The sequence below is a fragment of the Sphingobium indicum BiD32 genome, from assembly GCF_000382885.1.
Classification (GTDB): domain Bacteria; phylum Pseudomonadota; class Alphaproteobacteria; order Sphingomonadales; family Sphingomonadaceae; genus Sphingobium; species Sphingobium japonicum_C.
The window spans coordinates 1-82,007 of sequence record NZ_CAVK010000124.1 but is presented as its reverse complement, the minus strand read 5'-3'; the positions used below and the strand labels follow the sequence as shown (position 1 = coordinate 82,007).

44 protein-coding genes and 1 pseudogene are annotated in these 82,007 nt (G+C 62.2%); 20 read left to right on the top strand and 25 right to left on the bottom strand.

Annotation, left to right across the window (positions count from 1 at the left end; translation table 11 throughout):
• Positions 1 to 320: 320 nt before the first annotated feature.
• From EBBID32_RS24915 to mobQ, 4 genes and pseudogenes are all read right to left on the bottom strand, one after another.
• Positions 321 to 470: a DUF6118 family protein gene (locus EBBID32_RS24915; protein WP_231382187.1), complete on the bottom strand. Its 150-nt coding sequence runs from the start codon at positions 468 to 470 to the stop codon at positions 321 to 323.
• Positions 437 to 1,075 (bottom strand): DUF6118 family protein, encoded by a 639-nt coding sequence (locus tag EBBID32_RS12580; RefSeq protein WP_006957889.1) that lies wholly within the window; start codon positions 1,073 to 1,075, stop codon positions 437 to 439. The genes EBBID32_RS24915 and EBBID32_RS12580 overlap by 34 nt, the downstream gene beginning before the upstream one ends.
• Positions 1,076 to 1,093: 18 nt before the next feature.
• Entirely contained in the window at positions 1,094 to 3,433 is a 2,340-nt protein-coding gene (gene traA, locus EBBID32_RS12575; protein ID WP_440590964.1) for a Ti-type conjugative transfer relaxase TraA, read from the bottom strand.
• Between the two features lie 65 nt (positions 3,434 to 3,498).
• Positions 3,499 to 4,086 (bottom strand): annotated as a pseudogene (gene mobQ / locus EBBID32_RS25355) (MobQ family relaxase); the annotation flags it as partial.
• Between the two features lie 173 nt (positions 4,087 to 4,259).
• On the opposite strand from mobQ, the gene EBBID32_RS12570 reads away from it, so the two are divergent.
• Both EBBID32_RS12570 and EBBID32_RS12565 read left to right on the top strand, forming a co-directional pair.
• Positions 4,260 to 4,565 carry a conjugal transfer protein TraD gene (locus tag EBBID32_RS12570; protein ID WP_006957881.1) on the top strand — a complete coding sequence of 102 codons (306 nt, stop codon included), beginning with the start codon at positions 4,260 to 4,262 and terminating at the stop codon, positions 4,563 to 4,565.
• Positions 4,566 to 4,587: 22 nt separating this feature from the next.
• Positions 4,588 to 4,818 carry a conjugal transfer protein TraD gene (locus EBBID32_RS12565; RefSeq protein WP_006957879.1) on the top strand — a complete coding sequence of 77 codons (231 nt, stop codon included), beginning with the start codon at positions 4,588 to 4,590 and terminating at the stop codon, positions 4,816 to 4,818.
• Here the strand turns inward: EBBID32_RS12565 and EBBID32_RS12560 are convergent.
• Positions 4,815 to 6,329, bottom strand: coding sequence for a HEPN domain-containing protein (locus tag EBBID32_RS12560; protein ID WP_006957878.1), 1,515 nt, complete (start codon positions 6,327 to 6,329; stop codon positions 4,815 to 4,817). The two genes, EBBID32_RS12565 and EBBID32_RS12560, sit on opposite strands and share 4 nt — an antisense overlap.
• Positions 6,326 to 6,778, bottom strand: a complete 453-nt coding sequence (locus EBBID32_RS12555) for a hypothetical protein (protein WP_006957876.1) — start codon at positions 6,776 to 6,778, stop codon at positions 6,326 to 6,328. Before EBBID32_RS12555 ends, EBBID32_RS12560 begins: the two co-directional genes overlap by 4 nt.
• Positions 6,779 to 7,095: 317 nt before the next feature.
• Between EBBID32_RS12555 and EBBID32_RS12550 the strand changes: the two genes are divergently transcribed.
• Positions 7,096 to 7,353: a hypothetical protein gene (locus EBBID32_RS12550; protein WP_037490492.1), complete on the top strand. Its 258-nt coding sequence runs from the start codon at positions 7,096 to 7,098 to the stop codon at positions 7,351 to 7,353.
• Between the two features lie 316 nt (positions 7,354 to 7,669).
• Here EBBID32_RS12550 and EBBID32_RS24910 read toward each other — a convergent pair whose 3' ends face one another.
• Together EBBID32_RS24910 and EBBID32_RS12540 are read right to left on the bottom strand one after the other, a co-directional pair.
• Positions 7,670 to 7,852, bottom strand: a complete 183-nt coding sequence (locus EBBID32_RS24910; RefSeq protein ID WP_006957870.1) for a type II toxin-antitoxin system RelE/ParE family toxin — start codon at positions 7,850 to 7,852, stop codon at positions 7,670 to 7,672.
• The gene (locus EBBID32_RS12540) at positions 7,849 to 8,154 is read right to left on the bottom strand and encodes a type II toxin-antitoxin system RelB/DinJ family antitoxin (RefSeq protein WP_006957868.1); all 306 of its coding nucleotides are present in this window, start codon (positions 8,152 to 8,154) and stop codon (positions 7,849 to 7,851) included. The genes EBBID32_RS24910 and EBBID32_RS12540 overlap by 4 nt, the downstream gene beginning before the upstream one ends.
• Positions 8,155 to 8,704: 550 nt before the next feature.
• On the opposite strand from EBBID32_RS12540, the gene EBBID32_RS12535 reads away from it, so the two are divergent.
• Both EBBID32_RS12535 and EBBID32_RS12530 read left to right on the top strand, forming a co-directional pair.
• Entirely contained in the window at positions 8,705 to 8,920 is a 216-nt protein-coding gene (locus EBBID32_RS12535) for a helix-turn-helix transcriptional regulator (RefSeq protein WP_006957866.1), read from the top strand.
• Positions 8,917 to 9,111 carry a helix-turn-helix domain-containing protein gene (locus EBBID32_RS12530; protein WP_006957864.1) on the top strand — a complete coding sequence of 65 codons (195 nt, stop codon included), beginning with the start codon at positions 8,917 to 8,919 and terminating at the stop codon, positions 9,109 to 9,111. Before EBBID32_RS12535 ends, EBBID32_RS12530 begins: the two co-directional genes overlap by 4 nt.
• A 13-nt stretch (positions 9,112 to 9,124) precedes the next feature.
• Here EBBID32_RS12530 and EBBID32_RS12525 read toward each other — a convergent pair whose 3' ends face one another.
• Positions 9,125 to 10,324, bottom strand: a complete 1,200-nt coding sequence (locus tag EBBID32_RS12525) for a tyrosine-type recombinase/integrase (RefSeq protein WP_006957862.1) — start codon at positions 10,322 to 10,324, stop codon at positions 9,125 to 9,127.
• 500 nt (positions 10,325 to 10,824) lie between these two features.
• On the opposite strand from EBBID32_RS12525, the gene EBBID32_RS12520 reads away from it, so the two are divergent.
• Positions 10,825 to 11,796, top strand: a complete 972-nt coding sequence (locus tag EBBID32_RS12520) for an efflux RND transporter periplasmic adaptor subunit (RefSeq protein ID WP_006957860.1) — start codon at positions 10,825 to 10,827, stop codon at positions 11,794 to 11,796.
• Positions 11,797 to 11,835: 39 nt separating this feature from the next.
• Positions 11,836 to 13,185 (top strand): TolC family outer membrane protein, encoded by a 1,350-nt coding sequence (locus EBBID32_RS12515; RefSeq protein ID WP_006957857.1) that lies wholly within the window; start codon positions 11,836 to 11,838, stop codon positions 13,183 to 13,185.
• 43 nt (positions 13,186 to 13,228) lie between these two features.
• Here the strand turns inward: EBBID32_RS12515 and EBBID32_RS12510 are convergent, their stop codons facing one another.
• The 7 genes from EBBID32_RS12510 to EBBID32_RS12480 all read right to left on the bottom strand — a co-directional run bounded on the left by EBBID32_RS12510 (position 13,229) and on the right by EBBID32_RS12480 (position 58,254).
• A complete protein-coding gene (locus EBBID32_RS12510; RefSeq protein ID WP_006957855.1) occupies positions 13,229 to 15,280 on the bottom strand; it encodes a preprotein translocase subunit SecA in 2,052 nt (683 codons plus the stop codon).
• The gene (locus EBBID32_RS12505; protein ID WP_006957853.1) at positions 15,273 to 17,426 is read right to left on the bottom strand and encodes a hypothetical protein; all 2,154 of its coding nucleotides are present in this window, start codon (positions 17,424 to 17,426) and stop codon (positions 15,273 to 15,275) included. Before EBBID32_RS12505 ends, EBBID32_RS12510 begins: the two co-directional genes overlap by 8 nt.
• A gap of 7 nt (positions 17,427 to 17,433) precedes the next feature.
• Positions 17,434 to 19,263 (bottom strand): HlyD family efflux transporter periplasmic adaptor subunit, encoded by a 1,830-nt coding sequence (locus tag EBBID32_RS12500; RefSeq protein WP_037490488.1) that lies wholly within the window; start codon positions 19,261 to 19,263, stop codon positions 17,434 to 17,436.
• A 144-nt stretch (positions 19,264 to 19,407) separates the two neighbouring features.
• On the bottom strand, positions 19,408 to 19,710 hold the full coding sequence (locus EBBID32_RS12495; protein WP_006957849.1) for a DUF3467 domain-containing protein: 303 nt from the start codon (positions 19,708 to 19,710) through the stop codon (positions 19,408 to 19,410).
• Positions 19,707 to 56,546 carry a putative Ig domain-containing protein gene (locus EBBID32_RS12490; protein ID WP_037490486.1) on the bottom strand — a complete coding sequence of 12,280 codons (36,840 nt, stop codon included), beginning with the start codon at positions 56,544 to 56,546 and terminating at the stop codon, positions 19,707 to 19,709. The genes EBBID32_RS12495 and EBBID32_RS12490 overlap by 4 nt, the downstream gene beginning before the upstream one ends.
• A 494-nt stretch (positions 56,547 to 57,040) precedes the next feature.
• The gene (locus tag EBBID32_RS12485; protein WP_006957847.1) at positions 57,041 to 57,820 is read right to left on the bottom strand and encodes an SDR family NAD(P)-dependent oxidoreductase; all 780 of its coding nucleotides are present in this window, start codon (positions 57,818 to 57,820) and stop codon (positions 57,041 to 57,043) included.
• A 14-nt stretch (positions 57,821 to 57,834) separates the two neighbouring features.
• Positions 57,835 to 58,254, bottom strand: coding sequence for a nuclear transport factor 2 family protein (locus EBBID32_RS12480; protein WP_006957846.1), 420 nt, complete (start codon positions 58,252 to 58,254; stop codon positions 57,835 to 57,837).
• 152 nt (positions 58,255 to 58,406) lie between these two features.
• On the opposite strand from EBBID32_RS12480, the gene EBBID32_RS12475 reads away from it, so the two are divergent.
• Positions 58,407 to 59,210: an SDR family NAD(P)-dependent oxidoreductase gene (locus EBBID32_RS12475; protein WP_006957845.1), complete on the top strand. Its 804-nt coding sequence runs from the start codon at positions 58,407 to 58,409 to the stop codon at positions 59,208 to 59,210.
• Positions 59,207 to 59,989 carry an SDR family oxidoreductase gene (locus EBBID32_RS12470; protein ID WP_006957844.1) on the top strand — a complete coding sequence of 261 codons (783 nt, stop codon included), beginning with the start codon at positions 59,207 to 59,209 and terminating at the stop codon, positions 59,987 to 59,989. The genes EBBID32_RS12475 and EBBID32_RS12470 overlap by 4 nt, the downstream gene beginning before the upstream one ends.
• An 84-nt stretch (positions 59,990 to 60,073) precedes the next feature.
• Here EBBID32_RS12470 and EBBID32_RS12465 read toward each other — a convergent pair whose 3' ends face one another.
• Both EBBID32_RS12465 and EBBID32_RS12460 read right to left on the bottom strand, forming a co-directional pair.
• A complete protein-coding gene (locus EBBID32_RS12465) occupies positions 60,074 to 60,496 on the bottom strand; it encodes a nuclear transport factor 2 family protein (RefSeq protein WP_006957843.1) in 423 nt (140 codons plus the stop codon).
• 76 nt (positions 60,497 to 60,572) lie between these two features.
• On the bottom strand, positions 60,573 to 62,099 hold the full coding sequence (locus tag EBBID32_RS12460) for a long-chain-fatty-acid--CoA ligase (protein WP_006957842.1): 1,527 nt from the start codon (positions 62,097 to 62,099) through the stop codon (positions 60,573 to 60,575).
• 205 nt (positions 62,100 to 62,304) lie between these two features.
• Between EBBID32_RS12460 and EBBID32_RS12455 the strand changes: the two genes are divergently transcribed.
• On the top strand, positions 62,305 to 63,066 hold the full coding sequence (locus tag EBBID32_RS12455; RefSeq protein ID WP_006957841.1) for an SDR family NAD(P)-dependent oxidoreductase: 762 nt from the start codon (positions 62,305 to 62,307) through the stop codon (positions 63,064 to 63,066).
• Positions 63,067 to 63,080: 14 nt separating this feature from the next.
• Complete coding sequence (locus tag EBBID32_RS12450; protein WP_006957840.1) at positions 63,081 to 63,836, top strand: ThuA domain-containing protein; 756 nt, start codon at positions 63,081 to 63,083, stop codon at positions 63,834 to 63,836.
• A 160-nt stretch (positions 63,837 to 63,996) separates the two neighbouring features.
• Here the strand turns inward: EBBID32_RS12450 and EBBID32_RS12445 are convergent, their stop codons facing one another.
• Together EBBID32_RS12445 and EBBID32_RS12440 are read right to left on the bottom strand one after the other, a co-directional pair.
• The gene (locus tag EBBID32_RS12445; RefSeq protein WP_006957839.1) at positions 63,997 to 64,362 is read right to left on the bottom strand and encodes a Rieske (2Fe-2S) protein; all 366 of its coding nucleotides are present in this window, start codon (positions 64,360 to 64,362) and stop codon (positions 63,997 to 63,999) included.
• Positions 64,359 to 65,456: an acyl-CoA dehydrogenase family protein gene (locus EBBID32_RS12440; RefSeq protein WP_006957837.1), complete on the bottom strand. Its 1,098-nt coding sequence runs from the start codon at positions 65,454 to 65,456 to the stop codon at positions 64,359 to 64,361. The genes EBBID32_RS12445 and EBBID32_RS12440 overlap by 4 nt, the downstream gene beginning before the upstream one ends.
• 229 nt (positions 65,457 to 65,685) lie before the next feature.
• Between EBBID32_RS12440 and EBBID32_RS12435 the strand changes: the two genes are divergently transcribed.
• From EBBID32_RS12435 to EBBID32_RS12405, 7 genes are all read left to right on the top strand, one after another.
• A complete protein-coding gene (locus tag EBBID32_RS12435) occupies positions 65,686 to 66,555 on the top strand; it encodes a helix-turn-helix domain-containing protein (protein WP_006957835.1) in 870 nt (289 codons plus the stop codon).
• 161 nt (positions 66,556 to 66,716) lie between these two features.
• Complete coding sequence (locus EBBID32_RS12430; protein ID WP_006957833.1) at positions 66,717 to 67,121, top strand: Zn-ribbon domain-containing OB-fold protein; 405 nt, start codon at positions 66,717 to 66,719, stop codon at positions 67,119 to 67,121.
• A gap of 3 nt (positions 67,122 to 67,124) precedes the next feature.
• The gene (locus tag EBBID32_RS12425) at positions 67,125 to 68,270 is read left to right on the top strand and encodes a thiolase family protein (RefSeq protein WP_006957831.1); all 1,146 of its coding nucleotides are present in this window, start codon (positions 67,125 to 67,127) and stop codon (positions 68,268 to 68,270) included.
• Position 68,271: 1 nt separating this feature from the next.
• Positions 68,272 to 69,480 (top strand): acyl-CoA dehydrogenase family protein, encoded by a 1,209-nt coding sequence (locus EBBID32_RS12420; RefSeq protein WP_006957829.1) that lies wholly within the window; start codon positions 68,272 to 68,274, stop codon positions 69,478 to 69,480.
• Positions 69,481 to 69,511: 31 nt separating this feature from the next.
• Positions 69,512 to 70,474: a thiamine pyrophosphate-dependent dehydrogenase E1 component subunit alpha gene (locus tag EBBID32_RS12415; RefSeq protein WP_006957827.1), complete on the top strand. Its 963-nt coding sequence runs from the start codon at positions 69,512 to 69,514 to the stop codon at positions 70,472 to 70,474.
• 18 nt (positions 70,475 to 70,492) lie between these two features.
• On the top strand, positions 70,493 to 71,509 hold the full coding sequence (locus EBBID32_RS12410) for an alpha-ketoacid dehydrogenase subunit beta (RefSeq protein WP_006957825.1): 1,017 nt from the start codon (positions 70,493 to 70,495) through the stop codon (positions 71,507 to 71,509).
• 5 nt (positions 71,510 to 71,514) lie between these two features.
• On the top strand, positions 71,515 to 72,951 hold the full coding sequence (locus EBBID32_RS12405) for a dihydrolipoamide acetyltransferase family protein (protein WP_006957823.1): 1,437 nt from the start codon (positions 71,515 to 71,517) through the stop codon (positions 72,949 to 72,951).
• A gap of 37 nt (positions 72,952 to 72,988) precedes the next feature.
• On the opposite strand, the gene EBBID32_RS12400 is transcribed toward EBBID32_RS12405, so the two are convergent.
• Complete coding sequence (locus EBBID32_RS12400) at positions 72,989 to 74,113, bottom strand: NADP-dependent oxidoreductase (RefSeq protein ID WP_231382186.1); 1,125 nt, start codon at positions 74,111 to 74,113, stop codon at positions 72,989 to 72,991.
• Between EBBID32_RS12400 and EBBID32_RS23230 the strand changes: the two genes are divergently transcribed.
• Positions 74,093 to 74,692, top strand: coding sequence for a TetR/AcrR family transcriptional regulator (locus EBBID32_RS23230; protein ID WP_051093341.1), 600 nt, complete (start codon positions 74,093 to 74,095; stop codon positions 74,690 to 74,692). The genes EBBID32_RS12400 and EBBID32_RS23230 overlap by 21 nt on opposite strands.
• On the opposite strand, the gene EBBID32_RS12390 is transcribed toward EBBID32_RS23230, so the two are convergent.
• The 4 genes from EBBID32_RS12390 to EBBID32_RS12375 all read right to left on the bottom strand — a co-directional run bounded on the left by EBBID32_RS12390 (position 74,596) and on the right by EBBID32_RS12375 (position 79,356).
• Positions 74,596 to 75,318, bottom strand: coding sequence for an FAD-binding protein (locus EBBID32_RS12390; RefSeq protein ID WP_006957819.1), 723 nt, complete (start codon positions 75,316 to 75,318; stop codon positions 74,596 to 74,598). The genes EBBID32_RS23230 and EBBID32_RS12390 overlap by 97 nt on opposite strands.
• 86 nt (positions 75,319 to 75,404) lie before the next feature.
• Positions 75,405 to 77,033, bottom strand: coding sequence for a GMC family oxidoreductase (locus tag EBBID32_RS12385; RefSeq protein WP_006957817.1), 1,629 nt, complete (start codon positions 77,031 to 77,033; stop codon positions 75,405 to 75,407).
• A gap of 83 nt (positions 77,034 to 77,116) precedes the next feature.
• Positions 77,117 to 78,277, bottom strand: a complete 1,161-nt coding sequence (locus tag EBBID32_RS12380; protein WP_006957815.1) for an acyl-CoA dehydrogenase family protein — start codon at positions 78,275 to 78,277, stop codon at positions 77,117 to 77,119.
• A gap of 11 nt (positions 78,278 to 78,288) precedes the next feature.
• A complete protein-coding gene (locus EBBID32_RS12375) occupies positions 78,289 to 79,356 on the bottom strand; it encodes a phosphotransferase (RefSeq protein WP_006957814.1) in 1,068 nt (355 codons plus the stop codon).
• Between the two features lie 213 nt (positions 79,357 to 79,569).
• Here EBBID32_RS12375 and EBBID32_RS12370 point away from each other — a divergent pair, with 213 nt between their 5' ends.
• Positions 79,570 to 81,840, top strand: a complete 2,271-nt coding sequence (locus EBBID32_RS12370) for a TonB-dependent receptor (RefSeq protein ID WP_006957812.1) — start codon at positions 79,570 to 79,572, stop codon at positions 81,838 to 81,840.
• The last annotated feature ends 167 nt before the right edge of the window (positions 81,841 to 82,007 follow it).

Genomic DNA, 82,007 nt, shown 5'->3' with positions numbered 1-82,007 from the left:
CGCGTCGCGCGAAGCCTTGTTGAGGGTGACGGCGCAGGTGTGCACTCAAGTAATCATACATCCCCGGCCCTATTGCCTCCGGTGGTGACTGAATTGACAGAACTGAAAGGCCAATCGGCTACAGCGCCGAGACTTGTATCGTTAGGCGTAGGAGCCCTTCGATCACTATCGCGCAACGGACTTGCCGAACGGCATGGCTATCTGGCTCAAGCTCCCACTTTTCCGCCGATTGAGCAACAATCCCTGTCAGAATGTAAGAGTGTCGGAAGTCAGAAATAGTAGTCGGCACCGCTCAATTCTGGGCTCCGCTCCCAAGAGTGTCAACGCTTCCTAATGCGGATGGTGCAACGAACCGGCTCATTCATCTTGGTGGCAGACCTCTGACATGCGGCAAGGGTATCGCCGTTCTCACGTGCCAAGTCGGCGGCGTCCACGATTACTTGCCAGCCGTTGGGGTTGCCGCCGCGCATGAGGCGGATACCAGCATCCCATAGGGTAGGCTCGCCCAGCGTGCGACGGGCACAACCCGTTCCGGCCAAAGCCAGCTTTGGGGGCCGATGCTGGCCGCCCAACCGGGATAAATCAGCCACAGAAGGGATACGGCCAGCGCCGCGCCGCCGCCGCAATAGAGCATGTGCCAGCGCTGTTTCTGTTTGGTCCGAATGGCCCCGACCGCGCGCATCTGATCCGCATGGGCTTGATGATGCAATTCCAGCAATTTCTTGATGGTCGCCTTGTCGGTAGCGCGTGCGGCATCCGCCGCTACGTCAATCCGCTCCGCCATGCTCTCCGGCGTCAGCTGCATGGCGGGTGCGTCCATGATGGTCTTCGTCTGCCCTGCCAACGTGGCGAGATAGCCGTTCATCTTGGCGAGTGTCGGCCCGTAGTCGGGGAATTCGAGGCTCTGCTTTTCGATGGCGATATGCTCAAGCGCGCGGGCCATCACCGCCATGCGCCCGTCCAACCGCTCCTCCATTGTGGCCACGCGCTCCGAGAGATGCGCGAATGCTTCGGCGGCGGCATCGGGCCAGGGGTCCGGCTCCGGTTCGCTCAAAAGGCTCTGCTCGTCGTCCATGTCATGGTCTCCTTGGGGTTATCGGCTCATGCCGCGACTGATGTCTCGTCCGTGATCGAAGGGGATGGAGGATGCGAGATCGTGGGAGAAGCTGCGGCCCACCTGCGGGCCGATCTCAAGCCCAAGTTCGCGACTGCGCACGCCCAGCACCGATTCAAGCTGGGCGTCGCGTTCGAGGCTTTTCGCCATGCCCGCCATGTGATGCGCGGCACTTTTCGCGCCCCGGAAATTGCCGTCCCGCACAAGCTCGGCATGATGGCGCTGCAATTGCTGCCCCCCTTCCACGAACCGGTCGGCTCGGCTGTAGGGGTCCATGCGGATTTCGGTCTCCAGTTGCATCGCGCGCACGGCGGCCTGGCCGCGCCCTTCGGCCGCCTCGCGGACAAGCTCCGGGCTGCTGCGGAACGCGCTGCTCAGGTTGGACGAACCTTCGGGGCGGATCGCGTCCAGTGCATCCCGCGCTCTGTCGAACGCCTCGTTCTGGTGCGGCATAGCATCGAGACCCTGCGCGCGAGTCTGCTGGATCGCATCCAGCGCTTTGGCATAGCGCTCCACCGCGCCGCGCACGCCGCCTGCGCGAAGCGGCTGCGTATCATATTCGGGCTGGCGCTGAGCGGCCCGCTCCTGTGCGAGCGGCTCGGCCTTCGGCTGGAAACCCGCGAAAATGTCGCGCTCTTGTTGCGGCGGGATAGTGGGCCGGAAATTGTCAAATATCCCCCGCGCTTTCTCGACAATGGGCCTGACGATTTCCGCGACCCGCTCACCGAAAGTAATGCCACGCCGCTCGGCATATTCCTTTGCAGGGTCGGCTTGTCTGTAATCGGTGGCCATGTCCTTGCCGCGCTCGCGTGAAAGCGTGCGGACAAGCCGGGACTGATCGCGAAAATCGTCGCGGCCATAATGAAGCGCCATGCCTTCGCGATGGCGGGACATGGCAACATAAGCCCCGTGGCGATCCATCCCCGGCGTCGCCAGCACATGCGCCCTGTCCACGGTCATTCCCTGCGCCTTGTGGATGGTGGCGGCATAGCCGTGGTCGAGGTCACGATAGTCCTTTGTGTCGAACGCCACCGAACGCCCGTCATCGGTGCGGACGGACATATGGCCCTCGCTTACCTTCTCGATCGTGCCCAGCGTGCCATTCTTCACCTCAAGGCTGCGCTCGTTGCGCAGGAACATGATGCGGTCGCCCGGTGCGAACTGCCGGTCGCCGCGCTCGGTCTTCACCTGGCGCTCTTCGCCTAATTCGCCTGCATTGCGCATCGCCGCGCGCGCGGACTCGTTGAGGTCGCGCACCTCGGCATTGGTGTGGGTCAGGATGATGCGGCTGGCGTCCGGATCGGCTTGCCGTTCGCGGTCCCAGCGCTTGACCAGTTCGCGCCGCGCGTCCTCGCGCGTCTCGGCCTGATGCACCATGCCCTTGTCGGCATAGGCGGCAATGGCCTCGCCGGTCCTGCCAGTGGCTAGATGCCGGGTAGCGCTCTGCTGCCATCCTTCATGCTGGCGGCGAACCTGCGTGATCTCGACGCCGCCATGGCGCTCATGGATCGCGCGGAACGCCGCGCCCGCCTCGATCGACTGCAATTGCTGCGGATCGCCGACGAGCACGACCTTCGCACCAGCCTCGGCGGCATGGGACAGCACGCGCTCCATCTGGCGCGTGCCGACCATGCCCGCTTCGTCAATCACCAGCACGTCGCGGACGGTCAGAAGATCGCGGCCTTGCGCCCAGCTATGTTCCATGCTGGCAATGGTGCGCGAGGCGATGCCGGAACCGTTCTCCAGACCCTCGGCGGCGATGCCCGCAAGCGCCGCGCCGCGCACGTTGAGGCCTGCGCTTTCCCACACGTCGCGCGCCACACCCAGCATGGCGCTTTTGCCGGTCCCGGCATAACCCAGCACCAGTGACAATCCGCGCTCGCCCGTTATATGGCGCAACGCGGATTCTTGCTTTGCTCCCAGGACAAGACCCGCACTCTCGGCGGTTCGAATGGCGTAGGTCGTCGCCGCCGAGAGACCATCGATCCGGTCCATCACAAGCCCGTCAGCGGCGCGGCTCATCCGTTGCTCAGTCTCGATCATCTCGCGCGAGGTGAACCGCTCGTCGCCGCGCCCGTCCTTGCCCAGGGCGATCAGGTCCGGCGAGCCGCGTACCGCGCGCATAGCGGCGTTGAACTGCTCCTGTCCGTCGCTATGCCGGTGAATGAACATCGCCATATCGCGGTTGGTGAATGTCGCTTGTTGGTGGGTGATGGCGTTGAGAGCGATATCTGGATCGGCAATGATGCGTTCGCCATTCGCCCGCGCAATCTCGCGGTGCATCTCGGCGCGATCGGCTTCCAGCCCCTGGGCCTCCATCCGGTGGCCGGACCGCCGATCTTGCTTTGAGGCTCAAGGTCGATGCCCTGATCGGCAAGGCTGCGGTGATCGATGCGCGCGTCGATGTCGAGTTCGGCTAGGCGCGTGTTGACGTGGGTCTCCCAGCGTTCGCGCCAGCGCTCGACATTCTCATGATCGTTCCACTCGCGCACCTTCGCCCCGAAGCCAGCGGTGCCGTCGTCGCGCTGTACAACCTCGCGCATGGTGAGCATGACATGGGCGTGTGGCTTGGGCTGGCCGTCCGCCCGCATGTCCCAATGCACATTGAGATCGGCGATCATGCCGCGATCCACAAACTGCGCGGACACGAAATCGCGGGCCAGTTCGATGCCCTGCGCCTTGGTCATTTCACGCGGAATGGCGAACTCGACCTCGCGGGCAAGCTGGGCGTCCTTGCGCTTCTCGAATGCCTCGACATCGTTCCAGAGGCGTTCGCGGTCGTGCCAATGATCGGGCGCGCCTTCGGGCAGCATAATTTCGCTATGCTCGACGCCGGAGCGGGCGCGAAAATCATGGTCGCGATCAAGGCGCTCGTCGTGCAGGCGTTCGCCTGCACGATAGGCGGCGGCAGAGACGGCGGAGCGGCCCGCCGCGCGACTGATGACCTGAACGGAGAAGTGGAAGATCGCCATGACGATCGTCCATCTACTACGCTCAAGCGCACGTCGGAACGACGTATAAGCGCGCCCTTCTCGAAAATTTCTCGGACGGGACTAGGCGGTGTCAGACTGTCCCGGCGACTCTACTGCGCGGCGGGCGGGTTCATCTTATCATAGCGGCATCGTCACTCAATGGAGACTTTGCGATGCGTAAACCCCGCGATTTTGATTCGGAACTCAAATCCCTGGCCGACAAGGCCAAGGCGCTCAAAGAGCGGCGCGTGCGCCAGCTTGGCGAGCTGGTGACGGCGACCGGGGCGGATACGCTCGACGCTGATATGCTGGCCGGGGCGCTGCTCCATGCCGTCACGGTGAAAGACGCCGCGACAAAGGAGGGCTGGCGCAAGGCGGGCGCGGCCTTCTTTCTCGGCAAAGGCGACAAACGTGCGGGCGGACCTTCTGGCCAGCAGAGCGGCACTCTCCCGCTCGACGGCGGCGCGGCATCGGCTTGAAGCTCGAAAGGCGCGAACCGACATGCGGGACTGGCAGGTCAAGCGGCGGGAGAGAACGCGGCATCTGATCGAACTGGGCGGCCTCGTCATTAAGGCGGGCCTTGTCGATCTGACCGAGGATGATCGCGCTACGCTCTACGGCGCGTTCCTCACGGTTGCCGACCGGCTGCGCGGCGAGGAACGCGCCAACGCACTTGCCCTCTGGAAGCGCAAAGGCAAGCGGGCGTTCGAGGCGGAACAGGGCGACGGTTAGCGCGAAACCGACAAGCGCGCATTGCCGCCCGGTTCTGCCTGATACTCGACCATCGCCGCCATTGGTGGGCTGCTCTTGTCGCAATAGCGCACGGTGATGGAGTCTTCCCGGATCGCAGGGCACAGGCCGGAGCCATAGAGAATGTCCGCGAGCGCGTCGAAGGTTGTCGCCTTGGCGCGATAGGCACCGGTCCACCGCACAGTCCAAATGTCGTCGTTGGCCTTAACCCGGTAGCCCGCCCTTTGGGCAACGTCCATAACCGCGCCTAATACCGTGTCCCCGCGCACGTCGAAGTCCAGTATGGCGGACAGGTCTGCCGGTTCGGAGCGGACGGGGTGTGCGGACCTTACCCGCCATAGCGCGGCCTCCCCGCCAGCCATGAAGAAGCACAGGCAGACAATTGCCAAAGGCAGATGATCATCCCATCCCATGAACCTGTCGGAGTGCCAGAATCGGCGAAGCGGAATGAGCGGATTCCATCGGCCCTTTGGCGGGGCGGCACGTCGCACGATCCGCCATGTCCGTTGCAGCATATTGGCGCGGCCCGCAGGCTCGGAAAGGGCTATCGCTGTTGTAGATGCTGGCGGTGGCGGAAGCATTAGCGGTGGCAGGCTCACGGCGAGCGAAGCTTGATGATCCGCGAAGGCAAACGCTGCCCGTTGCTGCAATATCTCCACCCGCGCGAACGCCCATGCCAGTTCCTCGCCCGAAATGCGGTAGGATTGCCCATATCGTGCTTCGACATAGGCGCGGCGAATGCAGCCGAACGCGCGACGCTCGAAGCGGCTGTCTCGCGGCCATGCTGAACACAGACGAGGGTGCAGCGCTTCCGCCGCCTCGCGCAGTTCATCCAGCGCATGGGTGCGCGGCGCGTGCAGGCTGATGGATCGCAAGACGCACAGATAGAAATGCTCGCACGCCTGATGCAGCATCAGCGCCGCTATCGGCGCATCGCCTCGGTCCCGATAGAAAGCCGCGCCCGCCAGAAATCCGGTGCCGCGCTTATGCCAACGAACGAACTCCGCTGCGCCCCGAATAGCCCGCTCCCGCACCGGCAGACGGCGCGGCTCGTTCAGCCGCAATCCCTCCATCTGGTAGAGCGCTATTCCCTGCTCGGCGATGGTGGCGAAATGCGGGACGCCTTCGACAAGAGCGCCGTTGATCCGCTCAAGGCTTTCGACCGCCAGCCGCACTGGCCGGGTAATTTCGCCATGCTCCCATGCGCGGCGCAGTCGGTCGCGCACCAGCCGCCAGTCGCGTTCGCTGCGGGCAAGGCGGGGATAGTTGACGATGGCCAGCAGGCGGAACGCTTCACCCGGCGCTATGTCTTCCCATCCTTTTTCGGCTTGGGGGCCGTGCAGGATCAGGGTGAGGATGCGGCCCGCCCGGAAATGCTTGGAACATCGGCCCTTGGTCGTTTCCTCGAATGCCTCGAACAGGATCGTGGCGACATGGAGAAGCTCGTCGCGGATTGGTGCGGGTAGATGATCGGCATCGGTGCGCAGCATCATGACCGCGCCCCCTGTGGACGACGCTGGCAACCCTTCGGGCGTGGGTGGCCGGTCACATCATGAACCCGGTCCACCAAGGCACGCACAAGGGGCGTGATCGTGGCGGGAACGAAGCCGCCCGTGCGAGGCCGGTCTTCCTCCCACTCATGATAATGATAGCCCCATTTCCAATAGGGCGAGAGAACAGCCGCCAGCCGCGCCATGTCAGGGCAGTCATGACCAAAGCCGCAAGCATTGGCGTAGGCCAGCGCTTTGGCGATGTCCTGCTTGATGTGGCTCGCGTTCCACGCATCGGCAAAGCCCACGTCCAGCAGGTAGGCGCACAGAGCCTGCTGGGTCACGAAACCGGCCTGATGCAGCGCTTCCTTTGCATGTCGCGGCTCGGTGAGGAAATGCGCTTCCAGAGTGGTCATCCAGCGTTCCGCATTGTGATAACGAAAGCGGCTCATGCTTCGCCCCTCCGTCGTCCGAGTAAGCGTCGCGGGTTCGTCTTCGTAGCGTTGATGAAGCGCCGACAGCGCGCCACCCCACGGCGAGGCAATTGCCGACGCGGCAACTGGTATGACGGTTAAACCGCGTAGTAGAGCGCGCCTGGATTTGGAGACAAGCATATGCACCTCCGTTCCGCATCCATCGCAAGGAAGTGAGATATGACGGGCGGATACGGAACGGTCCCGGCACTCCCACATGATTCGCGATGCCGGTCGCGCACCAGTTCTTCGAGAGAGGCCGTTGCATCATATACGCCATCGTTTATCAGTAAACGATGGCGTATATTCAAATAAACGGTGGCGTCAATAGGTTTGATTTGGAAATTGCGATCGCACCCGATAGCGACAAGTCGATGGGACGCCCGCCACTTGGAATGAAGCCGACGACGATCAGGCTAACTACCGACACGATCCGTCGTATCGAGGCGCTTGTTGGCAACCGCAGGCTCGCCTTGTTCATCCGCGAGGCGGTGGAGAACGAATTGCAGCGCCGCGAGAATCCAGAAGCGTCCACGGGTCAGGGCACCCCCTGACGGAAAGCACTTTTGCGGCGGTTGTCGAATGCCTGACCGATCCGGCAGTGATTGACTGTTGAGCGCGGCTTGCGGTGGCGTATCCACTCGGTGCCGATTTTCACAGCATCAGCGGCAGGGCGCGCGGCTAGCGATCGAAATTGATGTTTTCCGACCGGCAAATGTGCGCCAATCTCGGCAGCATTTAGCGCTCTTTACTCCGGCTCGAATTCCGGGGGCATGTCGTGGGGCCACATACGCGCGCCATGGATTACGCGAAGGACGCGCACGGTATCCCCGATGATCTGGTAAGGTGCGATATAGGGCGTGCGCGCGATCACCATTCGCGCGTGCCTTCGATGCGGCCCGGACGCCCGCTATTCGGGAAATCTTTGAGGCGCTGGGCTGCTGCCTCGATCCGATCGTCCACATCGGCGGCGGCTTGCGGATTATCCTCACCAATCCAAATGAATATCGCCAGACGGTCAGTCGTTGCGCGGTTGGACCAAGCGAGTTTCATTGCACGGGCTTGATGCCCTTTCGCGCGTTCGCGCGAAGCTCAGCAAACCGCGCGGAAACCTCGGCGTCACCAATGTCAGGCCGATCGTCGTCCAGCGCCTCCTGCACTCGTGCCCGGAACCACTGGTCATAGGCTTGCCGCTCGACCAGCAGTTCCATGGGGGCAACGCCCTCGCGCGCGGTGCGGGTCAGAAGGATGCGCACGGCGTCCGATACCGTAAGACCCATCCGCTCGAACACGGCGGACGCGCGCTCCTTCACATCCGAATCGATTCGCGTCTGAATAAGGGCATTGTTGGCCATGGGATCACTCCTTCGGCTCATATGTAATTCAATCGCATGACAATTGCCATCGGGAAACCGCAAATCACCGTGGTACGAGTGCCACCAGGATGTGCAAATCGGAACTGAAGTGCCGAAAGCGGCAGTATAGTGCCTACTTCCGGAACTTCATTTCCTATCCACTTGCACACCCGGAAAAACCGAGACAGCATACGCATCGGAGGCATAGCACAAGACGGCTTGGCGGGTCGTCAACAAGCGGTCCGCCATGGCGTGCGACTCGAACAGGTCGATTGCTATTATTTCGCAGGCGAAACGCCCGCTGCTTGTCCTTGCATGGCATCGCCCCGCCGTCTCCCGGCAAAAGGCGACCGCCGCTTGCCGCCTGGGGCCACCGGTGATCCCCTATGGCTGCCGCCTACGCGAAATCTCCGTCGATCCCCGACATTTGCCGCCGTAGGCCCGCCATAGCCCTATGCGCGCCGATTGCCCCTTGCGGGCTGAGGGACGGCCTGCATTGTTCAACTCTCATGGGGGAAAGGCATAACTGGCGCACCTATGGAATAAGTCGATGTCCAACACCGATCGTATCATTCGATTGAAGACCGTTCTGGCCCGCACCGGGCTTTCCCGTTCAACCCTGTACCGCAAGATCGCGGACGGGACGTTTCCCGCTCAAATCAGGATCAGCGTTCATGGCGCTGGCTGGCGGGAGTCGTCTGTCGAACGCTGGATGGCCGATCCTGTTAGCTATCGCGAGGAACGAACCAGGAGCAATGCCCAATGACCGCGCTCCCGCCCCCCGATCCGATCTGCGTCCGCGTCAATGAAGCGGCGCGCATGATCGGCGTCGGTCGCACCAAGCTCTATGAACTGATCGCGGCTGGCGAGGTTGAAACGGTGAAGCTCGGCAAGGCAACACGTATCATCACCGCCAGTCTGCACGATTTGGTCAGACGGCAACGCGGAGCGCTGTAGGGTTGGACGCCGTTCATTCGGCGTCCTTCCCCTTACCGTTCTGTGTTTCTGTGCGGTCGAGATATTCGGCCCAACGCGCCATGAGGCTGCGCCGCTTGTCGAAAAAGTCGGTGCGGCGATAGGCAGCTTCAACCTTGTTGGGCAGCTTGTGCGCCAGCACCTTGTCGGCAACCTCCTTCGGGAAGCGCGTCCGCTCCGATGACCAGTCGGTGAAGGCGGAGCGAAAGCCGTGGACGGTCACGCCCTTGATACCGTCATCCCGCAGCAGCTTGGTCATGGTCATGTCGCTGATGGCCTTTTCCCCGTCATTGGAGAATACAAGGCCGGTATCGCTAACCCGCTCGTTCCACCGCTTGCGCAACAGTGCCACGGCGGACGCGGAGAGCGGCACGACATGGGTTTCCCCCGCCTTCATGCGCTCGCCCGGAATGGTCCAGATGGCCTTGTCCAAATCAAACTCGGTCCAGACCACAAAGCGTGTCTCATTGGACCGCACGGCGTTGTAGATGGTAAAGCGCAAAGCATCGCGCCCGGTCGTAGGCGATGCCGCCGCCAGCTTCTGCATGAGCGCCGGGACATCGGCATAGGGCATGGCTTCCAGATGCCCACCCTTGTCCATTTGACGGGGAAGGCTCTTGCGGACGGAGCGCAACGATACCTCGCCCGGAAGCCATCCCTTGATATGGGCAAAGTCCAGCACCGCGCCGATGCGTTGCAGGACACGCCGCGCGCTGTCAGGGATAGTAAGCCAGATGGGCGACAGCACTTCGACCACGCACGCGCTGTCCACCTGGTCCACCGGCTTAGTGCCGATCATCGGAAAGACATGATTCTCGAAACTGGAAATCCAGGCGGCGTGCCGCTTGTTCTTCCAGCCGTCTTTCAATGCCTCGTAGCAGTCGCGCGCCACTGTCTCGAAGCTCGGCACCAACTTGCGTGCCTTGCGCCGCTCGGCCACCGGATCGGCTCCTTCGCGCACCTGGCGGCGCAACGCCGATGCGGCGTCGCGCGCGTCGGCAAGCGACACGTCCAACGCCGACCCCAAGCCATAGTCACGCCGCCTGCCGTCCTTCTGCATCCGCAGAACCCATGTCCGCGCCCCGCTGTCCTTCACCAGCAGACAAAGCCCCCGGCCATCGACATGGCGACCGGGCTTTGCGTTCTTCACTTTCAATGCTGTCAGTGCCATCGGTTCGGTTCCCGCTTTGGGCATTGGGGGCGTTCCCACACTTTGGGCGGGTAATCGTTCCCACAATCGTTCCCACATTTTGAGCCAAATTCAGGCAAACCGGAGCGACCGACCGCGAACACCGTACAAGACAAATCACTGATTTTACAGTGTAGTTAGAGACGTCCCGGCATTGCCTGAGACAAAAGTTATACACTCGTAGGGGTCACCATTTTCCAGCCGTCAGCCGGTGGATTTTCAGCCACCGTCAGTAGATCATCAACATCGTCGGCAAGCGCTATTGGCGTGATGCCCCGTACCGCTCGCTAAACGATTGACCAGGCCCAAATCGGTACATTTGCCTGAGCAAGTCCAGGACAATTCCACCTTCACAAATAGTTGCAACATATCGTTAGGTTGGCTAGGTTACCCACGCGGAATGAAAATGCGGATTTCCGCCCTTTCGCCAAAGATACAAGTCGCACAATTGCTGTAACGGATGGCGGGAGCTGTCTGTTGCCGTGCTTTGGGGGGGGGCTTGGTCAATGGATCGCAAACAGGCTGTTATTTTCGGTGGCGGCGCATTGGCGCTGATTGCCGGGATAGCGCTTGTCGCGCGCAGCGGGGAAACACCTGCAACGCCCCGCAAAGAAACCGCCCCGTCGGGCACCGTTGCAATCGCCAAAGACATCGGAACGGCAGTGCCTTCCAACAGCGGCAATGCGGTTGCCCCGCCTGGACTTGATGCTGCCCGTCCGACTGATTGCCTGATCGAGCCGAGTCAGGTCGTTCGCGTGAACAGCGGCGTCGAGGGCGTAGTCCAGAATATCTATGTCGACAGGGGCGATGATGTTCAGCGTGGACAGGTTGTTGCCCAGTTGTACACCGATGTCGAGCGTGCCGCCGCCGCGGCCGCGCAGGCCCGTGCCTCCAACCCCCACGCCGAACGCGCGGCCGCAAGTCGCGCGGCTTATCTTGCTACGGTCAGCCAGCGCTCTGATCAGGTCAGCCAGTATCTCGCCCGCGATGTGGTGGACGAAGCGCGCGCCAATGCGCAATCCGCGGCGGAAGAGCGCAAGGCAGCAGCGGAAGAGCAGCGGGTTGCCCGACTGGAATATGTACAGGCGCAGCGCGTCATCGGGCAAAAGACCGTGCGCAGCCCGGTCAATGGCATTGTCACGGAGCGGCGCATGGCCCCTGGCGAATATCGCGGCGCAGACGCGACTCATATTTTGACGATCGCGCAGGTCGACCCGCTGAATGTCGAAGTGTTCGCGCCCATTGCGCAACTCGACGCGGTAAAGGTCGGTGATGAGGTTTCGATCTTTCCCGAAGCGCCGGTCGGCGGAAAATATCGGGCGCGCATCAAGGTGATCGATCGCGTTTTCGACGCAGCCAGCGGCACTTTCGGGATGCGCCTCGCGCTCCCCAATCCCGGTAACAAGCTGCCCGCCGGGCTGCGCTGCCGGCTCGAAATCGATCGCAAACCCGCAAGCATTGCCGCCAGACCGGAATAACCGGTCCCGCTCATCCAATCAGACAGGAGCTTTACGGACATGACCAGGAAGCAAGCCTATTTCGCAGGGATCGCTATATGCGCAATCCTGCCGTCGTCCGTCAGCGCCGAAACCCTGCAACAGGCGCTGGAAGGGGCATATCGCAACAACCCGACCATATCGGCCCAGCGCGCCAGCATCCGCGTTGCCGAAGAGGATGTGCCACTGGCGCGCGCCGCCGGGATGCCGACGATCGATGGCAGCGCGACCTATCAGGAGAATGTCCTCACGGGCAAACCGGCGCCGGGCGGATTTTTCTCCAACCCGGATCGCCAGTTTGTCGGCCAGCTCAACGCCAATGTGCCGGTGTTCGATTTTGGCGGGGTGCGCGGCAGTATGAGTGCGGCCAAAGCGCGGGTGGAGGCCAGCCATTTTGGCCTGAACAAGACCGAGGGAGACCTGTTTTCCGCCGTCGTGGGGGCCTATATGGACGTGCTGCGCGATGAGGCGGTGGTCGGCCTTAACCGCAATAATGTCGATGTGATGCGCTATACCGTCAAGGAAGCGGTCGACCGCCGCCGCGCCGGCAGTCGCGGGCCGACCGATGTGGCACAGGCCGAAGCGCGGCTGGCGCTGGCGGAAAGCCAGATGGAAACTGCCGGCGCGCGACTGATTTCGAGCAAAGAGCAATATATAAGGCTGGTGGGCCATGCGGCCGAAAATCTGGAGCTGCCGCCGCCATTGCCGCAGATGCCGTCATCACCCACGGACGCTGTCGAAACGGCGCTGGCCAATAATCCCGAAATAGCCTCTGCGCGCGTGCAGCGGACCGCCGCCGGCTTTGACATCGATGTCGCCAGATCGCAGGCCTATCCAAAATTCAGCGCGATCGGCGGGATCAGCCAATATGATTATCTCGGCTCGCTGGATCAAGGCACGGGGCCACGCAATGGTGATCGCGGCACCACCGCCTTTGTCGGCGTCACCTTGAAAATGCCGATCCTGGACGGTGGCCGCAGCGGCGCACAGACGCGCCAGGCGCTGGCGAAACAGGATGTCGCCGACAAGCAAGCATTCGATGCCGAAGGCAAGGTCATTGCCGAAGCACGTTCCGCCTTTGCCACATGGCAGGCTGCGACCCATGTGACCGACACCGCCCAGCGCGGTGTTACCGCCAATCAGCAAGTGCTGGCGGGAATGCGTGCGGAAGTCAGCGCCGGGCTGCGCCCGCTGCTTGATCAGCTCAATGCCGAACAGGAACTGCTGAATGCCCAGGTCACGATGCTCACGGCGCGGCGCGATGCCTATGTCGCAGGTTTCGCCCTACTCGCCGTGATGGGCAAGGCCGACGCGGCGGACCTCAATTTTGACAAGGCCATGCTCTACCAGCCGACCGTCAAGCCGGATTAACCGGGTGGCATCCGCCCGTTACCGGTGCCGACCTGCCACCTTTTTACTCGCCCCCGCCAAAGGCCATGGTCTTGCGCAGGCGCTCCTCGGCAAGTTCCGTCTGCCGCCGGTCGGCCGCATGGCGCTTCTCGGCATTGCGCTGTGCCAGCCGCCGCAGCATGTTCGCCTTGCCATCGATCAGGGGCCAGATCTTGACAGATGAACTGACGATCCTGGCCGCGCGCGGCGCAAAATCCGTATATAGCTGGTCGTCCAGCGCCGTGATCGCAATGCTACTTCCGGGGTCACCCTGCCGTGCCGCACGGCCGAACAGCTGACGATCGATCCGCGCTGTATCGTGAAAGCCGGTGAGGATGACATGCAATCCGCCAAGGGCTTTGGCAGTTGCGTTCAGTATGATGTCGGTGCCGCGTCCCGCCATATTGGTTGCGACAATGACGGCGCCCGGTTCGCCTGCCTGCGCGATGATCTCCGCCTCCTGCTCGTCCTGGCGCGCGTTCAGCACGCGATGCGCTATGCCCGCAAGGGTCAGCGCTTGTGAGACGGAGTCGGAATCCGCGACCGATCGCGTGCCGATCAGCACCGGGCGCGCGCCTTCTTGCGCGTGTATCTGTGCGACTTCGGTGGCGACAAATGCCCATTTTTCCTGCGCCGTAGGCACCATCACATGACCGCGATCGCTGCGCAGATTGGGGCGGTTGCGCGGGATGACCACGACCTTCAGCCCGTAATCGGCCCATAGTTCATCCGCCACTTCACCGGCCGTGCCGGTCATGCCGCTCAACCTGCGATAGCGGCGGAAAAAGCGTTGATAGGTGATCCGGGCCATGGTGTTGCGCACCCCGGAAATGTCCACCGCCTCTTTGGTCTCGACCAGTTGATGCAGCCCGCCCTCCCACGATCGGTCGGCCATGACACGGCCCGTGGATTCATCGACAATCTGCACCTTGCCGTCCGTGACGATATAGTCCCGATCGCGCAGGAACAGTCGCGTGGCGGAAATCGCCCGCATCGCCAGTTCCTCGCGCGCCAGCCGGATACGCCATTGGGTGTGCGGCAGCCCCCCGGACAGTTGCGCGACACTGTCCTTGCCATGCGCGGTCAGATGGACCGAGCGCGTGCCTTCGGTCAAAATATAATCGCGCCCTTCCTCCAGCATGGAGGCCAGTTCCAGTGCCGCGAGATAGACGCCATCGGTATCCCCCGGCAACTCCGCCGAGAGAATCAGGGGCGTGCGCGCCTCATCGATGAAGATCGAATCCGCCTCGTCCACGATTGCGAAATGCAGCCCGCGCATCAACAGCGGCTGCGTAACCTGCCCGAACAGCTCTGCAACCAGGCGCCGTCCCTGCCCGCGCCGCTTTCCCAATGCCGTCTGATCGCGCAGATAGTCGAATGTCATTTCCTTGTTCGTCCCATAGACGATATGACATGCATAAGCAGCGCGGCGCTCAGGATTTTCCTGGCCGTTGACGATCAGGCCGCAGCGCAGGCCGAAACGTTCGATAACCGGGCGCAGGCTGTTACAATCGCGTTCGGCCAGATAATCATTCACGGTAAAAACATGCACCGGCATTCCGGCCATCGCTGCGGTGATCGCGGGCAGCAAGGCGGTGATCGTCTTGCCCTCTCCCGTCGCCATTTCAGCAAGCCCGCCGTCCAGCATCACCAGCCCGGCCATCAATTGCACGGGGAAATGGCGCAGGCCCAGTTCCCGCCCGCTCACTTCACGAATCAGGGCAAAGGCTTCATCAACCACCCCTTCGCCCAGCCGTTCGCGCATCAGCCGTTCACGTATCTCCACACAGGCGGCATCAAGTAGTTCATCGGAAAGATCGGCAAATTCTGTTGAACGCAGGACAATGCGTTGCGCCCGATCGAGCAAGGAAGGCTTGCCCCGCTGCACGGCGAGCATGAAGCGCCCCAGCATAAGGTCGAGCGGCCGGTCCCATTTCCACGATGGTACTGGCCCGCGTTCGGCATAGGGCGCGATAACCGGCCGGGCATCGCTGCGCGCCTCATGCCAGAAATGGCGTGCCTTTTCGCGCACCTTGCCACTGAGCGCGCCCCAGCGCGAAAGCGTCGCCTCAACCATTGAATTGCGTGAGGAACAACTGGCGCAGCCGGCGCACGAACTGCCAGCCGACAGGCTCCCAGCCCAACTGCAGGCGGACATGAACACGGGTGCCAAAGCGGGCGTCGCGCAATTGCTGCGGCAGGGAGACATCGAACAGGAACACGCGGTTGAGCGCCGTCAGCCCCTTTTCATCGCCCGGATCGGTTGGGATGGTCCCCCCATATGTCGTGGAGAGTGCTTCGCTCGGCAGCTCAAATGTGCCGCCTGGAATTGCGCGGGCAATGGTCCCATCCCAGTTCCGCCCCGGTTCCGATGCCAGCCAGAAACGCACGGCACGCAGCCGCGCCCGCACCAGTTCAATATCATCCTGCGGCACCACGACACGCGCCACCGCTGCATAGCCCGGCGTCACATAGCCGAGCAGCGTCCCCTTTTGCACGTAGCGACCGGGCAAATCCTGCGCCGGTGCCTGGGAGAGCATGAATGTGCCATCGGTTCCGGCTGTCAGGCCCAGATCCCCCAGCCGCTGTTGCTGCACCACCAGTCTGCGAGAATATTCTCGCCATGCATCCTGGCTAATCTGACGCTTGACCATATCCCCCGCCAGTTCGGCATCGGCCTCCACCTCAAGCTCACGCAAGCGCCAGCGGATCTGCTCGACTTCGACCTCCAGCACTGGGTTTTCCGCCTGCATCAGCAGCGTCCCCTTTTTAACCCGCGCGCCATCCGGTGCCGCCAGCCGGGTGATGACGCCATCAGCGCCAGCGCGTACATGCGCCTCCTCCGGTAGCCAGACGATCCCCTGGGCATTGACATGCAGCGGCAGCGGAACGGCAAATAGTGCCAGCATGAGCGCGCCGACCACGCCGAGCGTGATCCTGACCGCACGTTTCCGGTTGCCATGCAATTGCGGGCTGGAAACCACATGCGCAAACATCTTCCAGACAGGAAGGCCCAGCCCGCTCCACAATGACCAAAGCGCGATCAGCACCCCGACCACAAAATATTTCTGGGCCACGAACAACGCGATGGCGATCAGCATCGTCATGCGGGCGATCAGCGCAGCCGGAGCAAAGAAGAGGAACCAGCGCTTTTCCCCCGGCGTCGCGTCGAACGGCAATCCGCCAGGCGTACGGAATATATATTTGTCGACCAAATGCGCCCAGAACCTGTTTGCGCGGCTGCCAAGATTTGGAATCTCGATCAGATCGGCCAATATATAATAGCCATCGAACCGCAGAAACGGATTGCCGTTGACCAGCACCGTCGATACCCCGGCAATCAGCATGATGTTGAAGGCGATGGCCCTCGCCAGCCCCGGCTCCATCAGCACCCACGCAAAGGTCGCGAGCGCGGCGACGAACACTTCCGCGATCATCCCCGCCGCGCCGACCAGCGCGCGCTGCCATTTGCTGGCAAGTATGCTGACATGCGAGGCATCGACATAGGGAACCGGCACGAGGATGAGCAGCATCACGCCCATTTCCCGCACTTCGCGGCCGAAATTCTTGGCCGCAAACCCGTGACCCAGTTCATGGATGCATTTGACCAGCGGATAAATGAGGGCAATGAGAAGCAGATTGTCGGCCGCCAGCACCCGGTCTGCCAGATTGCCGGTCATCTCGCTCCAGTGGGTGCCGACCAGCAGCAATGCGGGGACAACTACGCAAAGCCACAGAAACAGGCCAGCGACGCTGAACAGGGGCGCGACCAAATGCATGTGGCGGGTCAGGAAACGATCCGGGTCGACAAGATTGATCCGCACCGACATCGGGCTTTTGAGATTTTGCAGCCAGCGCTGGCGCCGTTCCTTCCTGAGCCGCTGATAGGCTTCGCTGGTGTCGGGCAATGTATCGCTGGCGAGCAGGTCCGCCGCATGTAGCTGCCCCAGCGCGGCAATGACGTCATCCTGGCTGGGCGCATCTTCGCCCAGACGCTCCACCAGCAATTCCCACAGCGCCTCGACTGTCGCCGTTCCGTCAAGTCGGCCTGCCAGTTCATAGGCGCCCTTGGGGAAACGGTGCGCCTTGCCGGATGCGCCGTCGTCAATCACATACCAGACCTGCCCGCGATAACGATGCCTGCGCACCCGCACATGCCCCTTGAGCCGGGGGCGGAGCCGCGCGACCTGAAACCATGAAGAGCTGTGGAACGGATTGGCCATGATGCGCTCAGGGTATCCACTTCCAGAAGAACAACTGGAGCCAGTTGCGCAGTCCGCGCGTCCATATCCAGAGATTCGATCGACGGTCGATCGTCACCTTGGCAATGCCCTCCATGCCCGGACGCAGCGTCTTTGGCGCGTCGCTGTCCAGCTCAGCCTCGACCCGAAACGTGTTTTTCCCTTCCTGCGCCCCGGTAACGGAGGAGATACGGGTGACGACGAACGGCACGGTCCCCCCGGCAAGTCCAGTGGGGGCAAAGCGCCCCTTCTGTCCCGGCCGCACATAGGTGATATCCGCCTCCTCGACATGAAGGACGACGCGGAAATCGTCGAGCGGGGCTACCTCGAACAGAATCTCGCCTTCCTTGACCGGCGTGCCGACGAGCTGACTGACATCCCCTGATACCAGCACGCCTGAGAGCGGGGCCAGAATGTTCGTCCGCGCAAGCTTATATTCGATAAGGCGCAATTGCGCTTCGGCCTGACGCAGCTTGGCCCCATCCAGATTCATGTTCGATCGCTCATGCTTGGCGAGCGATTCACGATATTCCCGGTCAAGCTGCTGGACTTCGCTGACCGAACGGGCATGATCTATCTGCAAATCGCGATCGTCGAGCGTGGCAAGCAACTGGCCCTGTTTTACCACATCGCCCGCACGCGCATGGGACTGCGCGATGAAACCGGAAAAGGGCACCGCCGCGGCGCGTTGCACCCGTCCTTCCAGCGCGGCATCGGCGCTGACGCGGAACTGGGCGAGCGGCACGAGCAGGATCAGGAGCAACAGGAGAGCGGCAACGCCAAGCGCCTTGGCAAGCGGACGGCGTGGACCGAACAATGCGCGCGCGCCATCCATCATGTGCCGACGCGCGCGGCCACCGAACCAGCGTTCCTCACGCAATTTGAAGGCCAGCAATTGCGCTGTCAGGCTCGCCACGCTCTGCACGAACAGCAGGTCGCGTGGGGCAAACGCCACCCCTTCGGCACCCCGTTCCAGCGTGATGACCCCCACCGGCAGCCCGCGATCCAGCACCGGCACGGACGCAACCGCCATCAATCCTCCGCCCGCGGCAAGCCGGGCCTGTTGAAGCGTGATGAGGCGATTGCCGTCGGAGGGCGGAATGCTGAGTGTAACGCCCTGATCCAGCGCCTCGTCCATCGCTGCCTCAATCGCTTCCGCCGTATCGGATTTTTTGCGGAACCATGCACCATGGGACATCGCGGCAAGAGACACTTTGTCCTTGTAAACCTTACCAAAGCTCACCCGCGTGCATTCCAGCGCGACCGCCAGAGCGTTGCACAGGCTGACGGCGGATTCATCGAAGCTGTCATGCTCCTCGATCGCCGCCAGCACATCCAGCGCCGCAATGGACGCCGCATTTTTATCGGCTTGTTCACTGGCCTGATGCTGCCATACGATCGACAGAATCCAGCCGACACCCCAATGAAGTTCACGCAATATCGGCTGCAATCGCTCAGCCGTTGCACCTGCAATGACGAGCACGACCGCGCCATAGGTTCGCCCGGCGGCCGCAATAGGATAGGCGATGCCGGTCTGGGCGGGATGATCCGGGTCGTTTTCAACAACGGCCTGCCCGCTGGCGAGGGTCTGTTCAGCCACTTTGCGCAGATGCGGGATATCCTGCGGTCCCGTGGGCCAGGAGGCCGCCGGTGCGAAGCTGTTTTCCTCCCCTTCCAGCACGACAAGTCCGGCGACCGCCCCAGGCGTGCGCGCACATTGCAAATCCAGCCAGGCGCGGCAAAAGGCCCCGGCATCGCGCGCGCTGGCCATCGATGCCCAGAGCCGGGCATCGTCGGACGGTTCGGATGTGGAGGGCACGGCTCTCAAATTATCATGGCCCCCGAAACTATCTTTCGCCTCATCATCTGGTGCCTCCCCACCCGTTGGCCAGCCGAACGGGCGCTGCGACAATAGACGCAAAAGCGTGTCTGGTCGCCATCACCATTTCTGCCGACCTCATCTTCAGGCAAGCTTGCCGTATCGCGTTTCATAGTCGCGCACGAGTTGCGTCAGCGCCTCGCTCAGCCGTTTCGCGGCAAACGGGCTGAGGATGATCCGGTGTTGTAAATCCACTTCCAGTTCAGCAGGCGTAGTGCTGGGCTGGTCCCAATTCTGGTTCACACCGAAATTAAGCACCACCTCCTCGCGCGTGCTGGTGGCGTTGCACATGTTACAATAGCTGCTCTTGAGATTGGCACTGTTGAACCGAAGCGTCTGCTGGCGCGGCGCGGCCTGTCCCTTGGGCGTCGCGGTCTTTTCATTCATTCGCTTTTCTCCAGTTCGCCCGAAGGCCCTTTACCTGCGGTCATGGCAGCCTTGCGGCGCTTGTCGTCCGTCTTTTCTCTCGGCCGATTAAGACCGGGAATGAGAATGGGGATGAAATCACCACCAGTCGTGCATTCACCAGCATCGCCATTGTCGAGCAGAAAGCGCGACAGCCATGTCGAGCATTGATCATCGGCGTCAGTCATGGCGGCCATCACGCTATGAACGGCAGGTCGCGCACCCATGTTGATTTTCGGCTGCACAGCGCCGGTTTTCGCGACATCTGTTGCCGTGACCCGGCCATCGCCGGGTGCTGACACGGTTGGCAACGGGGCAGTTGGTGCCGGCGTCGCTTGCGGAGCCGCTTCAGGCGATGGAGATGTGTCAGGACCAGCCGCCGGGGCTGTGGCGTCGCCGTCAGGCTGGCCCTGCTTATTGCCATCCATGCCCTCCTCATACCATGCCGAATTCGTCGCATGGATATCCCGTGCCCAGCGATCCACCGCATCGTAGAAGCCATAAGTGAGCGGACCGAAATCTGCCGGAGGCACGACCTGCGATTGCCAGAGTGGCGCGGGCTTCGCCGGTGTAAATTCTATATCCGGCAGGTGCGGGTTGGCGAATGGGCGATGATCGCGGATATCGGCAACCAGCGAAGGAGGCGCATCGCCCCAGGCCGCAAAGCCCTTGTCAATGTTGAGCGCCACGCGCGTCGCCAGCCACAGGTCCGCCATCGTTTGCTGACGATCCGCATTGGTATCACCATAATAGCCGACCAGTTGCAGCGCCTGATCATCCTGGGTTGCAGACGGTGCAGCGGCGTTTATCGCTTCAACCTTCACTTCCAGCACTTCGCTCGACCCGTAAGGGGCCGTCTCCGGCACGGTCGCATCCAGGCTGAGTATCCAGCGCTCGCCCGCCGCGATCGGTGTATCGCTGCTGACGCTGATCCGGGCGAGGCGCTTGCCGGCAGCGGCAGCCTCCGTCACGAAGCCAAGGCTCGCCCCCGCAGGCAGATCGGCCCCCGGCAACACGCCATCGACGCGCAGCAGTGCGGGATCGTACATCACTGTAAACATCATGGTCTTGACGCCGCCCTGGCTGGCGAAGCTGACTTTCAACCCGGCATCATCGGCGAGCGGGACATCGACATGCTCGCCCGGCCCGCGCATGAAGTCGGGCAGGCGCGCGCTGCCCGCCATGGACTGGCTGAAGGTCAGGCTGGTTTGATAGGCACCGCCGATCAGGCCATCATTATTGCCGTCCAGTACCGAGCCATCGGCGCTGATGAATGCGCCGTCGGCGATGATCAGGTCATAGCTGCCATATTGCAGCGACCTGCCATCGGCGCGCGTGAGCGTGAAGCCCAGCCCATCTGTCGCAAAGCCGAGTGTGAGAGCAATCGCATTGCCACTGCTGTCGGTGAGTTGCACTGCCTGGCTGCCCGCCAGAGCATCAAGCGGTTCGGAAACGCGCACGACAAGTCCGCCATCGACAAAGCCCGCGAGTGTCAACCGTAACAGCGGCGGATCGTTGACGACAAGGCTGATGGGCGATGCCGAGAAGCTGCCATCGTCATTGCGCAAGCGCGCGCTGACCAGGAAATTGCCATCATCCGCATATATATGGCTCGCCGCACTGGCACCGCCTGCCACCGAAGTTGACGCCGTGCCGTCACCCCAGTCGATGACCCATTCGATCGGGCTATCGTCACCTGGATCGCTCGATCCCAGCGCGATGGTATAGGTCTTGCCGGTCAGCACCGTGCTCAGGCCCGATACGCTGAGGATTGGTGCAACATCGGTCACCGCGACATTGAAGCTTTGCTCAGCCTGGGCACCATGGGGATCCGTCACGCGGACGGTAAAGACTGCATCCGCGCCGCCATCGGCAGGCAACCAGTTCAGCACCCCGCTGTCCGTCAGCGTAGCCCCAGCAGGCCCGGAGACCAGCGAGAATATCAGATCGCCAACCGCATCGTCACCGTCGCTTGCCACAAGCTGCAACGAAAGCGCGCTGCCTTCATTCACCCTGATCGGGCCAACCGCCGCCAACACCGGCGCGATGTTCGTCACCTCGATATTGAAGCTGGTTTCTGCGAAGGCCCCCAGCGGATCGGTTACGCGAACGACCACCGGCTGATTGCCTAGACCGGCGGCCGTCCAGCTGAACTGGCCATCGCTCGTCACATTTGCCCCCGCCGGACCGTTGACCAGCGAATAGACCAATTGCGCTGCGGCATGGTTGCTGTCGCTGGCAGAAAGCGTGATCGCGACATTGCCGCCTGTCTGTACCGAACGATCGGGTATCGCAACGAATACCGGCGCGACGTTCGTCACCTCGATATTGAAACTGGTTTCTGCGAAGGCTCCCAGCGGGTCGGTTACGCGAACGACCACCGGCTGATTGCCTAGACCGGCGGCCGTCCAGCTGAACTGGCCATCGCTCGTCACATTTGCCCCAGCCGGACCGCTGACCAGCGAATAGACCAACTGCGCTACGGCATGGTTGCTGTCGCTGGCAGAAAGCGTGATCGCGACATCGCCGCCTGTCTGTACCGAACGATCGGGTATCGCAGCGAACGCAGGTGCCGGGTTGGACACGATGATCGCAAAGCTGCGTTCGGCAATCAATCCGCCGGTATCGGTGACGCGCACGGTCACGCTCTGGGGACCGGGATCGCCCGCCTGCCAGCTGAACAGGCCGCTGGCCGAAATGGCAGCACCCTCAGGGCCACTCACCAGCGAATAGGTCAGGGCTTCGGCGACATCTTCATTGTCGCTGGCCGTGATCGGCAGGATGAGCAGCTTGCCGCTTTCAATTGCAATATCGTCAAGAACGGGCAGCGTCGGCGCAGTGTTGCCGACGACCGGCACGACGTTCAGGGCGAAACTCCGCTGGTCGAACGCACCATCGGGATCGGTGACGCGCACCGTCACCTGGCTGGAGCCGCTTCCTGTCGCTATCCAGCGCAGCTCGCCAGTGGGCGAGAGCGTCGCGCCGCCCGGCCCTGAGATCAGCGTATAGGTCAGCTCTCCTGCGGTATCATCGTCATCGCTTGCAGCCAGCTGAAGCGTGAACAGCGATCCCGCATTGACGTCACGGTCCGGCAGCGCGGCAAAGGCAGGCGCGGCATTTCCCGGCACCACGACAGTGATCGCAAAGCTGCGTTCGGCCGTTCCGCCGTCGCGGTCGGTAACGCGGACGGTGAAATTCTCGATACCAGGCAGGCCAGCTGTCCAGCTTAGCAGGCCCGAAGCGTTGACGCTGGCACCGGCGGGGCCGGAGACGAGTTCGTAGGTCAGATCGGATGCAATATCCTCTACGTCACTGCCCAGTAGACTGAGCGTGACGAAGCTGCCCTGCACCGCGCTGCGATCCTGCACGACAGCAAGTGCCGGCAGGTCGTTGACGGCATTCACGGTGATAGCGACGCTGGCCGACACCGGCGCGCTGAGGCCGTCGGTGATGCTGTAGGTAAAGCTGTCCGCTCCCGCGAAATTCGCATCCGGGCGATAGGTCCATGCGCCACCCGTCACGGTCGGCGGGATGAGCGTACCATTTGCCGGGCCGCTCAGGATCGCGACACTCAACAGATCGCCATCGGCATCATTGTCATTGGCCAGCAGATCGATGACGATGTCCTGATCTTCGTCCCCGCTGCCGCTGTCATTGGTAGCCACCGGCGCGTTGTTCGCTACGGCCTCGAACATGATATTGTCGATGGTCACACGGCTGTCGAGATCGCCCATCGCAATGAGATCGAAGGAGAGCAACGCGCCATTGCTGCGGTCAATCCCAGCAAGCGAGACGGTTACTGTCGCGGTGCCGGTCAACGGATCGCCAGTCACGGTCACGCCGGGGGCAAGGTAGAGCGATCCATCGGCTTGCAGGTTGAGCAGGGCGTCGGACAGGTCCAGCCCGTCCAGTTCGCCCAGCAGCGACTGGCCGGTAACCGGATCGAGCAACGCCACTTCAAATGCATCGGGCGGCAGCGCGCTGTTCGCGCCCAAAGCTGCGGAACGAATCTGGAAACTAATCTCCGTCGCGCCATTGGGCAGGACGAATTTCTGGTTGAGCGAGGACAGGAAACGGCTGTCCTCGGCAAGCACGCCCAGGCCGCCGGAAACCACGCCACCCCCGACTGGCGACCAGCCCGTCGCCGCGCCGAAATCACCATTTTGGAACGGGGCGGTCGCTGCCGTTCCCGGCACGGCCAAGGCAAACGGCGCCACGGCGGCCAGAGCGGACGCCGGACTGCCTGTCCCAGTCAGCGTGACAGTGCGAACCGCCCCTGCCACAGGCGCTGCGACCGGCACTACCGGCAGATCGGTCAGGCCGGGCAAGCGCCGCTCGCCCAGGCCCAGCGCTTCATTCATCACCCTGCCCACAGTCGTGGTCGGCAATTCCGACAGGCCAAGTTCATGGCCCATTTCGTGGATCAGCACGGTCAACAGGTCGTACCGCCCCGCCGCCGCGCTGCCGTCGATGGCGATCAGCCGGCCGCCCGACGTCAGGAACTCGCTCGCCCCGTTTGGCGTGATATCGACGAACCAGCCACGTCCGGCACCATCCGCATCAATCGTGATGACATTGCCTGAATGAACGGCCAGCGCCGCATCCTGATGGTCGGTTATAGCGAATTCCAGATCTGCCAATTTCTGTGCGTCGCTGTCGCTGATCCCCGCAGCCATCCAGGCGAGCCGCGCATCATCGACCAGACTGGCAAGCTGTTCCAGCGTGACGGCCGGAGCGGCGGGTGTGATTGCGACGCCTTCGGCCGCAACCTGCGGCGAGCCGGGCATGACGCCATTCATCGCCGCGACTGTCGTGAAGCGGAGGTCGTCGAGCAGATATATCTGGCTGACCGCAGTACCCAGATCCTTGGCGGCGTTGGTAATTACGTCGATGAATGCCGCGTCCTCCAGATCCTGCTTGTCCTCCGCAGTCGGTGCCATATTTTCATGGGTGATCGTGATCGTCGCCGAGCGGCCCTTATACTCATCGGGAACGATGACCGAAAATTCGCTGGACGTGAACATCCCGGTGCCCAGATCGACCTGCCGCGCACCCGCCTCCTGATTGGCGACCAGTGCATCGACTGTTGGCAGTCCGGCACCTTCAAAACGCACGCGAATTTTCGCGCCGGGTTGCAACATATAGGGCTTGTACACCTTGAAGGTCAGATAGGGCTGATCCTTCGGCACATAGACGAAATTGTGGGTGATCGAATCCAGTCCCGGCAATATCCTTCGCGTCTCCATCTTGATGGCTTCCCAGATGTCGCCATCGGGCAGGAAGGAATCGATGATCTTGGTCAGGGCAGCGCTCGCCCCCATGATCAGCGAATAATTGTCCTGATTGGGGAACAGCTTGTCGAAGCCATTTTCGATCGCGTTTGAGACATAGGCCTTCAAGCGGTTCAGACCGGCCTCATCCTGCGTGTCGGCTCCCAATGACATGGTGACGCCGGTACTTTCGACCAGCGTGTTCAGCCCGTCATTGAGCGCCTCAGTCGCCATTCCGGCGGCCGTAAACACCTTGTTGGTCGCCTTGAAATATTTGTTGACCATGTCGATTTTTTTACCGGCATCGAAGCCGGCCCAGCCGATGACCTTTGCGGCCAGCTTCGCCTCCACAAAGCTCAGCGTCGGCAGCTTGAAGTTGCCGATCGTGATCTGGTTGGCCAGGCTGACCTGACTGTCGAAGAAATCCTCCCAGATCTTGACTAGCACCTTCTTGATCAGGGCTTGGGGATTGGTGTTAACCATGAACAGGGCGGCAACATCTATTTTGCCGATGGCATCCGCGTCAGGCAGGCCGAGCAGATCAAGCTTGAACCCCTGCCCGCCATGGAATGCGAAGCCAGGAATTTCGTAGGAAATCGGGAAGCGCCCGGCATCGTCAGCCAGTTCGCCGGTCGCGATGCGCTCCAGATGGACGTTGAGCGATTCGCGTGTGCCCTGCTCGAAATTACCGTTGTAGATGCTCTGTACGGCGGCCCCGCCAGGATTGGGTGCCTCGCTATTGTCGGTGGTCACGTCAACCTCGCCACCGCTGATGATCGGCCGGAAATCCGCACCACCGCCCGCGACGGAATAGAACCAGCCGGTGCCGACGCCGTCTGTAATATTGAAATGGGTCGTGGACGTCGTGTTGCCGGTGACCATCTGGCTTGCCGCACCGATCCGCACCGACATGCTGGGGCTTGTCACCTTGCCCGGATCGACAAAATACCAGGGCTCCATATTCCATTGATCGAGCGAAGGCAGGCCGAACACCTTGGGTCGAATGCCATCGTCGGTGATACGCCGATAGATATCCAGCCCCTGGAATTTGGTCATGTTGGTGTCGATCGTGCCGGCATACCATTGCCAGACACGGCTGTGCGGGCCACCTGCCCCCAACCCGGCGAAATCGTCCAGATTGAATCCGGACACGCCGGGGACCACACCGCCCAGATATCGCGAGATATCAGTCGGGCCGATATCGCGCCCGTTGGGCGTGGCCGTCGTGAAGGTCTGCGAGGCCGCATCCTGATAATAATTGTCGCTGAAACTGACGTTCGACCACAGCTTGACGTCGGGATCGAGGAAATCGCCGAACTTCACCGGATCAAGTTGGACGCCCAGTGTCTGCGCCAGATCCTGAAATTTCTGAATACGGAACGCCATCTTGGCGGCACCGGCCGCCTCGACCATGCCCTTGCCGACGCCGCCCAGGATAGCCCCTGTCGCCACCAGCGTAAGGCCACCAGAACCCACGGCCGAACTGACGGCACCGACAGCAGTGGCGACAGAACGCACGGCCAGCGCCAGCGATTTGAAACTGCTATATGCCTTGGCAATGTTCAGCAGGGTATTGACCGGAATATCCAGCGAAGCCTGGACGAAATCATGTGGGTCCAGCGTCGTCATATGGATGCCGCTGGTGACCCGGCCATAATAGCCAAGCCGCTGGATGATCTCGCTATTGACGACCGTGCCGCGTGAATGGCCGATGAAATGCAGAGGCGAGCTGAGCAGCGTATTGCTCGATTCCGCGTCCAGATCCATGAGCGCGGCGAACAACGCATCGGCGGCTGCCTCCGAGAAGCCCGCCTCGGCATGGGCGGATTCGCGGACCCAATCCGAAATCAGCACGACAGGCTTGCCAGCATAAGCGGAAAGCATGCTGCCGGTGACAACCCTGGTCGGATCGCTCATGTCCACCCAGGTGCCCTCATTCTTGTCGTAGAGCAGGACGATTCCGCCCCCGCCCAGACGCGAGATCATCTCTCCCATTTCCTGGAAAGCCGCAGGCTGGTGGAACGATTCATTGTCGGTCCAGATGCCGTCCAGCTGGAAACCATGCGTCAGTACGGTCACGCCGTTGAAAGTGCCAGATGGCACCCGGTCGGGCAGAACGGTAAACTGCCGGAAATCGCGAATGCCAAATTCCGTTGAACGGACGCCCCAGAAATAGGTCTGCCCACCGGTCAGAACGCGCGCGAATTCGGGATCAAACGTCAGTTCAAACTTGCCTGGAGGGAGCTCCCCATCGGGCACGACTTCGCCCGTCGCCGTGACCCGCCATTTGCCCGATTCCAGATTCAGCTTGGTAAAGATGCGGCTGGGATGCTTGTCGGAACCCTGCCAGTCCGGTTGTTGCAGCAAACCTCTTTCGCGGATCGGATCGTCTGGCCACAGCCCGTCGCCAGGTGCCAGGGTGCTGAGATAGAAGCTGGTTTTCATCACCGACCCGGCCGGTATCAGCGTCGGGTCGAATTCCCATTTGAATGTCAGCGGTGGCGGGTTGTCGCCGTGAAGGTCCAGTTCGGACGTAGGGGTGATCAGATTGAGCGCCTGGATCGCATTCAGCGCCAGTCCGCGCCCATGACGGGTGACGTCGACGGCGCCCTCACCGGTGGATTCATTATAGATGTCGAATGGATAGTTCGGATTATCAATCGCCCTGTCCTGAAACTCGACGAGCAGCTTGTCGAAATCGCTGCGCTTGGCGATTTCACGAACCTTGTTGATATCCATTATGACGATATTGCCGGCTCCCCGGTAATTCGCATATAATTTGGTCCCGGAGCTATCGACACGTAGCTCCTCCAGGAACGCGAACGGAACCGGCGTCGTCGCCCCGACCAGCCGACGGTTCGGCCCGAAGGGATCCTGGATGACGAGAATTTTGGAACCGACACGGTAAAATTCATCGACCAGTTGCGAGTAATCGAGGTCGCGATACCAATAGAGTGTCGGCAAACCCCAATCTGCGACAAACATATATTCAAGGTCGGGTGTGACCGCGATGCCTGACGCATTATGGAGGTTGAGATCCGGCACCCGGCCGATCGAAAACCGGCCTTCATCGGTGCTGCGCTTCTTGTCCACGCTGATAACCAGCCCGGCGATGGTGAACGGTTGTTCAAACACCCCGATTTCCTGACCCATGGTCAGGGTCGCGATCTGGGTAACGACATGCGTTCCGGCGGGCGTATGCTCCAGCAATTTGGCACCGCGATTGCGGTCCCCACGCGCGACGAACACCATCTTGTTCGGATCGACCGTCGGCTGGATATCGAACACCTCGATGCCTGACGCCACCTTGTCTACAACCGTGCGCCAGCCGTGGATATTGGCCTCACCCTCGACCGGGCGTTGCTCCTCGTCGACATTGACGACCATGATCAGGCCGGCATCGCTGTTCTGATTGTTGATCCAGGGGCGCTGGCCAAACATTTCGGATACCGGCAGCCCCACATACAGGCGGGTGGCATCGGCGTTCAATGCCATGCTGGTGATATGGCCGAACTGTTCACCCCTGCTGGTGATTTCCATGTTCAGCGTATGCTGCGCGTCGTTGACGACTTTCAGGTAGTTGTCCCGGCCCGGATCAATGTTGATGACATAGACCTTGCCCAGACCGGCGGCGTAGAGATAGCCATTCTCCGTATCGACCGCGAGCGCGGTGACCACCCCGCCCTCGACCTTGATGAAATCATCGCTGCTGTTGGGGTTGAGATCATATTGGCGAAGCGTCAGCGTATCGATGACGGCAATGCCCTTTTCGGTCGCAACAAATGCTGCGCCCAGATCGCCGGTCACAACGATTTCCCGGACTGGCGCGCCCAGGTCGATGCGGGCGATCAGTTCGTCCCTGGGCTGCGTCGTATCGAACGAGAGTTTGCGATCGATGATCTGCACGCCCTTCGCATCGCCGACAAAGGCATATCCCGCCTTGTTGTCGATCTTAACGACCGCACTTTCGACCAGTTCCGTGAAATCATTGGGTTCACCACTCGCCGACCCGAACGATCCGACAGCCGGGCGGACGATAGTGATATCGCTCGCCCCCAGCAGGACGGTGGGCGGTGCGGTGAAGCTGAGTTGCTGCGTCCCGCCAACGCTGCCCGTTATAACCGCATTGGATATCACAACCCGCTTCGATCCGTGGGTCAGGACGACACGGACATTGCTGGTCTTTGCGCTGATCGATCCGGCTTCGCCGTCGATGAAATCAAGGCCTGTGATCGTGACGAACGTGCTACCGTCATTGGCAACCAGTGTTGCAACGTTGGAGACGACCGGTCCCTTGTCGGACTGGAACGCCTCCGGCGGGAAATTGGCGAGGATCGTCTTGCCGTCGTTCAGCTCTGCCTGGGTAAATTCAGGTGACAGGTCGATACGACGGACCGCCGCCTGATCGGCCGCCAGATCCTTGTAAATCTGGATCTCCTTGAGCTGCGCGAACAGGGGCAGCGCAATGGACCCGATGGCGGCACCGGCCAGACCCAGCGCCACCGTTGCACCTGCCAGGCCGCCCACGGCGGCAATGCCGATGGCAGGCGCAAATACCAGTGCATTGAGCGCCGTGAATCCGACGTTGAGCCGCAGGATCGGCAGCGGTTTGGCAGCCCCCGCCACCAGAACCGCACCGCGCCTGCTCAGGCCCGGAAACGGTGGCGACTTGGCCCGCGCCATGCCGTCGGCATCGATCACACCTGAATCGATGACGGTCCAGACCGGAATATTTTCGCCATTTGGTCCGACAGGCAAATCAACGCTGGCAAAGAACCAGACCTGATCGCCCGGATTGCCCGCTACCGGCACCGCGATCTGCACCGTATCGTTGAATTCCGCCCCGTCGACCTGCAGGTCGAATGCGCTGAGGAAATGGAACGCATCGGTCGTCGGCATGACGATGGGCAGTTCAGCTTCCGTCAGCGTATCGATCGTGACCGTGGCATTGCCGCTCAGCGCGCCCGGTCCAAAGGCGATCTGGACGCCATCGGCATTCTGTACGATGGCACCCGCAGCGCCATTGACCGCAACATCATCCCCTATGACCGGCGGCGCTACAGTGACCATCACCCGGTCTTCGCTGAATCCATTGATCACGGTCACAAAGGTCGATCCGGCCCCGACACCGCGCATCAGCCCATTTTCGTCCACCGTGACAATGGCGCTGTCGGCGGATACATAAACGGTCCCCGCCGCCGCTCCATTGGCAAAGGTTTCCTCGGTCAGGTCAAGACTGGTGATGATTGCGCGCGAACCGCCGCTGGGCAGCAGGGTCACGCTATCGGGATAGGCGTCGATCCCGTAAATCTGCGTCATCAACTCACGCACGCTGTTCGGTTCGCCAACCGTCAGTGACGTAGCCGCCGCAATGTTGCCGCGTGAGACCTTCAGATAAGTAGATCCCTGGGCCAGAGCCAATAATGTCCCATCCGTGCCCAAACGGACGATGTCGGGATGGCCGACGCTCGCCGTCACATAGGAATAGGGCAGCGCAACATCCGCTTGATCGGCAAACTGACCGACAAGGCCCACGCCGCCACTTTCGCCCGGTGCCGCAAAGGCAGGCTGGCGCAGTGCGAAATTCAAGGACAACAAGGCGGCATCGGACACGTTGATGTCGATCACGCCTTCGGCCGAACTGCCAAAACCGTCATCGGCCGAAAAACGGATAGACGCCGCGCCCGAATAACCCGCCGTCGGCGTGAAAAGGACGCCAAGCCCGTCGGCGGCAAGAGCGGCCGTTCCGCCAGTCGCCCCGACGATCCGGAAATAGAGACTGTCGCCATCCGGATCGGTCGCCAGCTTGGTCAGATCGACATAACGCTGCAAGTCGACATGGGTTTTTTCCGGCGGAATCGTGGCTGCGATCACCGGCGACTGGTTTGCACGGAAACCATAGTTGGCGGCGACGATCTGATTGTCGATCGCGTCCGTCACGCCATCGCCACTGACATCCGATCCGGCGAGAGCCGCGACCACGGCGGCGCTGTCCAGTCCATCGACCTTCGCGTCGCCATTGATATCGCCCGCAGCGCGCATCTCGAAGGAATAGGCGCCACTGCCAGAGATCCTCAACTCGTGCAGACCCGATGTGGACAGCGCGAACAGGGTCACAAGTTTGCCACCGGCCTGCGCACTCGCCAGAAGGGTTAACCCTGCAATCTGGGGCGTCACCGTGCCGCTGGTTTCGACCCTCAGAATGACGAATGTGTTGGGCAGCCCTTCCAGTTCGCTTTCGCGCAGCGTGAAGGCAAAGCTTTCCGCGCCGCCCGCACCCAGATTTCCCGATACCGCCTGACCAGTGAATACCGCCGGGGTAGCCAGATCAGCGACAATCGCTTCCGTCACCACAGTGCCGTCGCCATTATAGACGATCCGTTTGCCTGCACCCGATGAAGGTACTTCAAGTGCCAGCAGCCCATCGACATAGCCGTAGCGAACGCCCGCCCCGGTCACGAGATCGCGCAATGCGGTCAGCCGGTTGTCATCGTCCCAGCTATAGATGCTTGCCTTGCCTGTTGCATCGGTGACCTGGGTAACATTGCCCCGCGCGTCATGCAGGAAGCGCAGCGCATCGCCGCCCAGCGCAGTGACGCCGCTGTCGCCGATCAGCAGCTTTCCCTCGGCCTTTTGAATTTCGACCGTACCGCGCTGGCTGTCGAGGATATAGATCGTCCCGTCAGGCGCACGCAGGGCATAGTCACGGTCGCCGAACACCGGTGAACCGGGGTTGTAGGCCGCCCCGCTATCCACATCGTAGAATTTGCCGCCAATCTTGCGAAGCTGGACATCGATCGAGCTGAACTGCCAGCCATGTGTGCCGTCGGCCGTCCAGGCGGGGCGGTAGAAGGTCTGCCCGCCGATGATCTCCTCGACAGGGTTGAAGGTGAAGCCCGCCCGTTCGCCGGTGGGCAAGGTCAGGAACAATCGCGTGCCAATCTCGAACGCAGGCAGCGCGCCGCCTGCGCTGGGCTGGCTCCCGACGCTGGTGACGATATCAGCGTCGAGGCCAAGGAACGTCCATTTGCCCGTAATGCTGTCATAGGCCCGGACAAGATCGAACGGCACGCCGCCCAGCACGGTCGAGATATCGACATGCTGCGTCGTATAGCGGGATATTTTGTCCGCGCCCGTGCGCAGTTCGATCGTGGCGCTGTCCACGCTGGTCCGGCCGGAAATGTCGGTGGCGGTCAGCCGAAGACGATAGAATCCGTCAGCCAGGCTGCGCCCGTCCAGCGTCGCGAGCGTAGCAGTGAGGTTAGTGCCGCCTTCGCCCAGCAGGGTGACATCGCCCTGCCCGTCAATCAATTGCAGCGTCCAGCCGTCGAGATTGCTGTCGTCGATGGTCCCGGTGATCGCCAGGGTCGAGGTGACGATCGCGTCGTCAATAGTTCCGTCAAACAGCGCGCTGGGCGCGCTCTTGTCGAGCGGATCGCGCACTTTAAGGATTTGCGTAATCGTCTTTTCACCACCGTCTGCGTCGCGCGCTGTAACGGTGAAAATATATTTGCCGGGCGAACCGGCGACTATCGTTGCCCGCCCGTTAGCATCGAGCAGCACTTCCTGCCCGTCGAGCAGAACGCGCAAGGATGTGATGTCCGCCAGGCTATCCGCCACGGCGTGGATAAGCACATTTTGCCCCGGCGCGGCCGGGAAGCTGGGCGTCAGTTCCAGGCGGACCACGGGCGGCACAGGCTCGATCGTAGCGCGCAGCAATATGGTCTGCCGCACCTTCGCGCGTCCGTCATCGGCAATCAGGGTGACGGCATAATCGCCCGCCTGACCGGGACCAGGGGTCCAGACAAATTCGCCGGTAACGGCGTCGAAGCTCGCCCCTTCGGGCAAATCCTCGGCGGAGAATGTCAGCACATCTTCGCTGTCGGGGTCGCTCGCCCGAACGGTGAAACGCTTTTCCTCGCCAATCAGAAAGGCGTGATACCCCTCATCCAGCACAGGCAGACGATTGACGTTGGCCACCCTGACCATGACTTCGATACTATCCACCGCGCCCAGCGGGTCGGTGGCGGTAAAGCGCAGGATATGATCCCCGGCCTGCGCATAGCCCGGCGTCCATTGGATTTCGCCACGCGCGGGAATGAACAGCATCCCTTCGGGCAAGCCATTGGGAGCCTGATAGATGAGGGGGTCGGCATCGGGATCGCCCGCGATGATGCGAAACACCATCGGTGCGCCCTCCCGCGCCAGTTGCAGGCCCATCGGCACGAACACCGGTGCCTGATTGGCATTGGCGACGGTCAGTGTGATCGTTTCGCTGCTGCTGGAATGGCCATCGCTGACGGAGAAGGTGATGCTATATTCGCCGCTGGAATTGAGCGGCGGAGTCCACACAAATGCGCCGGTTACAGGGTCTAGCGAGGCCGTGTCAGGCGCGCCGCTCATCGTAAAGGTCAGGCGGTCATTGTCCGCGTCAGCCCCGACCAGGGTGAACGCAAGGGCGTCGCCTTCCGTGATACTATGGTTGCCTACCGGGGCGAGTTGCGGGGCCGCATTTGCCGCGCGCACCACCACCTTGAACGATGCAGTGTCGTTCACGGGGGTGACGACGCCGCTGCCGGAATCCGTCACCGTCACCAGGGCATCATGGCTTCCCGCCTGCGCCAGTGTCGGCGTCCATTCAATCAGCGCCTTGCCATAAATGCTGGTTGGCGTGATCGTCGCGCCTGGCAGCCCGGCGACGGCATATGTCAGCGCGTCCTGGTCCATGTCAGCGACATTGACGGTAACCGTCATGGTCTCGCCGATCACCGCCACGACATCGCCGATATAGCCGATTTCCGGTGCCTCGTTCGGGCTGGTCACCTTGATCGTGAAGGCATAGCCGCCGCCCAGAGGCTCGCCCGATCCGTCCCCGTCGTCGGTGGCAGTGACGATGACGACATGATCCCCACGCGCATTGGCGCCGGGCGCGACGCGGATCTTGCCGGTGCCGTCGCCATTATCGACGAAGGTGATGAAATTGGGCAGCGGACGGAAGGGACTTTCGTTACGCAGGGCCAGGACCAGCGGATTGCCATCCGCGTCGCTCGCGCTGACGGGAATTTCAAGGACCGCATCCTTGGCAACCGTCACATTTTCGATCGGACTGACCACCGGTCGACGGTTCTGGTTGAACACGCTGATCGGAACGACGATGTCCGTCGTCAGCGGAACGCCCGTACCATCACCGGTGTCGGTCGCACGGAAACGCACGACATGGTCGCCAGCCTGCGCATTGGTCGGCGTCCAGGTGAAATCATAGGTGTCCGGGTCGAATGTCGCGCCGGGCGGGATGTCGCCGATCAACTGGACAGTTACAGTCCGCAACGTTTCGCTGGTTTCAACCGCCTCTCCCGTTTCGGCATTGCGCAGAGCGGGCGTGTAATAGGGGTTGTCGGGATCGAAGGCGAAAACGTTGAAGGCAAGCTGCTGACCTTCGAGTATCTGCCACCCCTCAAGCTGGTCGAACACCGGTGCGGCATTGGCGTTGCCGACGGTGATCTTGGTGACGAACCGTACCAGCGTTTCGCCATCGGTGACGAAGAATCCGATGTCATAGACACCGTTCTGAATATAGCTGGGCGTCCAGGTAAATTCGCCGGTGGTCGGGTTCAGCGTCGCGCCAAAGGGCAGGGTTTCCGCACCGAAAGACAATTCGCGGTCGCTGCGCGAACTGGCATTGATCCGAAAATTGACGAGATCGCCTTCGCGCGCGATCCGGTCGGCAACAGGCACCACCTGTGGCGGCTCGTTCCGTTCGGCAACGAACAGGGTGACAACCACCTCGTCACGAGACAGTCCATCGGTGACGAAGAAGCGGACATCATATGTCCCTGCGGATTCATAGCCGGGCAACCAGGAGAATGCCCGTGTCGCCGGATCGAAGGTCGCCCCGGCAGGCAGGCCATCCGCCCAATAGGTCAGCGGCTGCGATTCAGGATCGACCGCGACCAGTTCAAACTCGAACAACTGCCCTTCACCGCTCGACACGGCGGAGAGGGACGAGGTGAATTCCGGGGCGCGATTGCCCCCGGCGATCGCCAGTACGAAACGCTGTAGCGAGACGGCACCACGTGAATCGAACGCCTCGATCACCACCGGGGTGATCGATGCCGTACCGGCGGGCGGCGTCCATTGCAGCAGGCCGGTGGTTGCGTCGATCGTCATGCCCGCCGGCGCGGTCAGCAATCCGAAGGACACCGCCTGCCCTTCGGCATCGTTCGCCACAACCTGATAACTGAGCGGCGTCCCTACGGTCGCCGATTGCGGCGGTACACTGACGAAGGATGGCGCGGTGTTGGGCACGGCATTCGCAACGATACCGGTTACGAAATCAAGCCGGCGGTTGGCCGACGTCGTAATCGAAACCGTGCGGCCGGATGTGCTTTCGCCTGCCTCCAATACGCCATCAGGCGGCAGCGCGCCGGACAGGTCGATCAGGAAGCGCCCGTCGTCGGTCTGGCCTGTCGCACCCACCGGAACGCCGGGGAAGCCGCCAAGCGGGTCGATGGTCAGCAACGCAGGCAGGGTGATCGGCCCGTCGGTCTTGTTGGTGATCGTAACCTTGTAGGAGATGGTGCCCGTCTCGCGGTCCAGCCTTGTATCCTCGAACAGGATATCGACAAGGGTCGAGATATCCTCGAACGCGGCGAATTCGGTCTGGTAATTGACGCCCATGCGCTGGCCATTCGCCGATGTCAGCGGTGCGCCGATGGTCAGCGTGTAATCGCCCGCCGGGATATTGCCGACGTTGAGATAAGCGGTCCGGCTGGCCGCATCATAGGTGACGGCGCGGATCTGCTGCGCGCCCAGAGTGGCGTGATGGAGCGTGTAATACTCCGCGTTGGTGACCGACCCGGCCTGACTGGCCGATCCGGCGAACATGTCCTGATCGAATGTGACCGACAGGAAGGCCTGCGGCAGCGCGATCTGCGCACCGGGAGACGGATTCGTGGCGACGACGACGGGCGCGGTGGCTGGCGCGATAATGTCGACCTGATTGCTCTGGCTGACGAGGACGCGGCCGTCGCTGGTCGTGATGACGACATCGCCGCGCGATCCCCCCTTCGCCACGTCAATGCGACGCAAAGTAGCGGTGTCCACCATGGTGAGCGCACCACCCGGTTCTGCCAGACCCGCATCGTCGACAGTTCCCGCGGTATGCGTGACGAACAGCAATGCTTCGAGCCGCGTCCCTGCCTTGCCGAATGCCAGCGAATCTGCGGGCGCGTCGAAGGTCAGCATCGTTTCCGCACGCGCGCGATCCGTGAAGCGCACCACCTGCTTGCGATCCGGCCATGTCACCGCCCACAATGCACCATCATTGTCGAAAGCCAGACTGCCGACGCGCAGATTTTCGTCCCTGCTCCACTGGGTGAAGCTGCCATCGTCGGGGTCAAAGATCGAAATACCGCTGTTCGTCGACACATAGATTTTGCCGGTCGTAGGATGCACCGCCAGCGCAATGGTCACGCCATCGCCGAACCGGTCGAGAATGGCCCCGGTTACGGGATCGAGCCTTAGCAGCGGCCCGCCGCCGGTGGTTGCCCACAGCCCGCCATCGGCATCGAACGCCATGTTGAAAATGGCCGTGTCCAACTCTGCAAAGGGCGTTGCCGCCGCGCCGCCCTGCCCGCTGAATTTCCAGATCGTGCCGCGATTGGTACCGCCGGAGACCAGGAAGTCGCCCTCCGGTGTCTCCACAATCGCCATCGGCCCGATTTCGGTCGTGCTGCGGGTGATGCCGGTGGCGAAGGCGCGTGCGACAAAGGGACTGAGCACAGAATCAAATTCGCTCGGCGCACTCAGCGGAGCGGCGGCAGGAACCAGCGCTTCGGCCTGCGTGAACAGCGCATTGGTCGAAGGCTCCGGCGTCGGTGCGGGCGGCTGCCCAAAATTCGGCGCGGTCGTGTCGGGCACGGTCGGCACACCGCCCAGATTGACGCTGGACCCATCGGAAATCGCGTTGACGCCGGGTTTGGGCACTTCGCGATTGCCCGCAATATCAGTCGCCAGGGCCAGGAATTCATAACTTTTGCCGGCCTCTCCCTCAAAGACAAGCACACCGGTCACCTCGGGCAACATGCGTTGCCAGATTTTGAAATCACCACCATCTTCCGCGGCGTAAAGCGTCACATGCTTGACGCCGGAACCGCCGACGTCATCCAGAACACGCCAGTTGACCTCGAAATTCGCTGTCGTGCCCACTCTTTTGGCGGTGAGCGTGCTGGTCGGCGCGGCGGCATCCACCATTTGGCTCAGGACAATGGTATCTTCTGGCGCGAAGCCGTCCATCAGCACCCGCGCGGAGGCGGAAATGCGCTCGCCGGTCGCCACATCGTCCCCAGGGACAATGGTGTAGCTGACAAAGCCCGCGCCTGTACCGCTGGCATCATTGGGGGCCAGCAGACCGCGGGTTGCATCCTGCAGGACTTCGCCGGTCAGCGGGTCTATCGCCTGGATGAGCCAGCTTGCACTCGCCGGTTCCTGAAACAGGTCCAGCACCGCGCTCACCCGCAGGATGAACCCGCGTGTGGCGGTGAAGTCGATCTCGGCGTCGAAACTGGTGCGGCCATCCGGCACGTCGATATTGATATCGCCGATCTTGATATCGCCAAGACGGAAGCTGCGCGGATCGAGATCGGGGTCGAGCGTGGTCACGACCTGGATTTCGTTGGTATAGCGCGCTGAACCCGCCGCATTTTCAAAGCTGACGGTATAGGGCAGTTCCGCCGCGCCCGGCAGCCAGCCCTGCGTGTCGAGCGTCTGCGGACCAGTGATCGATGCCAGCCGGTTGACCTGCCCTTCGCTAGCGAAAAAGCGGGAAAAATCGAGCTGGGCAAATTCCTGCCCGTCCACCGGTTCCGGCCCGTTGATCTGGAAATCGGCGGGCAGTCCTGCGCCGCGCTGGTCGAACGGCACCCATGGCACGAAAATCCGGAACGCCTCGAAATGCGTGGGCGTGGACAGGCCCAGATCATAGTCCGCCCGCACCGGCAGCGCCGGAACCGGTATCTCGCCATCATATTTGTCGCTATGGCGCGGGTCCATATATTCGATGGCGGCCATCAGCCCGTCCTGATGCCCGTAATAGGCGCGGACCTGATCGAAGAAGGCGAGCAGATCGCCCGTGGAGCGTACCGCAGAGCCGCCGGGGCCGAACAATATGCCCGATGCCAGCGTCGTCATCATGCTGACAATATGTTGTTTCGTCCGAATGGGCGGCACGTCCTGCTCGTCGCGCAGCAGACCGGCCTGTTCCAGCGCGGCGAGATAGAGGTCGGTCCACTGCGCTTCATCGGCAGCGAGCGCCAGCAACGGCGCCGGCGCATCATTCGCCTCAAGGATCGCGGTGCGCAGGTCGCGCGCTTCCTTCGACTGGAAGTCGACAAATTCGGCCCGCGTCATCGTCGTGGCCGCCGCGACAATATGGAAGCGGAACGGGATGAACGGGATTTCATCCTTGCTGGGAACGGCAGTATTCTGCTGATAAAGGCCGACGAAATCGAGCTGGTCGAGCGTGCTGCGCGCGGCAGGCATGATCTCGCTCACCTTGTCCTTGACCGCTTCCCACCAGTCGCCAAGGCCACCCTCGCCACCGTCCAGGATCGGTGCGAGGTCGGGGAACAGGCTGTTCATCCTGTCCTGAAACGCGCTGAAGGCACGATCCGCCATTTCCTTAAGGCCGGGATAGGTGCGGATGTTGACGGTAAAGCCGCCAAAGCCATCAGCGGGCTGATCGAACAGGAAGCCCGATGTCAGCAACTGGCCGTTGGTATTGGTGATCGATTCCAGGTTGATGAAGGGAATATTGGCATTGTCGCTGCCCTCTGCGCCCTCTGGAATACCACGCACATTGGTGAAGAATTCGAGGAATTTGAGGCCATAGACATATTGGTTGTAATTGAGTTCGGGCACGCCGACCTGGAAATAGGTGTAGGGCGCGTCGAGGTTGGAAATATTCTGGAGCGCGATGGAATAGGTCGCCTGATCGCCCGCCAGTATGACACGCGGTCCGCCCACGCCGATGGTGACTTCGGGTTCGATCCCACGCTCGATGAGGAAACGATAGGGTTCGACGGTTTCGGCACCATCAGGATTGGTGACCTTCAGGTCGTAAAGGCCATGGGGCGCATCGGTAAAATCGAATGTCGCGATGATCGTGCTGCTGTCGACCACCTCCCAAGCCACCGGCTCAAACTCGGCAATGCCAGGCCGGGACAGTTTCAGGATCGCATTCTCGTGAAAACGCGCCCCCTTGATCGTCGTGGTCACATAGCGGCTGTCGCCACCGGTATCGGTCTCTATGCTGGTGATCACCATCGGCATCAGATCGGCGATCAGCCGTACCGTACTGCCTTCGTCCGGTCCGCTATAGCCGCGCACCATCACATAATAGACGCCCGGCTCCGTATCCGGCACGATCGCGGTCAATTCCTGCGCCAGCGGTCCGGTATAGGTCGCATCGAACAGCGCGGAGGTCGGCACATCGTCGTGCCGCAAAAACACTTCGTTGATCGCACGCTCATCATCGGACGCCACGCGCAGCCGCAAGGTCTGATCGGCGGGCACGACGATACGGTACAGCCGCTCCTGCCCCGGCTTGAGATTGGCCGACAGCGGGATTCCGAGCGTCAGCGCCTCGATGGAGATGCTGGTGGCGTTGGCGGCGGCGGTGATGTTGTTCGCCTCGCCCACATCCTCGAACAACTGGTTGCGCGCATCGGCCCGAACGATGATGCGATAATCGCCCGCCGCCGCGCCCGGCAGCGTTGTGTCCAGGCTGAGCGTATAGCTCTGGTCCGCCAGCAGCGATCCGGAGAAATTGGCGCGACCCAGCAATTTGTCGCCAACGTCCCAGGTCGCATCGCGCGACAGATAGACAGCGTCGCTCCAGCTGCCCGAAGCAGTGACCGTGCTTTTGTTCGTCACCGTCCAGCTTATGGAGACAGGATCACCCGCCTGCTTGTTGTCGGGCGCCACGATATCGGTGACCTGAATGTCGGTTGGCGGCGGCAGTTCGATCACCATCGGCACGTCGCTGCCACGGATATTGTTGCGCTCGTCCGCTTCAAAAAGACTGCCGGTGGCGTCATAGCGCGCCGGATCGGTCACCACGAAAACATAATAGGCTTCGGTGCCCAGATCGCCCGGAACGACGAAATCCTTGACGACGGAATAGGTGTCGCCCGCGTCCAGACCTCCTGTATGCCGGATCGAGCCCAGGAAACGGTCCGATGTCAGGTCGAGAAACGGATCACGGGAAAGATAGACAAGGTCGTCCCACTGCGGTTGCAGGGTTGGGGTCGCGCCGCCCGCATTGGTGACGCTATATTCCACGCGGAAGGGCTGGCCGCGGGTAGCGCGCAAAGGTGCGCTGAGCGCAGCGACCTGAAGGTCCGGCGGGGTGTAGGGCGTCAGCGTGACCGGTTGCACGGTAAGGTTGTTGCCCTCCCCTGCATATTCCCTGACCTTGCCATTGACCGCGCCGCGCACACCGGCAAGGCGCGGCGACAGCGTGCTTTTGGCATAGCCCGACTGCTCAAGCCCTGAATCCGCCGCCGCGATGACGTTGAAATCACCCTCCAGCTCGAACGGCAGGCTGACGGTCACCTTCGCAATATAGGATTCGCCGGGATTGAGTATGCCGATATGCGTGTTTTCCGCGCGGACGATAACGCCGGGCGAAGCTTCCCGCGACATCAGCCAGTCGCCTTCATCGAGCGAGGCATCGAGCGACAAATAGACCCGGTCCACCCAGGAATCCTCGCGCGTCGCCCGCGTACCGACATTTTCGACGCGGAAGCTGATTTCAACCGTGCCGCCCGCAGGCAGCGTGTCCGGCAGGGTCAGCTCGGTAACCTTGAGGTCCGCCTCGCGATAGACGACCGGGAACTGCGCCTGCTCGACCGTTCCGGCGGGCAGCTCGAACACGAACTTGCGGAAAGTATCATCCCTCAATCCGTCATTATTGCCCGACCTGACGATATCGGCGGGCACAACAGGACGCGATGGCGTGTTGGTAAACACATAGACATAATATTCGCCATCCACCCCCGGTGGCATGTCGAACTCCAGCGTGTTGCTGTAACTCTGCCCCGTGCCCAGCCCGCTATTGGCCTGTGTGACCGATCCTACATAAATTGCGCGGCTCTGAATGAATGTCGGGTCCTTCGACACCCACACCTGATCGGTCCAATATTGCGTGCCGGACCAAACCGGCGCGCCTTTATTCTCGACGGTATAGGTAACGCTTGTCCGTTCACCTGAATAAGCGATCACACCCGGCGCAGCGGGCACCACGCTGACCACCTGCAGGTCGGCAGGCGCGTTCGTCACGTTGGTGCTGGCGAATTTTGCATTGTCGAGCGCGTTGGGGTCTCCGCCCAGTGTCGACCTGACGATGACGTAAAGGCCCGCGGCCGCAGGATTGAGTTTGAACGTCGCGCTGTTGGTATAGCTCGCACCCGGATCGAGCGGCGAGAGATTCTGGAAGCTGCCAAGATCGAATATGTTGCGCGCATCCTCCAGCAACGGCGCATCAGACAGATAGACCCGGTCCGTCCAGCCAGTGGCCTGCGCATCACCGGTTGACCGCACCGTCCAGCTGACGGTGAAATCATCGCCACCCTTGGCCGACGCCGGGGCGGTCACGTCCGTCACCGCAATGGCGCGCGTGCTGGAAACAGGCGGGGTGCCAACGATCTGGATCGCGCGGGCACGATAATTGCTGCTCTGGATTTCGGCCGGATCATCGGGATTGACGTTGATCGCCAGCGAATCCTCCAGCAACGTCGCATAGGGATCGACCCAGGGCATGATATAATAGGTGCCGGAAACCACGCTGGCAGGCAGGGTGACAGTCAGTTCGCGATCATAGCCCTGCCCTTCCTCCAGCGGGCCGCCAGTGTAGGTAAGACTGGTCAGCAATATGTCGCCCAGACCGGGGTGCGGCCGGTTCTTGTCCCTGGTCAGCCAGATCTGCTCGGTCCACTGACCAAGATTGCTGGTGCCCGCGCCACGATTGGTCACGGTATAGCGCACCGGCACGCTGTTGCCCTCGAACGCCTGGGCATTGGTGACGACATTGTCGACGACGAGATCGGCAAACGGCACCGGTTCGACATAAATCTGCTGCGCGCGCACGTTGCTGGCCGACGTGTCGTTGGGCCATTCGTCGACGGCATTGCCGGTATCCGTGGCCACCAGCACGAAAACATTGCCCCGGAACCGCAATGGCACCGTGAATGTCGCCGAACTCGACTCATAGCTTTCCAGCGAATCCAGCGCGATCGGATTGGCCAGCTGCGACACGAGAATGTCGTCGCCGCTGATCTTGTCATCCAGCGACAGCCAGACCTGATCGGTCCAGTTGCCATTGGCTTCGATCAGCCCCTGATTGATCACGGTGAAATCGACGGAGGCGGTGGCACCTGCTGTCACGGTGTCAGGCGCAATGATTTCGCTGATCTGCAAATCGGGGCGCGGCAGTACAGATACCAGGATGGACTCATCATCGACCGAGCGATTGTTAGTCTCGGCCGTATGTTCGTAAACGGCGTCGGCCGCATCAGTGACGACAATTACCTCGAACCGGTCGCTGGTTTTGGCCGGCAGACGCATTTCCTCACGCCTTGTATAGCTGGTGCCCGCCGCCAGCGGGCCGGTATAGCTATAGGTGCCGATCAGCGTACCCGCGCCGCTGTCGCCCGCCTTGCGCAGATAGACCTTGTCCACCCAACTGCCTTCGGCCGCGCTCAGCCCTTCATTCTTCACCGTCCAGCTAATGTCGACCACGCCGCCCTCTACGCCATTTGCCGGAGCGGAGATGGCCGTGACGCGAAGATCGGGTGGCGGCGCAAGCGAGATGCTGATCGGGGCGGATGTGCCGCTATTGTTGCCGGTAAAGGCAAATTCATAGGGCTGATTGCGTGGATCGTCGCCGCCCGGCGCGACCACGACGATGCGATAGTCTCCCGCTATCCCATCGGGCAGAGTGAAGTTGGCGGTGCGGTCATAACTGTCCCCCACCCCAAGGAAACCGAGATGGTTGACCGAACCAAGCAATATCCGGCCACTGCCATCGGTCCTCTCCAGGTAGACGCTGTCGAACCATTCGCCGGTGTTGGTCAGGCCGATGCCCTGATTGCTTTCCCGCCATGTCACATCGATGGACGTGCCCGATTGCGCCAATGTGGGCGCGACCACGCTTTCGATCTGCAGATCCGCCCAGGCAATGGGCGACACATCGAAGAAGCCCGCCAGAGCGGTGCGGTTGGCATCCGAACCGTTCTCGAACACCGTCTCTGTCGCGTCTGAACGGACGAACAGGGTATAGCGACCGTAGAATCCGGCGGGCAGGATCAGATCAAGGTTGGCGTCATAGCTTTCGCCCAGTGCCAACCCGCCAGAATGTACCAGTTCACCCAGCAATATGTCATCGCCATCGCCGAATATCTCATCGCGCGACACATAGACGCGGTCTGTCCAGCTATCGGCGGTCCCCAGCCCGGTGCCGATATTGGTGACCGTCCAGCCGACAGTGACGCGCGCGGGATCATTGATCGTGCGGGCTGGTGCGGTGACGTTGCTGACGTCCAGATCGGCATAAGGCGCAAGGCCGACGGTGAGTGCGACAGAGGCATTATTGTTGGTTTCGCCCGCACTGGTTTCGGGCACAGCGGCTGTGCTGTCGCTCTGCACGATGATGCGATATTCACCCGAAGCATCAATCGGCAGATGGACCGTGAGCGCGCCGTCGTAAACTTCGCCGACGCCCAGGCTCGATCCGCGCACGACTTCGCCCAGTTTGATGTCCCCGGCACCGACGATGCCATCGCGCGATAACCAGAGGCTGTCCGTCCAGCCACCAATGCTGGCCCCTGTCCCATCGTTGCGGATCTGCCACGTCATGGCAATGTCGCTGTTCGATTGCGGATTGACGCCGCCCGGCAGTGTAACGTTGATCGGCACCAGATCGGGGTGGGTCAGCGTAAGCGCGCCCGACGCGCCGTCATTGTCCGCCTCTATGCCGCCTTCAAACACTTGCTGGCCAACATCGGCGCGGACAAGGATATTATATGTGCCATCGGCCAGGCTCACGGGCAATGTGACCGACTGATGCACCTCATAGGCCTCGCCCGGTGCCAGATCGAATGTGCGGACGACGCTGGCAAGCGTAGTGGCGCCGGAAACGGTCGTGTCATCATCCACATAGATGCGATCGGCCCAGGGCGCACTCGCCGTCACCGTGCCGCTGTTGCGGATGATGTAGCTGACCTCTACCGTTTCGCCCGGTCGTGCGCCCGCAGGCGCGGTGACGCTTTCGACGACCAGATTGCCTGACGGCGCAACCGCGAAACGGACAGGAGCCGAGACACCGGCATTGTCGCCTTCAAGCCCGTTTTCAAACACCGTGCTTCCGGCATCGGTCACCAATATCAGGCGATAATCGCCGCTGCGTCCGTCCTGCACACGCGCCTGAACGGATACGGTATAGCTGTCGCCTATTGCCAGTCCGGCATCGCGCGAAACTTCGGCCAGAATCAGGTCATCCGCATCGGCGACCCCATCGGCCGACAGCACAAGCCGATCGACATGACCGCCCGCAGCGGCGGCGTCACCAGTGTTGCGCACCCGCCATGAAACCGTGAAGGGATCGCCGCCCAGCACGGTGGCAGTCGGGCCGGATATGGCCTCCGTCACCAGATTGGGTGCGCGGCTGGTAATCGCGACGTTTGCGGGGCCACCGACATTGTCTGCCCGCGTATCGGGTTCGACAATGTCCTGCGCCGCGTCGGCCACCACAAAGATGCGATAATCGCCCGAATTCACGTTCGGCAGGGCCAGCGTACCCGAACCATTATAGCTGCCCCCCTCGGCCAGCGCGCCGTTTCGGGCGATATTGCCGAGTATGACATCGTCTGCGTTGCCGATGATGGCATCGATGCTCAATATCACCCGGTCGGTCCATGCAACACCGTCCGCCGTGGCCACACCGGCGTTGGTCACGGTCCAGCTGACCGTGATGTTGCCCCCGCCCAGTCCATTGGCCGGCGCACTGACATTGCTGACGCGCAAATCTGCATATTGCCGGGCAGTCACGGCGACCGCGGCTTGCGCGCTATTATTCCCCTCTGCCGCGACCCCGGCGGCAGCCTCGCGCACGCTCGTCTGCCCGTTCGCATTGCTGTCGGCAATGATGGTGACCCGGATGTCCCCAACCGCCCGCTGTCCTTCAGGCAGGGTGAAGCTGGTGGTGCGGGCGCGGCTTTCCCCTGCCGCCAAAGCGCTGGTCGTGATGATCGTGCTGTTGAGCAGCGTCTCGCCGGTGGTCAGATTCTGCACCAGCAGGCGATTGTCGAACCCTGCAAGGGTGCCGACATTACCCAGATTGCTTTCATCCCATGTCAGCGTGATCACATCGCCCGAAGCAGGCGCGCTGTTGGTGATGGCCAGATTGCGTATCTGGAGATCGGGCGCGGACGTGATCGTTTCCGCCGTGCTGTTGTTGGTCTCGCCAGTGGCGGCGGTATTGGCCTCAGCGACCTGGTCGAAGATATCGGTGACCACCGAAAATTCAAATACACCCTGCCCCAATATTCCGGCAGGCCAGATGATCTGCGCGGACCGTTGCGCCGCCGCCTCCGCGCCCAATGTCCCGGTAAAGCCGACCGTGGCGACCTGCACCTGCTGGCCCGTCAGGCTGTTGCGCACGAACAGGCGTTCGCTGAAGTCCGCCGCCGTGGCGCTATTGCCCGCGTTGGTGGTGGTCCAGTTGACCGTAACGGTATCGCCGGGGTTCCACCCACCTGCCGGGTCCGCTGCGACATCGGTAACGACGAGATCGCGGAACGGGGCCAGTTGCGACGTGAACTCCAGCGTCGCGGCATTGTTGGTTTCGGCCGTGCCTAGGATATTTTCTTCGCCGATCGTGTTGGCGACATCGTTCGTCACCGTCACGCCGATCCGGCCTACGCCGCGATTGCCCGTGGGCAGCGTAAGCGTGGTTTGCCGCTGCCGTTCCCCCTCCGCGGTGATCACCGTGCCGCTGTCATCCAGCAGGATGTTGCCGATAATCTCGTTGGTATCCAGATTGCGCAACAACACCCGGTCCTGCCACGCGCCACTGGTCGGACGCGTACCCTGATTGCGTGTTTTCCAGCTGATGGTGATCTCGCTGCCGGAACTGATCGTGCCGCTGCTGCTGACCGCCAGCTCGATCGGGATGAGATCGGGCGAGGGCCGCACTTCCAGCGAGGAAATGCGGATAGGCGCGATCAAAGTATTTTCGATCACGTTGAAACTATAGGTCCCGACCGATGCGGCCTGTTGCACATAGCCTTCGATCAGCAGCGTATAGGAGCCGCTATCGGGAAGGACGAGCGTATCGACATCGTTCATGTCACCGGCAAATAGCTGCCTGCCGTTGGGCGCGATCAGCCGCCAGTGGGTGGACACGCCCGCATAGCTGAGCCTGTCGAAGAAGAAGCGGTCGCCCGCCTCACCGTCGAACCGGTACATGTCGGTTTCGGAGCCGGGGCTGAGCGTGCCATTGACCGGCACGCCCGGCGTGATCGGCAGCGCATCAGAGAGCTTCTGCAAACGGATGGAATAGTCCCGGTCCGCCGTCGTGCCGCTTTCGATCCGCAGCACATGATCGCCAGCGGGCAGACGATAGACCACCTGGGCGTTGGATCGATCGTAACTGTCCGTCTGGGTGAAGGGCAGCGCGGCGAAGTCACCGGCCGGGCCGGTCAGCCGCCAGCTGACATCGCCGAACGGCGACAGCGCATCGACATAGACCAGGGTTTCCTCGGTCAACGTGAAAAGCAGATCCTCCCGCTGGCCGGGTTGATCGAGCGTCGAACTGATCGTCTCGCCCAGATCGATCGTGCGGCTCTTGTGCACGACCTTGTCGACCTGAAACTGGTAATCGACCGGTCCGCCTTCGCCGATCTGGCCTTCATAGGCCAGCGTATAGACGCCCGCCTTCTCAAGCGTGATGAAGCCGGTGTCCGTGCGGTAGTTGGCGCTCATCGCCACCCGGCCATCGGGATCGAACAGCCGCCACTGGCCCGATCCGGGGCTGGAGATGAAATCGAAATATATCTCGTCACCGACAGCGCCGGTGAATTTGTAGAGATTGGTGCTGTTGCCCGGCTCCAGCCGTCCGGTGGTCGGCGCGTTGAGCACAAGATCGCTCGCCAGCGCCAGATCGAGCAGGCGGAAGGCAAAATCACCGGTCAGATCATCATTGGCATCGACCGTGATGGCATAGTCGCCCGGCTCGAAAAAGATCGCTCCGGGCGATGCGCCGGAATGGGCATCGGCATTCTGGAAATGGCGCGAAAGGATCGTCCCGGAGGGGCCAGTCAGCGTCCATGCGATCTGGGTCGTGTTGATCAGGCTGTCGAATATCAGATATTGCGGATCGCTGACGCTGAAGGTGTAGCGTGCCTTCGCGCCTGACGCGGCGATGGTGCCGCTGACTGTTTCGCCGATCGTCAGCGCCGTGGTGCTGTCGACCATATCGACCACACGGAAACTGAGAGTCTGCGGCGCGGACGTGCCCACGCGCCCTTCAACCAGGAGCGTGTAGGTGCCGTCGAGCGGTAACAGCGGCTCCTCGACATCCCCAACCCGCGTCGTGTTGAAAACCAGATTGCCAGCCGGGTCGATCAGTCGCCAGAAGGGATCATTCGATCCGCTGAGCAGGTCGAAAAACAGAGATTGTCCGGCGGAAGCATCGAACCGGTATATTTCCGTCAGGTTGCCGGGCGTGAGCGTGAGATCCTGCGTTTCGTTCAGGTTGATCGCTGTGCCGTCCGCCAGCGAAGCAAGGCGGAATGAGAAGCTGCCTGTATTGGCGCCGGTGGCTGAAATGGCGACGCGATACGTGCCGGGCGCGAGCGTCATGACCGGATTGCCGGAAAATTCCGCAGAATCCGTGCTGTTGAAACTACGCGCGGCCGGTGTCTGGGTCGGGCCGCTAATCTCCCAGCGCAGCGCGCTATTATTGGTCAGCGCATCGAAAACGACCGCTGTTTCTTCCGTCAGCGTAAATTCATAGCGCTGCACCGCGCCAGCCGCAGCGATAGAACCGCTGACCGCATCGTTGAGCGCCAGCGCCGTCATCGGCTGCGCGGCAGCGGTCATGGCGATCGCGAAATTGTCAAAGTCCTGATCGGCTGTTGCACTGCCCTGACTGGCACCCAGTACCAGACGTCCAGCCTCCAGCTCCATGCCCGCCACGAAGAAATCGGTGACGACGGCAATGGTTGCGCCACCTTCCGGCGTGAGTTCGATTGTGACCAGCGATCCGCCATCGGTCCGCTCCACAACTAGCCGCGCGCGCGCCCAATCACCGCTGGCCAGCGTCAGACCGGGATCGGCGATGTCGGTCAGCTTGACGCCATTATAATGGATGGAAATGTGATTGGCGTTGACTTCGCCATTGCTCAGCGTGTCGAAACCGATACCCAGCGCACCGGCTAGATTGGCCTCCGGCGTCACCAGCAGGCCCGGCCCCCCATTGCCATATTGGCTGACTGGCAAATATAGAAGGCCAAAGCCGTCGGCATCTCCCGTCTGGCCGGCGCGGCGGGTCAGGCGGAAATCGAAACCGAGATCGACGACATCCTGTCGCCCGCTGCCGGTGGCGGAGAAGGCGATTGAATTCTGGCTGTTCACTTGCAGGGAATCAGTCAGCCTTATGACGTTGTCCCCGCCATCGGCCAGCACCTGCGCGGCCACCCCGCGGTGATTGCCCAATATATAGGGCAGGCCCGCCACGTCGAAATCCTGGCTGGTCTGGCCACCTGCGGCCAGGATCGCGGGCTGATTGTAGATGAAGCTGTAGCTGCCATCCGTGGTCGCCGAACGCCGTCCTTCCACCAGAAGGGTATATGTGCCTGCCATCGCCGCCGTCATCAGGTCGGTATCGCCAAGGCCCACGGGGCCGAAAACCACCTGCCCCATCGGGTCGATCAGCCGCCAGCTATTGTTGCCGGAAGAATTGCTGATCACATCAAAGCCAAAGCGCATACCGGTCGTGGCGGTAAAGCGGAACATGTCCGTTTCCTGACCATTCTGACCGATTGTGCGATTGAACGTCCCGTCCGGCACCAGTTCCTCGGCAGATGCGATGTCGAGCAGGCGGAAACTGTAATCGCCCGTGTTTTCCGCTGTCGCATCGATCGTCAGCGTATAGCTGCCCGCGCCAAGGCTGAGCACCGGATTGCCGCCGAAATCAAAACCATCGGAATCATGGACATTGCGGCTGCTGACCTCGACACCATCAGGCCCACGCAACGTCCAGTTAAAGACTGTCGCCGTCGTCAGGGCGTCGAACACCAGCTTGCTGGCCGCGCCGAGCGTGAAGCTGTAGGCGTCGCTTTCGCCCACCGTACCGATCGATCCGTCCACACGCGATCCGATGGTGAGCGCCGCGCTCTGCGTGGTGATCGGATAGACGCCGAACTGATAGTCGGCGACCGTGGCGGTATAGGATCGTCCCTCTATCAGCAGCGAATAGACGCCAGTGATGGCAAGCTCCTGCCCGTCGATATTGCCGATCGTATTGGGACCGAATATTTCATTGCCGAACGGATCGATCAGCCGCCACCGCATGTCGTTATGGACGGTGCCACCGTCGAAGAAGAATGTTTCCCCCGCATTGGCAGCGAAGCGATAAATGTCGGTCTCGCTCGTCGGAGTGAGCGTTCCCGAAACCGGTGAACCGAGCGTCAGGGGCGTTCCCAGGGAAAGGTCACGCAGGCGGAAGTTATAATTGCCAGTCACGCTGCCGACCGCATCGATCTTCAGCTGATAGTCCCCCGCACCCAGTCGCAGCACGGGCGACGCAGTGAAATCGGCGGAGTCGGTGTCGCTAAAGCGCCGGGCGCTCACAATCTCGCCTTGCGGGCCGGTCAGCGTCCAGTTGATGTCGCCCGAATTCGTCAGGCTGTCCAGCATGACGAGCGTTTCGGCCGTCAGGCTGAAGCTGTAGATATCGCTTTCGCCCGGCTGCGCGATGCGGCCGGAAACACCATTGGCGTTGGTGGTGCGCAACAGGGCGCCGCCGCTCAATGCCGTACTTTCAAAATCGAGCGCGTAGAGGAGGCCACTGGTGCCCGCCATTGGCGGACTTGTCATGCCGGCGGCAACATCGGCCTCGCTGCGTGCAACATCCCAGATGCGGAAGCTGTCGACCGCACCTTCCCACTGACCGTAGCTGGTCTCGACTTCCTCATACTGGCCGATCAGCAGCGGCTCGCCAGCATCGGCATTGTTGCTGATCCTGATTGTCCCCGACGCCTGCTCCACGCCGTTCACGAGGATTTTCATCGCGCCGCCGTCGCGGTCGGCCACCAGCGCGATATGCGCCCATTCACCCGCGGCAATCAGGCCGCCGCCAGTCTGGATCGACTGCACCCCGGACGCATCGCGCACAGCCGCCCAGACCGAACCGTTGGCGTTGACCGCAATCCGATAGGGCGATGTGTCATGGGTCGATTTGGCGACCAGCGACGTCCAGCTGTTGGTGAACCGGTCGAGCTTGAACCAGCCTTCGACCGTCAGATTGCGGGTTGGCGATACCTCCGGGCTGCTTGGCACCTCGACATAATCGACCCCGCGCAGGCTAAGCGCATTGCCGCTCTTGCCAGGCTGTATCTGTGGCGCTTGGGGATTGGGGCCGTCGAGCGTGATTGCCACCGGCGGCGTGGCCGCAACCTTATATGCAGCGAAGCGGAAATCCACCGGCCATTCGCGCCAGACCCGCGGCTCGACGATCAGCGTATAGACGCCGCCGATCGCCAATGCCCCGGTTTCCCGCGAAGAAAAGTCGACCGGCCCGAAAATCTGGCGGCCATAAGGATCGATCAGTCGATACGAAACCCTGTTGCCCGAATTGGTCACCTGCTGGACGTCGAACAGCAGGTTGTCGCCGGGATCGACATCCAAGCGATAGGCATAGCTTTCCGAGGAACCGCTTGCCGTCTGCGAAATCGCGGTATCGAAGGGCACCAGCGGTGCCGCCGACAAGTCGAGCAAGCGGAAGGCGAAGGCTCCGGTGGCGGCGCCCGTGCCATCGACCAGGATGGTGTAGGTGCCCGGCTCGACGGTGAAAACGGGGTTGCTCCCGCCCAGTTCGTAACTGTCGCCGTTGCGCAGATTGTTCGATATCGAAAAACCGCCCGGCCCGGTGACGGAAACGACCATCTGGTCATTGTCATGCAGACTGTCGAACAGCATCGTCGTGCGTTCGGCGACGGTGAATGTATAGGTCCGCTTGTCGCCCGGCGTGCTGAGACGGCCTTCGACCACGCCCTTGACGTTTGCAAGGTCACGCAAAACCGGGATCGTCGCGCCGGTGACACTATTTGTCACGGCCCCCGACGTCACGGCATCCAGACCCAGTCGCAATGCCAGGCCAGTGGTGTCCGTCGGCGCCCCCGCATCCATATTTGCGGCGATCTGTGCCTCTGTGCGCCCGCTGCTCCAGACGCGCACTTCGTCCAGCCCGCCCTCGAACTTGCGATAGGCCTCATTATATTCGCTGGTGCCGCTGACGATCAAGGGCGTGTCAGGCGAACCGTTCGACAGCGCCGTGCTGACCGAGCGGGAGGCGGCCAGCGCACCGTTGATATAGATTTTCATCGTACCGGTGCTGCGCTCCAGCACCGCGGCGACATGGCTCCACTCGCCATAGGGAACCGCACCGCTTGCCGTCTCCAGCGTGTCGTTTGACGCGCCGCGCATACTCGAAAAATGGATGAGGCCGCTGGAGTTGAACCACACGGAATAGCCGCGTTGTCCCGCATCATCGGCCTTGTAAACGATCGGCGACCATGCGTCCGCCTGCCGATCGGGATTGATCCAGAATTCGATCGTCACATCCTGCCGCAGGTCAAGCGCGGGATCGACGATCTGGATCTGCTCATGGGCGGAAAATGCAAGGGCGTTGCCGATCTTGCCGGGGCGCGTCAGTAGCCCGTTGGTCGTGCCGTCGATGGCGATGGTCTGGGTGGGGTTGGTCGGCTTTTGCAGGGTAAAGCCATAACTCTGACTGGCGCTGGCATCCCACACCCGCCCTTCCAGCAGGATCAGATAACGCCCTGTCTTGGGCAGCACGATCTCGCGGTTGTCCATGTTCGTCGGACCGACGAACTGAAGGCCATCGGGATCGATAATCCGCAAAGAGGCGTTGGGCTGGCTTTGCAGATTCTGGTAGAATATCGTCTCGCCCGCCGTCCCCTCAAAACTGTAAACATCCGTTTCGCGCAACGGCGTAAGGTCGGAACGAACCGGCTGGCCGAAGGTAAGCGCAGTGGCGGACGCCGTGTCGATCAAACGGAACTCGGCACTGCCTGTCTTTCCGGCGGTGGCGGAAATATCCAGATCATAGTCGCCAGCGGGAAGCGTGAAAATGCGGTCGGCATTGTTTTCGTAGGAATCGGTGCTGTAGAAATTGCTGCTGACAAGGTTCAGCCCCGCGCTGGAAATGGTCCAGAAAATCTCGCTGTCCGGCGTAAAACTGTCAAAATAAAAGGATTTTGCCGCAGTAAGCGTGAATGTATAACGCTGCTTCTGTGTCGGTTTGGCGATGGTCGCGGTGGTCCGCTCGCCAAGATTGAGCGCAATAGGAGCAGGGTCCGCCTCGATCCGCGACAGCGCAAACTGATAGTTTATTGTTGCTGTGTTGTCCCAGGGCCGCCCTTCCACCAGCAATGTATAGGTGCCGGCGCGCGGCATGGTTATGGCGGCATCACGGAAGTCGGTAGGGCCGTAAACGACCTGACCGAAGGCATCGAGGATTTTGAGCGATCCATTGCCCGCACCCTGAATCCCGTCAAAAAAGATCTTCTCGTCCGCTGCCGCCGTGAAGCGATAAACATCGGTTTCCCGCCCCGGATCGAGCGTGCCGGACGTGCTGGAACCATCGACCGCAAGCAATGTCCCGGCGGCGGCGTCAAGCAGGCGGAACTTATAGTCGCCCAGCGTCCTCCCGCCGGTTTCTACCTGCTGTGATCCCCGGACCACCAGCTCATAGTCGCCTGCCTCCAACAGCATCGGCGTGCGGTTCTGCTGTTCGTAGCTGTCCGAATAATAGAAGCGGTTGCCAACGGATGTCTGCGGCCCGGTCATCGCCCATTCGAGATAGACCTCGGCGCTGTAATTGTCGAAAATCACAAGCTTCTGCGTATCGACCGTGAAGCGATAGCGCTGGATATCTCCTGTCTTGGCGATGGTGCCTTCCGTGATGTCATTCAGCGTCAGATCGATCGGCGCGGGATCGGCCGGGCGATTGAGGATGAAGCCATAATTGTCGGACGCGCTGCTATCCCAGACACGGCCCTCCACGACAAAATAATAGGTGTCCGAAGCGGGCATGGTGAGTTGGTGATAATCGAAGCCGGAAGGACCAAATACCTGCCGCCCGGTGCTCGAAAAGATGCGCCAGCTTGCGCTATTTGGATAATCGCGCACGTCGAGGATGATTTCCTCGCCAGCGCTCGCGGTAAAACTGAAAATGTCCGTCTCACGCACTGGCGTCAGTGCGGAGGATGTGACGCTGCCATCCGCCGCGACGGGCGTGGCGCTTGCAAAATCAAGCAGACGGAAGCTGTAGGCGCCAGTGCTGCCCTGCACGCGAATCTGATAGTCGCCCGGCTGTGTCAGATCGATAAAGGTGTTTGCGTAATTCTCGAAACTGTCGGTGTAATAAAAGAGGCGATCCGGCGTGATACGCCCGGATGGACCGAACAGCGCCCATGACTTTCCCGTGTCAGGCGTCAGACTGTCGAAATAGACCCTCGTGGGTGTCGCAATGGTAAAGCTGTGGAGATCGATTTCGTCTGCGGCACCCAGCGTATCGCCGACCGCCGCGCCGAGGGTGAACGCAGTCCCCGTGCCCCTGTCGGGCGGCGCCGTATTGCCGGTGCGGCTGACCTTGATCGCATAGTCGACCGGCGCACCTTCCCACACCCGCCCTTCGAGCATCAGAACATAGGTTCCGTCATAGTCGAGCGTGAGCGGCACCGCGTCATTGAACTGGCGCGCGGATGTGACGAGACGGCCCAGCGGATCATATAGCCGCCAGAACGCATTGGCATTCGTGCTCGAAATCCGCTCGACCGTGATCGCATCGCCTTCTTGCCCGGTGAACGCGAACATATCGGTCTCATTGCCCGGCTCCAGCCTGCCGGAGGTTTCTGCGCCCAGTGTCAGCGCGGTTGCGCTTGCAAGATTGAGCAGGCGGAACTGATAATCGGCAGCTGTATCGCCGGCACCATCGACGGTGAGCGTATATGTGCCAGGCGCCAGGTTGAGCAGCTGGTTACCATTGGTGTCGATCTCGGCTGAATCGGAATAGTAGAAATTTCGATCGGTGATTTCCGCGCCAAACGGCCCGGTCAGCGACCAACTCAGCGCAGAATTCGCCGTCAGCGAATCAAAGGCGAGCTTCGTTGCTTCACTCAGCGTGAATGTGAAGCGATCGGCTTCTCCGGTATCGATCCGCCCGCTGGTCAGCGCGTTCAGCGTCAGCGCGGCAGCATCGTCCGAAACCTTGAGCAGTTCTGCGGTAAAGGCCGCACTGCCCTGATTGTAGAGATAACCTTCGACTGCGATCAGATATTCGCCCGTTTCGGGCAATTTCCCCAGGTCGATATCGCCCAGTCCCGATCCGTTGAGCAGCAAGGTGCCATCGGGGCGATAGACCCGGATATACTGGTTGTTGCTCGCGCTCAGCAGGTTGAAGAAATAATGGTCGTCCTCCACCCCGTCGAACCGGAACAGCTTTGTCTCTGTCCCGCGCCGCAGGACACCGCTGGCAGCCATAGCGCCCGGTGCGAGACCCGCAGCGCTCTGACCGGTCGCCTCGTCAAAACGCCAATAGCCCGCAAGGCCGCCCTCGCTGCCTGACAACGGGCGCTGGTATCCGCTGGCGATATCGGCCGCGCTGCGCGCCATGCCCCACAGGCGCACATCGTCAACCTGCCCGTCAAACTGATAATTGCCGGTCGGTGCCGCACCGATGTTGAGCGCATTGGCGCTGTGATTGATCGCCGCGTCATAGGCCTTTTCGGCAACCAGCGCGCCATCGATATAAAGCTGCAAGGTCGTGCCGTCATAGGCACCAGCAACATGCTTCCATTGATCCGTCGCGAGCGGCGCCTCGACAAAGCCATCGCTCCAGTTGTTGACGAAGAAGCGGACATTGCCCCCGACACGCACCAGCCCGTAGCCATTGCTCCATCCAGTATCGTTTACCTTGCTGACGATGCCCTGATAAAAGCCGCCGCCGCTGCGTGCGTTGACCCATGCTTCGACCGTGATCGCCGCCGGATTGAGCGCCGCATCGTTCGCGACTTCAAGCTCGCCGAGCGTGGCGACATCCCAACTGCGGTTGATCGTCCCGCCCTGCGCTGCATAATCGAGCGGCGCGCCCGTGGCGTGCGCAATATTGGCCAGCGCGCCACCATCCTCGATGGTCGTGCCAAAACTATCGCCTGCGCTGATCGCGGTGGCCGTCGTCGAAAAATCGAGCAGACGGAAGGCAAAGTCACCGGTCGCGTCGCCATCGGCAAACACCGTCAGCTTATACTGTCCCGCGACAAGATCGAGCAGCGGATCACCATTGAAGGAATCCGAACTGTTGAAATTCCGGTTGTTGATCACCTGGCCGCGTGGTCCGGTCAGCGACCATTTGAGGCTGTCCCGGCGTATCAGATTGTCGAACAGCAGCTTGCTGTCGCTGGCGATGTCGAAATCGAACACCGTGCTGCTGCCCGCGGTCGCGAGGCGGCCCTGCACCCGCTCATTGATCGTCAAGGCAGCGCTGGTCTGCGTAATCTTGCCGAAGGTGAAGGAATAGCTGATGTCGGCTGTGGCTGAATTATAAACCCGGCCCTCAATCTCCATCATGTACGTACCGCTACGATTCAGCAGATAGGCACCGGAATCGTCGAACGCATTTGGCCCTGTAACATATTCGCCGTCCGGGCCGACCAGCCGCCACGCTGTCGATTCAGCCGGGTAGCTGTGCGCATCGAAGAAAAAGCTGTCCCCGGCCAGCGCGTCGAACTTGTAGAGCGCGGTTTCGTTCGCCTTGTGCAGCCCGTTGACCACGTCTCCCGGCGTAAACACATCGGCATTGGCGAGATCGAGCAGGCGGAATGCATAATTGCCGGTCGCGTCGGCCCGGCCATCAATGCTGAGTGTATATTCGCCAGCTTGCAGATCGAGTATGTTGCCGCCCGAAAAATCATAGGAATCCGACTGCGCCAGATTGCGGTTGGAGACAATGCTGCCCTTCTGGTCGGTCAGTGCCCAGAAGATATTGTTGGTGGCGGTAAGGGAATCGAACACCACCTTCTTGGGTTCGGTCAACGTGAATGCGAAGCGATCGGTTTCCCCCGGCACTTCGATAGTACCGGTGATCGGCGGCACGTCCGCCGCCAGCAACAGGCGCGGCTCTACCGCCTCGAAATGGAGCCGGTTTGCCAGACTGGACGAATTTCGCAGCGCGGCCCGACGGCGCATACGCCAGTCATCGGGCAATCTGTCCAATGAGCGCCGACCGCGGGCCAGGATATCGCCTAAAATGCGAAGCGCCTTTACGTCGTGCTCCATAGCCCCCCCAAAACGGCATTCAGACCAAGAAATCGTCTGTTGTCCTGTTTTGGGACAAGAGGGTGAAACATACCCTCCGTTGAACCGATCAGACCGTCGAACAGCGGAACCGGCAACGCGGACGACCGTTCCCGTCACATCGGTTGCTGAAACCGGGGTAACCAGAACGTGAGCGACGCGACCCGCTTATTTCAACATTTTCCGTGGAAACTTGCCCGCAAATTATCGCGGCATTCTTATCATCGAATCAACCAGAACAGTCTGTCAAACCTTGCAACTTATCGCAAGCTGATTACCAGCAACCGTCCCGGCGCACAGCTGCCAAGCAGGCTGGCCGGAACGATTGGATGTCGTCTTTTTGGATGGGGTAATCTCCGCCCACACAGCAGGCAGCTATCGCCAGATCAGACCCCGGTCATCCCGGCCGTCGATGCGCCGTCGATGGCATATTCCGCGCCGGAGATGAAACCGGCCTCGTCGGAGGCGAGGAAGGCGACCAGCGCGGCGATATCCTCGACCGTGCCCATCCGGCCCATCGGCGACATGCTGTTATAGGCGGCACGCGCACCTTCCGGCGACGCAGATTTGGCGATGATCGCGCTGATCATTTCAGTTTCCACCACGCCGGGCAGGATGGCGTTACAGCGGATCGGCAGTTTTTCGGTGGCGCAATGGATGGCGATCGATTTGGCCATGGCCAGCACGGCGGCCTTGGTGACGGAATAGGCCATGTAGTTGCCCATCACCTTATGCGCCGACATCGATGAATTGATGATGATCGACCCGCACGGCCCGCCGGGATTTGCGCGCATCAGGCGCAGCGCCGTGCGGGCGGTCAGCATCACCCCTGTCTGGTTGACGTCGATGATCCCGGCCCAACCATCCATGCTGATCGATTCGACGCTGCCGTCCCCGCTTTCGGTCCCGGCATTGGCAAAGGCGATGTCGAGGCGACCAAATTCGTCGCTGACGAACGCGGCAACCTTGTCCCAGTCGCCCTCGTCCTGCACCTGCGCCCTGACGAAGCGCGCACCGCTTTGTGCGCACAGGGTGCGGGCCGATTCCTCGTTCGATCCGGTGAACACGACCTGCGCCCCGTCCCGCGCCAGCCGCTGGACGGTCGCGCGGCCGATACCCGATGTGCCGCCAGTGACGATCGCCACCTTGCCCGAAAGATCAGCCATGTCTCGTCCTGTCCTCAATCAGCCATCAGCGTGCCGGTCGCCCGCGCGATCGATGCTGTATCGAAATAATAGGGGGTGATGCCACTGAACTTGTCGCCGCGCAGATGAAATACTTCGCACAGCGGCATGGCCAGCCGCTGGCCATTGTGGCGCGACGTCGCATGGACGGTCAGCATCACGATCGCATGATCCTCCGACACGGTAATATCGCTGGTTTCAAGCGAGGCATCCTCCCAGAAGGCAAACACCTTGGTATAGAGTTCCCGCAGCGCCCCCTTGCCCAGATATTCCCCCGCATAGGGCAGGCTGTCGGCCTCCAGGATGCGGAAATCGTCGGTCATCATCGCCTCCGCCTCATCCCAGCGGCCAGCAGCAGTCAGGGCATAGAGATTTTCAACCATCGACCGGATGGCGGCATAGCGGTGCGAGTCCATGGCAATTGCTCTCCTGTTCCAGCCTAGATGCGCGCTTGGGAATGACCGCGAACCTGTAAAAAGCGGCAGGTGAAGCGATTGGCCGACGGGCCGACACGTCGATCGACAAAAGAGGCTGGCCCGGCGCGGGCCATGCGGAGAGAGGAATGCCCATGGCAGGACGACTGGACGGACGGGTGGCGCTGGTATCGGGCGCGCTAAGGGGCATCGGACGGGCGATCGCACAATGCCTGGCCACCGATGGCGCGACAACGATCATCACCGATCTGGATGCGGAAGATAGCGAGGCGGTAGCCAGCGCGATCGCCGCGATGCCGGGCTGTTCCTATATCCGGCTGGACGCGACGATGGAGGAAGCATGGCAGGCCGCCCGCGACCGGGTGATGGCAGCGCACGGGCGGCTCGACATATTGGTCAATAATGTCGGCGCGGACCTGACCGGCAAGGTGCAGGATCTGGAACTGGCGACCTGGCGGCGGCTGATGACGCTGAACATGGACACGGTGTTCCTGGGCACCAAGACGTTCCAGCCGCTGCTGGCGCAGAGCGGGGCGGCGACGCCCTATGGCTCCAGCATCATCAATATCAGCTCGATCATGGGGCTGGTCGGCATGGGCGAAGTATCGGCCTATAATGCATCCAAGGGTGCGGTGCGGCTGTTCAGCAAGTCCAATGCGCTGGAATTTGCCGATGCGGGCGTGCCGATCCGCGTCAACAGCGTGCATCCCGGCTTTGTCGATACGCCGTTGCTGCGACAGGGGATGGAGCGATGGGCCGCACGCGACGGAACGCTGAGCGCCGATGATCTGATCGACCAGATGGCGCAGACGACGCCGATCAAGCGACTGGCCCAACCGATCGAAATCGGCAAGGTGGTTGCGTTCCTGGCAAGCGATGACGCCAGCTACATGACCGGGAGCGAGGTCGTGGTCGATGGGGGATGGACGGCACGATGAGCAGTTTTGACCTGAGCGGCGCAGTGGCGCTGGTGACCGGGGCCGGTGGCGGAATTGGCGGCGCAACCGTCAAGGCACTGGCAGACGCTGGGGCAAGGGTGATCGCGACCGACATGGCGGCAAGCGCGTCCGTTAGAGGGGCGACAGCATATCACCCGCTCGACGTGATCGACGAAGCGGGCTGGGCCGCGCTGGCAGACCATGTCGCTACGACCTATGGGCGGCTCGACATATTGGTGAACAATGCCGGAATTTCCGTCACCGACGCGATTGCAGAAACCAGCCTGGCGACCTTCCGCAAATGTATGAGCATCAATGTCGAGGGGATATTTCTGGGCACCCGCGCCATGGCCGATCTGCTGGCCCGAAGCGGCGCGGACCGGCGGGGCGGATCGTCGATCATCAACCTGTCATCGGTCGGCGGACTGGCGGGCGCGCCGTTCATGTCGGCCTATTGCGCGACCAAGGGCGCGGTGCGGCTGTTCAGCAAATGCGCGGCGCTGGAATATGCGGCGCTCGGCCAGCCGATCCGCGTCAACAGCGTCCATCCCGGCGGTATCGACACCAATATGATGGACACCATCTACGCACGCTATGTCGAAACCGGCGCCTTCCCCGATGAAGCGACCGCACGAGCGACGGTGTCGGCGGGCCATGCACTGGGGCGGATGGGCACCGCGCAGGAGATTGCCGATGGCATCGTCTATCTCGCCGCGCCTGCCGCGAGTTTCGTCACCGGGTCCGAGTTGGTCATCGACGGCGGCATGACCGCGCATTGACGGCCTGCCAAAAAAGGACCCGGCCGTTTGTGGCGACCGGGTCATTTCCCGCAGCTCATGGAGAGCGAGCCGACGGAAATATCGTCAGCTCTGGTGGATGATGGTGAAAGATCGGCTCTGGAAGAACCATTGCCCGTCCTGTTTCACCAGCCGGTCGTTATAGCAGGCACGTGCGCGCTTATCCTTGCCCGTGCCCGGCTCGGCATAGACTTCGGAAAAATAGGCGCGGGCCTCCGCCTTGTCGCCATCGACCCGGATCATGCCGGGATTGAGCAGGAAACTGAGTTGGGGATAATGGGGCATGGCGCTGGCCCATAGATCGACAATGGCGGCCTTGCCCGACACGACACCCAGGTCGGGATAGTGGGACATATCCCAATGGCTGTCCTCCACCCACAGCGAAGCCCACAAGGCCCGATCGACGCGATTGACCGCATCGGCATAGGTTTCGAGCAGTTCGCGAATGGCCAGCCGGTCCTCGATCGGGCCGGTGAAGTTGGCGGTCAAAACCTCTCTCCTCAGTCTGTTTTGCCGGAGGATAGGCGGAGCCAGCCAACCCCGAACCTGCCGGAAATCGCAGGTCTTACCGATATTCGTCGCGCAGCAGGCGGCGCAAAATCTTGCCCGACGGATTGCGGGGCAGGTCGGATCGGAAGTCCACCGTTTTGGGTGCCTTGTAAGCCGCAATCCGTTCGCGCGCCCAGGCGATCAGCGCATCGGGATCGGGGGTTTCGCCCTCTTGCGGAACGACGATCGCCTTGACCGCCTCTCCCCATTTGGCGTCCGGCACGCCGATCACCGCAACGTCGGCGACGGCCGGGTGGCTGTAGAGCGCATTTTCCACTTCAGCGGGATAGACATTTTCGCCCCCGGTGATGATCATGTCCTTGATCCGGTCGGCGAGGTAAAGATAGCCGTCCGCGTCCATCCAGCCCGCGTCCCCGGTGCGCAGCCAGCCGTCCGCGTCGATCGCTTCGGCAGTGGCGTCGGGCCGGTCGAAATAGCCGATCATATTGGCCTGCGACGCCACCAATATCTCACCGATCGCGCCGGGTGGCAGCGTGTTGCCCGCCTCGTCCGATATCCGCACCCGGACACCAGGCAACGGCAGGCCGATGCCGCGCATCCGCTCGGACCCGTCTGGATCATGGTCCTGCGGCGGCAGGCCGATGATGGTACCGGCGGTTTCGGTCATGCCGTACATTTGCGCAAAGCCACAGCCGATGACGGCAATCGCCTGCCGCAGCAGATCAAGCGGGATCGCCGATCCGCCATAGCAGATGGTCCGCAGGAAGCTGAAATCCGTGGCGGCAGCGGCGGGATGATCGCACAGGATGCGCAGCGCGGTGGGGACCAGCATGATCTTGCTGATGCGGAAAGTCACGAGCAAGTCCAGCACGCGCGCGGGATCAAATTCGCGCACGACCACGCCCTTTGCGCCATGCTGGAGCGTCCAAAGCCCCCAGCCCGACCCGCTGATGTGGAAGATGGGCATCGCGATCAGCGACACGTCCGCCGCGCTCCAGCGATACCAGTCGGGCAGGTCCGGTTCCGACGCGCGCAAGCCGAGCAGGCTGCGGTTGGAGAGCATCGCCCCCTTGGGCTGACCGGTGGTGCCGGACGTGTAGAGCATCAGCACGGCGGCGTCATAGCCCGCGTCACGGCGCGGATCGGTGTCGGCCTGCGCATCGCGCCAGTCGGCAAGGAGCGGATAGTCACCGCAAGGATCGGTCAGCAGGATGGTCGCCCCCTGCCCCGCCACCCGATCCAGAAATTCCGGTTCGACCAGGATCAGGCAAGGGCGCGCATCGGCCAATATATAAGCGACCTCCGGCGCTGCGAGCCGCCAGTTGACTGGCACGGTAACCAGGCCAGCCTTCGCCGCGCCCAGCCAGAAACCGAAATAGTCGTCGCGATTCTTGCCGAGATAGGCGACCCGGCCGCCCGGTACATGGCCCCCGGCGATCAGGGCGTTGGCAACCCGGCTCGCCTGCCGGTCAAGCGCGGCATAGCTGGTCTCGCGCCCCTCGAAGATCAGGGCGATCGCGTCAGGCGTCGCAGCGGCGTGCGCCCGGACATGATCCGCTATAGTGATGGCGCTCTTCCCCATGGTCCCTCCGCTTGAACGTCCTGCATAGCGGAAAAAGGCCGGGCGTCGCCCTGTCACAATCGCTAAGGGTCTGCCTCGAAATGCGCAAAAGAGCGCATTTCGGTTGCCGCACCGGCCCGCACCCCTGACGGTTTTGCCAGTGCAGCGCCCCGCATATGCCGGTAAACAGGCGGGCGATTGAAGAGACTTGAGAGAGGATGCCGTCATGGATATTGGTCTGAAAGGGCGCAAAGCCATTCTTGCAGGCGCCAATGCCAGTATCGGCCGGGCGGTGGCGAAGATACTGGCCGCCGAAGGGTGCGACGTGGCGCTGTGCGGGCGGACGCAGGACAAGGTCGATAGCGTCGTCGCCGAAGTGCAGGCGCTGGGCGTGCGCGGCATCGGCGCGTCGGTGGACGTGACCGACGCGGAGGCCTTCCCCGGCTGGGTCGCCAGCGCCGCTGAGCAGCTGGGCGGCTGCGACATCTTCATTTCCTTCGTATCGGTCAATCCGGGGGTCGATACCCCCGAAGCCTGGACCACCGTGCTGAACGGCGACATATTGCCGTTGGTACGCGGCATCCACGCTGCCCTGCCCGCGCTGGAACAGTCCGATGCCGGGTCGATCGTCACCATTTCCTCCACCGGCGCGCTGGAGGAGTTTATGGGACCCCAGCCCTATAATGCCATGAAGGCGGCGGTGATCAACTACAGCGCCGCGCTGGCGCAGAAACATGCGCCGCAGGGATTGCGGGTCAATTGCGTGTCCCCTGGCCCGGTCTATACCGATGACGGTCCTTGGGCCTATATCAAGGAACATATGGCCGATTTCCACGATGGCATCCTGAAGCAGATCCCGTTCGGCCGAATGGGTACGGGCGAGGAACTGGCCAAGGCGATCGCCTTCATCGCCTCACCCGCCTGCCGCTACATGACCGGGGCCAATGTGCTGATCGACGGCGGCATCACCAAGGGCGTGCAATATTGAGCGAGGATGCAGCAATGAGCGAGACGCAGCCCGCCCGCATCAATTGCGTGCTGATTGTCGGCGGTCTCTATCACGACATGGACTTTGCCCGGCTGGAATTGCTCAAGCTGCTGGGCGACGATCCGCGCGTGCGGACCCGCGTGTTCGAGGATTATGGCAATCTGGACGCGATCCTCGCCGCCGACATGCTGATCACCTATACTTGCGACGTCGTGCCGCCGCTGCCCGCACAGGAAGCGCTGCGCCAATGGGTCCAGGATGGCGGGCGCTGGTATGCGCTGCACGGGACCAATTCCGTGCTGCGGCTGTTCGACAATGGCCTGTACGGCAGCCCGCGCTGGGCACCGCTGATGATGAAAACACTCGGCAGCCAGTTCATCGCCCACCCGCCAATCGCGCCCTATCGGGTCGAGGTTGCCGATGCCGACAATGTGCTGACACGCGGGATCGCGCCGTTCGAGACGACCGACGAACTCTATCTGATGGAACGGCATGGCGACCTGCACATCCTGCTCGACACCGAATTTGCGGGAGAGGCTACCGGCTTTGACGAACATAGCTGGGCGCAGGACCGGCACCCGGTGATGTATATCAAGACGCAGGGCAAGGGCGCGGTGCTGTACAATACGCTCGGCCATTGTCGCGGCCATTATGACATGCAGCCATTTTTGGACTGGTGGCCCACCGTCGATCGCTGCGCCTGGGACCTGCCGGTCTTTTACGATCTGCTGAGGCGCGGGATAGAGTGGTGCAAGGATAAGGAAGTTTGATCATAGCTCCACCCCAATCCGTTCGTGCTAAGTAGGGACTGAGCGAAGTCGAAGGCCCGTATCGAAGCATTCCGACCATACGCATCCTTCGATACGCCGCTTCGACAAGCTCAGCGGCTACTCAGGACGAACGGCACGATTGCGTGCGAACTATTGTATTTTATATCAAAGGCTTGACTGGCAAATGCTCCGCGCCCGGCGCTGCGTCGGGCACAGCCACCTCAATCCATCCATCCGCGCTTTCGCGCCAGGGGTAGAGTTTGAGCGGCTTGTAGCCCGCGCCGCCCAGACATTCGCCATTGTCGAGCTTGAAGCGCGCACCGTGTAACGGACACATCACTGCGCCGCGCCGCACCCGCCCGCCCGGTGCCAGCTCCGCCGCGGCATGACTGCAACGGTTGATCAAGGCGTGGACCTTCCCCTCATCCTTGCAGATCAGCACGGGCCAGCCGTTGACGAGAAAGGACAGCATCGCCCGTTCCTCGACAGCACTGGTCTCCACCACCCGATGATAGGTTTCCGTCATGGCTGATCCGCTGTGCAACGGGTGAGCGCAATATAGGCAACTATGTCATGGTCGGTGTCGCCAAGCAGCGTGGCCAGCGCCATCACTCGCTTGAATGCCTGCCCCACCATCAGTTCCTCGGTCGTGCCAATGCCGCCATGCAACTGCACCGCTTCCTCACCCACTTGCATCGCGCTTTGGGCGATATAGGCTTTCGCGCCCATGACCGCTGCGGCACAGGTTGCGCCATCGGCCGCGGCAGCACGGTATAAGTGCGATCGGCTGAGTTCGACGCGGGCATAACAATCGGCCATGCGGTGCTGGATCGCCTGAAAGCTGCCGATCGGCTGGCCAAATTGCTGGCGGGTCTTGATATAGTCGAGCGTGGCCGCGAACATCATGTCCATCAGCCCCAGCAATTCACCGCAAATGGCAAGCCGTGCCTGATCCAGAAGTTGCGCCAGCGCCGCCTCGCCACCCGCCATCGGTGCGGCAGGAGTGTCGATAAATTGCACATCGGCGGCGATCGAACCATCCACCAGTCGGTAGGGCGTGATCGTGATGCCGGGCGCGCTGGCATCGACCAGATGGAGCGTCACCACGCCATCCCCCGTCCGCGCGGCGACCAGCAGATGATCGGCATAGCTGCCGCCCAGCACCATTTGCTTGGTACCGTTGATCCGGCCGTCATGGACACGGGTTTTGATGCCATCCAGGTCAAAGCGCGCCTGCCGCTCGAACAGGGCAGCCGCGACGATGGCCTCGCCCGCCGCGATCGTGGGCAGCAGCGTCGCTTTCTGGCTTTCCGTTCCTGCCGCCGCGACCAATCCTGCGCCCAATATGATGGCGGGCAGAACCGGCTCAACCGCGACACAGCGGCCCAGCGCCTCCATCACGGTGATGATATCCACCGCCGACCCGCCAAAGCCGCCTGCTTCCTCCGGCAGGGTGAAGGCCAGCAGGCCGGTTTCCGCCAGCGTCGCCCAGTTGGCGTCGGCAAAGCCGCGCGGTTCGCGCAGATAGGCGAGACGGCGGGTGGCGTCATAATGATCCGCCCCGAACCGATCGACCAGATCGCGAAGCATGGCCTGCTCTTCGCTGAGATCGAAATTCAAGCCACCATCCCCCGGTCTGTCATGGCTGGGGCGCGCCGTGCGCTGCCCCGCTGTTGCTGTTCCATGACGCTTTTATGCACGGTGGGCGGGCGCAGCGTTGACTGGGCTTTCCGCTAGGTTCGCGAAGCTGCGACGCGATCGGCAAAACCTATCGCTAGTCATAGGTTTTTGCCGCTTGTCGCGACCGTGCGTCAGGCATAGCATCGCCGCTATGGAGAGATCAGGTGACATGCTCGTCGCCGCCCGGTCCGACAATGGGGACGCTGCAAAGATAGCGACCGATTTTCGTTCGGGCAGGCAGATACCAACCGCTATTCAGGTGGCGGCCGACATCCGGCCCGCTGCCGAAGCGTTACGCGACATTGCCCGCGATCTGGGCAATTTCCGCGTCGCTGCCTGCGCCAATATCGCATCCCGATCGCCCATGACCGACGCCGATGGCGATGTACTGGCCAGCGGCGTGTTCGGCTGGCCCGCGACCAAGGAACAATGGTGGCAAAAGCCGCTGCTGGCGCTCAGTTCGCCGCTGACCTTCGCCTGTCGCTACGAAAATGAACCCTTCTGGGCCAACGCCCATGGCATCCACACCCGCGCGCCCAATCCCCTGCTCGACCAGATCGACCTCAGCCTCTTTCAGGGCGAAGTGAATGCGAACGCGGTCATCTGCGTGCCGGTCCACATGTCCTTCGGCCAGATCGCGGCGATCAGTTTCTCGCCCTTCAATGACAAGCGCAACGATCTGAGCAAGGAGTTCGACCTCTATAGCGACCAGCTGGAATATCATGCCCGGCGCTTCGTCCATGGCTATACCCGCGTGTCGAGCCAGCGGCCCTGGATTCCCAAAAATTGTCGCCTGTCCAAGCGCGAGGTGGAATGTCTGCGCTGGGCGGCGGTAGGCAAGACCGACGTGGAGATCGCCCTGATTCTGGAGCGCAGTTGCGCCACGGTGCGCTTCCACATCCACAATGCCGCGATCAAGCTGGAAGCCGTCAACCGTAGCCAGACCGTGTTCAAGGCGACGCAGCTTGGCTATCTGGGCAATGTCGCCGCCGTGATGGTCCCGCATCCGCAGATCGAGGCGCAGGTCGCCGCGAAATAAGCTCCCTCCCCCTTGGGACACCGCATGGACCAGCCGGGCAACCGGCTGGTCTTTTTTTGTCTGGAGCGAAAGGCCGGCCGCGAACCTATGCTTTCTTACAGAAGCCTTTGCCCCATCTCCTTCCCATAGTGGTCCGACACAAGGATGAGAGGGTTGAGACGTTGGGCGTATCTGCCATTGCCGAAGGACTGTTCCGGGAGACCCCCGAACCGACCCTGATCGGCGGCCGCCATCGTGAGACGGGACGGATCGTCTTTCCCTGCCCCGACGATGCCGCGCGCTGGGAGGCGGTGGATCTGCCGCGTGACGGAACGCTCTGGTCCTGGACGGTACAACGATTCCGCCCCAAGTCGCCGCCCTATATCGGGCCGCAGGATTTTGCCCCCTTCCCCATCGGCTATGTCGAATTGCCCGGCGCGACGATCGTGGAGACGCAACTCACGGGCGTGGACTTCGACCGGTTGACGATCGGCATGGCGATGGCGTTGACCGTCATATCCTTTGCCACCGATGCGGACGGCAATGACGTTCGCCTCTACGCCTTCACCCCCGCGACGGAGGGCTGAGCGATGCAGGACGTCTATATCGTGGGCATCGGCATCCATCCGTTCGGTCGCACCGACGGGGTCAGCGGGTTGCAGCAGGGCGCGAACGCCGCGCGCGCGGCCATGGCGGACGCGGGGCTGGAATGGCCCAACATGCAGTTCGGATTTGGCGGATCCGATTCGGCTGGCAATGCCGACACGATCGTCAACGAACTGGGGTTGACCGGCCTGCCCTTCATCAATGTCAAAAATGGCTGCGCCACCGGCGGGTCGGCGCTGATCGGATCATGGCAGGCGATCGCGTCAGGCGCGCATGATGTCGGCATCGCCATCGGCTTCGACAAGCATCCGCGCGGCGCGTTCAACGCCCTGCCGACCGAATATAGCCTGCCCGAATGGTATGGCGAAGCGGGCTTCATGGTGACAACCCAGTTTTTCGCGATGAAGCTGCAACGCTATATGGCGTTGCACGGCATCACCGCCACGTCGCTCGGTCGCGTCGCGGAAAAGGCATTTCGCAACGCCGTCCATGCAGCCCATGCCTGGCGTCGATCGCCAGTGGATATCGACACCATCCTGAACGCCCAGATGATCAGCGATCCGCTGACCAAATATATGTTCTGTTCGCCTGCCGAGGGTGGCGTCGCGCTGGTGCTGGCGAGCGCGAAGAAGGCGCGCGAACTGGGACGCGATCAGGTGCGGATCAAGGCGGCGGTGGTGCGGACGCGCCCGCCCGGATCGTTCGAGGTGTTCGCACCCTGCATGGACATCAAGCGCGGCGGTGCACCGACCCTGCTGGCGAGCAAGGCGGCCTTTGAGATGGCGGGGATCGGCCCGCAGGACATTGATCTGGCGCAGTTGCAGGACACCGAGTCCGGCGCGGAAATCATGCACATGGCCGAAAATGGCTTTTGCGCGGACGGCGATCAGGAAGAATGGCTGGCCAATGGCTGGACCAACATCGACGGCCGATTGCCGGTGAATACGGATGGCGGGTGCCTGGCCTGTGGCGAGCCGATCGGCGCGTCCGGCCTGCGGCAAGTCTATGAAAATGCGCTGCAATTGCGCGGCCTTGGCGGCGGACGGCAAGTGCCGGGCGATCCGCGCACCGCTTACTCCCATGTTTACGGCGCACCGGGCATTTCCGGCGTGACCATATTGGAACGATAAGATGGACCTGGATTTTTCCCCGCAGGATCAGGCGTTCCGCGCCGATGTTCGCCGCTTTCTGGACGAGCATCTGCCCCAGCATCTGCGCGAGGGGATGCGCGGCACGCCCGGCGTGTTCGTGGAGCCGGACATTGGCCGCGAGTGGCAGGCGATCCTGCACGCAAAGGGGTGGCTGGCCTATAACTGGCCGGTCGCGTGCGGTGGCACCGGATGGACACCGATCCAGCGCTATATTTTCGAGAAGGAATGCGCGCTGGCCGACGCGCCCAGCCTGCCGGTGCTGAGCCTGAAACTGCTCGGACCAGTCATCTGCCAGTTCGGTACCGATGAGCAGAAGGCCCGGATTTTGCCGCGCATCCTCGACGGCACCGACTTCTGGTGTCAGGGCTTTTCCGAGCCGGGTTCCGGGTCGGACCTTGCCAGTCTTCGCACGCGGGCGGAACGGCGCGGTGATCTTTATGTCGTCAACGGCCGCAAGCTGTGGACCACCCATGCCCATCACGCGACCCATATCTTCTGCCTGGCCAAGACCGACCCTGCCGCCAAGCCGCAGCGCGCGATCAGCTTCCTGTTGATCGACATGGCGCAGACGGGGATAGAGGTGCGGCCGATCATCGGGCTGGCTGGCGATCATGAGGTCAATGAGGTATTTCTGGACGACGCCATCACCCCGGCCAGCGAGCTGGTGGGCGAAGAGGGTCAGGGCTGGACCATCGCCAAATTCCTGCTGGAAAATGAGCGCGGCGGCGCGTGCCATGCGCCCAAATTGCTGTCCGACATCGCCCGGTTGCGCAAGGCGGCGGGCGCGGAGCCGGACGGCAGGGGCGGATGCATGAGCGACGACGCGCATTACATGGCGCGGCTGGCGCGGGTCGAGCTGGAGGCGCAGGCGCTGGAAATGACCGAGATGCGAGTGCTGGCGGAAATGGCCAAGGGGCTGCCGCCCGGACCGCAGACATCTTTGTCCAAACTGGTCGCGTCCACCCTGCGGCAACAGGTCGACGGGCTGGCGGTGCAGCTTTACGGCTATGCCGGGATCGCGCTGGAGGGGCGAAGGCCGCTCTATGGCAATCAGGCGCCGCCCGCTCTGCATGGCAAGGCCGCGCAACTGGCCGCGCCCCGCTATCTCAATTCACGCGCCTGGACCATCTTTGGCGGGACCAATGAGGTCCAGCGCAATATCATAGCAAAAACGGTTCTGGGTCTGTGACCGGCAGAATCGACCGATCGGGAGAGACGATATGCAATTGAGCCGCGAGGCACTGATACGGGCCTATCGTCAGATGAAGACGATCCGCCTGTTCGAGGAGCGCCTGCACGACGAAATCGCGCTGGGCGAGATTGCCGGTTTCACCCATCTCTATGCGGGACAGGAAGCCTGCGCCGTGGGGGTGTGCGAGCATCTGGGGCCGACCGACTACATCATCTCCACCCACCGGGGTCATGGCCATTGCATCGCCAAGGGGTGCGACGTGATGGCGATGATGAAGGAGATTTACGGATCGCGCGATGGCCTGTGCAAGGGCAAGGGCGGGTCGATGCACATCGCCGACATGAATGTCGGGATGCTGGGTGCCAACGGCATTGTCGGCGCGGGCGCGCCGATCGCGGTCGGCGCAGGCATTACGGCGAAAAGCAACGGCACCGTCTCGATCGCCTTTTCCGGCGATGGCGCGTGCAATCAGGGCACGACGTTCGAGGCGATGAACATGGCGGTGGTGCTGAAACTGCCGGTCATCTTCGTGTTCGAGAATAACCATTATTCCGAACATACAGGCGAAGCCTATGCCGTGGGCGCAGAGAGCATGACGGCGCGGTCGGCGGCGTTCGGGATGAAGGCGATCAAGGCCAACGGCATCGACTTTTTCAGCGTCTATGACGCGATGCGCGAGCTGATCGACTATTGCAAGGCCGGCAACGGTCCGGCCTCGATCGAGCTGGATTGCGAGCGCTTCTACGGCCATTTCGAGGGCGATCCACAGCGTTATCGCGGGCCGGGCGAACTGGACCGCATCCGTGAGGAGCGCGACTGCCTCAAGACATTCCGTACCAGGGTGACGGAAGCCAAATTGCTGGAAGGGGCCGAGCTAGACAGGGTGGACGTCGAAGTCGCCGACCTGATTGATCGGGCCGTCGGAGAGGCCAAGCTGGCCGACCGGCCAACCCCGCAGGACGTCCTGCAAGACGTCTATATCAGCTACTGACGCCAGGAGGATCGACATATGGCAATCAAGATGATCCGCGACGTCATTCGCGACACGATCGATGACGAAATGGCCCGCGACGACAGGCTGATCATGCTGGGCGAGGATATTGTCGGGGGCAATGGCGCGCCCGGCGGGCCGGAGGCGATCGGCGGCATCTGGGGCACATCGGGCGGGCTATGGGCCAAATATGGCGCGGACCGGGTGATCGACACGCCCATTTCCGAAAGCGCCATCATCGGCGCGGCGGCAGGCGCGGCGCTGACCGGCAAGCGGGCGATCGCGGAGATCATGTTCGCCGACTTCATTGGCGTGTGCATGGACCAGATATGGAATCAGGTCGCCAAATTCCGTTACATGTTCGGCGGTAAGACCAGCTGCCCGCTGGTCATCCGTATGCCCTATGGCGCGGGCTTCAACGCCGCGCCCCAGCATAGCCAGGTGATCCACCAGTTCGTCACCGCCATGCCGGGGCTGAAGGTCGTCATGCCCTCCACCCCTGCCGACGCCAAGGGGCTGCTGACCCAGGCGATCCGAGACGATGATCCGGTGATCTTCCTGGAGCATAAGGCGCTTTATGGTGTGAAGGGCGAGGTGCCGGACGGGGACTATATCATCCCCTTTGGCCATGCCCGGCATGTGACGCAGGGCGACGACATCACCATATTGGCGACCGGCATGATGGTGGGCTTTGCCGAGAATGCCGCCGCGCAGCTGGCGCAGGACGGCATCGGGTGTGACATACTCGACCTGCGCACCACCAGCCCGCTGGACGAGGAAGCGATCCTCGACAGTGTCGAGCGAACCGGACGGTTGCTGATCGTCGATGAAGCGCCGCCGCGCTGTTCCTTTGCGACCGACCTGTCGGCGCTGGTCGCGCAAAAGGCGTTCGCATCGCTGAAGGCACCGATCGACATGGTCACGCCGCCGCACAGCCCGGTGCCGTTCGCACGCGAACTTGAATCCGCCTATCTGCCATCGCCCGACAAGATTGTGGCGAGCGCGGTGAAGCTCATGTCCTACCGGCGGGGATAAGCAAAATGGCCAATCTGCGCGCATTTGCGATGCCCAAATGGGGCATAGAGATGACCGAGGGCGTCGTTGCCGAATGGATGGTGGCAGAGGGGGTGCCGTTCAAAAAAGGCGACCTGCTCGCGCTCATCGAAACCGACAAGATCACCAATGAGGTCGAGGCGGAAGCAGACGGCATGTTCCCGCGCCTGATCGCCCAGACCGGCGGCACCTATGCGGTCGGCGAACTGATCGCGGTGCTGGCGGGACCGGACGAGGCGGTGAGTGGGGCCGATGTCGATGCCTTCGTCGCCGGATTCCGGCCAGCCGACAGCAAGGTCGCGTCCAAGGCTGGCGGTGCGGTGCCACCCCCTGCCCCGGCCGCCGCTGCACCGGCCAAGATCGCCATCGCCGCCGACGCGCGGATCAGCCCGGCCGCGCGTGCCTTTGCGGAGGCGCAGGGGGTGGACATCAGCGCGATCGCCGGGTCCGGGCCGGACGGGCGCATCACATTTCAGGATGTGCAGCAGGCCAGCCTGCCACCGGTCACTGTCGGTGGTGGCGCCGTGGTGGATCTGACCCCGGTGGGCGAAACGCTGGTTGATGTCTTTGCCAGCCCGCTGGCGAAACGGCTGGCGGTGCAGCATGGCGTCGACCTGACCGGCATGACCGGCACGGGGCCGAAGGGACGGATCGGCAAGGCGGACGTGCTGGCGCTGGTCAAGCCGGTGACGGCGGAGAAAGCCGAGCCATCCACGTCGATCGCCTTTGCCCGCCCTGCCCCCGGCGCGGCGGAGATCGTCAAAATGTCGCCGATGCGCAAGGCGATCGCCAAGGCGTTGAGCCACAGCAAATCGACCATCCCGCATTTCTATCTGCGCGCCGGAGTCAGGATAGACGCGATCCTTGGCCTGCGGGCGCAGGCGAAAGCGGCGACCGGCGAATCCCCCAGCATCAACGACTATATCGTGCGCGCCTGCGCGCTGGCGCTGGCGCGGCACCCGGACGTCAATGTGCAGGTCCATGGCGACGAGATCCATCGCTTTGGCAGCGCCGACATTGCGGTGGCGGTGGCGACCGACAAGGGGCTGATCACACCCATCGTGAAGGGGGCCGACAGCCTGTCGGTCGCGGCGATCTCGCGTGAGGTCAAGGCGCTGGCGGAAAAGGCACGGACCGGGCGGTTGCAGCCGGACGAGTTTCAGGGCGGCAGCTTTTCGGTCAGCAACCTCGGCATGTTCGGCATCGACCAGTTCGACGCAATCATCAACCCACCGCAAGGAGCGATCCTGGCGGTGGGTGCCGGGACACGCCAACCGATCGAGATCGGCAATGCGCTGGCCTTTGCCACCATCGTCCAATTGTCGCTCTCCTGCGACCATCGCGCGATTGACGGCGCAGTGGGCGCAGCCTTCATGCAGACGCTTAAAGGCCTGATTGAGGAACCGGCGCTGCTGGTGGGATAAAGGTGCGGGGGCCGCGGGCGCGCGGCCCCCGTCATCGTCAGAGTTTCACGATCTGCTTGCCGCGATTGGCACCGGTGAACAGGCGGGCGAGCGCAGCAGGCGCAGCCTCGAACCCCTGCTGCTCGTCCACCTGCCAGCGCAACTTGTCCGCCAGCACTAGCGCAACGAGCCGGTCGCGCATCGCGGGCCAATGGGGTTGCTGGTCGAGGATGATGAACCCCTCCATCCGGGCGCGGCGCAGGATGAGGTTGAAATAATTGCCCGGCCCGGCAATCTGTCCGCCTTGCTCGTAACGGCTGATCCCCCCGCACAGCACCACCCGCGCGCCGATGGCGAGGCGGGCGAGCATGGCGTCCAGCACTGCGCCGCCGACATTGTCATAGACGATGTCGCAGCCCTTGGGAGCCAACGCCTTCAACTGCTCGGCAACCTTGCCCTCGCGATAGTCGATGGCGGCATCGAACCCCGCCTCCTGCGTCAGCCATGCGCATTTGTCCGGTCCACCCGCTATGCCGATGACATGGCAACCCGCAACCTTGGCGAGTTGCCCCGCGACCGATCCGGTGGCCCCCGCCGCGCCGGACACGACCACGACATCGCCTGCGACCGGGCGGCCAATATTGTAAAAGCCGTGCCATGCGGTCAGGCCGGGGATGCCCAGCACCCCCAGCATCGCGTGGGGCGGCAGGTCGGGGTGGCAGATGTCGAAGCCGTCCCCGTCGTTCACCAGATATTCGGTCCAGCCGGTCATCCCGGCCACCATCGTGCCGACCGGCCAGCGCCCGCCCCGGCTCTCGACCACCTCAGCCACGCCCATGCCGCGCATGACGTCGCCCAACTCGATCGGTGCGACATAGCCGCCGAAATTCTCCATCCAGCCCTTTTGCGCCGGCTCAAATCCGAGCCAGCGGACGGCGAGCAGCATCTGTCCTTCCCCCGGCATCGGCATGGGTATGTCGGCCAGCCGGAAATCTCCGTCCACCAGCGCGCGTCCGACCGGGCGATCCGCCAACTGCCATTGCCGCATGTCCATCCTGCTCCCATTTTGCCTGTTGCCGCTGTTGTCGTGGCGGCGGCGCTGCGCCACAACTGCGCTTTCCGGCAGGCGTCGCCTGCGCCCTGCCATCTGTAGAGCCAGCACATGCCCCTGATTGTCGATCATGCGCAACGGCGCGAACAGGTTGTGGAAATTGCGGTCGAACTGATCGCCCAGCGGGGGATTGAAGGGGTGAGTGTGCGTGCCATTGCACAGCAGGCAGGCTATAGCACGGCGATCGTATCCCACTATTTCCGCAACAAGGCCGAATTGCTGCTGATGGCCTATCAGCAGACATTGGGGAACGCTGGACAGCGGGTGGAGGACGCCATCGCCGCGCATGTGCCCGCCCAGCCCGCGCTGGAACATCTGCTGCCGCTGGACGAGATCGGGCAGCGCAACTGGAAAATCTGGTTCGCCTTCTGGGGACTGGCGCTGTCCGACGATAAATATCGGCAGGAGCAGATCATGCGCGGGCGCGAGGCGCAGGCGCTGATCGAGCGGGTGTTGGCGCAATGCAGCGATGTGCCGGAGGAGGAGGCTGGCGGGCGGACGATGCAGGCAGGGCGGCTGCTGGCGATGATCGCGGGGCTGGCGACGCAGGCGACCTATGACCCGGAGGGTTGGCCGCCCGAACGCCAGCGCGCGGTGCTGGCGGCCGAGTTGGCTGCCTTGACGCGGCAAACGCAATGCCGTTCGGGCTGAGCCATTAATTGTTGGTTGCGCCTTCGCTGATCCAGCGGCGGATAGGCGCCCCGCGATGGCGATGCGATACAGTTGCCCGCGCCATAGAGGCCGGGGATCAGCGCACCGCTGGTGGCCAGCACCTGCCCATGTTCGTTGATGCGCGGCCCGCCATTGGTGGCTAGCGCGCCTGCCGCCAGGATGAAAGCGTAATAGCCATTGTCGTAAAAGGCCGCGATCAGTTGATAGTCGAGCGGGTCGAGGCCCAGCGTCGGGCTGGCGGGATCGAACAGCTGCGGATAGCTATATTGCGTCATATAGGCGATGGCGTCGGCGCGCTTGTCGTCGATACCCTGCTGGCGGAAGATGAAATGGTTGCAGATCCACGCCACCCCGCCCGACTTGCCGGTGGTGCCGCCGGTGATGGGCATTTTTTCCACCATCATGACCTTTGCGCCCGCGCTGGCCGCCGTCACCGCTGCCGTGCCAGCCGCCGCGCCGCTGCCAACGCACAGAATGTCCACTTCATGGTCCCAGCCCGCCGTCGCGGCCTCCGCTCCGGCTAGCGGAGCCATGGCGGCGGCGGCAAGGCCGGCGCCTGCGAGCAGCGCGCGCCGGTCCATCATCAGGCGATCGGTCTCGCGCATCGTCTCTCTCCCATCATATTGTCGAGCGTGATGCTATGCCGGTGCGCCGATCGCCGCGACTATTTCAAACGCTAGTTATATAAAAATCAGCGGGCGGCGCGGATGATCTCCGCCGCGCGCCAGCCCAGCGCCATGGCGGGCGCGTTGGTGTTGCCGGTGATAAGGCGCGGCATCACCGAACAATCGGCTACGCGCAGTCCCTCGACGCCATGCACACGCAGCGACGGATCGACCACCGCGTCGCCCAGCGCCCCGATTCGGCAGGTGCCCACGCCATGCAGGCCGCTGGTCGAGAGTGAGCGGAATGTGTCCAGCAGAGTGTCGTCATCCTGCACCTGCGCGCCGGGGATCAGTTCCTGCCCGACATCATCGACCAGCGCCGCCTGCGCCACATATTCGCGCATCAGGCGGATCGAGGCGATGGCGGACTGGCGATCCGCTTCGCTGTCCAGCCAGTTGGGCATGATCGCCCCGCCCTCGGCCGGTTCGCGACCGCGCACGTCAATCGTCCCCTCGCTACTCTGGCGCAGCAGCGTGCCGGACACGGTGAGGCCTGGCCGCTTGTCGATATTTCCCAGCGGCACCGGGTCATTATCGTCGCCCAGCGCGAACATATAGCCGCTCAGATAGAGTTGCAGGTCGGTGCGCGGCCCGGTGACGCCAGTGGACAGGAAGGCGCCAACCTCGAACGGACCAGTCGCCATCGGCCCGTCGTGGCGCAGATAATAGCGCGCGACCGAGCCGATGAGGCCCAGCCCGTAGAAGCGCTGGCCGATACCGCTGTTGCGCTTCAGGCGAAAGGGCATGGTATAGGACAGATGCTCCAGCATGTGCCGCCCGACATGGGGGTTATGGTGACGCACCGCGATGCCGCTGGCGGAGAGCGCATCGCCATCGCCAATGCCCGACCGCTGGAGGATCTGCGGGCTTTCGACCGTCCCGGCGCAGACGATCACCTCACCATCGCAATCGACACTGAAACGCCCGCGCGCGCCGTTGACCAAAGCCACGCCGACCCCGCGCCCGTTGGACAGGCGGATATGGCGCACCAGCGTATCGGTCAACACATGGAAATTGCTGCGTTTCATCGCGGGGCGCAGGAACACTTTGGCCCCGCTTTCGCGGCGGCCCTTGCGGATATTGTGGCAATAATAGCCGACCCGGTCACCGGCCACGCTGTTGAGATCATCGGTGCGCGGCAGGCCCATCTGCTCACCCGCCGCGATCAGGCGTTCGGCCAGTGGATAGCGGTAAGTGCGCGGCGTGACATGCACCGGCCCGCCCTGCCCCCGCGTCGCGCTGCCACCCAGGCCATGATCCTCGATCGCGCGATAGGCGGCGATCATCGACCCGGCATTCCAGCCGGTCGCACCCGCCGCCTCCCAATCGTCATAATCCTGCGGTTCGCCCCGGCTCCAGATCATGCCGTTGATGGACGATGATCCGCCCAGCCCCTTGCCCCGGATCCACACTTCATGCGCATCTTCATCCGGGCGGCGCGGCTGCGCGATCTGATAGGCCCAGATATGGGCGGGATTGGTGACAAGCTTGGCGATGCCCTTGGGCATGGCGATGAGCGGTGACCGATCCGGCCCGCCCGCCTCCACCAGCAGCACCCGGTTGTGCGGGTCGGCGGACAGACGTTCGGCCAGCACACAGCCAGCCGACCCTGCCCCGATCACGATATAGTCGAAACTTTCCGGCAGGTCCGTCATGCTCTCTCCCATAACTATTATGGCGGGAGGATCAGGCCGGGGGCTGCGTCTGCCTACTGGCAGATGCAACAGGCTTTGGGAGATCAGTGCAGTTTGTGGTCGCGCTTGATCTTCTTGGCCAGGCTCCATTTATGCACTTCGGTCGGGCCGTCATAGATGCGGAAGGCGCGAATTTCACGGAACACCTGCTCGACGATAGTGTCGCCGGTGACGCCCATGCCGCCCATGACCTGGACGCATTTGTCGGCGACCCGCATCAGCGCTTCGGACACTGCGACCTTGGCCATGGAACTTTCGACCGTGCCGAGCGCGCCCGTGTCCAGCACCCCGGCGCACCAGTCGATCATCAGTTCGCATTGCTGGAGGTCGATCAGATTTTCGGCCAACATGAAGCCCACGCCCTCATGATCGACCAGCGGCTTGCCAAAGGCCATGCGGCGGCAGGCATAGGCGGATGCGATTTCCTGCGCGCGGATGCAGGCACCCAGCCAGCGCATACAGTGGGACAGGCGCGCAGGCGACAAGCGGATCTGGGCATATTTGAAGCCCTCTCCGCTTTGCCCCAGCATCTGATCAGCAGGCACGCGCAGATTATCGATCGTGACGACGGCATGGCCGCCGGGCATCGAGCTGTCGATCGTGTCCAGCACCCGATCGATACGGATCGCAGGATCGGGCAGATCGACCAGGAACATGCAAGCGCCGTCGGTCGACTTTGCCATGACGATACCCACCATAGCGCCCTGCGCGCCGGTGATGAACGCCTTGCGTCCGTTGATGACCCAGTGATTGCCGTCCTGCACGCAAATCGTCTGCATCATCGACGGGTCGGACCCCGCGCCGCCATCGGTCGCCGGTTCGGTCATGAAAAAGGCGGATCGGCCGCGTCCTTCGAGCAGGGGAGCAAGAAAATGCGCTTTCTGCTGCGCTGTGCCGACCTTGCCCAGCAGATACATATTGCCCTCGTCCGGGGCCATGGTGTTGCACGCCAGCGGGCCGAGCGGCGAGAGGCCGGACCGGATGAGGACGGTTGCCGTTTCGCGCTGGGTCAGGTGCGATCCGTCGGGCAGGAAATGGGGCGTCAGCACACCGGCCGCGCGCGCTTTTTCGCGCAATTCCATCACCAGATCGTCGCCGGGACCATGGAAGCCACAGCGTGGGTCGCCCTCATAGGAGACGACAACCGTGCGGACGAAGCTTTCGACCCTGTCGGCAATGGCCTGCGCGCGATCGGTGCTGAACATGGGACTTCCTCTCAATTATCGGATTGTGCGGTGGCGCGGGCGATAGTCGCCAGTTCGGGCAGGGTTTCGACCAGCAACTGCGCTTCGGGCGACGACGCCGTCCCGCGCACCAGCCGTCCCTTGATGCCGTGGATGATCGCGGCAAAACGAAACATGTTGAAGGCGAGGTAGAAGGACAGGTTGGCGATGCCTTCCCGCCCGGTGCGCGCGCAATAGGCCGCGACATAATCAGCCTGCGACGGGATGTTGAGCGCGGCAAGGTCCGCCCCTTTGAAACCGCCGATGATGTGCGGGGGCAGATGATACATCATCAGATGATAGGTGAAGTCGGCAAGCGGATGGCCGAGCGTGGATAGTTCCCAATCCAGCACCGCCAATATGCGCGGTTCGACCGGGTGCCAGATCATATTGTCGGCGCGAAAATCGCCATGGACGATGGTGGTTTCATCACCTGCCGGTATCTGGCCCGGCAGCCAGTCGGCAAGCCAGTCCATATCTGCAAGCCGTCCCGCTGCCGCATCCTCATGATATTGGCGCGACCAGCGGGCAATCTGCCGCGCAAAATAATTGCCCGGCTTGCCATAGTCGCCAAGGCCGATCGCCTGATAATCAATGTCATGCAACTGCGCGATGGCGCTGTTCATTGCGTCGAAATAGGCAGGGCGTTCGGCGGCACTCAGCGTCGGGAGGGTGGAGTCCCAGAAGATGCGGCCTTCGACCATGTCCATGACATAGAAGGGGGTGCCGATGACGGCGGCGTCCTCGCACAGGCCATGGACCGGTGCGACGGGATAGGCCGCCTGCCCCAGCGCTGCCAGCACCCGATATTCGCGCTCCACCGCATGGGCGCCGGGCAGTAATTGCCCTGGTGGCTTGCGCCGCATCACATAGGCGCGGGTCGGGGTGAGCAGCCGATAGGTCGGGTTGGACTGGCCGCCGTTAAACTGTTCGACAGTGAGCGGCCCGGCATAGCCCGCCACATGGGACAGCATCCAGCGATCAAGCGCTGCGCTGTCAAAGCCATGCCCCGCCCGCACCGCACCCGTGCCACCGAATTTATCCTGCCGGTCAATGCTCACGGCCCCATTCCTCTCCCGCGCCAGATTGCATCCTGCCATGCGTTGCCACGATGGCTTTGTCCCCTGTGCTTTGTTTCAGGTGTGCGCCGACCTCTCGAAAATCGCAGTTAGCAAGATGACGATATTAGCGCATCCCTCACCATCGGAACGAAGGCGCACCAAGCGCAGATTACAGCAAGCGCATCATAAGCGTCGGGAAAACAGGGAGAGTATATGCGACAAGAGCTAATCATGCGGCCGGTGATGCTGGCGCTGGGCGGCGCGATACTGTGGGCCGCGCCCGCAATGGCACAGGAACAGGCGCCGCAGGCGGAGGCTCAGGCCGTCGATCCCAACGCCATCATCGTCACCGCCCGTCGCCGCGAGGAAAGCCTCCAGGATACGCCCGTGGCGATCACCGCAGTCAATGCGGCGATGCTGGAAAACAAGGCGGCGGTGAATATCGGCGACCTGACCGGCGGCGTTCCCAACCTGTTGATCACTAACCAGAATGCTGGTGCCGCAGCGGCCAATCTGGCCATTCGCGGGCTGACCTATGCGGACGTCGAAAAATCGCAGGAGCCGACTGTGGGCGTGGTCGTCGATGGCGTGTTCATCGGCACCAGCACCGGGCAGTTTTTCGACTTTTTCGACATTGAGCAGATCGAAGTGCTGCGCGGGCCGCAGGGCACGCTGTTCGGACGCAACACGATCGGCGGCGTCATCAACATTCGCCGCACCCGCCCGACCGGCGAGTTCGGTGGCAAGGTGGAAGTGTCCTACGGTAAGTTCAACACGCTTGCGACTCGTGCGGTCGTCAACGTGCCGCTGTCCAGCGACGGCAGCGTGGGTGCCAAATTCTTCCATTTCCACAATGAAACCGACGGCTGGTATCGCCAGTCGCAGACCGGCGAGCGGCGCGGTTTTGGTAATAACGAGAATTTCGGCGGCTCCGTTCTGATCGCGCCACAAGGCAGTGATTTTGACGCCCTGTTCACGCTGGAAAAACAGGTCCAGAAGTCCGATCCGGTTGTGTCCAACCTGACCAACAGCACGGAACTCTTCTGCGGCTTCATTCCCGCCAACGAGTGCAACCGCAACAGCACCACCGACCTTTACACCGTATTCGGCCTGCCCAACCTGACCCAATATTCCGCGCCCGCCGCGACGCTGGAGATGAATTATGATCTGGGCGGGGTGAAGCTGACATCGGTAACCGGCTGGCGCAAATCGCGCGAGAACCAGACTCAGGATTTCGACGGGTCATCGGCCGATCTCTATTATGTGCGCCGGCAGCAGCGCTACGAGCAATGGAGCCAGGAAGTTCGCGCCGCTGGCAAGTTCAGCGACAGTTTCGACTATGTCGTGGGTCTCTATTATTTTAGCTCCAAATATAATCTGACCCAGCATAGTCGCGTGTTCGGCTTTGCGCCGACCGTCGATCCGCTGATCTTCGACACCAATCCGCAGTCGGTGAACGGCAAAACCAAGTCGGTCGCGGTGTTCGGCGACTTCAACTGGGCCTTTGCCGACCAGTGGCGCCTGTCCTTTGGCGGCCGCTTCACCCGCGACAAGAAGGCGCTGGACAACAGCTTTGGCGGGACGGAGATCGGACGGGGTTCCGACACGTTCAAGAAGTTCACGCCCAAGGTCGGCGTGGATTTCCGTCCCAATGACGATATCATGTTCTATGGCAGTTGGTCGCAGGGCTATCGGTCGGGCGGCTTCTCGCCACGCGCCGGCACCGCCGCCAGCGCCGGTGTGGCCTATCAACCCGAAGTGGTCGACAGCTTTGAAATCGGCGGCAAGTTCGATCTGTTCGACCGCAAGGTGCAGTTCAACGTCGCAGCCTTCTATTCCAGCTACAAGGATCTGCATCAGAACAACACGCTCAGTTGCCCGACCTGCGCCACGGGTAACGAGACGATCACGTCGAACGTCGGGTCGGCCAAGATCAAGGGGCTGGAGTTTGACTTCACCGCACGGCCGACGTCGCAACTCACGATCACCGGTTCGCTCGGCCTGCTGGACTCCAAGTTCAAGGGCTTTATCGTCGGCGGCATCTCGCCGGTGACCGGGGCTGTCATACCCTATGACTTCTCCGGCAACGACCTGATCTACAACCCGAACATGACCGCGTCGCTGGGGGCTGACTATAGCGTCCCGACCAGCTTTGGTGAGATCATCGCGAACCTGAGCTATCGCTATATCGGGCGCTATGACCAGCAAATCTCGATCGGGGGACTGTCGGGCAATCTCAGCACCGGGCCGATCACCGTCACCGGCAATGACCCGCGCGTGCGGACCGACAAGCAGGGCCTGGTCGATGCCAGCCTGACCACCAAGTTCGAGCTGGGCGGCACGGAAGCGCGCTTGACAGTCTTTGGCCGGAACCTTGCCAATGATCGCGGCCCAACCCATGGCTTTACCGTCGGTGGTCTCTGGTCTTTCGGCACGGCGCGCGAACCCCGCACCTATGGCGCGACGCTGGGGGTGAAGTTCTAAAATAGCCGCGAGAGCGCGAAAAAAGAGAGGCCGGGGAGATGATCCCCGGCCTTTTCTTGTGTCCTTTGCAAATACTATACTATCGTGTTGAACAACGCCCATCCTCCCCTTGTAGGGGAGGTGGCTGGCCGAAGGTCAGACGGAGGGGTATCGCCCTATCGATAGGG

What these genes read in the sequence shown, in the direction of transcription:
- EBBID32_RS24915 (WP_231382187.1), bottom strand. Translation starts at nt 470, where the DNA reads ATGCGCGGCGGCAACCCCAACGGCTGGCAAGTAATCGTGGACGCCGCC.
- EBBID32_RS12580 (WP_006957889.1), bottom strand. Translation starts at nt 1,075, where the DNA reads ATGGACGACGAGCAGAGCCTTTTGAGCGAACCGGAGCCGGACCCCTGG.
- traA (WP_440590964.1), bottom strand. Translation starts at nt 3,433, where the DNA reads ATGGAGGCCCAGGGGCTGGAAGCCGATCGCGCCGAGATGCACCGCGAG.
- EBBID32_RS12570 (WP_006957881.1), top strand. Translation starts at nt 4,260, where the DNA reads ATGCGTAAACCCCGCGATTTTGATTCGGAACTCAAATCCCTGGCCGAC.
- EBBID32_RS12565 (WP_006957879.1), top strand. Translation starts at nt 4,588, where the DNA reads ATGCGGGACTGGCAGGTCAAGCGGCGGGAGAGAACGCGGCATCTGATC.
- EBBID32_RS12560 (WP_006957878.1), bottom strand. Translation starts at nt 6,329, where the DNA reads ATGATGCTGCGCACCGATGCCGATCATCTACCCGCACCAATCCGCGAC.
- EBBID32_RS12555 (WP_006957876.1), bottom strand. Translation starts at nt 6,778, where the DNA reads ATGAGCCGCTTTCGTTATCACAATGCGGAACGCTGGATGACCACTCTG.
- EBBID32_RS12550 (WP_037490492.1), top strand. Translation starts at nt 7,096, where the DNA reads ATGGCGTATATTCAAATAAACGGTGGCGTCAATAGGTTTGATTTGGAA.
- EBBID32_RS24910 (WP_006957870.1), bottom strand. Translation starts at nt 7,852, where the DNA reads ATGAAACTCGCTTGGTCCAACCGCGCAACGACTGACCGTCTGGCGATA.
- EBBID32_RS12540 (WP_006957868.1), bottom strand. Translation starts at nt 8,154, where the DNA reads ATGGCCAACAATGCCCTTATTCAGACGCGAATCGATTCGGATGTGAAG.
- EBBID32_RS12535 (WP_006957866.1), top strand. Translation starts at nt 8,705, where the DNA reads ATGTCCAACACCGATCGTATCATTCGATTGAAGACCGTTCTGGCCCGC.
- EBBID32_RS12530 (WP_006957864.1), top strand. Translation starts at nt 8,917, where the DNA reads ATGACCGCGCTCCCGCCCCCCGATCCGATCTGCGTCCGCGTCAATGAA.
- EBBID32_RS12525 (WP_006957862.1), bottom strand. Translation starts at nt 10,324, where the DNA reads ATGCCCAAAGCGGGAACCGAACCGATGGCACTGACAGCATTGAAAGTG.
- EBBID32_RS12520 (WP_006957860.1), top strand. Translation starts at nt 10,825, where the DNA reads ATGGATCGCAAACAGGCTGTTATTTTCGGTGGCGGCGCATTGGCGCTG.
- EBBID32_RS12515 (WP_006957857.1), top strand. Translation starts at nt 11,836, where the DNA reads ATGACCAGGAAGCAAGCCTATTTCGCAGGGATCGCTATATGCGCAATC.
- EBBID32_RS12510 (WP_006957855.1), bottom strand. Translation starts at nt 15,280, where the DNA reads ATGGTTGAGGCGACGCTTTCGCGCTGGGGCGCGCTCAGTGGCAAGGTG.
- EBBID32_RS12505 (WP_006957853.1), bottom strand. Translation starts at nt 17,426, where the DNA reads ATGGCCAATCCGTTCCACAGCTCTTCATGGTTTCAGGTCGCGCGGCTC.
- EBBID32_RS12495 (WP_006957849.1), bottom strand. Translation starts at nt 19,710, where the DNA reads ATGAATGAAAAGACCGCGACGCCCAAGGGACAGGCCGCGCCGCGCCAG.
- EBBID32_RS12490 (WP_037490486.1), bottom strand. Translation starts at nt 56,546, where the DNA reads ATGCGCCGTCGGGCCGCGCTGCGAAATTCGTCCAGTCTGGCAAACCGG.
- EBBID32_RS12485 (WP_006957847.1), bottom strand. Translation starts at nt 57,820, where the DNA reads ATGGCTGATCTTTCGGGCAAGGTGGCGATCGTCACTGGCGGCACATCG.
- EBBID32_RS12480 (WP_006957846.1), bottom strand. Translation starts at nt 58,254, where the DNA reads ATGGACTCGCACCGCTATGCCGCCATCCGGTCGATGGTTGAAAATCTC.
- EBBID32_RS12475 (WP_006957845.1), top strand. Translation starts at nt 58,407, where the DNA reads ATGGCAGGACGACTGGACGGACGGGTGGCGCTGGTATCGGGCGCGCTA.
- EBBID32_RS12470 (WP_006957844.1), top strand. Translation starts at nt 59,207, where the DNA reads ATGAGCAGTTTTGACCTGAGCGGCGCAGTGGCGCTGGTGACCGGGGCC.
- EBBID32_RS12460 (WP_006957842.1), bottom strand. Translation starts at nt 62,099, where the DNA reads ATGGGGAAGAGCGCCATCACTATAGCGGATCATGTCCGGGCGCACGCC.
- EBBID32_RS12455 (WP_006957841.1), top strand. Translation starts at nt 62,305, where the DNA reads ATGGATATTGGTCTGAAAGGGCGCAAAGCCATTCTTGCAGGCGCCAAT.
- EBBID32_RS12450 (WP_006957840.1), top strand. Translation starts at nt 63,081, where the DNA reads ATGAGCGAGACGCAGCCCGCCCGCATCAATTGCGTGCTGATTGTCGGC.
- EBBID32_RS12445 (WP_006957839.1), bottom strand. Translation starts at nt 64,362, where the DNA reads ATGACGGAAACCTATCATCGGGTGGTGGAGACCAGTGCTGTCGAGGAA.
- EBBID32_RS12435 (WP_006957835.1), top strand. Translation starts at nt 65,686, where the DNA reads ATGCTCGTCGCCGCCCGGTCCGACAATGGGGACGCTGCAAAGATAGCG.
- EBBID32_RS12425 (WP_006957831.1), top strand. Translation starts at nt 67,125, where the DNA reads ATGCAGGACGTCTATATCGTGGGCATCGGCATCCATCCGTTCGGTCGC.
- EBBID32_RS12420 (WP_006957829.1), top strand. Translation starts at nt 68,272, where the DNA reads ATGGACCTGGATTTTTCCCCGCAGGATCAGGCGTTCCGCGCCGATGTT.
- EBBID32_RS12415 (WP_006957827.1), top strand. Translation starts at nt 69,512, where the DNA reads ATGCAATTGAGCCGCGAGGCACTGATACGGGCCTATCGTCAGATGAAG.
- EBBID32_RS12410 (WP_006957825.1), top strand. Translation starts at nt 70,493, where the DNA reads ATGGCAATCAAGATGATCCGCGACGTCATTCGCGACACGATCGATGAC.
- EBBID32_RS12405 (WP_006957823.1), top strand. Translation starts at nt 71,515, where the DNA reads ATGGCCAATCTGCGCGCATTTGCGATGCCCAAATGGGGCATAGAGATG.
- EBBID32_RS23230 (WP_051093341.1), top strand. Translation starts at nt 74,093, where the DNA reads ATGCCCCTGATTGTCGATCATGCGCAACGGCGCGAACAGGTTGTGGAA.
- EBBID32_RS12400 (WP_231382186.1), bottom strand. Translation starts at nt 74,113, where the DNA reads ATGATCGACAATCAGGGGCATGTGCTGGCTCTACAGATGGCAGGGCGC.
- EBBID32_RS12390 (WP_006957819.1), bottom strand. Translation starts at nt 75,318, where the DNA reads ATGCGCGAGACCGATCGCCTGATGATGGACCGGCGCGCGCTGCTCGCA.
- EBBID32_RS12385 (WP_006957817.1), bottom strand. Translation starts at nt 77,033, where the DNA reads ATGACGGACCTGCCGGAAAGTTTCGACTATATCGTGATCGGGGCAGGG.
- EBBID32_RS12380 (WP_006957815.1), bottom strand. Translation starts at nt 78,277, where the DNA reads ATGTTCAGCACCGATCGCGCGCAGGCCATTGCCGACAGGGTCGAAAGC.
- EBBID32_RS12370 (WP_006957812.1), top strand. Translation starts at nt 79,570, where the DNA reads ATGCGACAAGAGCTAATCATGCGGCCGGTGATGCTGGCGCTGGGCGGC.